Below are 115,343 nucleotides of genomic sequence, written 5' to 3' on the forward strand. Positions count from 1 at the left end.
GTTCACTTTCACCTGGTATCGCGACTGCTTCTTGGGCTTTTTCTTTTCCTTTTAGTTTTACCTCACTATCAAAAATGACTTTTTGACGGTCATAGGAGCGATAGCCAGATACAGCAGCAAGCTCGAAGTTTTCCTTTTTGGCGCCTTTGAATAACTTCTCAAGTGCTTCCGCTGCTTCTTTACGAATATATCGTTTTTCAATATCCTCTGAAAAAGAGAATTCTACTTTTGGTACAACGAGATCAGAAGGTTTATAGGTTCCTGGCAGTGCATATTCCTTGTTCACTAAAGCAAGCACATTTTCAGGGTTTTGAATGGTTTTCAGCCCGCTAACTACCTTGATGTCATTGAAATATTCACTCTTTAACGTCAGCTCTTGATTAGATGAATCTGCTGTATCGTTTGAGTTTTGCTGTGATGATGAACTTGCTGCGTTCTTTTGGTCGTTTGTTTTGTTAGATTCAGTGGTACCGCTTTTTTGATCCAGCAACTGGCAGCCTGATAATGCGGCCGTCAAACCAAGAATCGATGCGATTGAGAGTATTTTATAGCTTTTCTTCATGACATACCTTCCTTTTGCTCTTCTAAAAAAATAAAGATGCGCTACATCGTAGCACACCCTTTATACTATTATAAAACAGAATCTAGTGCAATTAAGATCATTTCATCAAACGTCGTTTGACGCTCTTCAGCAGTTGTTTCCTCTCCTGTTAGAACATGATCACTTACTGTCAGGATCGATAGCGCCTTTCGATCAAATTTGGCAGCAAGCGAATAAAGAGCTGTTGTCTCCATTTCGATTGCTAGAATACCGTATTGAGCCATGAGCTCAAGTGGTTTTTCATTGTAAAATTGGTCTGCTGTAAACACATTTCCAACACGCACAGCTACATTTTTTGCTTCTGCTGTATCGTAGGCTTTCTTCAGTAAACCAAAATCAGCGCATGGCGCGTAATCAATCGGTCCAAAAGCCACACGGTTCATTTGAGAATCTGTTGATGATGTTTGAGCTAAAATGACGTCACGCACATTGACATCCTTTTTGATTGCTCCGCAAGACCCAACGCGGATTAAGTTTTGAACATCATAGCTTTGAATAAGTTCATTCACATAAATCGAAATAGATGGTACGCCCATTCCAGTGCCTTGTACAGACACGCGTTTTCCTTTATACGTTCCAGTAAAACCGTACATCCCGCGTACTTCGTTATAGCACTCGACATCTTCTAAATATGTATCTGCAATATATTTCGCACGAAGCGGATCGCCTGGCAGCAATACCGTTTCTGCAATTTGTCCTTTTTCTGCTCCAATATGTACACTCATTTTTTAGCCTCCACTTACGTTTACTATGTGTTTTATCCTATTTATTATAAACGAACGAGCCCAAAAAAGAAAATACCAGCTGAATCTCAGAGCTGGTATCTTAAATCATCTATTTAACTCATCGTCATCAGTCGTTCACTGCGTTTCCATCCGGTCGGAAAGAGCTGATAATAGCACTTCCCCTTTTTCCTATCATCAATCACAACGATATCCCCTGTTGTGATAAACCGAGCGTTGTAATCATTTGGGACTGTATCATGTACATTAAATGTCGAGAATGCTTTTTCCAGAACATCAAGGTGTGATCTGCCACCAATCTTTGTCCGGTACACAGGCTGATGCCCGCTTGTAGCACCATATTCAGGTGTCTGATAAATGGTTAAGTGATATACTGAAGGTTTCTTTTGAAAAAATCTCAACGTCAATTGCATTCAAATCCCTCCCCTTTTATATAAAATTGGCTGGGATCTGTCAATCTCCTTCTTCTATTTTTGTCGAATGACAGGCAATCTTTCGTCAATCTTTTTACAGATGAGAAATAAAGCTAGTCCTATGGCAAAACCTCCTGCCACATCTGTCAAATAATGAACGCCGATATACATCCGGCTGATCCCAATCAAAAGAACACCTAGCCCCGTGATGAGATAGACGATTTTTTGTCTTTCTTTCAGCCATGGAATCATCTCAACTAATAGATAGGCGATAAAAGGATAGATCGTTGCTGCATTCATTGAATGTCCGCTCGGAAAGCTGTAATACGTTTCACTGACAAGGCGATCAAAGGCCGGACGCTCTCTAGCAAACAGCCCCTTTAGTTCATGATTAATTGTTTTTTCTGTGAGATATAAGAGAAAAAGCAGGATGATAGAGTGGTATCGCTTATACACGACGAGCACCACACTAAAGATGAGCATGATTGGAACTAGCAGTGCGCTGATGCCAAGGTCCGTCACAGCTAGCATGACATCATTTACAAAAGGGAGTCTGATGCTCTCAAACCATAGGATGATCTGGTTGTCCAATTCCTGGCTTGCACCAGAACCTATGAGCGCTGCAATGGCGCCAAATAAAATGAAAAGAAATAGGATATACACGTGAAAGAATTCCCCTCTCTCCTCAGAATCTCTTCAAAGTATAGTGCCTACAACGCCTCTTCTTCAACTATCATTGCTTTTCTCAGCATATATTCAAACGTAATGTCAGCTAGTTCAAACGTTTCCAGCTCAGATGGTATGTACCCTCTTTTGACCAGCTCCATGTAGAAGAATTCCGCAATTTCCTCTGTATCAATCACCAAATCTGCTTCTTTCATTGCTTTCCGCCTCCTTTTTTATGATGTATGAACGCTGCCTGTTTTTTATTACAGTTTGTCATAATGGCTCATTCCATACATATAAATGCAGTAAACAAAAAGAAAAGGGGCTTGAGGCAATGAATTGGTTAAGTATATTAGATGGAGAAACGTTTGATCAGGTGATGGGCCGTATCTTGAGGGGATGGTTTTATGTGATTGTCTTTTTCTGCGTGCCTTATTTTTTATTCGTGTTAGGACAAGTCTTTCTTTAACCAAAATGCTCTTTTAAACTTTCCAAAATAAAATCCATCATATCCTTATACTCTGGATCTTTGAAAAATTCGTAGAGAATTTTATAATCATTATAAATATCAAGAAGCTCATCCACTATAGATACAGCGAGGAATTCTAGTGAGGCTTCGCTTTCTTGCTTCTCTTCTAGCTGTAATAGAGCCGTTTGTACCATATCTTCCTCTATTTCTTTTGAGGTTTCTCCAACGTAATGCACAAAAAGAAGCTGATGAACAAACTGGTCCATCTCATATTTCCTTAGGACAAGCGTTAAGTCTTCCTCTTCTGTTTCCAGCCACTCTCCGTCCTTTAGCCTCGTGAGTTCGTAAATCACATCTTCCCAGCCATCTTCAAGGTAGCGCCAAATTTCAGTCCGATGACCAATGATTTTAAATAGCTCTTTTCCGTAATCTTTTACATAGACGACATCGCCAATGAGGAACTCGTATTCAATGTCCAGCTTTTCTGTATCCACAATCACTCCGTCGTACTCATCGTAAAGCTGAAGTGATGTTTCAAAATAAAGCACCTCATTATGATTGACCTCATACAAATAGTGCTGGTCAATTTGATGGACTTTTGTAATCGTTCCGACTGTGCCGTACATGACAACGACGACAATATCCCCTACTTGATATTTTGGTGCTTTCGCCTTCATTCTGTCTCCTCCTTGCCCGACTTTTGGTCTTAACGTATCGTATGCCGGCGCAAGGAATTCTGCATGGGCAACCGCACCATGCAAAATGCCATTTTATTTCTCCATCAAAAAACCGCTTTCTCCATCCGGAACAAGCGGTTGTATGTGGTTTATTTTTTTTTGACTTCTACTTCGTATTGTTCAAACGCTTCGTCAAATGTAGTCATCGAGTTTAAATAATCGCCATTCAATTCTAAATAGACACACAGCTCATGATAATCAGTGGAAGCTTTAGGAAAGCTGTGATCCTCGTAAGCAGCATTTGCAAAATGACTGATTTCATCTTTCGGTTTTGGATGTCTGTATTTCATTAAATAGTGGTAAAACGACTTCACCTGTTTTTTCCCTCCGCGATACTCTATTTTGTTGTTATATTATACAGGAATTTAATGACTTGTATAGGCGGAGGGACAACTTATGATGAAAAATCAAAGTAATTTCGCTTTAATAACCGCTCCATGCTCATTAATTCTTCATATGAGATTTTTTCTGGAAGTTTTGTTTGGTCCACTAAAATTAATTGATCTTCTATCTCTTTGACCGTCTCATCCTTTTGATAGGTCATACCGCAGTGCGTGCAGGAAATGGACGGCGTTTCGATGATTTCAATTGATTGTGTGCCGGTAATCAGTTCCCAAAAGACTGTTGTCTGCTCTGCGTTTGCTTTGTTTTCCTCACACCAATCACATGTCAGCAAGGTTATTTCTCCTCCTTTACCGTTTCTTCTTTTTTGAGCTGCGCTTGATATTTCTTCTCTTTTAATTGGTCCCGCTTTTCACGTTTGTTTTTGAGCGTATCATGCTCGGGATTTGTTTCATATGCTTCTCTTCGTTTCATTCGGCTTAAATTTTCCGGCGTAAAGGATCTGGCTTCATCCTGAAATAGAGCAGTGACGCCAATGGCCGGTTCTTGTTTTTCTTCATAAATTTCATTAAAATACGCATCTGCCTGCCCTGCGACGTAATGCTCTGGCTCTGGATACGATGTGATGACGCCTTCAAAGTTACGAAGGACGACTTTGTCAGGGCTTTGCGATAATAAATAATTTGGTTGCAGGGCAATCTTTCCTCCGCCTCCTGGTGCATCGACAACAAAGCTCGGCACTGCATAGCCGCTCGTATGTCCTCTTAAGCCTTCAATGATTTCAAGTCCTTTTGAAACGGGTGTTCTAAAGTGACCAATACCCTCAGATAAATCACATTGATAAATATAATAAGGTCTGACGCGAATCTTCACGAGATCGTGCATCAGCTTCTTCATAATCGGAACACTGTCGTTAATACCCGCAAGGATGACGGCCTGATTGCCAACAGGGACACCGGCATTGACAAGACGTTCACACGCTTCCTTTGCTTCTTTTGTGATTTCAATGCTTGTGTTGAAGTGGGTATTCAGCCAAACCGGATGATATTTTTTCAAAATCTCACACAGTTCGTCTGTAATTCTTTGCGGAAAGACAACCGGTGCGCGGGTACCAATCCGAATGATCTCAACGTGCGGAATGTCTCGTAAGTTTTTCAAAATGTATTCAAGTACTTGATCATTGATTAAAAGCCCATCTCCACCTGAAATTAACACATCTCGCACCTCAGATGTTTCTCTAATATACCCAATGGCGGCATCTAACTGCTTTTTCGGCACGCCCATGCCAATCTGGCCGGAAAAACGTCTTCTCGTACAATAGCGGCAGTACATGGAGCACTGATTTGTGACAAGAAACAGCACACGATCTGGGTACCGGTGCGTTAAACCTGGGACAGGTGAGTCCTCATCTTCATGTAGCGGGTCTTCCAGATCATATTTTGTTTTATGAAGCTCCTCTGCAATCGGCACAGATTGCATGCGTACTGGGCATCTTGGATCGTCTGGATTCATCAGTGAGGCATAGTAGGGTGTAATGTTGAGTGGAATGGTTTTGGTGGAAATCTTCACCCCTTCTTTTTCCTCTTCTGTTAAGTTCACGATTTTTTCTAAATCATCAAGCGTTTTCACGGTATGCGTCAGCTGCCAAATCCAGTCGTTCCACTTTTCCTCGGGCACATCTTTCCAAAGCTCAATGTCCTTCCAGTGACGCGCCGGCTCATACAGTTTTTGATTCATATCCATTCCCCCTATCAGCATTCACTTTATACTATGCAAGTTATGTGCCAACATGGGGAAATGCCCCTATTGTTTACAAAAGGAGCTTTTTCCACCCTAATTCAATGATTGGGTGCCTACATTTCGGCATCTCCATATTTCTTCAGTTTATATTGCAGCGTTTGTCGAGGAATCTTTAAGGCGGCGGCGGTTTGTTTAATATTCCCGTTGTGCTTACTTAAAGCCTCTTGAATCAATGTTTGTTCAAATGAAGTCACCTGACTTTTTAATGAGGACTGCGGAGATGCATGATCAATCTTCTGGGGCCGTAAATGAGCAGGAAGATATGCCGGGGTGATGTCTTCCGCTTCCTTTGGCATCATTAATACGGCATGCTCAATGGTATGTTTTAATTCTCTGACGTTCCCCGGCCAGTGGTGCGCCATAAACAGTTGTTCCGCTTCTTCAGAAAGGCGGATGACGTTTTTAGAAAACTGGTGATGATAGGTTTGAATGAAATGGCGGGATAGCAGCGTAATATCTTGCTTTCTCTCTCGAAGCGGCGTGATATGGAAGGATGACACATGCAGTCTATAAAATAAATCTTCTCTTAAAATTTGCTTTTTCACTGCTTCAAATGGGTCTATATTGAGCGCAGTAATGACTCTAACATCCACTTTAATCGCCTTTGCATCACCAATACGGCGCACAACGCCATCCTCTAACACTCGTAATAATTTTGTTTGCAGCGTAAGCGGCATCGCTTGCAGCTCATCTAGAAAAAGCGTACCCCCATCTGCTAATTCAAAAAGCCCCTTGCGATCAATTGCGCCCGTATAGCTTCCTTTCACAGATCCAAACAATAAACTCTCAAGCAATGATTCTGGAAGCGCTGCGCAGTTTTGCGGAATGAACACCTGGTTTTTTCGGTCAGACTCATGAACAATGGCTTGTACCAGCACTTCTTTTCCAGTCCCTGTTTCCCCGTAAACGACAACAGACGACGGATAAGCAGCGGCTTTTTTTGCTTTCTCAAGCATTTCTTTTAAAAGCGGATCATTCGTTAAAAATGAAGAAAAATCATGCATTTGATCCGTCTCATAAACACCATTCGTTCGCTTTTTTTGATCTAAACGATTCGAAAGCGCCGACAGTTTTGATACATCCTTTGCTACTTCCACTGCTCCTATTAACTTGCTATCTTCAATAATGGGCAAAGTGGTGTTAAGTGTTTCAATTTTTTCTCCATTTTTATTCAAATACGTTTGTAAAGAATGATAAATGGGCTTCCCCGTTCTGAGTACATGCATGAGCGTACTTGTTTTTTCAGTTAATGATGGATACACATCAAGGATGTATTTGCCAATCACCTCTTCTTTTTGTAAACAGTCAAATTTAGCGGCATTGTGATTATAAAAAATCGTGACCCCTTGATCATCTACAACGTGAATGGCTTCATCAATAGCTTCTAAAATCAATTCAAACCAATCCGCTCTTTCGACAACCTTCCCCATTCTTTCCCCCTCACTTTCAGTGCCAAAAAATCGGCATCTATTGCCGAGTTTTCAGCGGCTTGTTCATCTTCAATATGGTTCCCCTGTCCTTTTCACGTTTCGCTTTTTCCTTTCGAATTCCTGCTTTTTTCATCTATTGCGAAAAAAAGCACCCCTATGAGGAGTGCTTCTGCCCTGATGTTTGATAAAGAGACATATCAAATTCATGGAATGATTCCATATAAAGTGGAACAATGGGCTTCCCTTCTTGAAATAAAGTAAATTGGGAAGGATATAGTTTGATGGGCTGATGATAAAACGCAAATAACTTAACCACCTCAGGGGCAATACGGCAGAAGGTATCATGCACGAGTAAATATACATCTCGCTGCCATTTAAAAAGCCGGCGATTTGGCGGGCTGAATTCAGGGGATACTTGAATGATTTTGCCATCGTCTAACGTCTGTAACAGTTCGTTTGAAACGGCGCACATTTCCTTTGGATGAAACTGAAAATATTGCATATCACGCTTTGAAGCAAATCGTCTTTTTTTCTGATCTTCAATATAATAAAACGTTCTTCCGTTATCTGCGGTGACTACTGTATAGTTCGGCACAACCAGCCTATCTTTCACTTCATATTTCATCGTACATAACAAAGGAACACGAATTGCACGTCTCTTTTTATCATTCACCCATCGCTTGTCAATTTGATGAAGATTTCCATAAGTCAGTTGAAAATAGGCCCCTTCTCTTTCAATCACCGTCCCATCAATTACATCATATGGCATACTTGAAAACATGTGATGAAAGGATTGGGGTGTTTTAAATGTGATATCAAGTACTTCTTTTAATGGATGAAATGCAGCAAAATGATTCAACCGCATCCAAAAAACAGAATCTGCATGATGCCAATGCTTCGGCTCATCATCCCAATATTGCCCAAATTTCTCATAAATCAATGGAAGCAAGCGGCTTCTGTGCATGACCGAACAGTGATCTACTTGAAAGGACGCATGGTCTAACACGTGTTCTGCCTCACGTACAAAGGTCATTGTTTCCACCAGATGCTTATCAACATGGATCACACGCTGCGAGGAATAAACGATATCTACCTCTGGCTTTGATTGAAAAACCGCCACCATCTTCTGCAAACGATCTTTACAATACATGGTATCATCCGTTAAATAGCAAATAAGCTCCCCTGATATACGTGTTAATGCCTCATTAATAAGCGTCGCATAACGCACAGTCTCAAGCCTTTTTGCAGGATGAACGGTATGCGGATACAACTGAATACGCTCATCGTTTAAAAAGGACTGAATCTTTTTCATTGTTTCTGGCTCCGAGCCATCATCCATAATCAAAAGCTCCCAGTTTTGATACGTTTGTTCCACCATACTCTTTAGCACACGATCAATAAAATCAGGTTTATTGTAACTTGTTAAAATCACCGATACTTTCATGGGCATGATCCTTTTTAAGAGATTAAAAAGCTCCCCAGCTAACAATGTTTGCGTAAGGAACGCTCACTCTTAGCTGATTTGTTGCATTTTAAAAACCGCCACTATATGAATCAATTGAACGACAATCACGTTTTGGAGCACCTCACCATTGACTAAATGAACATGCGGCAATGGTATACCAAGTTCCAACCAAGAACGCAGCAACTCTTTGATTTCTGACGAACCTTCTTCTTGTTTTTCCTCTAAAAGACGAAGAAGAAGTAAAATGAAGATGACTTCATGGTACACCTTCTGCTTCTAGTAACTCTTCGCTCAGTCGTTTAATAATTGTTCAAATTCCATTCAAAATCCCTCTCTCTTCTTACTTAATCTTTACTAGAGTATGAAGATCTCATCATTTAGACATAACATTTGAAACTATTTTTAAAAATGTGTGAAATGATGAAATGAAAAAAGACCAAGGAATGAGCATTCTGCTTATACCAAAAAAAATGAACGGCATATAATACATAGTGGCGTATTTCAATTGTTGAAGGAAGGATGGGGATAAAATGAGCAACAATCGTACCGAGTTAAAAAAAGAGCTATTGAAACTATTCTTTAAGCCGCTTAGTCATGCATTAACAGTGAATCTCGAAGAGGGAGGTGCAGAAGTGGAAAATAAATTAAACGATTTATTAAGCGAAGTCGCAGCTGCAGCATCATCTTCAGACGCTGCTGCAACACTTGATTCATCTCAAGGAGCAAGATGGATTTTCGCAAGACTTACACCAGGAACGGTCATTAGTATTGTGATGGATTCTGGAGACTTAATTGGCCCAGTTCAATTTGTAGCATTCGATGCTTCAGCTGGTATCGTTTTTGTGACACAGGAAAGTTCCGTTACACCTACTGGCTCTGCAACAACTCTATTAGATGTAGATAAAGTTGAAAGTGTTACATTCACAACTTAATGTGAGAGAATTATCATGAAGCTACTTTATATCAGCTCTGGCTACGGCGGGATCTATCAAATGTTTGATCAATGGGTAGAAGAAAGCTTCATAGATTCACCCTTTTCATGTATCAAGATGGAAAGAGAATCTCTACAGTCACACATGCACAAAACCCGGACATTTACTCCGGATTTTGTTTTCATGATGATCGGCGATCGTATTCCAAAAGAAGCGCTTCAGCTATTCAAACAAGAAAAGCTCCCCGTCATCCTATGGATGACAGAAGACCCTTTTTATACAGATGTGTCAGCCGCCTGCGCGCTTGATGCACAAATGATTTTAACGATTGACGAAGGCACACTGCCTTTTTACAAACAATTAGGTGTTGATCACGCGCACTACTTTCCCATTCCGACCAACACACATATATTTCAGAAAAAAATGACGCCAGCAGAGTCATTCAACTATGACATCGCTCTCATTGGTTATCCTTATCCAAATCGCATCACCGCAATAAATGCGCTATTACATCAGCACAAATGGCGAATACTCGTTGCAGGCAAGGAATGGCACCGTCACTTAAATAAATTACGCAGACGGTATCGTGATCTGACACTCATGACCAATTGGCTGAGTCCTCAGCAAATGGCCGAACTTTATGAGCAGTCAGCCATTGTCCTAAATCCGCATAGACCTGCTCAATTTGCCTATAACCGAAACAAAGCCCTGATTCAAAATATAAGTCTGAACAACAGAGCGTTTGATATCGCTGCAAACGGAAGCTTTCAATTGACGGATATACGTCCGTCAGATGCATTTTCAAGCTTTGCCTTTTATACTCATGAAGACGATTTGATTGAACAAGTCGACTATTATGTATCAAATGAGGAGAAAAGACGGTCGATCGCCTTACAAAATTATGAACAAGTCGTTTGCTGGAATACGTTTGATACACTGCCATACAGATTATATGAGATGGCAAAAAGCGCCCTATGAACTGGCGCTTTTTCTTATTTATACTCACCTCACGTTGTTCCTTCCACATCCCGACGAGCCAATAATACTTTTGCTGCCGCTTTCCGGTCTGCCTCACTTTTCACAACAAGTGAGTGTGTCTGATCCATCAAATATGCTCCAACAGATCCTTCTAAAAAGGAGTGTATGCATTCTTTCGCATAATGAGCATGAAAAGCATATACAGCGCCATTTAGACGGCCATACGTATAAGGGTGTTCGGACAATGTGTTCATCGTGCTGATCTTGCTCCTTACGAAAAGCTGGTATCAAGGCTAAAATACGATTTCCCCAATACATATATGTTCTTCTCCTCTCGCACGCAGCTCAAGGTGCATTCGAAAAGGCCCCCTCCCTTTTTAACAGGCACTTGAACTGATGGCAATATTGAACCGGTGGAATCTCTCGTTCTTTCTAATGTTTCTTTTATCTCTCCATATTCTATTAAAAATTCGAACGAAGTTTATAATCTGTTCACCTAATTTATTGATCAAGTGGTTCTTTTCCTCAAACATTTCCTACTCTTTCACATATGATGCAAAGTAGAGAAATGAGAGTAGGGGGATTGGATATGTCAAAACAGATAGAAACGAGTTTGAAAACTTTTTTTCGTGACAAAACGATTTTAGTCACAGGCGGTACGGGTTCGATCGGCCGGCAAATCGTGAAAAAGTTAACAGCATGCTCTCCAAAAAGGATCATTGTATTCAGCAAGGATGACAGCAAACAATACATGATGAAAAGTGAGTATGTAGAGCATCCTGAGGTCGTATTTGCTCTTGGCGATGTGCGGGATGCAAGCCGCGTGAGGCAGCTCGTCAAAGGTGTTGATATGATTTTTCATGCAGCAGCCTTAAAACAAGTACCCACTTGTGAAGATAATCCATTTGAAGCCGTTCAAACCAATATTATCGGCGGGCAGCATATTATTGAAGCAGCGATCGAACATGAAGTCAGTCATGTCGTCAACATTTCAACCGACAAAGCGGTTTCTCCGACAAATGCCATGGGTGCAACAAAATTGATTTCAGAAAAACTATTTTTCCAAGCAAACGAAAGTATTCCAAATCAAAAAACCAGGTTTTGCTCTGTACGCTTTGGCAATGTGCTTGGCTCAAGAGGTTCGGTCATTCCGATCATGCTCCAGCAGCTGTTAAACGGGAAGCCTTTGACTGTGACAGACCCTGATATGACGCGTTTTTTTATGTCCATTGAAGAGGCTGTATCCCTTACACTTGAAGCAGCGATCATGATGAAAGGCGGCGAAACCTTCATTCTCAAGATGGAGTCATTACAGCTTGCTGATCTACTAAAAGCATTTCAGGAATATGCCAGTCAAATCAACGTAGCATCTCCTGATATTCTCGTCGTCGGGAAAAGACCTGGAGAAAAACTTCACGAGGAGCTCACATTCCCTCACGAGGCAGATGCACTGTTTGAACATGAACAATTTTATGCGATCTTACCGAGACCACATCTGCATCCTGCCTTTCAAAAAGTCGATTTGACCAATTACACATCAAATGAAGCACCGCTCATTACAAAAGAGAAGCTATTCCAGATCATCAAACAATTACATCACACGCATCATAAAAAATAAAAAATCGTCACACGGAAGCAAATGCTTTCCATGTGACGATTTTTAAATCAATTATTCAAATAGATGTGTCAAATGACCGTAACCTTCTTTTTCAAGATCATCCTTTCGGATAAACCTCAAAGCGGCTGAGTTAATACAATACCGAAGACCGTTTGGCCCTGGTCCATCGGGGAAGACATGACCGAGGTGGGAATCCGCTGTTTTACTACGAACCTCTGTCCGCACCATACCATGACTCGTATCAACCTTCTCCTCTACTTCCTCGTCTTCAATCGGTTTTGTAAAGCTTGGCCATCCGCAATGGGCATCAAACTTATCGAACGAAGAAAACAGTGGCTTGCCTGAAATGATATCCACATAAATCCCTTCTTCTTTATGATCCCAAAATTCATTTTGAAATGGCGGTTCAGTGCCATTGTTTTGCGTGACCTCGTACTGCATCCGGTTTAATTCTTTTAGACGCTTTTCTTTATCGTTTGTCATGATTTATCACTCCAATGGGACTCAATAAAACCCGCTCTACCCGAACCGACATGATATCGTTCGTAGTGCATTTTGTTCTTTTTATAATAATGCTGATGATATTCCTCTGCGGGATAAAAAGGACCAGCGTCTAAAATCTCTGTAACGATTGGCTTTTGGAAAATTCCGCTTTGACTGAGCTGCTCTTTCGAAGCTTCTGCGAGCTTTCGCTGCTCCTCATGGTGAACATAAATACCGGTGCGGTAAGACTCTCCTCTATCACCAAATTGCCCGCCATCATCTGTTGGGTCTATTTGCTGCCAATACAGTTCTAACAGCTTCTCATACGGGAAAACGTCAGGATCAAATGTGATTTGAACGGCTTCTCTATGCCCCGTTGTATTTGTACATACTTCCTCATAGGTCGGATTCACTGTATGTCCGCCAGTATACCCTGATTCAACTTTGATAATGCCCGGCTGTTCATCAAAAGGTTTAACCATACACCAGAAACAGCCCCCAGCAAATGTGGCTAATTCTTGTTTTTCAGACATATTAGTGCCCCCTTCATTTAAAAAATGGTATCATCATATTATAACATGATAGAAAATAATGAAAATGATACGACTTGTGTACCTAAAATGACAGAAGCATTCTGTCGTATCTTACAAATATGATGGGGGTTTAATGATTGGAACAAAGAAAACAAATGATGTATGAAATGGATACTTTACTGAGAACCGTATTTAAGCAGATACGTTATGAAATTAACAGCCTGCTCGAAAACGAATTGTCTCGGAATGAATTTCTCATTTTAAATCTACTCCGTGAGCAAGGTGCAAAAAAAGTAACGGAATTCGCTTCAATTCTTGGGGTGTCAGCAAGCCATATTACAGCAGTGACCGACACACTTGTAGAAAAAGGCTGGATCACTCGTATCCGCTCAAAAGAGGATCGCCGCATCATCAAAATCCACTTAACCGATAAGGGTAAGGAAATTACTGAGCATTTCGAGAAAAAGAAAACAGAATACTTTATGGAACGATTTGAATCATTTGATGATGAAGAGCTCAAAACGATGATCAAATTATTCAAAAAGCTGGATAAAAGTCAAAGAGATTAAGCATAGATTTAAGCGGTAAGGACATGCTACAGATAAAAAGAGGTGCATGAACCATGACAAGCCCTTATCTATGTCCAAACTGTAAAACCAACAGAACGCGCTTTAATCTGATTGAGCAGCTTTCAGAACCTGTGAAGCTTGATCCGGCGACTGGAGCAATTGTCGAAACATACGAAAAAGGTCAGCTTTCTCCTTTTCACATGAGCTATCAAGGTCCAGAAATCAAAGTTCAGTGCGGCGTTTGCGGTTTAATTGAGGATGAAAAAACATTTATTAAGCTGGCTGAATATCATCAATATTCTTCTCCTTCTTAACATGAAGGCCTGGCGTTTCCGTCAGGCTTTTTTCTATGTTTCTTTTGCCTATACAGATCGCCTTTTTCGTGCATACGCTACAAAAAACACCATCGTATGAGAAAGAAGGGATTGATGACATGCAGCAGCTCTTTTATCATGACTTTCCATATCGGCCATTCGCTGACACCTACGAGCATCTTCAAAGCAGCCATTCATCAAAAGCCTTTATTCGATTATTTCACGCTGCACCAGATCTAAGTGAGCTCGCTGTTTATGTGAACCGGAAGCAGGTAATGAAAACGATGCCTTACAGCCATTTGACCGCTTATATGGAGTGGGATGAGGGAATGTATGAAATAGAAGTATTCAAACTGGCTACAAATGAAAGAGTTCTTCATTCTCGCATTCGATTTAAGAGCGGCGAGGTGTACACACTATGTATCACAGGCGCTCGTGCAGGCTTTGCACTGCTGACTGAGCAGCAGGACCCTGTGATCAAACAAGAAGACCTGTCAGCACTTACATTTGTACAGCTGTCTCCGGACCTCCCTTCTATAGATATATATGAACGAGACCAAGGGATCCTATCGAAGAAGCTTGATTATGTAAACAGTACCCACATTCATCATTTCTCCCCGAATAAATATCATTTTGAATTAAAGGCCGCTGGTACTCAAAGTGTACTGCTTGATATCCCAAAAGTTCACCTGCAAACAAAACGCGCATACCTCATTTTGCTTCATGGTTTTGCAAACGGGGAGCCAGAGCTCATGGCGAAGGTGGCCTTGTCTCACCAAATATAAAAGAGCCTTTCCACATGGAAAAGGCTCTTTACGAGACATCTTCAGCTTTTTCTTGCTTTTGAAAATCAAAAGCAAGAATCATGATGCCTAAAAATAATGCACAGTAGGCAATATTTAAGTAAAACTGATCGATATTTTCTGCTTTTAAATCATTGGCAGCCGTAATGCCAAAGTATGCAGCAAATAAAAATGACAGTAAACTAAAATATTGATAGACTCGCTTCATGATTTCACTCCTGACTAACACGTTCTATTGCTTTGGATGATAATATGAGAATTCGATTTCATCGTTCTCTAGATCAATTTTGTTCGCTTTGACATACATATCATTCGTCAGCGGCATTTCTGAAAGGCGCACTTCCACCGTTTTTTGGTCTGGTTTCACATGAACGAATTCTGGCAGTTCATAAAACTGACCCATATAGCTTAAAACAAAACTGATTGGAATGCTTAATTGCCCAATTGAAAAATCATTCACTTTTAGCAGCACATCACCATTATCTTCAACAGTTGGGATAAATGAGACGTTTGCATCAATGGTTGAAGAGAAGGCTTTAATTGCCCCTGTTACTTTCACATCTTGATCAATCTCAACATGAAAGTCTGGCATATCGCTTGTTCCTTGATTTTTCAAATAATCATTTACAAAGCTGGTCAGCGATTCTTTTGAGCTAGAAATATTAAATGCATACTCGCTTTTCGCTTCCTTTTTTGAAGCGGATTGACCGCCTGGCAGAAGCATCAAAATGCCGCAGGCAAGAACAATCAATAGATTGATGGCAAGTAAAATAAAAAATAAGCTTTTCCATTTTTTCATATGTTCACCCTATTCCTTCGGCAGTCCTTCTTTTTTCACTTCTGAGAATAAACGATTTGCCATAAGAGAGTACCCCTTTTGGTTTGGGTGGAAATCATCATCTGCCAATAATTTTTCATCAGAATCTTCTTCAAATAAATCTGCCACATTGATCATATCAGCGTTGCCGTCTTTTTTCAGTTCTTTTTTGGCAACGGCATTCCAGTCTTTGACGACTTCATCAATGTCCTTCAGCTCAGTGAGACTGAACTTAAAAGGATTATACATGCTTACATACATGATCTTCGCATGGTCATTATGTTCTCTCAGTTGAGCAAGAATGGTTTTAAAGCGCTCCTCAAATGGACCTTGCTCTTTTTGAAAAGGAGCAAAAGTCAAATTGAGCACATTTTGACGAACGACATGCATTAAGTCATTTCCGCCTATCGTAAAGAAAATATAATCAGCGTCCTTCAGTCCATCTTGCACTTTTTTCTCTTTTAATCTCTTTAATAAATCTACGGTTCTACTGCCTTTAACAGCATAGTTTTTTAATGTAACAGATTGCACGCCGTCCACCGCTTCTATTTTGTCACGGGTGATGCCTGCATATCCCTTTTTATTTTGATCTCCGATTCCTTCTGTTAAGGAATCTCCAACCGCTGCAATGGTAATATGTTCTTTTACGTTTTGTGTGTCTTCTAGTTTATCCTTTATGCCAGCCTCTTGCGCGGAACATGCAGAAAGAACAAAAGCTAGAGACATCACAATCAAAATCAAACGAGCCTTCAAACGATGATGTCCCTCCTTTTTCTGATTAAAAAAGTGTATCATGTTTTCGCTCATTTGAACATCCTTATGCTAGCTTCGGTTAAGCGTTTTGATGTCCTTGATGATGTCATCATAAGGTGTATTTTGCATGCCATCATAATTTTTCATCACTTTCCCTTCTTGATTGACAAGGAAAAATAGTGATTGATGAATGACTTGGTCTTCATCCTCAGGTTTTTTCACAATGGTTTTAAAGCTTTTCATCGCGAATTTTTCAATTGCTGACTGCGAGTAACCTGTGAGGAAATCCCAATTTTTAAAGGACAAAGGATATGCTTTGGCAAATTCCTTTAGCTTTTTCGGTGAGTCCACCTCTGGGTCCACGCTAAAGGAAATGATATGCGCATCCAATTTTTCTTCTTGTAACCGTTTTTGCAGCTCTGTCATATGAGCAGTCATAGGCGGACAGATCGTTTCACAGCTTGTGAAAATAAAATCTGCCACCCATACTTTCCCCTTCAAATCATCTAGTGACACCTTTTGCCCATCCTGATTTTCATACTCGAACGGCTGTATTTGATAATTTAGCGCATCCTTGATTTGTCCATTTGAACACGATACTAAAAGAAGCACGCTTATCATCATAAGCGCACCAAGTGAGGCTCCCCTTTTTCTATACATGATATGCCCATCCCCTTTTTAAAATCAATCGGTATAAAAAGTAAAGCCTATGGCTCCCTTTCCAGTATGACAGGAAATAATCGGTGTTGTGTAGGCGATATCAACAAGCGCATCAGGTGTGTGATCGAGCAGCGCTGATTTCAGCTTTTCTGCAAGCTCTAATGCATCTGCATGTGCAATCCCAATCGCCTGAACGGTTTTTCCTTTCACCGCCTGTACATACTGTTTTGTCAAATAGCGGACAAGAGCAGAGTAGCTTCTCACATTCGCTTCCGGCGTGTATACCCCGTCTGTTAAGCTGGCAATTGGTTTGATGTGAAGAAGTGAGCCGATCAGCGCCTTTCCTCTTCCAATTCTTCCACCTTTTACGAGATTTTCTAATGTATCAATTGTGACATAAAGCTTTGTATTATGGCGGATTTTATCCATTTCTTTGATGATGTCTTCACGACTTGCACCGTTTTTTGCAAGTTGTGCTGCTTTGATGACTTGAAACCCTAATCCATAGGAAATAAAGTTTGAATCAATCACCGTGATGTTTCCATCCACCATTTTCGAAGCGCTTTCAGCAGTTTGAACAGTACCACTCATTCCTCCGGTCAAATGAATACTAATGACTTCGCTTCCATCTGCCGTCAGCTTTTCATATAATTCGACGAATTGACCGATTGCAGGTTGAGACGTTTTCGGCAATTCCTCAGCGGCCTCCATTTTATGAATAAATTCATCAGGCTGTAAATTCACCCGGTCAACATAATCAACTCCAGAAATGGAGATATTGAGCGGAATCACGTGAATGGAAAGGTCATTGATTTTCTCTTGGGGAAGATCTACGGTTGAATCTGTTACAATTTTAATTGATTTCACTATCGTCTCATCCTTGCTGTCTTAGTCTTTACTTATGATATTACCTTATTTCCTGCACACTTGAAAACAACTGTCCTAACGTTTTTGAAATTGTCACAATTTCTTTTTTTCACAAAAAAATCCTTGCCAAGCTGAGCAGCTGCCAATTCAAAACGACCGCTCACTCCTTTTGACAAAGATTCCTGTTTACGCATTGTGTTTCAGTGTAGGCTGCTGATAGATCTGTTCATATGTGCTCCACTTGACGTTACGTTTCACGTACTCCCTGAAAGAGTACACATCTCTCTTTCCTTTAGATACATAGACTTTTTTCAAGAACACTTCCAGTCTAAAGGAGAGCATGAAACTATACATCTCATCCCCCTTTAGAACAGGAATTTCTGTTACCTTGATCTGAGCTCCATCCATCCGTCTAAAACATATTGTTTTGAGCAGCACAAACGATCAATCCTCTTTTCCAATGATCTGTTAAGCCTAAATAAATAGGTGGAATAAATCTTGATCTTTATTCACTTCAACATAGTGAAAGCCTTTTTTATTCATCCGCTCAATCAGCGCTGCATAGTCATCTCTTTCTTTCAATTCGATGCCAACAAGAGCGGGACCTTTGCTTCGGTTATTCTTTTTCGTATATTCAAAGCGCGAGATATCATCGTTTGGCCCTAACACTTCATCTAAAAATTCTCTTAGAGCTCCTGCTCTTTGCGGAAAATTGACGATAAAGTAATGCTGAAGCCCTTCATAAATCATTGAGCGTTCTTTGATTTCCTGCATTCTGCCAATGTCATTGTTTCCACCACTGACGATACAGACAACATTTTTGCCTTTAATCTCCTCGCGATGCGCCTCTAATGCTGCGATCGGCAAGGCGCCTGCTGGCTCTGCTACAATCGCACATTGATTATACAGCTCTAAAATGGTTGTACATACTTTTCCTTCTGGTACAAGGCTAATTTTATCGACAACAGACTGAAGGGACGTAAACGTCTTTTCGCCAATTCGCTGTACCGCTGCCCCGTCTACAAACTTATCAATCGAATCAAGCGTCACGACCTCCCCCTTCTCATGGGAAGCATGCAGTGAAGCGGCTCCAAGCGGCTCGACTGCAATGATTTCGGTTTCTGGTGAAATGTTTTTCATATAAGTGCCAACGCCAGACAGCAGTCCGCCACCTCCGACGCTTGCAAATAAAAAGTGCGGCTCCACTTCAATATCATTTAATATTTCTACAGCAGTTGTTCCTTGTCCTGCCATCACATCCAAATCATCAAACGGATGGATAAATTCGCGCTTTTCCTCATCTCCACATTTTACTGCTTCATGATAGGAATCATCAAACGTATCTCCGGTTAAGATAATTTCAACGTATTCTTTTCCGAAAAGCTCCACTTGAGATACTTTTTGCCTTGGTGTTGTAGCCGGCATAAAGATTTTTCCGTGGATACCTAAATATTTACAAGAATAGGCAACACCTTGCGCGTGATTTCCAGCACTCGCACAGACAATGCCATTTTCTAATTTATTTTTTGGCAACTGGCTCATTTTATTAAAAGCGCCTCTTAATTTAAAGGAACGAACTACTTGCAGATCCTCTCTTTTTAAGTAGACATTGCATTCATATCGTTCAGAAAGTCGCTCATTTTTTTGAAGTGGTGTATGAATCACTACATCCTTCAAATTTTGATGGGCTTTTAAGATGTCTTTCACTTGAATTAGCGTGTTTTCTTTGAGCAACGGTTTCATGTACAAGATCCTTTCTCTTTAACCTTATTTAATTTGTCATTATAACATGAATATTCAAAAAATAAACCAATAGATCATGGATCAAGCATAAATTTCATGAACTTTTTTCGTTTTTCTGTACTTTTGGTTTAATTGGGTGTTACAATTAAACCAATTAGAACCATAAAGAAAGGAATCACCCGATGACCACACATCCGTTTACTTCTATATATGGAGAGCACCAAGATATGAAGCACGCCATTCATTTGGCAAAACAATTTGCGAAAAACGAGCAGCCTGTCTTGATAACGGGAGAAATCGGAACAGGCAAAACATTATTTGCCCAAGAAATGGCAAACGCATCTGTACCTCACGCTCCGCTGACACATATGTATTGCCCCGTCCTGAATGAAGAGACCTTACAGAAAACATTCACTCAAAAGAAGAATCAAGTTCTTTATTTAGACGAAATCGGCGCATTAAGTATTTCTATGCAGCATCAGCTCATTCGTTTTCTAGAAACTTCATCTGCAACAAAAATGATCGCTTCTTCGTCTTTATCATTAGAAGCATTGAGGGTCTCATCTACCTTTTTACCTGAGCTGTTTTATCGTCTGAATGTTCTCCATCTGTCCATTCCGCCTTTAGCAGAACGAAAAACGGATATTCCTGCTTTAACTACTGCCTTCTTTAAAGAGCTGGGCATACAGCCTGACATTGATACAAGTGTTTGGGAAACTTTGCAGCAGTATCCATTTGAAGGCAATGTACAAGAGCTCAAAAATATCGTTCATTACGTTGCAGCGATTCTCGAGGGGCAAACGGTTTTCTTACATCACCTGCCGCCGTTTGTGTTATTACCTCAAGACGCCGCTGGAAAAGGAAAAAAAGAAGAACACCAGCTCACTCTTATGGAGAAACAAGAATTTATTTTCTTACTTGAAGCCATTAAATCACTGAACGAGAAAGGGGAAGCAGCAAGCAGACGAATTTTGTCTGAATTAAGCAAACAAGGTGACATCCCGCTGACCCCTCAGCAGGTGAGAAGCCGATTAGATGATCTTGAGAAAAAAGCATACGTGACAAAAGGAAAAGGCAGGGCTGGAACGAAGATTACACTTGAAGGCCTTTCATTCCTGAAGTCACTTGATGGTTATATACCGGTTCAATAAAGGAGGACATTCATTGTTTACTAAAAAAGAAGAAATTGCAAACGCCGTTACACATGGCATTGGGGTTATTTTATCCATTCCAGCCATTGTTTTTCTCGTTTTATTCGCTGTTCAATACGGCACAGTCACTGACATTATTAGCTTTTCGATATTTGGTGCTTCTATGCTGCTGCTTTATTTAAGCTCAACCCTGCTTCATAGCATTCAGCATAAAAAAACAAAAGATGTATTTGAAATCCTCGACCACTCGGCTATTTATGTATTGATTGCAGGTACGTATACACCCTTTTTACTCGGACCATTAAAGGGCGCACTTGGTTATACGCTTCTTGCGATTGTATGGGCTCTTGCTGCAGGTGGTATCGTCTTTAAAATCTTTTTCGTCAAACGGTTTATCATTGTCTCCACCCTCGTTTATTTATTAATGGGCTGGATGATTATCATCGCCATTAAACCTCTCTACATTCATTTAACGGGAGCAGGATTCGGTCTATTGCTGTTAGGCGGTCTATTGTATTCGGTCGGAACCATTTTTTATATTTGGCGTAAAATCCCTTATCATCATGCAATTTGGCACAGCTTTGTGCTCGGCGGAAGTGCGTCAATCTTTTTCTGCATCCTATTCTATTGTGTCAATATCCCTTCTGCATGAAAAAACCAGCATCCACTATCGGATGCTGGTTTTTCTATGCGCGTTTTTGAGCGTAGTCACTGATCATGACAGGGGCTTTAATATGAATATCGACATTGACAGGACGCAGTCTTTTGATGATCTTCCCTGTTAAAAGCCGATCCGTACCGCTTGTTTCAACCGGGACAAGCGGACGATCAAAATCTTCAGCAAGCGTCTCTGCAATGGCACGATTTTTTTCAGACAGCAATACACTCTGTCCAGACATGATTCTTTCTTTTGCTTCTTCTAGTAATTCCTCATCAGACTGATTCTGACGTATAACCGCCATTTTTATCAGCCATTGTTTTAAGATGGGATAGCGAAAAAGATTCGGCTTCGCCATGAAAGCAAATGGCTTGTCAAGGTGCCCGATTAATAATGTCGTTGTCACCGGATTCAGCTCATTGGTGACATAAATAACCGGTCCATCTGGGAGCTTCTTTTGCTGATGGATGGTCATCACTGATCCTGACTGATCAATACATCCCCTGGCAAATCTTTTCGCATGCTCATGAATGAGCTGCATTCGTTTCGTATAGGAAATGCGCGGATCAGTTAATTCATGATCGTACAAATGCCTCATACTTTTTAAAAAGGATACAACAACATAAATCATTAAAAACCAATAACGAAACAACCGTACTCCTCCTACTCATTTATCCTTTTCTGTCATATACGACAAATTCATAATTGTAGGGGTTCTTTACGTCACTATGGCCATTTTCGCGTGATACAATCGTCCAATCGTCTTCATTGTAGTAAGGAAAATAGCGGTCACCTTCAAAAGCATGATGAATGTGCGTGATGTAAAGTCGATCCGCATATGGCATCATTTCCTCATACAGCTTAGACCCGCCAATGATAAATAACTCTTTCTCGTTCTTCCCGATTGCTAAAATGTCCGCAATTGAATGGACAACCTCGCATCCTTCAGCTTCAAAGGAAGAACTTGTGGTCAAAACGATATTACGGCGGTTAGGCAGCGCTCGTCCAATCGATTCAAATGTTTTTCTGCCCATGACAATGGTATGGCCGCCTGTGACTTTTTTAAAATAAGCTAAATCTGCGGGTAAATGCCAAGGCATTTGATTATCTTGACCAATGACTCTGTCTTTTCCTGTCGCCACAATCATGGAAATCATACACTGACTTCTCCTTTAATATGCGGATGCGGATCATAGTTCTCAAGCACAAAATCATCAAACGTAAAGTCAAAAATGCTCTTTACATCTCTTGTGATGCGAAGCTGCGGAAGCGTGCGTTCCTTTCGCTCTAGCTGCATTTTCACCTGCGGAAGATGATTTTGATAAATATGAGCATCGCCAAGTGTATGAATAAACTCTCCCGGCTCAAGATTTGTCACTTTGGCAATCATCATCGTTAGAAGTGCATATGAAGCGATATTAAACGGCACGCCTAAAAAGATATCCGCCGATCTTTGATATAGCTGGCAGGAAAGTTTTCCGTTTGATACGTAAAATTGAAACAAACAATGACAAGGAGGTAGTGCCATTTGATCAATTTCTCCCGGGTTCCAAGCGCTGACGATCAGTCTTCTTGAATTCGGGTTGTGCTCAATATCATGAACCAGCTTGCTGATCTGATCCACGGTCTCTCCGTCTCCACTAGCCCATGATCTCCACTGCGCCCCGTACACACGGCCCAGCTCTCCATGCTCATCTGCCCATTCGTTCCAAATACGAACACCATTTTCTTGAAGATATTTGACATTTGTATCACCTTTTAAAAACCACAGTAACTCATGAATGATTGATTTTAGGTGTAATTTCTTTGTTGTTAATAAAGGAAATCCTTCCTGTAAATCAAATCTCATTTGATAACCGAACGTGCTGATTGTACCAGTTCCCGTTCTGTCACCTTTTTCATCCCCGTGCTGTAATACATGACGGCATAACTCTTTGTATTGTTTCATTTTTTTCATCCTTTATTTATGTTCTTGTTGTAGTTTACCTTATTTCTGCTTTTCTTGAAACCAAAAAAACACGTCTGCATAATGAGCAGACATGTTTTTCTTTTTATAGTTGATTCACTCGATCCTGCTCTTCGTCCTTAATATCTTGGTGTGAATGAGCAATTCGGCTTGCTGCTGCGGCGGCAAGCGCAGCGACAAGATCATCAAGGAATGTGTGTACTTCTCCTGGTCGACCTTCATCTAATTCTCTGATAATCCCAAATTTCTCTTTATCTAAATAACCGAAGTTGGTCAAACCGATTGATCCATATACATTGACAATGGACAGCGGAATAATCTCGTCAATTCCATATAGCGGCTCATCTGTTTCTACTAAGTGCTGTAAAGGTTCTGGCAAAAGCTTTTTTTCTGCCAGCTGATCAAGGGCAAGCCCTGTTAAAACAGCATGGACAATTTCCCTTTTTTTCAGTACTTTTTCAACATTTTCAATACAGACACTAAGTGGAAGATTCGGATGATATTTTTCTTGAAGCTTGAGCACAATATGTGCGATGTCTTCAATTTTCACTCCGCGTTCGTTTAACATTTGTTTTGTAATCTGCACCATTTCGTTCATTGTATACTTTTTCAATTGGCATGACATCTCCTTCTAGTGGCTCATCCAGCTCGGCGGGGTGTTTTTGTCCCAGTAAATATTACCGAGTTCATGATGCGTCTGGAATCCATCTTCTGCTGTATGGTAATGAAAGTTAAACCAATATCCGCTATGTGGCGGCTGATCTCTTCTCACATGAAAACGGAGCAAATCTTCTCCGGTCTTCCGATTGTAAATGTGGAAGATCTTTTCGCCATTTCCGCTTGAAGGTTGATCAGTTAAAACAACGTCTTGAAATTTTTCATCATCTTTGAAATTTGTTAAAAAGTCGGTTAACACTTGTTCAATCTTCGGTTGAATCTCTTCTCTGTACTCATCCTCAATGACAGGTGTGATTTTATGACCAAATTTGAGAAAGGATTGATTTTCTGCACTTGATAGAACCTCCTGCTTATATTGCTCAAAGGGATCTATCTGCTCTTTGCTGCCTTCTTCTGTCAGTTCCCAGCTGCGCAATTCATCTGATGTCTCGTAAACAGCTGTATAAGGCGTTTTATCAGAAGAAGAAAGTTCAGATGGCTTGTCTGTCATCAAAGCCGACGGAGGAGAGATTAAACCAAAAGTTGCAATCGTAAAGAGTGCAACAAGCGTTTTTCTCATCCACATCTTCATGATATCTAATTCCTTCCATAAGTTATCATACTGCTATTCTAGCATATAATGAATTTTCAGTCATTCAATTTGGTCACCGATTTGAGACTTTCTTTTTCATAATAAAACGTTTACAATGACAGTGACGACGACTAAAATCTGGGAGGAATGGATATGCTTGAAGGTTTCTTCATCACGGCTTCCTTGCTGACACTGTTTTATTTTGTCTATATGGAGATTACTGATTAAAAGCCCTTAGTGAGGGCTTTTCAGATTGTTGACAAAGGGCTAAAATGATCTTGATTTTAGCCCTTTGTCTTCTTTTCAGCGTGATTGAAAACCTTTGAAGTCTAGGAAGGACGAGCACCGGAGCGGAGCGAATTTGATATTCGTGAGCACCGGAGCGCAGGACTGACACCGAATGCGAGGGTTTGTCTACACGCTGAAAAGCCCTTAGTGAGGGCTTTTTTCTTTCTCAATATATCCATAATGAAATTGAGCTGTTTTTCGTTTCATCACCTGAAATTGATAGGAGTCTCCTGTAAATCGAGTACTTTTCCAATGATCTTTTAAGACCACTCTTTTTTTCGCCACTCTCATCGCTTCTTTCATGGCCATTTCGTGGTCAAAGTGGTGCTCTGCCGCATGACGAAGCGGCGCTATACTTGTAGATTCTTGAATCGTTTCCTCAAACATTGGATCAAAATAGACGATATCAAATGAACGATCAGGCAATTTTTTTAAATGCTCGATACTGTCTCCGCTTATGACAGATATCCGTTTCATCGCTTCATCTGCCTCGCTTACACCAGTCTCCCATGTGTTTAGTCCTTCTCGCACTAGTAATGCCGTAATAGGATTCTTTTCAATACCGACTACCCTTCCGTTAGGACCTACCACGCAGCTTGCGGTAATGGCATCTGAGCCTAAGCCAAGTGTACAATCTAAAAAGGAATCACCAGGCTTAAGCTCGGCTGCTTCTATCAATGGATCCTTTTCGCTGCGGAGAAGCCGTTTCACCCTAAACATCGCTGAGCTTGGATGGAAGAAGAACTTTTCACCATTTGGCTGATACCATTCGAACCTTTCTTTCCCAACAACGAGTACGTCTCCCCGTTTGATCGCAAGCTGTTTGACGGATTGTTTGCGCCGCTCTACATACTCACCATGCAATTGCTCTGCAAGTGCCTTTGCTATTTCAATCGTTCGTTCATTTGCTCTAAAGCTTGTTGTAATAAGCATGTCTTTCCTCCATCATGATCAAGAAAAAATGCCCTGATCTGATCACAGGACATTTCAATACTTGTATTAGCAATGTTTTTCGAATGCAGTTAAGACGTTTTTCATGATGTCTTCCATTTCATGACCTTCAATCTCGTCACGAGGGATAAAATGAACGAGTTCATTTCCTTTTAAAAGTGCCATAGAAGGAGATGATGGTTCCACGTCTGTGAAGTATTCTCTCATTTTCGCCGTGGCTTCCCTGTCCTGACCAGCAAATACTGTTACAATTCGATCTGGTGCTTTTTCTGCCTTCATCACAGCTTGAGTAGCAGCTGGGCGTGCTAAGCCGGCAGCACATCCACATACAGAATTGACCACTACAAATGTCGTTCCTTCTGCTGCTTGCATTGTTTGTTCTACCTCTTCTTCAGTAGTTAGTTCTTGAAATCCCGCACTTGTCAGCTCTTGACGCATTGGTACAACGAGCTGACGCATATATTCTTCATATGCCATTGACATAAAAAAGCCCCCTCTAAAATCCTTATGTTGTGAATAAAGGATACTATAGAGAGAGCCAATTTTCAAATGTTCGATATCAGATTAAATTTTCATGATTCCGCCTGTATTGGCTGATGTCACAAGTTTTGAGTATCTGGCAAGATATCCGGTTTTCACTTTTGGTTCAAAGCCTTTCCAGTTCGCTTTTCTTCTTTCCCATTCCTCTTCTGGAACATCTACACTTAAAATACGCTTTTCAATATCTACAACGACATGATCGCCATTTTCAACAAAAGCAAGCGGTCCACCCTCTGCTGCCTCTGGTGAGACGTGTCCAATTGACAACCCGCGAGAAGCGCCGGAAAAACGGCCGTCTGTAATTAAAGCAACCTTTGGACCAAGCCCCATTCCGACAATTTGTGAAGTGGGTGCAAGCATTTCAGGCATGCCAGGTCCGCCTTTAGGCCCTTCATAACGAATAATGACAACATGTCCTGCTTCTACTTTTCGATTAATGATCCCTTCAAGCGCTTCCTCTTGGGATTCAAATACGATCGCAGGTCCCTCGTGACGCGTGATCCCATCTTGTACCCCGCCCGTTTTAATAATGGCTCCATCTGGCGCAAGGTTTCCAAATAAAACGGCTAAGCCGCCTTTTTCAGTAAAAGGCTTGTCAATTGGATAAATAACGTTATAATCTTTTACCTCATGCCCCGCAATATTCTCGCCTAGCGTTTTCGCTGTGACGGTCATTGTATCTAAATGAATAGCTCCTTCTTTTTTGGACAATTCATTTAGCGCAGCTGTCACGCCGCCTGCTTCATGTAAATCCTCAATAAAAACATCGGAAGCTGGTGCAAGTTTTGATAAATGCGGTACACGCTCGGCTACTTCATTGATACGCTCAAGTGAATATTCAACGCCCGCTTCATTTGCGATTGCCAATGTGTGAAGAACCGTATTGGTTGAACCACCTAATGCCATATCTAATGCAAATGCGTTATCAATCGCTTTTTCAGTGACAATATCACGTGGTTTAATGTCCTTTTTAATGAGCTCCATTAGTTGTTTTGCTGACTTCTTCGCAAATTCTCTTCGCTCTGGTGATGTCGCCAAAATGGTTCCATTTCCAGGAAGTGCAATACCAAGCGCCTCGGCTAAACAGTTCATTGAGTTTGCTGTAAACATACCTGAACAAGATCCGCAAGTTGGACAGCCAAACTGCTCTAATTCATTTAATTCCTCTTCATTAATTTTACCTGACTGGTATGCACCGACGCCTTCAAATACGGATGAAAGAGAAATTTTTCTGCCATCACTTGTTCTACCCGCTTCCATTGGACCGCCGCTGACAAATATAGTCGGGATGTTCACACGCATTGCTGCCATCATCATGCCTGGTGTGATTTTATCGCAGTTCGGAATACAAACCATTCCATCAAACCAGTGTGCAGACACAACAGTCTCTACTGAGTCAGCAATGATTTCACGGCTTGGCAATGAATATCTCATCCCGATATGCCCCATGGCAATTCCATCATCGACCCCAATTGTATTGAATTCAAATGGGACCCCGCCAGCTTCACGAATGGCTTCTTTAACAATTTTACCAAATTCCTGAAGGTGGACATGTCCTGGGACAATATCAATATAGGAATTACATACGGCAATAAACGGTTTGCCGAAATCCTCATCCTTTACCCCCGCTGCTCTTAGTAAGCTTCGGTGAGGTGCTCTGTCAATTCCCTGTTTAATCATATTACTGCGTAGTTCTGCCATCTGTTTAAAAAGCCTCCTATACTACAAGTCTAAGTTGACTGTATGATTTTGAGTTGATTTTATTTTACAAATTTTCTGTTTATTTAGCCACCTATGATTGACTGATGACCAATATGGCTGCTGAAGCAAGCGCTCAGCAAGGATCGTGTTATAAAATCTGACCTCCAATATTCTATATTGGTACTACTATATAGAGTTTTTTCGTATATTTCAACAATATTCAAAATAATTTTTCTAAAAAAATTTTTCTGTCTATAAAAAAGCGTCATTGAGAAAACAAGCTGCCTTTCATCGGCAGCTTGCTTATCCCCTTATGATTCTGATGCATTTTTTCTACTTTCTGTCATTTGCTTCCACACTGAGCCTTTCGCTTCTTCTCCAAGCTCAATCCGCTCAATCGCCATTTTCACTTGTAGACTGACTTCAAATTCAGGGTCTTGCTCTGCTTCTTTTAATGCTTCAAGTGCCGTTTCGTCACCTTCTTCATAAAGGAACATAGCAGCACGCCAGCGGACAAGCTTACTTGGGTCCTTTAATGCTGCGATCATCGCTTCTATCGCACTAGGATCACCAAGATCAGAAATACAGTCTCCAGCTGTTCTGCGGACCGTGACGGTTTTGTCTTCAAGCCCCTTATATAAAATAGGCAGGATCGCAGGATCTTCAATCATTCCAGCATTCACAACGGCCTGTCTGCGAATGGACGTTTTTGGGTCCTCCATTGCTTTCATTAAAACCGGAATATCCTTTTGCTTTGGCTGCATTTGTTCTAAATGGGCAAAACGCTTTTTCCAGTCTTCCTCGCGCAGCATTTCTTCTGTAACATCATATGCCTGGCGATTCACCTGTTTATCTACAGCCTCTTGTCCTTCCTTGACTGCCTCTGTTAAACGGGCTAAACGGTCGTCATCATAAGCTGCTTGAAGCTCTTCTGTGACTTCCTGTCCAATATCAGCAAATTCCCCAAAACGAACGCCGTGTTCTTTCCACACACGTTCAAACACGACATTGTCTGAACTGCTTCTGAGCTTTAAGATGGCTGCTTGGAAGCGTTCAGGCATGCCAAACCGCTCCTCTCTCTCACCGTCCGTCAGCTTGACCTGCATCGGAATCCCATTAAACATTTGGACGAACACTTTGACTTCGCCAAATGTGTCATCGCCTGACTGCGATCCTTGTTGAAGACCTTCTGTTTCTTGTCCAAACGCCTCTCTGACCTGTTGTAAAATACCCTGCCAGTCAAATTTTGCATTGCGTTCGACCGCTAAGAAATCCGCTACATGATAGACCCCTTTTACACCTTCAATATTTAAAATGCGCTTGATCATCTCTGGCGCTTCGTCTTTTTGATCCTTTTTGTAGTTGTTGCTTTTACCGCCGGCAAGCGCCTCTGTCAAAATGACCTTCATCGTATTCGGGCTTGGTGTCGGTTCTATTGCTATTATTTTCATCTATACATCCTCCTTGCACACATAAAGACCCTACTCATCTGTAAGGCCGCATTCTTCTTTCCACGTCTTGATAAATAAACACATAAATTCATGCCGCTCGTTAGCAAGCTGCTTTCCTGAGTAGGTGTTCATCAAGTCTTTTAAGTTGAGCAATTTTTCTTCCATATGCTTCAGCACTGAGCTCTGCTGCGAGCCCTTTGTATAGTGGGGCTCACCTTTTACGCCTGCATACGTAAACACTCTTGCAATGCCGCTTGCTCCTATCGCATCCAGCCTGTCCGCATCTTGAACAATGGCCCCTTCTAATGTCATTGGCCTATGCTGCATATGACGATGACGAAAAGACATTGTTGTAATGATATCCATGATAGATCGAATATCTCTCGTGTCCACTTCCCACAAAAGGAGCTGACGCTTAAGCTGATGGGGTGAAAGCTTCCATTCACTTGACAGCTTTTCATCGATTAAATCATGCACAATCGCCGCCATCTCGATGATAAAAAGAGAGCCGCCTTCCTGCTTTGCGATATGGACCGCAAGCAGGCGCACGCGATCGATATGAGCTGCATCGTGTCCAGTCGGCTCGTTCTTTAGCTTATTTGAAACAAAGGAGGTAGCAGCCTCTAATTGTTTTTGTTGCAAGATCGTATGCATGTTATTTGCCTAATAAGGCAATGATCGAGCTTTCTAATTCTTTTGGTGGTGTTTTAGGAGAGAAACGTTCAGTGACTTCCCCATTTTGATCGACGATAAATTTTGTGAAATTCCATTTCACTGTCTTCGTACCAAGCACACCTTTCGCATGACTTGTTAAGTGTTTGAAAAGCGGATGTGCATTGTCACCATTGACATCTACCTTTGCAAACATGGGGAATGTCACACCATAATTCAATGAACAGAATTCTTGAATCGCTTCTTCCCCTTCTGGCTCCTGGTTCATAAATTGGTTGCACGGAAATCCTAAAATTTCAAGGCCCTTTTCATGATATTGATCATATAGCTCTTGTAATTGTTTAAATTGAGGGGTAAGTCCACATTTGCTCGCTGTGTTCACGATAATGAGCACTTTCCCTTTGTAATCTGCCATTGATTTTTCCTGACCGTTAATGGTCTTGACCTGAATATCATAAATTGACATCTCATAGCCTCCTAGGATTCACTTTTTCCTATCGTAACATGCTTTTTTTAGAAAATCGCTTTTTATGCTTCCGGTTAAAAGAGACCTGTCACACTGCCGTCTTCTAATAAATCCATCTCAAGCGCAGCAGGCTTTTTAGGCAGCCCAGGCATAGTCAGAATGCTGCCGGTTAAAGCAACAATAAAGCCTGCCCCTACAGATGGCTTTAATTCTCGAATCGTAATGGTAAAGCCTTTTGGTCTGCCAATCAAAGCCGGATCATCTGAAAGAGAATACTGCGTTTTTGCCATACAAACCGGCAAATGAGTCCATCCGTTCTTCTCGATCGCTGCCAGCTGCTTTCTTGCTTTTGAGGTGAGCGTAATCCCATCTGCCCCGTAAACCGTTTGGGCAACTTTAGATAACTTTTCTTCGATGGAATCTTTCTCCTCATACAAATAGGAAAAGCTGTTCTTATTTTTCTCAATGAGTGTTGTGAGTTCCTTGGCAAGTGCTGTCCCGCCAGCACCTCCCTCCTCCCATACATTCACGGCTTTGACTGGATGTCCATGCGTTTTGCACCAATCTTCTATCGCCTGAATCTCTTCTTTTGTATCGGTTATAAAGCGGTTCACTGCGACGATGTATGGAAGACCAAAGGCTTGCACGGTTTCAATATGCTTTTCTAAATTATGTATACCTTCTAATACCGCACGTGTATTCTCTTCTTTGAGCTCTGTTTTCTGCACTCCGCCATGCATCTTTAGTGCTCTGACAGTCGCAACAATAACAACTGCACCAGGTTTGAAATCACCAGCTCTTGTTTTTATGTTCAAGAACTTTTCCGCACCTAGGTCCGCACCAAATCCAGCTTCTGTCACTACATAATCTGCTAATTTCGCCGCCATCTTTGTTGCAATTAAACTATTGCATCCATGTGCAATATTAGCAAAAGGGCCACCATGAACAAGGGCTGGAGTTCCTTCAATCGTTTGAACAAGGTTCGGTTTGAGCGCATCTTTTAATAGTAAGGTGAGAACCCCTTCATATCCAAGCCTACCTACTGTAACCGGCTCACCTTCTTGATTATAGGCAACAACAATAGAAGAAAGACGTTTTTTCAAGTCGTTTACGTCTTCTGCTAAACAAAGGATTGCCATCATTTCGGATGCAACTGTGATGTCAAATCCGTCTTCTCTAGGATACCCATTTAATTGACCTCCAAGCCCTACAACAACCTGTCTTAAAGCTCGGTCATTTAAATCAAGCACTCGTTTCCACACAATCCGGCGCGCGTCGATGCGGAGTTCATTTCCGTGATGGATATGATTATCAATAAATGCAGATAAGGCGTTATGCGCAGAGGTAATAGCATGAAAGTCTCCTGTGAAATGGAGATTGATTTCTTCCATTGGCAGCACCTGTGAATATCCGCCACCCGCTGCACCACCTTTAATACCCATTGTAGGACCTAGTGAAGGCTCTCTCATGGCAATGATCGCTTTTTTTCCGATTTTTTCGAAGGCTTGACCGAGACCAACTGTTACGGTGGACTTCCCCTCACCTGCTGGCGTTGGATTGATCGAAGTCACAAGAATCACTTGTCCTTCTTTTTGTTCCTTTAAACGGTCAAAAATAGTCAAAGATATTTTCGCTTTTGTGAAACCATAGCATTCTAATTCTTCGTCATGTATTTGCAGCTTTGCTGCGATGTCTTGAATAGGTCTCAGCTTAGCCTTTTGGGCAATGTCAATATCTGATAAATGCTTCGTGATCATAAATAAACGGCCTCCTTTTTTGACAGAAACAGCATTCTTTTTTGCTCTATTTTTCATTGTAACATAATTGAAACATTGAAATATCGCCAGAAAGTTCCTATAATGAAGTGAAATTAGCTTTGGTTCAGGGGGTGGCGAGTTGCCTATTAATATACCAGTTCATCTGCCGGCAAAACAAATACTAGAGAGCGAAAACATTTTCGTCATGGATGAGACAAGGGCATTCAAGCAGGATATCCGTCCTTTGAATATCGTGATCTTAAATTTAATGCCAAAAAAAATACAAACTGAAACGCAGCTGCTGAGAATGCTCGGGAATTCTCCTTTGCAAGTGTACTTTACGTTTTTGATTCCTAGTACACATACACCGAAAAATACATCAAGAGAGCATCTAGATGAATTTTATACAACCTTTGAATCGATTCGCCATAAAAAATTTGATGGAATGATCATCACCGGCGCACCAATTGAGCATCTACGTTTTGAAGAGGTTTCCTATTGGAAAGAGCTGCAGGACATCTTGGACTGGAGCAAAACCAATGTGACCTCTACCCTTCATATTTGCTGGGGTGCACAGGCAGGTCTATATCACCATTATGGTATTGAAAAAGTAAAGCTTCCTGAGAAAAAATTTGGTGTTTTTGAGCATCTTGTTAAAGAGAAAAAAGAAAGATTAGTTAGAGGTTTCGATGAAGTATACTATGTCCCACATTCTAGGCATACAGATATTAATACAGAACAATTAAAAAACACACCGAATCTAAAAGTGTTGAGTACGTCTGAAGAAGCTGGTGTTTGTTTAATTGTTTCAGATGATGATAAACAAGTATTTTTAACTGGACATCCTGAATATGATACAGACACATTAAAGCAGGAATATGAACGGGATTTGTTGAAGCATGATACAGTCAAAAAACCCGTCCACTATTTTATAGAAGATGGTGACACATTAGTCCCAGTGAATCGCTGGAAAGCCCATGCAACCTTACTGTTTATGAATTGGCTTAATTATTATGTTTATCAAGAAACACCATATGTGTGGGAATAAAATAGACTGAGGTCTGATGATAAATGGTCAAAATGTGTTAAAATACAAATGGCTCTGTCTTCCATTATCAATTTAGTCTGTTTGTTTTTTAAAATTAGTTTAATTCTTTCGTAACGAATGATATGCTCTGACTGTTTATATGTTATCTTTATGTATATGTAGACCTATGAGATTAATAGTTTTCGTACGAAGTTTTGTTGTTGTTGATTACATTTGAGGTGAATATTCTTGAATACCAATAAAAAAATATTAATCTTGACCGCAAATTATGGAAATGGACATATGCAGGTGGCAAAAACACTGTATGATGAATGTAAATCCCAAGGGTTTGAACATGTAATCGTTTCTAATTTGTATCAAGAATCCAATCCCATTGTGTCAGAAGTGACTCAATATTTATACTTGAAGAGCTTTTCCATTGGGAAACAATTTTATCGCTTGTTTTATTACGGTGTAGATAAAATTTACAATAAACGCAAATTTAACATTTACTTAAAGATGGGAAATAAGCGTCTCGACGAATTAATTCAGTTACACAATCCTGACATCATTATTATTACATTCCCGATGATTGTTGTGCCAGAATACCGAAATAAAACAGGTAAAGTGATTCCGACATTTAATGTCATGACTGATTTCTGTCTACACAAGATTTGGGTACATGAAAACATTGACCGATACTATGTTGCAACCAATTATGTGAAACAAAAATTAGTGGAAATCGGCACACATCCAAGCGATGTCAAGGTGACAGGCATTCCAATTAGACCACAATTTGAAGCAGATGTGCCAAAATCGATCATTTATAAAAAATATGGATTATCATCAGACAAAAAGGTCCTGCTCATCATGGCCGGTGCTCATGGTGTACTGAAAAATGTGAAGGAATTATGTGAAGCATTACTTCTTGACAGTGAAGTACAAATTGTAGTTGTATGCGGAAAAAATGCAGCGCTGAAACAATCGCTTAGCGAGCTTGAACAAGCACACCCACATCAATTGAAGGCGCTTGGATATGTGGAACAAATTGATGAATTGTTCAGAGTAACAGATTGTATGATTACAAAGCCAGGCGGTATTACATTAACAGAAGCAACAGCAATCGGTGTCCCAGTCATTCTTTACAAACCTGTCCCTGGACAAGAAAAAGAAAATGCTCTTTTCTTTGAAGATCATGGTGCTGCCATCGTCATCAACAGACATGAAGACATTTTAGAATCTGTGACCAACTTGTTGCAAGATGAAGAAAAATTAGAAGCAATGAAACAAAACATTAAAAAACTGCACTTAAACCAATCTTCTCAAACCATTTTGGAAGATATCGTCGAACAATCTGATCTCATCACGAGTAACAAAACTTATGCTCGTGCATTATCATAAAAAGGTGCCCGTCAATGACGGACACCTTTTTTCTTTTAGCCTTGATTCCCATTTGTTGTGTACAATTCTTCAAACGGCTGAACGACAACAAAGCCGCTTCCGCTGAACTTCATTTGAATGGACTCCCCGCTTCCCCTGCCAATAAAGGTTTTGAACGAAACATCTGTCACAAATTCAGTTTTCAAATCCCCTGACCATGCAACTGTCGCGTTTGGATCTGTATAGACTGAGTCACCTGGCTGAACAAGTAATGTAAGCGGCTCGTAATGACTCGTGATTGCAATCAAGCCTGGCCCTTCAAGTTTGACATTAAATAATCCGCCGGCAAGCATGCCAGAGACCTTTTTCATCAACTTGATATCCCAGCGGACTGACGGTTCAAATGCAAGAAGATCATTTCCATTAACAAAAATGGATTCACCTTGAGCCAAACGAAGAATCGAAATCTTTTTGCCTTGATCTGCAACATATAGCTTTCCATCACCAGTCGCTTTCATAAGTGAGGTGCCTTCTCCTGATAACATTTTTTTGAACATTTTCGAGACGCCATGTTCAAAAACGCCCTCGCGTTCAAACTTGATTTTGCCTCGATAGGAGACCATTGAACCTGTTTTTGCCCAAATGGTATCGGTCAAATTAATTTCTAGAAGTCTTGACGTTTCAAGCTCGAAGACCCCTTCTCCTTTATCCTCTTGCTGGGTTTTTTGAACAAATTCATCCATCGTATAACGATTCATGCTGCGCACCTCTTTCTTTATTTTTTTTATATACGGACAAGATATACGTTCGGTTTCGAAACACCAGATTATTTTATATATAAATGACAATTCACCAAAAAAATCAAACATTATGCTCAAATTTTGGCTCATCACCTTGACGCTTTACTTTTGATGGTGTATAGTGGAACCATCATTTAACAACTTCTAAGGCGTTAGATGGTGAAAAATTTTTTTTAGTATACCAAAAAAGGTATGCTACAGTACTAGGAGGAAAAAGCAATATGCAAAACGGTAAAGTAAAATGGTTCAATAATGAAAAAGGTTTCGGCTTCATTGAAGTTGAAGGTGGAGACGATGTATTCGTTCACTTCACAGCTATCGAAGGTGACGGCTACAAGTCTTTAGAAGAAGGACAAGAAGTTTCTTTTGAAATCGTTGAAGGTAATCGTGGACCTCAAGCAGCAAACGTAACAAAAATCTAATCAACTAAATGAATGATGAAACGACAAAATAAAGAGAGGCTTATGCCTCTCTTATTTGATTTTCAGCTGAATTTCAATCGCTAAAATATTTTGCTTCAGTCTTTGTTCAATTTCAGAGATATCTTTTTCGAGAAAAGGTCTTCCCTTCTTTGCTACATCTACTAGCTGCTCTAGATCGCTATACACCTCTTGAAATGTTCGATGTAATACCGTTTCGTAATCCTTATTATTCATGCCGGCCTTCCCCTTTTCCTCTATTATCCGTCACTTAGTCAAAAAGTAACTCAACCAAAACTTTCTATAGTTATATCGGCTCATTTTCTTGAATATGTTCTTTTTTTACACATTCTATTCGTTTTTTTTCATGAGTGGATGTATGATCAGGGAAAACCGGTGCACCCTCTTACTTTTTGAGCAGTGCATTTCCGCATTCTTTTATTTTTTCTCCTACTGTACATTGCTGAATACAAAAGGAATGGGCATATTTTTTACCAAATTCTTTTCGGAAGTGCTTCTTAATCAAACAATCTGAACAATACGTGTCTTGAAGATCCGTCAATTCTTTTACTGCTGTTTTTTTATCCACATTATTCAGCTCCGTCTGCATCTAATTTCAACTTGCTTTCGATTGGGACGTCTGCAAGAATCTGCCTTGCTAGCTGATCCGCTTCAGCATTTTGTTTACGATCAATCACTTCATATGTTGGTGTAAGTTTCAGCTCTTTTAAAGCAGCCTCAATCCGGTCGAGCCACTTGTTATGTACATCATCATAACAAGGCCATTCTCCATTTAGCTGATTCATGACAACAAGCGAATCTCCTCTAATCGTAACAGAATTTCTGCTGGCACCCAGGTCTTTTAAAGTTTTTACTGCTTCAAATAAAGCGGCATATTCCGCTTCATTATTGGTGATCCCTTGGAAAGGCTGATTTTTCCTCAATCGATAGGCATCTTTTCCAAGCTTATAATACACGACAATTCCAAGTCCTGATGCGCCCGTTTCTTTACGAAAACTCGCATCAAAATAGACCTGAAGCTGATCAGGTTCAAGCCTAAGTTCTTCCTGTAGCTTTTCAAGTTCTTTTATGGACCACATCGCCCCTTTTTCATCTTCAAATGATAGGAGTGACTGTGGTTCTTTTTTGTCTATATGCTTTGCTAAAAGAAAGGCCTCTTTTAGCTCCATCCAATCTTCTTGGAAAAAAGCAATGGACCCAATTGATTTCACTTTCATTGTATAGTGTGCTCTTAGTTTCATTGATCACATCGCCTTCCCGTGCTTTTAAGGTAAACGTTCGTTATGCTATAATCAAAAAGTTACATTTTACAATGAGAAAGGAAGTTCATGTCACTTGTTTAATGAAGGTATTTGGATCTTATTTGCGATCATTAATTTTATCATTGTTCTTCTATTTTATAAAGGATTTGGCAAGATGGGCCTTTTCGTCTGGATTGGCTTTGCAACTGTTGCCGCAAATTTACAAGTGGTCAAAACCGTTGAATTATTTGGATTAACGGCAACACTCGGTAACATTTTATACGGCAGTGTGTTCTTTGCAACGGACGTCCTCAATGAAAAATATGGACAAACAGAAGCGAGAAAAGCTGTCTGGATTGGCTTTGCCACCCTTTTAACATTAACCGTTGTCATGCAGGAGGCTTTGCTATTCCATCCCGCTCCATCTGACATTTCACAAACATCATTAGAAACGATTTTTGGCTTTATGCCAAGGGTCGCTCTTGGTAGTCTTGCTGCTTATATCATCAGTCAAATGTTAGATGTTTATGTATATTCGTTTATTCGCCGGATATTTCCTTCAGACGGTGCGCTCTGGCTGCGAAATGCGGGGAGTACGATGATTAGCCAGCTGCTTGATACACTCGTTTTCACAACGATTGCCTTTCTTGGCACCTACCCATTCCAGATATGGATTGAAATTTTCATCACGACATATGTCATTAAATTTATCGTAGCTGCGATCGCCACACCATATGCATATGCCGCAAAAAAAATGGTTCCGCTTGATGAAAGGGGGAAATAATTTGCCAGCTGAAATTTACATTGATGGTGCTAGTGCAGGAAATCCAGGTCCCTCTGGCATCGGCATTTTCATTAAATATGATGGAAAGGCTGAATCTTTTTCCATTCCTCTTGGAACTATGAGCAATCACGAAGCGGAGTTTTCCGCTCTTATTGAAGGGATGAAAATTTGCGTAGAAAAAGGGTTGCGGACTGTTTCATTCCGCACAGATTCACAAGTAGTCGACCGCGCGGCCAATGCAGGATTTGCTAAAAATCCAGCTTTTCGGCATTTTATCGAAGAAATGCTGCAGCTCCAAAGCGAATTTGATTTATTTTTCATTAAGTGGATTCCGAGCAAGGAAAATCAAGTAGCTGATCAGCTCGCTAGAAAAGCGATTCACCTTTCTAAAGGATGAATCGCTTTTTTTAGGTTATGCTAATGTGTGAGGTGATACTGATTGGATAAAGAGAACAAAGGTCGTGTCACAAACGGGACAACTCCTCAAGGTGATGCGCAAACAAAAGATAAACAGCCCCTATCTCAGCTAGAAAATAGAGCGAAAAAAAGCAATACGAAAAGCTAAACCACGCTGAAAAAGACAAAGAGCCAAAATAAAGATCACTTTAGCCCTTTGTCAACAATCTAGGAGATCAGCTCTAGCTGATCTCTATTTTACTTAAACGATTCACCATCGGTTCAATTCCTTTGATTTGATGTAAACGCAGCATAGCCGCCGCCCGCTCTTGATTCACATTCATTTTCGTTTCGTCAATTGGACAGCTGAGCGGCACATCGCATTTGATCTCTGCCAGTATACGAGAAAGCTTCAAATCTTCTAAACCCGCTTGCATTTTCTTTTGCTGCGCAGCTGTGAGTTCATGAATATTTTCTAACAATCCATCAATTGTTTGATATGTTTGGATAAACTTCAATGCCGTTTTTTCTCCGATTCCTTTTACACCTGGATAATTATCACTTGAATCACCCATGAGTGCTTTCATATCAATCAGTGCCTTTGGAGAAATGCCCATTTCCTCTTCAAATAAGGCTTTTGTATATTGCTTATAATTCCCGATTCCTTTTTGCATGAGGGCCACTGACACTTGTTCATTCAAAATTTGCAGCAAATCTTTGTCTCCAGTTAAGACGGTTACACGCGCCTCTTTTTGATAGAGTGCAGCAAGCGTACCGATACAATCATCTGCTTCAAAGCCTTTTAAGCCAACATTCACAATTCCTAGTTCTTCTGTAGCTTCTTTTGCTAAATCGAACTGCGGGATAAGCTCGACAGGCGGCTCTCCTCGATTGGCTTTATAATCTTGAAACAATTCATTTCGGTACGTTTGGCTTCCCATATCCCAGCAGCAAACGATATGGGTTGGCTCAAATGTCTGTACAGCTGTCAACAAATGCTTCAAATAACCATTCACTCCATTTGTCGGCACACCATGATCATTTATCATAAAATTGCGATGAACAGCCGTCGCATAAAACGACCTAAAAAGCAGCGCCATGCCATCTACAAGCAGTACGTGTTTATTCATTTTTATAAACTCCCTTTTCAAAACAATACTCCTATTCTATCACAGAACACCGACATGGACATAAAAAGGCGCCTTCTTCTTTTGAAAAGAAGAGGCAGCCGATTTACTTTTTGCCATATTGCATTTTTTCTGTTTCAGCTTCTGCATAGGAAGGCATGTCTTTTTGTTTAGGCACACGCTCTTCCTGCCGCTTTACGTTTTGCTTTTTTTCCATCATCATTCTCCTTTCTCGGTTCATTTGTTAAGATGACCTGAAAAGAGAAAGTTACTCTTTACTTTTGTTTACGTTCGACATACTCCCTTACCATATCGATCGTGACATGCTTACGCTGTGGCACAATTCCGCCTCTTGCAAGCTCATTCATTTTTGAAGTAATGGCATTGATCTCATCTGTTGTAAATGGCTCCTTTTGCTCACACTTTGCTACGGCAGCTTCTATCGCCTGTTCTCTTTTCTGTTCAAGTGCGAGAAAGGATTGGATATGAGCATGCTGCTTTTGTGAATGTGCGGAGATGTCTTCGTGTACACTCGTCATTTTGTATCAACTGCTTTCTTTTTTATCTAGTCTACCATGAATCAAATGGTTTTCAACTGCTTCCTCCATTCATTCGTTTGTTCATATACTTGTTCAATGATGGCCTGCTCTTTGGCATCTGTCGTTAAGCTCGTAATAAATGTTTGTTTTTGTTCACTCAGCTGCTGGATGGCTTCTGTTTCATACCTTTCAGTAAAGGTCTCCACCATCTTTTCGTATCTGCTCAATAATTCTGCTGTTTCTTTATCTGCCCACTCAGTCGTTAATTGAAGAAGAATATCTCGAATCCCTTCAATAAATGCAGCCTTTCCATTTTGTTCAAAGAAGGCTTTTGCTGATTTTTGTTTCTTTAAGAGCGGCTCAAATTGGCTAAGATCTGCTTCGACTTCAATTTGTTTTAGCTCAGCGTTTTTTTCTTCCGGCGATGACAGCCTGAGGGAAAAGTAAGGATCTTCAGCACATGCAGCCTGCATGCCCTTCTCCCACTCCTCCTTAAAATACTGATTGATAAACGATTCCATTCGGATATCGAGCGCCTTGAGCTCCTGTATAAATTCAAATTCATAATCCTTTAACGCCTGTTCAAGCGCCTTTTTCAACTGCTGCCCGAAATTTCCTTGGGATAGTCCAGGATAAAAGGCGGTCTTTAACATATCATTTGCAAATAGTGATAGACGCTGAACAATATGGTAAAGCTGTTCTTGCAAGTCCTTTTTTACGCTTTCTATCACTAGCTTCGACCGTTTGACCTGGCTCATTTTTTCAAGGATTGCTTCATGGGATGTTTCTATCTTTTTCTTTTCCGCTCGTTTCTCATCCTCTGACTGATGCAAGGTTGCATGTAGCTTGTCGACTGTTCCACATAGTGTAATCGCTTCAAAATGCAAAAGCTCGATGGCATCTTTCGTTAATTCTTCCTCAATAAAATAGTCGAGTTGTTGTCTAAGCTGTGCATATTGATTATAAGCTGTCTGCCCCTTCCCTTCGATCTCTTCCTTACTGGACACATGATGAAGGTTTGGGTTTCGGATGCCTTCTTTTGTGAGTTCATTTTTCACATAGTCAAAGACGGTTTCAAGTTCTGCTTGGTCCTTTGCAAGGTCAGCTGCATTGATAATAAAGAACATTTTATCCATGCTAAATGAATCTTTTACAAGCCCGAGCTTACGTAAAAATGACCGATCCGCCTTTGAGAAAGAATGCTGATAGTACGTTAAATAAAGAAGGGCGTCTGCATCCTTCATATATTGAAAGGCCAACTCTGTGTGACGCTTATTCATACTGCTTGCACCTGGCGTATCAACAATCGTCAGTCCTTTATCTGTTAGAGGCGTGCTTAAATACACCGTCACTTCCTTGACCACACAAGAAACAGCTTCTTCTGCCACATACGGCTTTAGTTCTTGAAGTGTGACATTTAAAGACGTATTGTTGTCAATAGATTCATGAAAACGGGCATGCGCTTTAAGAAAATGTTCAACAATGATGTAGTGATCCTGTTCAAGCTGTCTTTTTTTCAACACTCGTTCGAGTTTCGCTCTAAACGTATCTCCTTTTTCTTCTGAGATAGAAAATCCGAGAATCTGATTGAGCTCCTCTAACATTTCCTGTTCTGTTTTGAAGACCACTTTCACACTTTCATGCGGGTGATCTTCCGTCGGCCGTGTTAACTTGTTGATCGTTGCAGTTGTTGGCGTAGGTGATGATGGCAATACCTTTCGCCCAACAAGTGCGTTTGCAAAGGAAGATTTCCCCGAACTAAAAGCGCCGAATAAGGCGAGTGTAAACTCTTTTGCCTGTAGCCGTTCTGTTCGTTTTTCAAAGGACTTTCTTTGAGACTGAAGAACGTCTAGTGGCAATAAAATACGAGCAAGCTGTGCAAACTGCTCAATCGACTGTGCCGTTGTTAAGTGCTGAGTCTGACGTATTTGATCACGATCTGCCGGCTCATTTTCTTGCTCACTCTCTTCAGCCTGAAATGGCGCTCGGTGCTGCTTCAGCTGGTCATGCTGCATCCATTGTTTTTTCTCATAAAACCAATCCTCTTGGATCAGCTCATCTGTTCCATTTTTCCATATATCCCATACATGCTGGATGTCCCGCTTGATTTGTTCATCTTTTTCGATGCATTGCTCAAGCGTTTGAAGCTCTTTTTTCGCCTGTGCCCATTTTTCTTGCTGCTTCCCTTTTTCCTTCGTGAGCTGGTCTTTTAGTGTTTCGGTCATTTGTTCAATTAGTGGCATCACGTTCTGTTTAGCCTGTCTTTTCAAGGCGTCCCCTGCATCTTTTGCATATTGAAGAACATATTCATTAGAAAAAGTCGCACCGGGATGAATGACTTTTTCAAGCAGGGATTCTTGAACAGGTGTTTCAAACGCCATCACTTGATTTAACAGTTCTTCACCAAGCTGATGCCGCTTGACTTCCTTTTTGAGAAGCTCTGCAATATGCCAGTCCACTTCTGCCTTCATTCTCGCCTGTACATCTGCTAGGAAATTGTTTGCTCGTTTTTCTTTTTCCTGCTCGGTTTTATTTTTAGCGAAGAGTAGCCCTACTTTAAAGCCAGGAGCTTTCGATTCGAGATAGTCACTTGCGAGCTCTCTCATCCTAAATGGGGTTAGGTTCGCATTTTTTAAAATGCTTTCCACTTCAGAAGATACTTCGTCTTCTAACTGTTTTGCGCCATTTTCGATCAATCGGTTTTTCGCTTCAAGTTCGTTGACTTCATTTCTTTTATTTTGAAGCTGCGTCTTAAGATCCTCATCCTGCAGCTCTTCTTTTAACCATTCGATATGTTCTTTGAGAACATGCTCAATCTTCTGCTCTGTATAGGCCCGAAGAGATGCTTTAGGCAATGTTTGTAATTCTTGTAGTTTCTCAACTAGACGCAGCATTTCGTTTCTTGGATGCGCCTCATCGGTTACAGATGTAAAATATAGATGATCTTCCTCAATGCCTTCTTTCAAAAGCATCTCAACCACTTGATGTTTGTAGTCTTCAAACGTTGTCTCATGTTCATCATGCCGATCGACTTGATTCACGATAAAATAAAGATTTGGCACTTGCTCTTTGATGGAGCGAATGAATCGAATGTTTTCTTCAGAATGAACATGGTTATAGTGAACGACATAAAAAAGAGCATCTGCTTGATGTAGAATTGACGCAGCAGATAAAAAGTGTGCATGATCCGTTGAATCAATTCCTGGTGTATCGATCAGTGCCACCTTTTCTTCAAGTCCCCTATAATCACCACTAATTTCGACCATTTCAATCTGTTCTCCATCCTTACAAAAACGCTGTACCGCTTCTTTATCATAAGAACCGCTCATTTTTGCAAAACGGCCATCAGAGGTGTGAAGCTGCATTTCACTTTCCCCTTTTCTCACAACGACTAAGTTTGCACTTGTTGGAATGGGGCTCGTTGGCAGGATTTGATCATGAAGCAAATGATTGACAAGTGATGACTTACCAGCAGAATAGTGACCGGTAAATGCGATATACACTTCTTCTTCTGCTTCCTTTTTCATAATTGATGCAAGTTTGGCTGCACGTTCATGGTCATCCCTTTTGAGAAGGCTTTGATATAAAGCACCTGTAGTTTGAACGAGCGAATCTCGAATAGACAAATCTTTCATGACGATAAACCCCTTTGTTTTTAGAAAAGTCAGTTATGTATGTGATACCATTTTACACAAAATAAAGAGATTTTTCTTCTGATCTGAGGAAATAAAAAAATCTGCTACCCGATCAGTCGCGATTGACTGCGATCAGGAAGCAGATTTTTTTGAAACACCTTTTAAAACAAAGCCAATTAAAAGGCTGTATACACAAACCGTACCGAGTAAGAAAATCATTGTCATGTGAATCACCGTCCATTCTTCATGATTGAGAATGCTTATCATTAATGAAAGTGTAGCACAACTGATAATGATTTTCAATATTAATTTAATAAATACTCATTCAGTGCCTTTTCTTCGGTTTGGATTCTCACCATCATCATCCACCCATTTAAACACGTAAACAAAATGGCGGTCATATATGCCTCAAATAAGAGCGGGATCAAAATAAGCTCAATCGCCACCACCACATAGTTAGGATGCTTTAACCAGCGATACGGCCCCTTTTTGACAATCATCGCATTTGGCACCACTAAAATCTTTGTATTCCAGTACGTCCCAAGAGAACATAATGCCCAGTATCGAACCACCTGTGTAGCCAGAAGGAACACGAGCAGCAATAGAAAAAAATGGGACGGTTTGCGGTTTAACAGCCATGTCTCTCCAATGAGTGAGAGGAAAAATGCAGCATGCATGGCGACCATATAGGGATAATGACTAGCACCAAATTCAATCGCTCCGATCGATTTCACTTTCTTCTCATTTCTTTTCGCAACAAGCATTTCAATCAGGCGCTGACAAATGAAGAAACCAATGATGAGCCAAAAGATCATGAAGAGATTTCCTCCCATTTCATGAGTAGTAATTCAGAGGAAAAGCCTGGACCAAGCGCTCCGCAAAGTCCCACATCTCCCGGATCAGGTGCGCGATGTTCAAGAAAATGCTTGATCACATACATCACTGTAGCAGAGGACATATTCCCGTGGTGCTTCAGTACTTCTTTTGAAGAAAAAAGCTGATGTTCTTGTAGAGATAGACTGTCAAGATAGGCATCAATGACTTTTTTCCCTCCAGGGTGGGCAAGAAAAACAGATAGGTCGTCTGTTGAAAACCTGAGCTGATGTAGAAATTGCTCCACCTGCTCTTTTAGCCAGCCTGAAATAATAGACGGAATGTCACGTGAGAATATGACCTGAAAGCCGTCACTTGTAAATGCCCAACCCATCACATCCTCAGACTCTTTCATCGTTACTGACTGTGTACCAAGTAATTTAGGCACTGTTTTTAACTGCGTATAGTCAGATGCAGCCTTTTCTCCAGTTAACAGAACCGCCGCCGTCCCGTCTCCGAACAAGGAGGTACCGATTAAATTGCTTTTTGATTGATCTTCCGGCTGAAAGGTTAAACTGCACAGCTCACATGCGACCACTAGAACCTTCGCTTCTGGGTATGCCCTTATATATTCATAAGCTCGTGACAGCCCTGCCGCTCCGCCCCCGCACCCTAGCCCCCAAATCGGCACTCGTTTCGTATAAGGCGAAAAAGGGAGAGCATTCAGCAGCTTTGCATCAATACTTGGTGTTGACAAACCGGTGCTTGAGATGAAAAACAAAACATCAATCTCTTCATACGCAATAGGCTTTTTAAGGAAGGTTGTCTCATGAAGACAGTGAATAATCGCTTCTTTCGCATGAGCCAATGCCTTTTCCAAATAGAGATTATTTTTCTCTTCAAAAGAGTGGTGCGTCTGATACCATTCAATGGGCTGCACAAACTGTCTGCTCTGAATTTCTCCATTTTGAAACGCTCTCAGCAACCGGTCAATATCTTTAAACGATCGTTTAAATTGAGATTTTGCAAATTCAGCAGCTTTTTGCTGATCCACATGATTCTTTGGCAGACTTGTTCCAACAGAAAGAATGTACGCCACCTGCTTCACCTCTTTTTTTGGTTAATATCCCCTATCAAAAGTAAGATATACATGCCAAATCGTCACAATCCAGTCAAAACATTTTCCTCCGTCTAACTTTTTGTCTTGACGACAATTGATAAATATTGGATAATATAAGTGAAAACATGATGTAGTTTTCCTCCTTCACAGGTTCGTTCCAAGCCAAGCGAACCTGCTTTTTTTTATGCAAAAAAAACACCTCTCAGGTGAGAGGTGCTTACATAACAGATTGTTTAGGTTCTTCCACATGATGATCGTGCTCTGTGTCTTTTTTAAATGGAATCATGTGATAAATGATATGAAGTAAAATGGCGGTAAAGCTCCCAGCCACGATTCCGTTACTTGTCAATAGTTTGATGGATTCTGGCAGATGCTCAAACATTTGCGGCACAACAGTGACACCTAGACCAATCCCAACTGAGCAAGCGACGATGAGCAAGTTTTCCTGTTTTGCAAAATCGACGCGCGTGAGCATTTTAATACCGTACGCAATGACCATGCCAAACATCGCAACCATTGCGCCGCCTAGAACAGACTTTGGAATAATCGTTGTAAATGCAGCGATTTTAGGAAAAAGACCAAATACCATCAACAATACTCCTGTCACAACAATGACCTGGTTTTTCTTGACACCCGTTAACTGGATCAATCCAACGTTTTGCGAGTAGGCTGTATACGGAAAGGCGTTGAAAATACCGCCTAATAAAACAGCAATCCCTTCTGCTCGGTAGCCCTTTGCTAAATCCTTCTCCTTTAATGACCGATTCGTTAAGTCTCCTAGTGCGAAATAAACACCTGTTGATTCAACTAAAGATACAATCGCAACTAACGTCATGGTCATGATGGGCGCAAATTCAAAGGTAGGCATGCCAAAATAAAAAGGTTCAATTATGCGGAAAACTTGTGCATTCACTACTTCGGCCGTTTCCACTTTTCCTAATAGGGCAGCGACTGCTGTCCCAAATAGAATACCGATTAAAATAGCAATCGCCTTCATAAATCCCTTCGTGAATCGATAGAGCAAAACAATCATAAACAGCACAAGGAAAGCGAGCCCTAGATTTTCAAAAGATCCATAATCTGCACTTCCTTCTCCGCCTGCCATGTTGTTCATCGCTACAGGAATGAGGGTAATACCAATAATGGTCACGACAGAACCTGTTACAACGGGCGGAAAAAATTTCACAAGCTTCCCAAAGAAAAAAGAAAGGAGAATGACAATGCACCCTGAAGCGATAATACTTCCATATATAGACGAAATCCCATATTTAGAGCCAATCGCAATCATAGGAGATACGGCAGTAAATGTACAGCCTAATACCACAGGCAAACCTATGCCAAAGAAGCGGTTTTTCCATACTTGGAGCAGTGTAGCGGCACCACACATGAAAATATCCGCGGAAATTAAGTACGTCAGCTGTGCAGGCGAGAGCCCAAGTGCATCTCCAACAATGAGGGGGACAAGAACCGCGCCTGCATACATCGCCAGTACATGCTGAATGCCTAGCGAGAGCGTTTTGACTTTTTTAGCGGCACTCATGATTGTACCTCCTGTACAAACGTGACTTTCCCTTCCTCGAGTGATGCAATACGCGCGAGTGACTCGACGCGGTAGCCCATTTGCACAAGCTCTTTTCTTCCAGGCTGGAATGACTTCTCAATGACAATGCCAAATCCGGCTACTTTTGCCTTCGCCTGCTTTGCAATAGCGGCTAGTCCTTTAGCAGCTTCACCGTTTGCTAAAAAGTCGTCGATGATTAACACACAATCATTTTCACTAAGGTGCGTATTTGAGACAGCGATGGTACTTTCTACTTTTTTCGTAAAGGAGTACACACTTGCTGTTAAAAGGTTATCCGTTAATGTGAGTGATTGGCGTTTTCGAGCAAAGACCACAGGCACCTGAAGAGCAAGTCCAGCCATCACAGCAGGTGCGATGCCAGACGATTCGATAGTGATGATTTTTGTAATGCCATCATGCTTGAATAATCTAGCAAACTCTTGACCGATCTCATGCATTAACACAGGATCAATTTGATGATTTAAAAAGGTATCTACCTTTAATACTTGATTTGACAGAACGATTCCTTCGTTCTCAATTTTTTGACGTAACAATTCCATCATTCTTCCCCCTAGCATATTGGCAAACATCTTATTTTTTGCATAAAAAAAGCATTGCTGTCCATGAGGAGCAAGCAATGCGAAAACGATCCGCGGATCTTCAGCTCAAACAAGAGCTGTTTCATTTTGCTCACTCATAGTCGAACGGTATCGGTGTCCGGTAGAAACTTGCGTGCCATCATCACGCGATTATATGAGTGGTATCGTGCTCAAATTATAACAAGATTTCAGACACTTGGAAAGCACTTTTCTAGAAAAATACCGAACTTAAATAATAGATCAGATCAAAACGTTCGTTTTTAGAATATTCATGCACCAAAAAAGCACCCTTCTGACGAAAGGGTGCCTTTCATTTATGATAAATACAATTTCGTATACTTATCCGTTAAATAGTCGATTAAATATTGAACATTTAATTCCTCGCCAGTCGCATCTTGAATGATTTCAGATGGCTTTTTCCGTTTGCCATGCTTGTGGACATGTTCAGTTAGCCATTCTTTTATCGGTGCAAAAGACCCATTTTGAATCAGTTCATCAAAATTCGGTAAATCTTTGATCATTTGTTGCTTTAATTGCGCCGCATACATATAACCAAGTGCATATGAAGGGAAATAGCCAAAGCTTCCATCTGACCAGTGAACATCCTGCAAGATGCCTAGTGCATCGTTAGGCGGCGTGATGCCAAGATACGCTTGGTATTTTTCATTCCAAAGCGCAGGCAGGTCTTCAACGGCGACTTCCTCATTGAAAATGGCTTTTTCAATTTCATACCGGATAATGATGTGAAGCGGATATGTGAGTTCATCTGCTTCTATTCGAATGTAAGTCGGCTTCGATTCGTTCACAGCATGCACAAAGTCCTCTAAAGAGACACCTTGAAATTGTTCAGGAGACGCTTCTTGTAGCTTTTGATAATATGTTTTCCAGAAGTCTTCATGTCTGCCGATAAAATTTTCAAAGAAGAGAGACTGTGATTCATGGATGCCCATTGATGTGCCATCACATAGTAGCGTTCCGCTTAGTGCCTCATCTATATTTTGCTCGTAGATGGCATGACCACACTCATGAATCGTGCCAAAGATCGCCATCCGAAAATCGTGCTCATCATACCTGGTCGTGACACGAACATCCCCTCTGCTTAATGTCACAGCAAACGGATGAACCGTTGTATCAAGACGCCCTGCGTCAAAGTCATATCCTAACTCTTTTAAGAAAAAGAGACTTAGTTCTTTTTGCTTGTCGACCGGGAAGCTTTTTGACAAAAATGAAGTATCCGGTTTATTTGGAGAGGCTTCAATTTTTTTCACGAGAGGAACGATGGCGTCACGAAGAGCACCAAATTTTTGATCGAGCTGTTCAACAGTCATATCTGGTTCATAGTTATTGAGCAGCACATCATATGGCGTTTTTTTTACGCCCCAATACTGAATAAAACGCTTGTTAAAGTCAATAAGCTGTTTTAAATATGGTGCAAAGAGTGAAAAATCTGATTTCTCCCTAGCTTCTACCCAAATATGCTCTGCTTTGGATTGTAAAATGGAGTATTCCTTATATTCTTCTTTCGGGATTTTACTATTTTCATCATACTCTTTTTGCGATAATTCAAGTGCCTTCTGTGTATCTTTTGACAGCTCATCTCGATGTTTATTTAATGCGTGAAGAAGATCTCTCATTTCATCAGAAGTCTTCATATTAAAAATATCACTTGATAATTGACCGATGGTTTCAGCTCTGAAATCAGCGCTTTTTTTTGGCGCCTGTGTTCTAGAGTCCCAATAAAGTAAATGGAGCGCCTCCGTATAATGGGCGATTTTTCCTAGTAATTGATAAAACGCTTTCTCTTTTGCTTCAAAACTCATGCGTTTGTTCCCCCAATCAATAAAATATGTATGTACGTTTCAAGGCTACTTCAATGAATGTTCTTTTGTCAATGAAAAAGGAGGATACACCATTGGTATCCTCCTCTTCTATCGTTCGTTCCTCTTATGAAATAATCGCTGGCTTCACTGGCAGAACGGATTCAATTTTACTTTGAAGCTCTATATCTTCCTTGCGATCAAAGTATATATGAATACTTCCTGCATCCTGACTTGTCCGAATCAGTCTTCCAATACCTTGTCGTAAGCGAAGCAGCATATACGGAAGATCCACTTCAGCATGTGCATCCTTTGCTTCATTTCGTTTCGCCTCAAATACTGGATCACGCGGCGGATAAGGAAGTCCCCAAATCACCACACTCGTTAATGATTGACCTGGGATATCCAGGCCTTCCCACAGATGAACGGAGCATAACACTGACGTCTCATCTGCTTGGAACTTTTGAACAATCGTGCTAATTTCCTCGTCTCCCTCAAAATACACATGGAAAGGCAATGATTCATTTGATGCCTCAAGCTGCTTTCTAAATAATTGCAGTTCGTCAAATGAAGGGAATAGGATAAGAGATCGGCCTCCATTTTCTTTCAGATGAGTGATCACTTGCTGCCCTTTTGCCTCTAGCTCTAGAACCGGCTGCTGAATTCCGTGGAAATAAATCTGCATTTGCTCATCGTAATCATACGGCGAAGCCACACTCATTGATAAGTAGTTTTTAATCCCAAGGCTTTCAGCTAAATAATCAAATGATTGATTCTCAGACAATGTCGCTGAAGAGAATATATAAGGTATTTTTTGCGAGAATACTTTTTCGCCAAGCACCTCTGCGACTGTCTTTGGCATCACGACAAATGTTGTATCTAATTCCTGTTTTTCAAGCCAGCTAATGGCATTTTTTTGATAAAGCGATAGAGAATACGCCATTTGTTCAATGTACTCTTCCACAACCGACAATTCGTATTGATCAATTGTATACATCTCGGATTCAAATACGAGCGCTTCTCCGATTTTTTCAAGTAAGTCACACAATTCACTCGCTGAACGCTTTACCTCATCCACTCGCCCAATTTCAAGTCGATGCGATCCTTTCACTTCTTTCGCATTTGTTTTTAAGAGATAGAAAAACTCATCGTTTGTTGCTAGTGCATCTTCAACAAGTTCTGCAAACTCTTCACGGATGTCGTTTTGCAAAAGACGCTCCAAAAATGTCTCGAGCGTTGATTGCTTCACTCGGTATGTTAACGCTTTTTGTGCGGCAAACTCAAGAAGATGCCCTTCGTCAAATACAACGGAGCTATGTTCAGGCAGAAGCGGAAGCTGGCCCTCACGTTTGCGGGATTCCTTTGTCCACACATGCTCCATATAAAAATCGTGTGAGCAGATAATCAGGTCTGCTGCTTTCCGGTAATGATCTCTTGATAAATTCAGGCCGCAGCGATGACGCATATCGCACGTTAAGCAATCCTGAAACGAGTCATAGCCAATTCGTGACCACTCATCATTTGATAGTTCTGGATACTCTTTTCGGTCGCCATACGGATAAAAGGTTTGCATGCCATGTGATTCATGCACAAATGAAGGAAGCGATTCATAAATATCCAGCCACTTCTCATCATCTTCACGCTGCATCGTTTTCTCTAATTTCTTTAAGCACAAATATTGATCATGCGATTTACTTAATCTCGCATCTATTTGAATATCAAGGTGATTGGCAATTTTATAGATATCACCCTCTTGTTTGACCAGCTGTTCAATTAACGTTTCGTCTGCACATGCAATAATCGCAGGTTTCCCTGTATACCTTGCATATGTGACCGCAAATAATAGATAGACGATGGTTTTGCCTGTGCCTACCCCAGCTTCGGCAAACATCACACTTTTTTCTTTAAAGGCTCTTTCTAGCTGAAAAGCCATGAATATTTGTTCATCTCGAAGATCAAAGCCCTTTTCTGGCAAAATGTCATAAAACACATCGCCAATCCAGTTGCCCAGCTCTTCGTAAAAATTATGTTCTTTTGATAATGAAAAAGGCAAACGAGATGCTGTCACCTGCTTCAACCCCCAACTTTTGAATCATTCAGACATTCAATAGTAACATTTATGCTGGGGAATGACAATCTTTTTTATGAACGCAACCGATGATGATAGCTTTCCTTCATTAAAAATGCATGCTCAGAACGTTCTATGTAGGCCTGTGCGAGCGCCAAATCATGGATAGCTGCCTCAAGCTGAGCAGATTGTCCAGTTTCATGCCCTTCTATTTCTCGAGCAGTCGAAGCGAGTGCTTTTTGGATTAACTGAAATTGATCATATTGAATCATGAAGACACCTCTTTTTTTAAAATCAAGTTCAGTTTATTCCGTCCCGTGAACCTTTATACCTTTCCGCAATAAAAAAGGCACACCTTCTTTAGGTGTGACCATTTTTTTATGATTCAGTTGTTTGTTTTCTAGGAGGGCGTTTCCCCCAATATTGATAATAGTCTGTTTTAATAAATCCATTAAACAGCTTTCTCTTTTTCGTTGCTTTTCTTCCGAAGCATTCTTCAAACTGTTCATGTGACGTTAAGATGTATATGGACCAAGTGTCTAGGCTCTTGAATGCTTCACCCATGCCTTGATACATTTTTTCAACAGCTGGTTTATCACTAAGTCGTTCTCCGTAAGGCGGATTCCCGACAATGACACCATATTCTTCTTTTGTTTGGAAGTCTTTTACTTGCATTTGCTTAAATTGAATCAGTTCACTTAAGCCAGCCTCTTCTGCATTCATTTTTGCAATGTCTACCATACGATGATCGATATCGCTCGCAATAATGTGAAGCGGCTGATCATAGTTCGCTTTTTCTTCGACTTCAAGACGTGCTTTGTTCCATACGTCTTCACCGATCCATTCCCATGATTCAGACGCAAATTCCCGGTTAAACCCTGGGGCTATGTTTTGTCCGATCATAGCTGCTTCAATAGCAATTGTTCCTGATCCACAAAAAGGATCAGCAAACGGACGGTCAGGTGTCCAGTTCGTTAATAAGATAAGCGCAGCAGCAAGGGTTTCTTTAATAGGCGCCCCGCCCTGATCTACGCGATACCCCCGTTTGTGAAGACCGACACCCGATGTATCAAGGGTGAGTACTGCTTTATCCTTCAAAAGCGCAATTTCGATTTTATATGCAGGACCCGTCTCTTCAAGCCATTCAGACTGAATGCTGTAAGATGCTCTAAGCTTTTGCGCGATGGCCTTTTTGACGATGCGCTGACAATCCGGCACACTGGCAAGCTGTGATTTGACTGATTTTCCGATAACAGGGAACGTACTATTTTTTGGCAAATAAGCGGCCCAGTCAATTGCTTTTGTCTGTTCAAAAAGCTCATCAAATGTTTTTGCTGGAAATTCAGCAACTTGTACCTTGATGCGGTCTGCTGTACGCAGCCAAAGGTTTGCACGGCAAATCGCAAGGGCATCCCCTTGGAAAATGACTTTCCCGTTATCTACAGTGCACTCATAGCCAAGGTCTCTTACTTCTTTTGCAACAACCGCTTCAATCCCCATTGGAGCTGTCGCAATGAGTGTATAAGTTTTCATTTGTTTATCACCTGTTTTCTCGTCCTTTTATGTATTCAAGATAAAAGCTCTCCATATGTAGCAATAGGAGAGCTTTGTTTTCATCATGTTTAAAATAACGGATATAACGTTCTGTAAGCCATGTTTTGTTCCATCGTACTGCAAACGGCAAATGCCTCGTACTCAGGTGGTAATCATCTATCTACAGAATTCTCTGTCCTTCTCTCCGTTTGGTTCCTTTGAGAAAGTTCCCCTACCAAGTTTGGGTTTCTCGCTCGAGGGGTTTACCGCGTTCCACTCTCACCATTTCTAGTGAGACTTCGTCACTGTGGCACTTTCAAGGATACTTTGCCATATCCTAAAAGGACGTAGGCATTTTTCCTGCCGTCAGCCTTTCCCAGGCTGCCCTGGCTTATTTTTTCGCCAGGCACGAACACTACGGGCATCTCAGCACCGTGCGAGCATGGACTTTCCTCTGCAATGCCAAAAAGCATTACAGCGATTACCCGAACGTTAATCAATAAGCGTTATTATAAACGACAATGTCATCTGACACAAGCTTTTTCAGCAAGACTCAATCATAAAGTTTGCTGCCAAAAACGTGTTTCTCAAGGTTAGATAGTCTTTTTAAAATATCAAAGTTCGTTGTATTGGACTGTGCAGGCTGTCTTTTCCCTTGTTCAACTGCTTCTTCAAGCTGTTTTGACAAGTGAAGGTTTTCTTGTTGAAGCTTTTCGATTTCTTGGTTGAATGTCTCATAGTCTTTAATGACCATATCTAAAAATTTATCGACTTCTTCTTGTTTGTACCCTCTGACACCTGTTTTAAATTCTTTTTCTAAAATTTCTTTCGCAGAAAGCTTTACTTTATCAGCAAGCATCTTTTTCACCTCATATCGTGAATTCATAGTATATTTTTTCAGAAATACGTGACGTTGTCAAATTTTCTATTGCTTTTAGTCAAAAAACGGATCTTCCGCCTCAACCTGCGCTCTTAGATCATCCATTGTGATATACATAATTGGGTAATCGGTATAGGCTTCCGCTTCTCTGATCATATATTTTGGTGAGCCCTCATGCTCTGGATCATAAAGGGCGAGAAGACCATCTGTTTTTTCAATAAAAAAGCGGTTCTTTTGTTTAAATTGTGCCGGACTTTCATACGGTCTATGCGTGACACTTTCTACAAAATCGGCCTGTGCAAGAATCGCTTCATACAACTCTTTATTTTGGTCATTCCAGCGTTCTTCTTGTTCATAAAATGGCGTAATGACTGCAAGCTTTAAAGCTGGATACTCCTCTTGAAGCTCAAACACCACTTCAGCTGTCCAGATTTCAGCACCTAGCTGACCCGATATGAGCACCCATTCCAGCCCGTCTTCAATGAGTGCTGTCAGCCTTTTTTGAAGCTCCGCTTTTATGTATTGAAGTGCAGGCTCGTCTTGTTTGAATATCCCAAGTTCGAATGGCTTGTACCCTGTGACAGCAATGATTTTCATTTTTTCACCTGCTTTTAAAAAAAGGGACTTATAAAAGTCCCATTTCTCGTTATCTGTTACAGCAAGGTCCACCGCAGTTAAAGTGTTGATGTGTTGCCGGGTCCACCTGAGAAAACGTATGCGGGAAGTAGTGAACATGTTGGAAGTTTTGATGGTGAACATTCGTTACATGCTGCGGATGAATGTGCGGCACAATTGTTGTTGACTCGCTGTGTGTACAGCAATGATTCGTCGGATGAACAATTGGCTGTGTAACATTCGGCTTGCAATGATGATGATGGTACATGTAGCATTCCCCTCTCCTTGATTTTCTTACATTAATAATGTATGAATCAAGAGGTGTACATGTACTAATGCATTAACCTATTTTAAAAGTTTGCAAGAAAGACATCTTTATAATTCGAAAACACAAAAGCGACCAAAATGACAACAAGAAAAAACAAGTAAAAAAGACCCTTATACATGCTCTACGCTCCTCATTCAATATCTAACGTTATTTTACAGGATTCGTGACCTTTCTACAATAAAAGTGCTAAACAATTTTTATTTTCGGCCGAGAGCCGAACGTTGTCATTTCCTGCGCTTTCCCAGGCAATAATTTCATTGCCCAGCTTTCCTTAAGAGTCGTTTTTTTCGCTTTTCAAGTTCTTTTATGTCGCGTTCACTTAACGACGAGAGAGATAATAATGTTTGAGTGATCGAAAGAGCTGATCTCGCATTTTTTTGACGATGCTCTTCATACTTCGCAAGTTCTATGCCTGCTTTTAAGGATAAATGGACATCGTTTGATTCAAATAGATCTTTCCATATACGGGCAGCTTCATCAAATTGGCTTAATCGTTTGTATTGCAAGGAGAGATCATAAGCCGCTTGATTCGCATGCTCAAACTCAGCGTTCGTTAATTCTCTTAAATGCTTCGTTGCTTCCTGTACATCACGATGGGCAAGATGCCATCTCGCAAGTGCGTATTTCTCATCATATTCCTTTACTGCATCCACAGATAATATTTTTTTGGATAGATGAATGTAGAGGCTGATTAACGATAAAACGTCTAACTCATTATGCGTCAAGATTCCTTCAATCAGCTTCGGGTTTTGTTCCTTTAGAAAATGAAAATAGATCATCGGTGCCAAGAACCCCGGTGTGTCACCTTCTCGATGGACGTGCAGCTCTTCTTTTTCCACAACGGAAAGCGCCATTCGTTCATATTTGTGCTTCCACAACCTTCTAGACCCGTGCAGAAGATCAAAATGGCCAAATTCCGGAAGTGCAGGTATTTGATCGCGTAATAGCGTATGCCTCGTTTTCACTTGCGGCCAATCGAAAGATTTTCCATTATATGTAACAAGTGATTCTACGTCCACTTCATTAAGAAAGCTTTTGTAGAGCGCTACTTCATTTCCTGGATTGGTGAGCAGATGCTGTTTCACCACCACTTTGTCTGAAAAAACCCGGGCATGTCCAAGCAAAAAGATCATATTTCCCGTCCCGCCAGATAAACCTGTTGTTTCTGTATCAAAGAAAAACAGCTCGTGCGGCTGATAACCTTTTGCCGAAAGAGAATGCTGGATCTCACTTTCATTCCAAGCTTCGACGATCTTCGGCAGTTCTGCAAAGGAATACAGTCCATGCTGATCATTTAATTGATAGGTCACTTCGCGAATCAGACAAAAAGAGTCCTCAAAAAAGTAAGGAGCTGCACCTAATTGCTCCCACTCTTTTACAAATGGGATGTTTTCTGCTGTCACAGGTTGCGTTTGTCCTTCTTTTGTTACCTGCCGCTTGTTATCTGTTTGATTGTGCGATAGGTGCTTTTTCATTCTGTTTAATTTCCCTTTCAAAGACATGAGTAGGTGTCTCCCTCCCTTCTCTTAAAATACCGACATCAATTCAACGATGCTGCTTTTTCCGCTCACCTCTTTCATTTCCATACCAATACAGGATGGACAGCCATTCTCACAGCGGCACCGCTCAATCAGCTGAATGGCCGCACGGGCTATTTCATCGAAACGAGCTTGAACTTCCTTACTTAAACCGATTCCGCCAGGATAATGGTCATATAAAAAGACAGTCGGCTTTCCAGTATGGGCTGCTTTAATTTGAGAAACGACATGAATATCTGAACGGTCACACATCACAAAAGCAGGGACAATGTGCTGAAGAACATTTGCAATGCCAAGCAGTAGTTGTTCAAGTGTTTTCTCTTCAAATCGACGTTCTGCTTCATGTAATTCAAACCAAGCGGCACTCGTGTGGATTTCTTCTTCTGGTAAGTGAATTGGACCGGACCCTATATTTTCACCAGTCGATAACCGGATTTTTTTAAAAATCGTCGGCATTGCATTTACGGTTACATCACCGAAGTGAACAGATACCGCTTCCTTCTCAGTCGTTTGATCAATTTCAAGCACCTTGAGTTGAACCGCTAAATTCGCATCTGTATAGTATTCTACATCGACTTGTTTCACATAAGCCTTAAGATGCTCGTAATCTAGCTTTTCCACTTGATATTGAACGCCTTCATGTAAATAAATCGCTTCATCATGAAGTAACGTCATCGCACTAAATCGATCCATCTCACCAATAATCCGAACATTCGCTACATCTGATTGATCCACAATGACCACATTTTCCTGACTTGCAGACCGTAGACTGATGCCATGCGCTGGGAACGATTGATCTGACCAATAATAACGGTTCCCGCTGAAATGAAGAACCCCTTCCTCTTGTAAGTATTGTAAGATTTCTTCTACATCCATGTCGCCAAACTGTTCATCTTCTCGAAACGGAAGCTCGTAGGAGGCACATTTAAGATGGTCGACTAAGATAATGAGGTTTTCAGGATTAATTCTGGCCGCTTCAGGCGGTCTATTAAAGAAATACTCAGGGTGTCTGACGATATATTGGTCAAGGGGTGATGAGCTTGCCACCATGATAATGAGTGCTTCCTCGTGACGCCTTCCAGCACGTCCTGCCTGCTGCCATGTACTCGCTACACTGCCAGGATACCCCGTCATAATACATACCTTTAACTGGCCAATATCAACCCCTAATTCGAGTGCGTTCGTGCTGACGACTCCTAATATGTCTCCTTCTCGTAATCCCTTTTCAATCACGCGCCGCTCCTTTGGTAAATAGCCCCCGCGATACCCGCGAATGGATTTCGGACCAATCTCTTTTTTCACCAGCTCTTGAATATGACTTAAAATCACTTCCACTCTCACTCTGCTTCTAGCAAAGACGATCGTTTGGATTTTTTCTTTTAAAAATGTTTTAGCCAATTGATTAACGACAGTGGCCGCACTTTGTCTAATGTTTAATGGCTTATTGACGACGGGCGGATTGTAAAACACAAAATTCTTTTTACCGCTAGGCGCTCCGTTTCGTTCAATGAGATGCACCTTGCTCCCAGTCAGCTGCTCTGCAAGCTCTTTCGGATTCGCAATCGTTGCCGATGTACAAATAAAGATCGGCTCACTTCCGTAAAATGCACAAATTCGCTTTAATCTGCGAATGACATTGGCGACATGGCTGCCAAACACACCTCGATATGTATGAAGCTCATCAATTACAATATACTTTAAATTTTCAAACAAACTGACCCATTTCGTATGGTGAGGCAAAATGGCTGAATGCAGCATATCTGGATTTGTGATGACGATATGTCCTGCCTGCCTGACTCGCTGCCGTATAGCTGGGGAGGTGTCCCCGTCATATGTTTCACTATGAATCGGAATCTCCATCTCGTGGATGATTTCGTTTAGTTCACTTTTTTGATCCTGCGCAAGTGCTTTTGTTGGGAATAAATATAGGGAGCGGCTTGTCTGATCTTCTACGATTGACTGAAGAACTGGAAGATTGTAGCAAAGCGTTTTACCCGAAGCTGTAGGTGTCACAGTCACCACATTCTCACCATCCATCACACGTTCAAAGGCTTCCTTTTGATGAATGTAAAGTTCGCTCACGCCCCTTTTTTCAAGCGCCACTTTGAGCCTGTCATTTACTCTTTCAGGAATTGGAGAAGTCAGTGCAGGCTTCGCTTCAATTTCATGCCAATGTTCTATCTGTTCATCTTTTTTTAATTCTTCTATGAGTTCGTTCATTGTTTTCTTTTTCAAATCGCATCACCTCTCATTCATAGTGTACCGAATATTTGTTTGCATGACTAGGCGGCAATTTTTTGCACCGCTCGTGAGCAAATACTTTGAACTGTTGTAACAGTATCTATTACACTTCTATAGTGAAATGATTTTATGAAGGAAGAAGAGGATGAGATTGAAAAACGAATTTAAGCCTTTATTTGAACCATTTACATTCCCAGGAGGTGCCTCTATTGATGGCCGGTTAGTCGTTGCTCCAATGACACACTTCGGTTCTCACGAGGATGGCACCATTTCAAAGGAAGAAATTGATTTCATTACAGCTAGATCTAGTGAAATGGGCATGGTCATCACAGCCTGTGCGAACGTGACTCCAGATGGAAAGGCCTTTGAAGGACAGCCTTCTATTGCTAGAGATGAAGATATACCTGGTCTGAAAAAATTAGCTTCTGCGATCCAGGCAAAAGGAACAAAAGCCATCATGCAAATTCACCACGGCGGCTCGCAGGCCCTCCCTCATTTAGTGCCAAACGCTGATGTGGTTGCGCCAAGTGATGTGTTCAAAGATGGAAAACAAATTGCACGAGCTTTAAAAGAAGAGGAAATCACTCATATCATCGACTCATTTAAAGAAGCGACAAGACGAGCGATTCAAGCAGGGTTTGACGGCGTAGAAATCCACGGGGCAAACGGGTATTTATTACAGCAGTTCTACTCCCCGCATAGCAATCAGCGTACAGATCAGTGGGGAGGAAGTGAAGAAAATCGTCTAGCCTTCCCTATTGCCGTTGTGGATGCAGTCAAAGAGGCGATCAAAGAGCACGTGACAAAACCATTTATCTTTGGATATCGACTATCTCCTGAAGAACCAGAAACACCTGGTTTAACAATGACAGAGACATTTACGTTAGTTGATGTTCTTAAAACAAAAAACCTCGATTATTTGCATATCTCTTTAATGGAGATTGACTCTAAAGCAAGACGAGGTGCAGATTCTAGCAAGACACGTATGGAGCTATTAAAAGAACGCTGCGGCGATACCCTTCCGCTTATCGGTGTTGGCAGCGTCATTACAGCTGAGGATGCATTAAATGCCTACAATCAAGGGATTCCACTGATTGCTGTCGCACGAGAGCTCATCGTTGATCCAGATTGGGCAAAGAAGATAAAAGAAGGCAGAGAAAGCGAGATTGAAACCGTCATTAAACGCAGCCAAAAAGACAAGTACCTTATTCCTGAAGGATTATGGTCTGTCATGGAAGCAAGTCAAGGCTGGGTTCCGATGGAGGATTAATGTCATCAATCAAAAAACTACCCTTTCATGTGTGAGGGTAGTTTTTTTATTGATTATTTCAATTTAACTGTAAAGAGCTTAGAGGTCTGTTTTTCCACAGATCCCTTTGGTTCTTTATCAAGTCGCTCGATCAGATCCCCATTCATAATCACAATTGGTGTCACTGTACTTGCCGCTTTCTCTTCAATCAGTTCTAAATCACACGTAATGAGAGGATCACCGATCTTCACTTTATCCCCTTCTTTCGTGTGTGCTTCAAACCCTTCACCATTTAATCCAACTGTTTCAAGTCCAATATGAATCAGAAGCTCAAGCCCTGAGAGTGTTCGAATGCCAATTGCATGTTTTGTATGGAAGAGCTGAATGATTTCACCCTCTACTGGTGACACAATCGTGCCATTTTTTGGTTTTACTGCTACACCATCTCCCATCATCTTTTGAGAAAAGACGGGATCTGGTACATCCGTCATATCCATTAACTCTCCATCAGCTGGAGAATAAATGATTTCTTCCTTTACATCATCTTCGTTTTTCCCGAAACCGAATAATTTTTTCAGCAATGTTCATTTGCTCCCTTCAAGCTTTGCTCCTAGATCTATTCAGCGTATAAACCTTCACGCTCATACATCTTGCTTCATTCAACACTATTTAATCATAATTTTTTCCTCTCATCAATTGATAACCGCCTGAGCCCTTTTTGCATAAGCTGTAGATGAGAGGTGATTTAAATGAAACATGAAGGTGAAAAAAAACATGAATTGTTGGCAAATGAGGATATCCTATATGAAGCCATTGAACAATTTTTTGCATCCTCCCCGTTTCACGAGATTTTAAATAGTGCGGAGGCGCTCATGACCACATCCCATTCACTTGCTTCGATTACAACCGATGTGACAGAGGATGATCAATTTGTGTATATTGAAATCCATTTTCCAGACCATTTTGTCGAAGGGGACATTGCACTAGAGGTCAAAGCCCACTATTTACATTTATCGGTTCAGGAAAAAATGAAAACGGACACGACTTCCTCCTATTCGAGCTTTACCAAAACGATTTTAATGCCGGCAAAAATAGATGAAACACTTATGAAGAGTGTGTGGAAAGACCAATCGCTTCGTGTGACCGCTCCAAAGCAAACACCCCAATAGATGCTTCTATTGGGGTTTGCTATGCTTTAAAAATGCTTGTAAATCCTTTCGCCAATGAGCCCACTTGATTCATTGTACTCATCATTTGTCCAGCTGTATCAAACATTTTGTTAAAGTCGTATTGCCCATTCGTCTTTTTGAACTGTGACAGCACACTTTTCAATTGAGATGATTGCTGTTTTTGCGGTCTTGGCAAAGGATAAGGATTCATAGGGTGCTGCATGGGCATCATGCCTGACTGCTGCATCTGCGGCTGATTGATTGCTTCTGGCTGCTGAAAAGGCTGGAAATTCTCTTGGTATCCATATGGCGGCTGATAGCCTGCAGATGGCGCCTGGCTCATTCCAGCTTGATATGGAGGCATGAAATAATCTGGAGGCTGCGGAGGCTGCTGCATGTCTGGATACGGAAAAGGACCTTGCTGGAATTGATTCAATTCACTTGGTTGCTGGTTTGAATAAGGGAACATCTATCTCGCTCCTCTCGCTCTCAACACATATTGATGTCACTCATATATTATGATTAAGGGTAGAAGGTGTGCCTAAAGTCATAAGAAAAACGCAGATGTTTTAGCTGCGTTTTTTAATTTCTTCTATTAAAAGATTCATTGTGTAAATCACTGATTCAACTAAATTTTTCACACGCGGTGCATGCTGTTTGCCGAAATAAGATTGCAGGAGAACCTCTTTTCCATTTTCTTGGACGGCTTCAAGCTGTTCTTGATGTAAGTATCTAGGTTTGGCCTGATGAATAAACGAGATGGCAGCGTTGAGCCACTCCTCCATTTGCTTGTCAAATTTGACAACGGCCGGCTGAATGTCCTTGTAAAAGTCATATGCTGGATATTCCTCTTCCGCCTTCCCCTTTTGGTACTGCTCATATGCTTCTTCGATCCATATTCTCAGCTCTTGTGTATGTTCAAGTAATGTTTGATTATCCAAAATGTTCACCTCTATGAACCATCCTATCAAACGTTTACTCATTGCTCAAATATGAAAGTTACCCGGCGTGATATGCCGGTTTTGCCGATAGTTTATATTCTGCTGCATGAATTTTCAATTGACAGTCCTTTACTTCTGATTCAAGGCGGTCAATCATTTGTTCTTGCACCTCTTTGGCTGCGTATGTTGTTTGCTGGACAGCTTGAGACAGCTCTGCTTCCACCGCATCAATTTTCCGCTCGATTTCCTCAAGCAACTGCATAATGGATTCTTTTGATACAAATTCGTTCATCATCAGATTCCTCCTTTATCGTCTCTCGTTACATTCTCTTTTCTTCCGCACCCTCCTTCACACATGACAAAACTAGAAGCAAATCGCCAATCTAAGTGTAGATGAGCGCTATTTCTTCATTTTCGACATGTGCTTGTCCTTCTTTGTATGATTGCGTCCGATTGTGTAAATTCTAAGGACAAAGGAGGTAGATTTCATGAAAAAGCAGCCGGTACCAAAAGAGCAAAAGCCGAAAGGGAAAGAAAACAGCACAGATCAGCTTGATAAAAAGCTCGGCGGTCCTAATCGTCCATCTACGTAAAAAAGCAGGTACCCCCTGCTTTTTATTTATGCAAAAAATAGTGCTCTAATGAGAAAAGAAAACGAAGCTGCCTTTTTTTATGGAAATACCAGTCCGTCAGCTCGATTTGTTTTGGTAACGGCTCTGCATCGAATAAGGCTGGATTCAATTTCTTTTGAAACCAATCTTCCCGTTGATCGTCTAATGAGTGTGTCATCACCGGATAAACCGTTCGAAGAAAAGGTGTTGACCTTCTAGCGATCCCTAAAAACGATTCAAAATCAAACCGAGACCCCGTATGCGGAACGGTATGCAAAAAATGATAAAAATCCGAAAACAAATCGGCTCGAAATAATAGTTTCGCTAGTTTTTTTCCTAATGTAATGCGCTCCTTTACATGGGAAAACTTTCGTATCGTTAGCCCATACAAATGCCCGTCCACCGTTGGAAAAACGACGGTTTGAAAATGTCCCCACTCGCTGAAAAGATATTGAATCGAGTGAAAAACATTCTTTTTCAGAAGAGGATTTTGTATAATAGGAGATTGTATAGTATATTGTTCATTTATGATGAGTGCATAAAGCAGGCGCTCTGTGTCACGCTTGACCCAAAAACGTTCCCACTCAGCGCTCATAAAACGAGACACACAAAAATATGGCAGCAGATGAAATAAAGGTTTACTGGATCGCTTTGACCATTCATACAAGAGAAGCTGCGGGTAAGCATCTGCAAAGATCAGCCAATTTGCTCTTTCATATGCTGTGAAAAAAAGGTGACCCTGCTGATCCGTTAAACCTGGATGGAAGAGCTCGCCCTTTAAATCTGTCATGGACCATCCTGCATTTCTTGATACAAAGGAAGCAAGCAGTGACCATTTCATTTCTGGATGACGGTCATAAAAGCGCTTATAAGCATTTGTCCTCGTCAGGTTGTCCTTATTTTTCGCTTTCGTTTCACGTAAAATGTGTTGAGTAATGATGTGCTCCTCTTGTGACAACATGGTGATCTCTCCAATACAAAATGCATTAAAAGGAGGCTGAAACTTGATGATTCGGTATCCAAACGGAAAATCGTATCAGCCCATTCAACAAATTGGGACAAAAAAAAGAATCAGCGGCGAATCCTCTTATAGTAACCGCGGGATGACGCTTGAGGCTGATTTAAATGAAACGAACCAATACTATTTGGTCAACGGGATCGCAGTCATTCATAAAAAGCCTACCCCAGTTCAAATTGTCAATGTGGATTATCCAAAAAGAAGTGCTGCTGTCATTAAAGAAGCCTATTTTAAACAATCATCCACAACAGACTATAACGGGGTGTACAAAGGTCGCTATATCGATTTTGAAGCAAAGGAAACCAAAAGCACGACCTCGTTTCCGCTCAAAAATTTCCACGACCATCAAATTGAGCATATGAAACAGGTTGAAAAACAAGGCGGTATTTGTTTCGTTATTATATCCGCTTTTGGCTCCGTTTATTATTTGCCCGCTTCAGATCTCTTTTTCTTCTGGGAGCGGCAGCAGCAAAACGGCCGTAAATCCATTAGCAAAGACGAATTAATGGAAGCAGGCCACATAATGACACTTGGATATTCGCCAAGAATTGATTATATTAAAGTAGTGGAGACACTTCATTTTTCGGATGAAAGCAAGTAGCAATTACGTTCGAAAAAGGTTTAACACGAAAGGTTGAGATGTGATGTCTGATCAATTTACAAGTCGTGAACAGCGACGTAAAGCAAGTCAAGAAAACAATAAGAAGCAAAAGAACAAAAAAGGCAAAAAGAAAGCAGGTCTATTTAAAAAAATATTTTTATCTTTACTCGTGATCGGTCTACTTTGTTTAGTTGCCGGAATCACAACTTTTGCCGTTTTTGCATCAAGCGCTCCTTCTATTGATGATAGTAAGCTTAAAACACCATACTCTTCAAAACTTTATGATAAAGACAAGAAAGTGTTTGCAGAAGTTGGTGCAGAAAAAAGAACGTATGTCTCGATAAAAGATATACCCGATGTGGTAAAAGACGCATTTATTGCGACTGAAGATGCACGTTTTTATAAGCATCACGGGATTGATCCAATCCGTATTGGCGGTGCCCTCGTCGCAAACGTTGAGGACGGCTTTGGTGCTGAAGGCGGAAGTACAATTACACAGCAGGTTGTGAAAAATTCCCTCCTGAGCAATCAAAAGACGTTAAAACGGAAAGTACAGGAAGTATGGCTCTCGATTCAGCTTGAGCAAAAATACTCTAAAGATGAAATTTTAGAAATGTATTTAAACCGTATTTTCTTCTCCCCTTATGCTTATGGTGTTGGGAAAGCAGCTGAACAATTTTTTGGAGTCACAGATTTAAATAAACTAACCGTTGCACAGGCTGCCACACTTGCAGGTATGCCGCAAAGTCCTTCTGCCTATAACCCAGTAAAACATCCTGAGGCAGCAGAAAAACGCCGTAATATCGTTTTAAGCCTCATGAAAAAACAAGGCTACATTTCAGAAAAAGATTATGAAGAGGCAAAAGCAACACCTGTCAGCAAGACCGTTGTCTCAGCTAATAAATATAAGAGCCAAAACTCTAGTAAGTACTCTGCCTACATTGAAGAAGTGATGGAAGAAGTACAGAAAAAAGCCAAAGTGGATGCATCAACTGATGGATTAAAAATCTATACATCACTTGATCGAAAAGCCCAGGATCACCTAGATGATATCATCAATGGAGATTCAGTTGGATTTACGAAAGGTATGCAGGCGGGTGTCACCCTGCTTGATACGAAAAATGGTGAAATACGCGCCATTGGCGGTGGACGTGATGTACCAGCGGGCGGCTTTAACTATGCGACGGATGCAAAACGACAGCCAGGGTCCACAATCAAACCGATCTTAGATTACGGCCCAGTCATTGAAAACAAAAAATGGTCAACATATCAGCAAATTGATGATGCACCATATACGTACTCAGATGGTACACCGATTAACAACTTTGACAGAAGACACTTAGGAAAAATGTCGATGAGAAGTGCTTTGGCACAATCGCGTAACATCCCTGCACTTAAAGCATTCCAAGAAGCTGGTTCAGCCAATGCCGCTCAATTTGCTAATAATTTAGGCATGGACTTACCTTCTGATATTCCAGAATCTTATTCAATTGGTGGATTTGAAGATGGTGTGTCTTCATTAAAAATGGCAGGTGCATATAGTGCGTTCGGCAATAACGGATACTATAATGAACCGCACGCTGTCACATCTGTTGAATTTAATGACGGTACAAAGCTTGACCTTACGCCAGATTCTAAAGCAGCAATGAGCGATTACACAGCCTTTATGATCACAGATATGCTGAAAACTGCTGTCCAATCTGGAACTGGTACACTTGCACAAGTACCGAACGTTCAAGTAGCCGGGAAAACAGGTACAACGAACTTTATACAAGATGATATAAATAAATACAATATCCCTTCTGGCGCTGCGAAAGATTCGTGGTTTGTCGGTTATACGCCGCAATATACAGCGGCCGTTTGGACTGGAATCGGTAATTCAAAAGATGCAGACGGCAAAGTATGGCTGAATGAAAACGAGCAGCGTGTTGCCAAAATTGTCTTCCAGCGATTAATTTCTCAAATTGATGATGGAAGCGGCTCATTTGAAAAACCAGACAGTGTCGTTGAAGCGACCATTGAAAAAGGATCTGATCCTGCAAAATTAGCCGGACCGAATACACCAAGTGACAAGAAGACAACAGAATACTTTGTAAAAGGAACGGTTCCAACAAAAGTGTCTGACACTTATGAGAAAAAAGAAGCCGATAAGCCTTCTGACTTAAAAGCGGTGTATGATGAAGAGAAGAAATCCATCACACTGACTTGGGGCTATTCTGACGACGCTGATGCTACATTTAATGTCAAGCAAGCGGTTGATAATGGCGGCTATAAAGATATTCAAAACAGCTCTGCTAAAGAAGCGGTCATCTCTGATGTGAAGCCTGGCTCCACTTATAAATTCCAAGTGACAGCCACTGTAGATGATGTCACAAGTAAAGCGGCTTCTACCTTCCTCACCATTAAGGATGACGCAGATGAGGAAGAAAAAGCGGATGATGAGAACAAAGAAGAAGAAGAGCCGCAGCAGCCTGATGATGAGCAGACAGATAATACAGACGATAACAAAAATCAAAACCCAGGCACTGATGAGCAGAAGCCAGATGATAAAAAGGATCAAGATCAAGGTGGAAATACGGAAAACGGCACTGACAATTCCGATAATGGCTCAGACAGTACAAATGGGAACAGCAACTCACAGACTGACAATAAAGATAAAAAGAAAGATGACGAGAAAGCCAATTCTCAAAGCTCAAATACCCAATCAAATTCGATTTCTCGAAAGGAAGACGAATAACGAAAAAGCACTTGCCTCATATGGCAAGTGCTTTTTTTAACGATGTTGTCTTAACTTCTTGAGTGCTTCGTATTTTCCATACTGCTTTTTTAGTTCTGTATATAGCTCGTCCAGTTGAATAAAGCAGTGATATTGAGTAGGTTTTAGCAAAATGAACTCTAATCGTTCTGTCCAATTAATAGGAGCAACAGGAAATGTCTCTTGTTTGATGTCTTCCCATTTGAGCGTTTGAAGTCTCTCTCCTTTAATCCAGTAAAACATTGCAATCATACTGACGATTCCTTGTAGCATATCATCCTCTTCGCAGCGAGATTTCCTTGTTTGAAAGCGAGGAAGCATTTTGTCTTTTAATTCATTCCATAGTTCGAATATCACAGGCACAAATTCTTCTGTTTTCTGCCATGGAAGCTCGTCTGTTAAAGGTTCTGAAGATAGATCAAATGCGAGTGGATTGGCTCTAAGTATATCCATTCTTTTGCCTTTTACCTCTATCTTCTTCTCTTTTAGCTTTTCGACATATGAGGTGAATACAGCTGATGCGCTCATGCAAGCTTCACCAGGCCCTTTTTCAGCCTCTTCTGCCCTTCTCTACACATATCAAGAAGCGGGCAGGACTCGCACTGCGGCCGCTGCGCCTTGCAATGATATCTCCCAAAAAAGATCAGACGGTGATGCGTCACAGACCAATCTTCTTTTGGTACCTTCTTCATTAACGTTTGTTCTACTTCAAGAACAGAATCCTTCCAGCGGCAAATGCCTAAGCGCTTACTGACCCGTTCTACGTGTGTGTCTACAGCAATAGCGGGTACCCCAAAAGCGACAGAAACAACAACATTTGCTGTTTTCCGGCCAACCCCAGGAAGCTTGACAAGCTCGTCCCGGTCCTTCGGCACTTCACCGCCATATTCTTCAATTAGCATTTTGCACAATTTTTGAATGTTTTTCGCCTTATTCCGATAAAGGCCAATTGAGCGAATATCCTGCTGCAGTTCTTCAAGTGGTACACGTAAGTAGTCTTCTGGTGCTTTATATTTTTGAAATAACGTTTTGGTGACCTTGTTCACAAGTACGTCTGTACACTGAGCGGACAGTGCAACAGCGATCACAAGTTCAAATGGATTCGAATGAACAAGCTCACACTCAGCCTCTGGAAACATATCTCCTATTATTTCTAAACACTCATTGATTTGTTTTTTTGATAACATGCCTTCTCCTTTATTGGTTATTGTTCCAGCCAATTATAAAAAGGAACTTGTCGTTTATAAGATGAAGTCTCTTCTTTTGAAGGTGGGTTTTTTTGCTGTAAGCGGAAATGCTGGCTATGCTCTTTCGCTTCTTCCGCTGTTTTCAGCCCTTTCTTTTTCCATTCAAATAAAATTCGATCGATATAACGGAAATTTAATTTCCCAGATAAAACCGCTTCTCTTAGAGCTAAACGAATCATCTCAGCATCATGATGGTCTTGATCCATCCAGATCGAAAGCGTTTCTCCTTCAAGAGGAGACAGCGGTCTGCCGAATTCATCTTCAAATAGAGCGTATAAAGACTTTTCAGCTTGCACATGATTCCTTTGAGCTTCCTTCGCCTGCTTTGCTTCTAAAAAGTCATATAGCACGCCCCATAAAGGCTCTACTGAGTAGCGGTCATGCTGAATACCTGACCTGTCTTCAAACGGCTGAATCGAAATAAACCCCTTTTGGATTAAATGCTGCACCATATACGCACACTCTTCAGCAGAAATGGTCATGCCATGAGAAAGCTCTTCAAATGTTTGAAAGAAAATGCCTTGTTCTTCATTCATTTTAATCTTGAGCATCACCATCATTTGCGGTTCATTCAATCCTAACTGCTCATAATGAGCAATCAGCAAATTAGGCAAACTTGTCGAACCCATTTGCTGCATATTAATAAATTGCTGCCTATTCATCGGATACACCTCTTCACTTTAAGTATATCACGTTTTATTTCACGTGCCCGCGGAAAAGACGTTTGAAAAAGCCTCCATATGTTGGAGGCTTTACGTCTTAAGGGTATAAACGGTTTAATAATCTTGGGAATGGAATCGTTTCACGCACATGCGGCGCTCCGCTAATCCAAGCAACTGTACGTTCAAGTCCAAGACCAAAACCTGAATGCGGTACAGAACCGTATTGTCTTAATTCTGTGTACCATTTATAAGTTTCCTGATCTAGCCCATGTTCTTTTAATCTGGCTTCAAGCAGCTCTAGATCATGCACACGCTCAGAACCGCCAATGATTTCTCCGTAGCCTTCCGGTGCAATTAAGTCTGCACAAAGGACGACGTCATCACGATCCGGTGCTGGCTGCATATAAAACGGTTTTAATGATGTTGGATAATGAGTGATAAACACTGGTTTATCATAGCTTTCGGCGATCGCTGTTTCGTGAGGCGCTCCGAAGTCATCTCCCCATTCAATATCATCAAAGCCTTTTTCCTGCAAGAATTTAATCGCTTTATCGTAAGTGATGCGCGGGAATGGTGCTTTGATGTTTTCTAATTTAGCTGTATCACGGCCAAGTGTATGAAGTTCTACTTTACAGTTGTCAAGTACACTTTGAACAACGTGAGACACATAATTTTCTTGATATTCAAGGTTTTCATTAAATTCGACAAAAGCCATCTCAGGCTCGATCATCCAAAACTCGATTAAATGACGTTTTGTTTTAGACTTTTCAGCTCTAAATGTTGGACCAAATGAGAATACTTTTCCAAGAGCCATTGCAGCAGCTTCCATGTAAAGCTGTCCACTTTGAGAAAGGTACGCATCTTCATCAAAATATTTTGTAGCAAACAGTTCTGTCGTTCCTTCAGGTGCACTTCCTGTTAAAATAGGCGGGTCCACTTTCACGAAGCCTTCCTGATGGAAAAACTCATATGTAGCACGAATAATTTCGTTACGGATTTTCATAATGGCATGCTGTTTTTTCGAACGGAGCCATAAATGACGATGATCCATTAAGAATTCTGTCCCATGCTCTTTCGGTGTAATTGGGTAATCTGTTGCTTCGTGAATCACTTCAATGGATTTCACTTGTAATTCAAAACCAAGTGGTGAACGCTCGTCTTTTGTCACTTGTCCTGTTACATAGACAGATGTTTCTTGTGTGACTGATTTTGCAAGCTTAAAGACATCCTCTTCCACTTCTGCTTTTACAACGACCCCTTGAATAAAGCCTGTCCCGTCGCGCAGCTGCAAGAATGCAATTTTTCCGCTTGAACGTTTATTGGCAATCCATGCGCCGATTGTTACTTCTTCATCGACGTGTTTGAACACTTGATTAATAGTTGTTTTCAACATAATTCCCTCCAAAGCCAGAAAGAAACTCACCTTTTTGATAGGTGTGAATCTTTTTTCATACATTTTATTATAACCGTTCTAAATCAGCATGGTCAACGCAAGACAGGAGAAACTACGGTGTTAAATTTTTTTCTACTCGTCCTGTTGTAAAATCGACATAGCTGAAGCTATATTGGCTGTCCTCATTTAAGTACGTCACTTCCCAAAGAAGTACGTCACCTTCTCTTGCCAATTTGACGTCTTTCACCTTCGTAACGGTGTTCTCCTTTTGAACGGCTTGCACTGCTTGATTTGAGGTAATGCCTTCTTTTGCTTTTTTTGAAATCACTTTTTCTTTTTTGCTGGCAGGAACCCACACATATATCGTTTCATTTTGTTTGTTTTTCCCTTCAACAATAAATTGTTTTTCTTTCCCGACAAAGGTTTCCACTTGCTCCACTTGTACAATGTTTGCTTGTTCTTTTGCTCGTTCAATCGCGGCCTCATGACCTTGTTCTTTTTGACCCATGGCAATCTGATAAATCCACGCAAAGCTGATGATGCTAATGAGTAAAACGAGAGCCACAACGGACGAAATAATCCAGACTATTCTTTTCATGTCAAAGCTTCCCCTATGTGCGATATATGGTAAATATCGCTTGATTTTGATCTTCTTGATCTAATGCTAACCCAAACATGAGATCTTCTCTTTTCAGCGTTCTGTTCAACAAGTCAACAATTTTGTATAGGTCTTCTGAATGCTTAATTTGCACAGTTGAAAGTACCTCTATTTTACTTTCCACTTCTAATTCCTCCTCGGCACGTAAATATTGTTAGTCATACTTTGCTGCGCGGGAACCGATACTATTTTTACAACGGAACACAAAAAGCCGTTACGATAAATTAACTCCAAACCCACACCAGCTAAAGGCCGCTTATGACAGCGGCTTTTCGTTGTTTAGCTTCTCTATATACGCCTCAAGTGACTCCTTTGACATCTCATGTACTGGCGCTTTAGGAAGTGATTCTAAAAAGAGCCTTCCGTATGAAGCGGTTTTCACCCTGCGGTCTAAGATCAGCAATGTACCAATGTCCTTTTCAGAGCGAAGCAAGCGCCCTGCGCCTTGTTTGAAGGTCAAGACAGCTTCTGGGAGAGCAACGGCTTTAAACGGATTCTTCCCTTGTTTTTTAGCTGCTTCACATTTTGCTTCAATGAGCGGTGAGTCAGGCGGCCGGAAAGGGAGACGTGCCATAATGACAGTCGTCAGCTCAGAGCCTGGAAAATCGACTCCTTCCCAAAAACTACCCGTACCAAGTAAAATCGCTTGCTTGGCTAATTTAAACATTTTCGTCAATTTTACAGGGCTTCCGCCTGTCAAGCCTTGCGCAAACAAGGCTGATTGCATACCTCCTGTTTTCAGCTCTTCATACACTGCTTTTAGCATTTCATGTGAATTAAATAAGACCAATATTTTCGCTTCCTGCTGCTTTTCCATAATCTTAATATATTCTGCTGCTTGCTTCACATAGTCCCGTTCATCACGGTTTGTGATTGGCGGCATGTCAGCCGGTACAACCACCTTAAGCTGTTTTTCAAGTTCATAAGGTGAATCAATTTGAACAAGATGCGGGTAAAAATCTTGCAGGCCGAATCGCTCCAAGCAGTAATCAAAGCGATGATTGACTGTAAGTGTCCCTGATGTGAGGACCACACTTTTTTTATTCATAAAGAATCGGTCAGCCAAAAGCTCCCCTGTATCTAGCGGCTGTGCATGCATAAAAACCGCATTTTTGGCACCCTTTGCATCAATCTCAATCCAAACCGTTTCATCATTTTTCGGTTCAAAAATAAACCGGTACAGCGTACTGCAAAATGTATGCATAAACGACATTACTTGATCGTATTCCTCTGCCTCAAAGGCAAAGTGCTCTGTCAGCTGATCACTTTTTTGAAGAAGCTCGTTTTTTTGCTGCTCATATAGCTTTTCACAAGCAATTAACAAGGAACAAAGCTTACTTGCTGTTTCTTTAATGCGTTTCCACTGAGCATGCTTTGAATGATGACGTACTCTATGAATGAGACGGTTAATGTCTGCTTTCGGTTTTGTCCTTTTGACAAAAGAATGGACTGTGCTAAAAAATGCGTCACTTTCCATTTGAAGCTGATTGAGATACTCATCCATTTCGATAAATGTGTCCGTCTGTAAGCCTGCCCCGTGAAATCTCTTTTTCAGTTTCTTTAACAAACCGCCCTGTAAGGAGCCAAGCTGCGTTAATTTTGCATGAAGCTGGATATAAGACGCACTGTCTCCTAGTGTTTCATTGGCTGTTTTCTCAAATTGATGGGCCTCGTCAATCACATATACGTCTGCATGCTGAAAAATAGATGATGCCTCGGTTTGTGACAAGAGCAGGCGATGATTCGTTAAAATCAAATCAGCTGTTTTTGCCCTTCTTTTGGCCCGTTCATAAAAGCAATATTCTTTAAATCGGCGCTTTTTCGATGTAAACGGCATATGTACACAGGAAATCCGGTCTTTTATATTTGCAGCACCTGACGGTAAATTCAGTTCAGATAAATCACCTGTCTCTGTTACAAGAAGCCACATTAATATTTGCGCCTTCGTTAAGACCACATCATAGTTATCATCTTCCTCATGCAGTACATGCTCAAACTTATCTAAACAAATATAATGTGCCCTTCCTTTGAATACACAGGCAGCTGGCTCAAATGGGAGCAATTGATGCAAAATCGGCACATCGCGCTGAAGCATTTGCTGCTGCAAAAGAATGGAATATGTACTAATAATGACAGGTTTTCCTGATTTCTTTGCCTCTAAAGCAGCTGGAATGAGATAAGCTAGTGTTTTCCCGATTCCTGGTGCCGCTTCAATTAATGCGTAGGCCCTTTCATGAAACACGTCTCTCACTTTATTCATCATTGTAAGCTGGCCTTCTCTTACTTCATAGCCCTCTACCGCTTGCGGGAGCTTCTCTTTTATCTCTTCAAACAGCTTCTCATCGTCTGCGCCTACTGAATGTGTCGTATCATTCAAGCGATTGGTCACATCTTTTACAGCAAAGGAACCGACTTCCATGAGCGAATCTTCCTGACTAGAATGACTCGTTTCAAGCTGCTTAATTAAAAGTCCAATATCACTTAAAAGATATGAGGATAATCTGCGCAGCTGCTTTAACACATTTGGCGGTGTGTGTTCTAATTGATGTAACAAGGTTAAAAATAACATGGCAGTAACTTCCGCATCACTATCCGCCCTGTGCGGGTGGTCATGTGGAAGCATGAGCTCTTCACTTAATTCAGTTAGCTTATAACCTTCAAGCTCAGGATAAAGAATTCTAGAAATCTCAACTGTATCAATCGCTAGCACATCCAGCTCATTTTTCCCGCATGCTTTTAGTTCATCATTTAAAAAGTTCAAGTCAAAATGAACATTGTGCGCAACAAAATAAGCGCCATGTATGAGGTCATACACCTCTTGGGCAATATCCTCAAAAAACACCGCATCGTCAACCATGTGCTGCTGAATGCCTGTCAGCTGTTCAATAAATCCGGGGATGGGCTTCCCAGGGTTCACATATTTTGAATACCGTTCGACAATTTGTCCATTTTCAATGACCACCGCAGCAATTTGAATGATTTTATCACCCTTTTTCGGTGAATTCCCGGTGGTTTCAATATCAACGACAACAAACCTTTGATCGGTCATAAAATGGACACCTCAATTCCTTTGTTCCACTCGAAAGTGAAACACGCTCTGGGCAATATCATTGAAACAGAACAGCCTCTTTTCATGAAACTGTCCTGTTTCCGTGTAGCATGCGTTATAAAATCGTTCTCGCAGGCTCTTGCCCAATCATTTGTTCAATTTGATTTTGTTTATTTAACACGACCACTTTTGGTGTATGTGTCTTTGCTTCTTCTTCTGACAACATCCCATAAGCGATAATAATCACTTCATCCCCTGGCTGAACCAATCTTGCTGCAGCACCATTTAGACAGATGACACCGCTTTTTCTTTCACCAGGAATAATATATGTTTCAAGTCTCGCGCCATTGTGATTATTGACAATCTGTACTTTCTCATTTGCCATCATGCCTGCCGCATCTAGTAAATCTTCGTCAATGGTAATACTTCCTACATAATGTAAGTTTGCTTCTGTTACCGTCGCTTTATGAAGTTTAGAGGTCATAAAGGTTCTATACATGCTTTTCACCGCTTTCAGGAACATGGAATATCACATTATCAATCAGTCTTGCCCGTGAGAATTTCACCGCAATCGCAATGATGACCTGACCTGCTAACTGCTGAAGTGTCTCAAGCTCTGGATAGGAGTAGATCTCAATATAATCGATTTCTCCACTCGTTTGATGAATTTCGTCTTCTACCAACTGATAAATTCGACTGACGTCACGTTCACCTTTTTCAACCGCTGACTGTCCTTTTTTCAATGCGCGGTACAAAGCAGGTGCTTCTTGTCTTTCTTTTTCAGATAAGTACACATTCCTTGAGCTTTTCGCTAAACCGTCTTCTTCTCTAACTGTCGGCACAGATACAAGGTGAACATCAAAGAAGAAATCCTTGATCATCGCATCGATCACAGCGACTTGCTGTGCATCCTTTAGACCAAAGTATACATTTGTTGGTGCTACAAGATGAAATAGCTTTGTCAGCACAGTAGCAACGCCGTCAAAATGTCCTGGACGTTTCCTCCCGCATAAGACATCAGTCCGCTTTTGAACTGTCATCGTGATAGATGGTTCATTTGGGTACATTTCTTTCACATCAGGTGTAAATAAAATGTCCACTCCTGCTTCTTCTGCAAGGCGCTGATCTCTTTCCATATCCCTTGGATAAGATTCAAAGTCTTCGTTCGGTCCAAATTGCAAAGGATTAACAAAAATACTCATCACCACAATGTCATTTTGTTCTCTTGCCCCTTTCACGAGCGTTAGATGGCCTTCATGAAGGAAACCCATCGTTGGAACAAAGCCGATAGAATGGTGTTTTTTTTGGTGCTGCTTGATCAGTTTTTTCAGCTCATGAATATGGGTAACAACGTTCATTTTTTGATTCCCCCATATAAACCTTCAAGGACTTCTTCTTTGATATGAAATGTATGCGTGTCCTCTGGAAATGTACGAGCTTTTACTTCTTTTGTATATTGAATGAGCGCTTCTTCTAGTACAGCATCGATTTGCGCGTATTGTTTCACAAATTTAGGTGTTCTAGACACCCCGTATCCTACCACATCATGGTAAACAAGAACTTGTCCGTCTGCTTCAGCTCCTGCACCAATTCCAATGACAGGGATCTTCAGCATGTCGGTAATACGTTTTGTCAGTTCACCAGGCACGCATTCGAGCACAAGTGCAATCGCACCTACTTCCTCACATTTCAGGCTATCTTCAATCAACTTTTGAGCACTCTCATGGTCTTTCCCCTGGACCTTATACCCGCCAAGTACACCAACTGATTGTGGTGTGAGGCCTAAATGACTAACGACAGGGATTCCGCCTCTTGTTAAAGCCTGAATGGATTCAAACACGCCATCTCCGCCTTCTAGCTTTAAGGCATCAGCACCGCTTTCTTGCATCATCCGCGCTGCATTCTTCATCGTTTCTTCCAATGAATAATGATAAGACATAAATGGCATATCTGTCACAATAAATGTGTCTTTTGCGCCTCTTTTGACTGCTTTTGTGTGATGGATCATATCATCCATCGTGACTTGTACTGTGGAATCAAGTCCAAGTACAACCATCCCAAGTGAGTCACCAACTAAGATCATGTCGACTTCCGCTTTTTCCGCTTGTTTTGCAGCTGGATAGTCGTATGCTGTCAGCATCACAATAGGTTCGTTTTGTTCTTTCATTTTGAAAAAATCTAGCTTTGTCTTCATTTGTTCCTCCTCATTCTGGAGAGGAGATGGCTTGCCTCGCATCACATGTTCTTTTCGCTCATGCGCGGCGAATCATCCCTCTGTCCAAGTCCCTTAGGATCAAGGCAGAAATTGATTAAATTTTTCTTCCTAACAGGTACAGTTCCTTTTACAGATACTGTCCACACGAAGTATATCAAAAATGTACCGGGTGTACCACTTAAGTTGACTGGATCTCGATGTCTGCGGAATAGATTTTTTGGATACCGTCCGCCGTTTCCAGTAATAAGACACCTTCATCATTGATTCCAAGCGCTGTTCCAGTATATTGCCCATTGACGGTGCGCGCGACAATACGTTTACCGATGGTCATCGCAAACGATTCCCATAATTGTTTGATCGGGCCAAATCCATGCTTCATATAATCATCATACCTTTTTTCAAAGGTGGACATGATGTTTTGAATCAATGCAGCTCGATCTACTTTTTCATTCAGTGCCATTCGCAAACTTGTTGCGATATCCTTTAGTTCATCAGGAAAGTCTTCAGCCGTTTGGTTCACATTAATGCCTGGACCAATAATCACCGCGTGAACTTGGTCAGCTTCTGCTTTTAATTCAGTGAGAATGCCAACAACTTTTTTTCCATTTAACAGAATATCATTTGGCCATTTAATCGATGGACTGAGTCCTGTTTGATGTACGATGGCTTCTGTGATGGCGACAGAGGTTAAAAGTGTCATTTGCGGCGCTTTGTGCAGCGGTATTTCAGGCCGGATGATCAGACTCATCCAAATGCCTGTCCTATTTGGTGAATGCCATGTTCTTTGAAGGCGCCCTTTTCCGTTTGTCTGATGATCACTGACAACAAGTGTGCCGTGGGGCGCCCCTTCATTTACAAGGTCATGGGCAATCAGCTGAGTTGAAGCGACTGCTTCTTGAAAGATAATGTTCCTGCCAAAAACCTCTGTTTCCAGACCAAAAAGAATTTCATCCTCACTAATTTTGTCCGGTTTACGAAGCAGCCGGTATCCTTTTCTCCGGACAGCTTCTACCTCATAGCCCTCTTTTCGCAAATCCTCTATATGCTTCCATACAGCCGTTCGGGAGCAGCCAAGCTCATCACATATTTGCTGGCTCGAGACAAAATCTTGATCAGATGTTGTAAATAGTTCAATTAATCGTTTTCTAATTGCTGATCGCATGCTTTAAGCCACTCCTCTATGGCTTCTTTTCGGTTTTCCAAACGGTTTTGCAGAACCGCTTTTTTCACAGCATGAAGCTCTTCTGCAATCCATTTACCTGATGTCTTCTGCCGAAAGGCCATTAAATCTTTTCCTGAAACAGCAAGGTCTTGGAGCTTTTTAATCGGGAGTGCATCATATGAATGCTTCGCCGCCTCCAGCTCATCAAAGAAAATACGGCGCTCATGTTTGAGCTGCGTGATCTTTAAACTAGAGAGCAAGACATGTTCACCAGCTTCAAACATCTTCTCCGCATCCCAGTCACAATCGACGTATTTGCTAATTGCAATCGACTCTTTCAAAAGCTTCGTCGACAGCTTCCATTCCTTTAAGAAGGACACAGCCTCCGCCTCATCTAAACCAAGTAAATGGATGAAAGCGCCCCATACCTCTTCTAGTCCATCCAGTAAATAATACGGGAATGTTTGGAAAGCATCATTGAGTCGATCTTTTGTCATGCCTGGCAATTCTTCATACAACTCCGTTGAAATGAGGACATGAATGGCTTCCTTACAATACCGACCTTTTAACAATTTCTCCATTTCAATCTTTTTGCGCTCAACAGATATGTTGGCTAGTAGATGCTTATCTTTTTTCATCGCATCAGCTGTCTCAGTAGCGAGCTCAAAACCGAGCTGGCTTAAAAAACGGACGGCTCTCATCATGCGAAGTGCATCTTCTTGAAAGCGGCAAGCGGGATCTCCAACGGTTTGAATTCGTTTCCGCTCAATATCCTGCCTGCCCCCTGCGTAGTCAATGATCTCGCCATGAATATCCATAGCCATCGCGTTGATCGTTAAATCTCTTCTTAAAAGGTCTTCTTTCAATGATGAAATAAACGTCACTTCTTTAGGTCTGCGAAAATCTTCATATTCTGATTCAGTCCGGAACGTCGTGACCTCATAGCTGACACCATCATATAAAACAATGACAGTGCCATGCTCTTTGCCTACATCTACTGTCTTATCAAACAAGGACTCCACCGTATCAGGCGTTGCATCTGTCGCAATATCGATATCCCCGATTTCCCGGCCTAATAAAACATCTCTCACCGCTCCGCCGACAAAGTAAGCCTGATACCCATGTTCGTGCAGTGTATGTAAAATAGGGATGGCGTGTGTGAATGGTTCATTCATCTTCATCATCACCTTCAATTAATTCTAGGTAAAGCTCTTCATATTCTCTTACAATTTTTTCAGAAGAGAAATTGGCCTGAACACTGGCCTGTGCTGCCATTGACACTTGCTCATGGAGCGCTTTGTCTTTGAGTAAAGAGACCGCATAGTTTGCTGCACCGTCTATATCGCCGAGCGGGACAAGAAATCCTGTCTCTCCATGTGTAATAACCTCTGGAATGCCGCCAACATCTGTGCCAATACAAGGAACCCCGCAGGCCATTGCTTCAAGAAGTACAAGCCCAAAGCTCTCCTTCTGAGAAAGAAGTAGCTTCAAATCACTAATTGAGTAAAGCTCCTCTACCTTCTCTTGCTTTCCTAAAAACAACACGCGGTCCGTTAGTCCCAGCTTTTTCACCAGTTCGCATACGACCGATATTTCAGGACCATCACCAATAAGCAGCAGCTTTGCATGCACCTGGTCAGAAATCTTTTTAAAGACATGAATCACATCATGCACCCGCTTTACCTTTCGGAAATTCGATACATGGATGATGACCTTTTCGTCCTGCATGATCCCATAATGCTTCTTGAGAACTTTGTGATCTTCACGCAAGTACACACGCTCATCAACGAAGTTATGGATCGTATCGATTTTTTTATCCGGTTTAATGAGATCATATGTCTGTGCTGCTAATGAATGCGATACAGCTGTTACGCGATCTGATGATTCAATGGCAAACCGAATGACTTCCTTTAAAGATGGATCATCGCCTAATACCGTAATATCCGTCCCGTGAAGCGTGGTGACGACTTTCACTGTGTGTCCCGTCATTTGCTTGGCTAAAAACGCACAGACGGCGTGCGGGACTGCATAATGCGCGTGAATAATATCGAGCTTCTCTCGTTTTGCGACTTCTGCCAATTTACTTGCGAGTGCAAGGTCATAAGGCGGATATTGAAAAACAGCATATTGATTGACATTCACCTCATGAAAATAAATGTTCGGATACACTTTATTAAGTCTAAACGGAATACTTGAGGTAATGAAATGAACATCGTGCCCTTTTTCAGCTAAACGTTTTCCAAGCTCTGTGGCAATAATGCCCGAACCGCCAACACTTGGATAACAAGTGATTCCGATCTTCAATTTTTTCATAATTACCCCCCAAGTAAGTCATCGTCCATCAACAGTGGTTTCTTTGTCAAAAACCCTTCTGCATAAGCTTTATTGACTTCCCTTCCATACATAGACTCTCTCATTTTGACAAAATCAATATACCCGTTCACAAGAGGTGTCTCTACTGAATTCGCCGATTTGACAAATTGGCTTTTATACGCATGTAAGCTATCAATTTTTTGGTGCATCTCACTAGAGATATCAATCACAAAATCTGGACGATGATGGCCGTTAATCATGTAATAATACATCTGTCTTATTTTATGTGCTGGCTGCTTGTAGGAATCTTCAAACTTATGTATACCTGCAGAAAAAGCCGCCTCTTCTACAAGTGAACCCGCATGACCATGATCAGGATGTCGATCTTGGTGATGCGGAGCAAAAATAAGTGTTGGTTTGTATGTTCGAATGACACCGGCAATTTCCTTTATCGCTTCGTCATTGAGATAAAGTCCTCTATCTGGCAAGGTGAGCTGAATTCGAGTCGTCACACCTAAAATGGTGGCGGCTGCCTTTGCCTCGTCTTTGCGGCTTTCAACCGTTCCATTTGAAGATAATTCAGCCTCGGTCAAATCGCAAATTCCGACACGCGCCCCTTTTTTTACGTATTTTGCAATCGTTCCACCCATACCGATTTCTACATCATCGCTATGGGCACCGAATGCAAGGATATCAAGTCGTTTCATTTGTTCCTCCGTTTTTTGCTACATCTCGAAAATCAAACGTTCCTTTATTTAAATTCCTGACTAAAATTTCAGCTGTGCCCATATTGGTGGCTAATGGAATGGCGTACACATCGCAAAGCCGAATAAGTGCAGATACATCCGGTTCATGCGGCTGCGCGGTTAGCGGATCTCTAAAAAAGAGCACAAGATCCATAGCATTATCAGCAATCAAGGCACCAATTTGCTGATCTCCTCCAAGTGGTCCTGACTGGAAACGATGAATGGAAAGCCCCGTCGCTTCTTTCACTCTCAAACCTGTCGTCCCTGTTGCATAAAGTGTATGATCTGCCAAAATATCACGGTATGCAATGGCAAACTGAATCATGTCACTTTTTTTCTTATCGTGAGCGATTAAAGCAATGTTCATCAGGAATCCACTCCTTATTAGTCGATGATATTTTCTAAGCCATAGACGAGCTGATCAATGCGCATAACCTGTTCTACTGAAAGCTTCACACCTGACATAAATGATGCACGGTTATAAGAATCATGACGAATGGTGAGCGTCTGTCCGTCCATGCCAAACAGGACTTCTTGATGTGCAATCATGCCTGGAAGTCTGACGCTGTGCAGACGGATGCCATCATAATCTGCTCCTCGTGCACCTTCGATTAACTCTTTTTCTTCAGGATGTCCCTGCTTTTTGCTTTCTCTTACTTCTGCAATCATTTCAGCCGTTTTTAACCCAGTACCGCTCGGGGCATCTAGCTTTTTATCATGATGAAGCTCAATGATTTCAACGTCAGGGAAGTAATTCGCTGCCATTTTGGCAAACTTCATCATTAAAACCGCACCGATAGCAAAGTTTGGCGCAATAATACAGCCTATGCCTTTTTCTTCTGTTAATTGCTGAAGTTCCTTCAGGTCAGCTTCTGAAAACCCAGTTGTGCCTACAACTGGACGCACGCCATGTTCAAGTGCTTTTTTTGTATGTACTTTCCCAATTTCTGGTGTCGTAAGATCAATTAATACATCAGGTGCTGTCTCTGATAAACATACATCAATATCCGTATAAATTGGTGCATTAGATGTCGTCTGCATCACATCAGATAATGTCTTTCCTTCATGCGCGTGATCAAGTGCTGCCACCAGCTCAAAATGGCTTGTTTCTTCTGCCAGCTTGACAGCCTCTATCCCCATTCTTCCTCTTGCTCCAGCGATTACTACTTTGATGGTTTGGTTCGTCATCGTCTCTACTTCCCTTCCTTTTTCGTCCAGCGGTCTTTGTCTCTTGTATTGAATTTATGCATCACACGATCATGTGCTTCTTCTAGTGAAATATCGAGTGAATTAGCGAGACATGTTAATACAAACAATACATCGCCAATTTCTTCTTCCATACTTTTTTCTGTTTCGGTTGTTTTTTTCGGCTTTTCTCCATAGTAATGGTTCACCTCTCTTGCCAGTTCACCTAATTCTTCTGTCAGACGGGCCATCATGGCAAGCGGGCTGAAATAGCCTTCTTTAAATTGTCCTATGTAATCATCTACTTCTTGCTGCACGTGACGCAGCGTTTTTTCATTCGTCATGTAGCTCAACCTCCTATCCATCTCTTACATGTTAGCGAAATCATAAATGTTTGACAAATGTTTAAAACTCCGTTTGCTTGTTTCTCTCCCATACCATATAATATTATCGCTGTCTAAGCAAAAAAAGGAGTGATCTCTTGCTAAAAGAAATTCGTCTTAAAAATATCGTCTTTATTTTAATAGGATCTGCGATTTTTTCTTTCGGTCTTGTTCATTTTAATATGCAGAACAATTTGGCGGAAGGCGGATTTACAGGTATTACACTGCTTTTATATTTTCTATTTCACATTGATCCATCTATTTCAAACCTTGTCTTAAACATTCCGATCTTTTTTATCGGCTGGAAAATGCTCGGCAGAACCATGTTTACGTATACAATTGTAGGAACCGTCAGCCTTTCTGTCTTCCTTGCCATCTTCCAGCGCTTTCAAATACATATGCCTCTCCAGCACGATTTAGCCTTAGCCGCACTCTTTGCAGGTGTGTTTATCGGAACAGGCCTCGGGATTATCTTTAAATTCGGCGGAACAACCGGCGGCGTGGACATTATCGCAAGACTGATCAACAAGCATTATCAGGTGGCAATGGGACGAACAATGTTCATCTTCGATGCATGCGTCATTACCATCTCTCTTACCTATTTAAATTACAAAGAAGCCATGTATACACTCGTCGCAGTATTTGTTGCTGCGAAGGTCATCGACTTCATGCAAGAAGGCGCTTACGCAGCCAAAGGAGCCATGATTATCTCTGAAAAAGATGACATCATTCAAAAGAAAATCACGGAAGAAATGGAGCGCGGGGTGACCATCTTAAAAGGGGTCGGTTCCTATACGAAACAGGAGCGGAACGTCCTTTATTGCGTCGTTCCAAAAAACGAGCTTGTCCACCTCAAAAGTGTTGTCACCTCAGTAGACCCTCATGCATTTGTATCCGTCAGTGACGTGCATGACGTACTAGGTGAAGGCTTCACATTAGATGAACACAAAAAGCCACTTAATCCCCATTAAAAAAAGAAGCCCAAAAACGGTGCTTCTTTTTTTATGACTTTGGATAATCGGCTTGCCGCTTTTGCCTCTTCTCTTTTTCAGCCCGGTATTTTCGAAATCCAACATACGTTAAAGTGAGTAAAATCATACTGCCTGTTGTGAGGATGACCCATAAAAGCGATGGATCGGCTTCATCTTGATCGACATGAGCAAACACACTGGATAAATCCTCTTCCAGCTTTGTGAGACGCTCAAGCTTTGTCCCACTTGAAGCTTTTAAAAATTCACCTTGTTCGATCACTTCCATGTGCTGCTTAATCGTTTGAAGCTTTTCAGGCGAGATATCAATGGTTAAACTAGGATAAATCATATCGTATAAAGAAACCAGTTCATTCCAAGTTTCATAGAACGTAGTGGATTCTGGATTTTCCACTTCCTTTTTCAAAGTAGGAAAAGACCCCATAATCGGCTTCTCAAGTGAGCCCCAAAGAGGTTCAGAATCCGATTGAATCGCATCGATCAGCATTCTAAACTGAGAGGCATAACGAAGCTTTTCGCGCTCATTCAATTCTTCCTGCGGGAGCCCTTTAATAATATCTTGATAGCCGAGTGTGATTTGCCGAACCTGCGTATTTGTCAGAGTCCCATGCCAATTCTCAGCTTTAAATGTCTTTTCAACATACAATGCGACCTGTAATGCCTCATCGTATTTAGCTTGTCTCGTTAATTGAAAGATTGAATCTGATAGTTCCGTTAATTCTTGCAGCGCTTTAGCGGCAGTTTCCTCACCCTTAGCTACAGCTGGATGTAATACGAGAAAAAATAATAGAATCATCGCGATTGGCTTTCGTTTCATGCAAGTCCCTCCTAGCCCTTCTCCATACAGCGTATGAAGAAAAGGACAAGGTTAGACCAACATTGTTAAGGGAGTTCAAGCTTGATCGATTTTTTCGATAGGACGAGATAATACGAAACAAGAAGAACGGCAATACTTAACCAAAATGTAGCATAGCCGATTTCATTCGAATATGCAGACAGCATAGAGTAACGGGGCATCATACCAAATACATAATCAATCACATCGTTATGTAAAATCCATATACCTGCTACAACCAAATGGCGCATACGAAAACGATAATACGGTGCAAATAAAACAGCCTGAACCGCCATGGCAAAGTGTGAAGCGATCAGCATATATCCTTCCCACGGGAAATCCTCAACAGATAAAAGCACAAAGATATTCATGCCTACAGCCCATAACCCATATTTGATCAAGGTCACAAGCGCAAGTGCTTCAAAATAAGGAGCGTTTCGTTTCATCAAAAACGCAAGTAATACAAATAAAAAGAAAAAGCTTGCCGTTGGACTATCTGGAACAAAAGCTAAAAAGATAGCCGGCGTCTCTACGAGCTGCGGGATATACCAGTAGTAGCCATACACAGTGCCAAGAAAATTAACAATGAGCACCAGTAAAAGCATGTAGCGCGTGGCTAGTAGATATTGAATCCATCTCATATGTCTCTTCACTCACGATCTGTTAAAATCAGAAAAAAGCTGACAGCGCCAGCTTTTTCTCTTTTGAGTATATCCTTGTACTTGCATTTAAACAACTGAATTATTTAGATTTAACCTCAGATAAATATTTAGAAAGCTTTTCAAGTTCTTCATCGCTGCCTTTAAAGACGCCCTTAGGCATATTACCTTTTCCTTCTACAGCGATTTTAGCAATTTCCTCAGGCGAAAGACCGTTATCAACAAGTGACGGTCCGGCTGCTCCGCCTTGCATATTATCCCCGTGACAGGAGATACATGTCTGCTCTTGATAAATTTTATACTCTTCCGCTGAGGTGTCAATCTCCGCTTCTTTCTTAATTTCACCTTGTTTCGCTGCTGCTTCCCAATCATGAGTAGCAACAGACTCCCACGTTAAATATGTTGCTGCACCAACTGCAAGGATCATCATCCCCACTGCAACCGGTCGTCTATACGGTCTGCGTTCAGGACCAGAATCAAGAAATGGCGCGAGCAAAAGTGCACCAAACGCAATTCCAGGCATAATCATCGCGCCAACTACAGTATAGCTTCCTGCAGCAAATTCATATTTTAATAACTGGTATAAAAATAGGAAATACCAGTCTGGCAGCGGAATGTAACCAGTATCTGTTGGATCAGCCATCCGCTCAAGCGGAGGTGCATGAACAACAGTTAGGACAAGAAATCCAATTAAAAAAACGGCACCTACAAGCCATTCCTTTAAAAGAAAGTTCGGCCAAAAGGCTTCTGTTTTTCCCGGGTATTCGGAATAGTCTTTAGGTATGTTAGGTTTTCTCTCTGCCGGAATTCTAGAATCTCCGACAAACTTCATCCCTTTTCCCCTATGCAAAGTCATCCCCTCCTCATTGAACATTCATCAAACGCAAATTCTTATAGCGGTCCAGAAATTCCTTGCTTACGAATCATAATAAAGTGGGCAGCCATCAGCCCAAATAATGCCGCTGGCAAGAAAAAGACATGGATAGCGAAAAATCTCGTCAGCGTTTGTGCTCCTACAATGTCAGGATGACCTGCAAGCAGCGTTTTGATCTCTTTTCCAATGAAAGGTGTTGCCTCTGCAATTTGAAGACCAACCTTCGTCGCAAACAGCGCCTTCATATCCCAAGGCAAGAGATAACCTGTAAAACCAAGTCCAAGCATCACAAAGAAAATGAGCACACCAACAATCCAATTTAGCTCTCTAGGCTTTTTATACGCCCCTTGGAAAAAGACCCTTAGCGTATGTAAAAACATCATAACAATAACTAGGCTCGCACCCCAGTGGTGCATCCCTCTGACAATCTGCCCAAATGCCACTTCATTCTGCAAATAATAGACAGATTCCCATGCATTTTTAATGTCTGGCACATAATACATCGTTAAAAACATACCCGAAAGGACTTGAATGACTGTCACAAAAAACGTTAAACCGCCAAAACAATACACAAAAGCGGAGAAATGATGCGCTGGATTGACGTGCTCTGGCACCTCATGATCCGCAATATCTCTCCATATCGGTGTAATGTCTAGCCGCTCATCTACCCAATCGTAAATCTTGTTAAGCATCGTTACCCTTCCCCTTTCGGCACAGCTTTTCCAAGATAGAGGTATCCGTCCTTCACTTGCTGCTTATAATGGTCAAGCGGTGCAAGCGGTGGAGTTCCGGGTACGTTTGTACCATCCTTGTCGTACAGCCCATAGTGACACGGGCAGAAAAATTTGTTTGGATTTTTCGGATCACTGTTCCAGTTCACTGTACATCCCAAATGTTTACAGATTGGCGATAAAGCGACAATTTCATCCCCTTCTTTGTACACCCATGCTGACCTAGATTCCTTTGACTCATACCACGCATCTACTTGATCAATTTTAAAGTCAAAGCGCTTCGGTTCCTTCGTCAGTTCATCTACACTGACAACTTGAACCATATCCTGTTCCTCTGTTCCTTTTAGCACAGGGTCAAGCGCAAAGCGAACCATAGGCATGAGCATTCCAGCGGCCATAAATCCCCCCACGCCGGTCAACGTGTAATTCAAAAATTGACGCCTGGACACTCCATGTCTCTTCTCGCTCATTTTTTTCTCCCCCCCTCAGGTCGTCAGCTACTTTATAACTGAATTAGAAAAAATTTCATAAAACTAGGACACCCTCATAATATATCAATCTATTCACAAGGTCAACAGCCTAAAAAGCTATGTACAATGCAAATGTAAGGGTTTTTATGAAGGGTTCCATTTTTGTAACAAAAAGTTCAAAATTTGTTCTACACTGTCCTGAATGATTTTTTGCTTCAATTCTATCTTTAAGTGCTCTAGTGGAACTGGCTTCAACAGAAATAGTGATTCACTGATTTCTGAAGGCTCTTTCCAGTTGTGGTCAGAAGTGATCAACACGACATGCTGAAAATGCTTCTGTAAGGATTGCTTGACCGCAAACACGTCTTCTTGTTTACGATCATTTACTTCTAAATATGTATGTGATGGAAACAGAAACACCCGCCCTTTCAGCTGCCTTTCAAGTTCCTCTGCCACAAGAATTGTAAATTCACCTAAAGACACAGTTTGTTTGATTTGGCTCGCGTCTATTCCAACTAATGGAATGATAGCGGTATCAATGTAATCTTTAGACTGCAAAAAGCGATCCGCATCCTCCGCCTGAAACTTCATCTATTTCCCCTCTTTCATGACATAAGCCCTGCCTGTCTAGGGCAAGGCTTATTGGTTCAGTTTATCATAATAGGCTTAATTCTTTTGCTAACTTATTAAATGTTTCTTGATCATGACGGTCAAGTGCTTCATCTATTTCTTTCATCAGCCGTTCTTTTTGGAAAGTAGCGATAGAGTGTTCTAGCACTTTCTCAGCGAGATCTTTATCTTTTTCATTTCCAAAAAGCTCCTTTGGAATATGAGGGTTTGTTTCAAGAACAGCTGCATATTCCGGCGAACGATAAGCAGAACGGAAATTCAATTGAATAAACAAATCTTGCTGTTTATTCAAACGAATATCATGAAATGACTTTTCAGCATCTGTCGTCATGATGTTTTCTTTATAAAATCTAAAGGGAACTTCATCCACACAGTGTGTTGACATAATAATTCCCCTTGGGCAAAATTCTGCTTGCTCTACAAAATGAACCTTTTCCATCAAAGAGTCGTGGCTCATTAAATAATTTAATATCCAAACACACTCTCTTCGTTTTAACTGATAATGGTTTAAGAACCACCGGATAAATTCCTTTTTTTCATTGACAGAAACAGGGGTCTGCATGTTATTCCCTCCTCTATCGTAAATTAAATTGCTATACATGAATTATTCAACAAACCAGTTCTTCATTCCTGCAAACTATAAGGAAATTTCGTCTTCAATTCTTAAAATCGTTTCTTCAATTTCTTCATTCGTGCCATCTTTCTGAAGAACTTTACGTAATAACGGCAATGCTTCTTTTTGTCTGCCTTCTTCTAAAAGGAACGAAGCATATTCATATAAAAAGTCACGTTCCTCATCAAAATCAGGCAGAGCAAGCTTGAAGTACTCGGCTGCTTCCTTGTATTCCTCTCGTCCAACAGATGCAGATGCAGCATACCAATTCCATTTAGGATCATCTTCCCCAAAGCTTTTAACCTCTTTAATGACATCCAGTATTTCATCAAAAAGCTCTTCATTTAGATAGATCGCAAGCAAGGTTTGAACCGCTTCGATATACCCTGGATCAAGCGCAAGTGCTTCTTGAAGCAGCTTTTTCGCATCTTCTGAATCACCATTTTTCAAATCAATCTTTGCACCATATAAGTATAATTCTTTGTTATACTCATCAACTTTAATACCCTCTTTTACTACCTCTAAAGCCTCGTGATATAGTCCTTCTTCCTCATAACTTTTCGCTAAAGGCATATATAGTGATGAATAAGATGGATCAATATCTTTTAGTTCTGAAAGCTGCTGAATGGCTGTTTTTGTTCTGCCAGCTCTCATCGCCGTAAATCCATAGCCAAAGAGTGTATTCGGGTCTGCTTGATCTTTTACTGCCTTTTCGTACCATTCAAGCGCATCCTCAAATTCCCCAGCTGTGCTAAGCGATTCAGCAAGCCGCTGGTATACATTGACGCCGCCAACCTCATGTTGTTGATCTGCAACTTTGTAGAAATAGTCAGCTGCTTTCTTTGAAAGACCTTGAGAAAAATACAATTCACCTAATGCAAAATCAATGATGGCTTCATTCGGAAGTAGTTCTTTCGCTTTTAAAAGCTTTTGTTCACTGACTTCAAATAGTCCTTGCATTTGATACAAATCTGCCATTAACAATAAACTCTCTGGATACGCATCGTCATCTTCAGGGATCGTTTCTAATACAGCAATTGCCTTCTCTTCTTCATCTGAATCAATTAATAGCTCTGCATAAAAACACGTTAATCCGGTTTCCTCTGGATATAATTCATGTAAATCGCTGATGAGGTTCCGCGCTTTGTCAATATCTCCCCAGTCATAATATAACTGAGCTGCCTGTGCTTTATCTTCATCGTGCAAATGCTTTTCTGCTCGAGCAAGTGTTTGAAGTCCTTTTTCAGTCTCACCTGCCTCAACTAATTTTATGGCTTCTTGTAATGAACTATTCAAATCAAACCGTTCCTTTCTGTTTCTAAAAACCTAAACTGTTGTTACTCCATATCATAATCGACAGCCACTCATCCAGCAAATATGTTGCCCTTTTAAAATGAACCCATTTTAGTGTTTTAAAGACTCTTTTTCAATTAATCCTTTACGAAACTGACGATTTGTAAACTACAGGCACTCGAAAATCATTTTTTATCGGACAAAATGATTTTTTTCAAGGTTTCACCTTGAGACAAGCTATGCTATATTACTTTCAAATATGCAAAAGGAAAGAAAAAGCCTGAGGACATCCTCAGACTGTTTTCGTTAAGTATTCAATGTGTTCAAAGAAATTCGGGTAAGATACACGCACAGCATCTGTATCTTCAATCTCGACTGCTTGTTCTGTGATACATGCAGCAATACCTAACATCATACCGATTCGGTGATCTCCATAGCTTGAGACAACGGCGCCACCTTTAAGCGTGGTTTTACCATGAATTTTCATTCCATCATCCGTTGCTTCAATATTGGCACCTAATTTTTTAAGTTCAGAAACCACTGTATCAATTCGATTGGTTTCTTTTACTTTTAACTCAGCAGCATCTTTAATGATCGTCGTTCCTTCCGCTTGGGTAGCAAGAAGCGCAATAATCGGAATTTCGTCGATGAGTCTTGAGATGATATCACCAGAAATTTCAATTCCTTTTAATGAAGAAGTAGTAATCGTTAAATCACCATATGCTTCTCCGCCTTTGGCATCCACTTCATTGATGTCAAGGTTCGCACCCATTTGTTTCAGCACATCAATTATACCCGTTCTTGTTTTATTTAGGCCGACATTTTTTAGTACAATCCGGCTGTTAGGAACGATAGATCCAGCTACAAGGAAAAACGCAGCTGAAGAGATGTCCCCAGGGACAAATATATCTGTCGCTTTTAACGTTTGGCCACCTTTTATTGAAACACTTTGTGCATCTTCATGAAGTGACACGCCAAACATGGAGAGCATTCTTTCTGTATGGTCTCTTGATTTATGTGGTTCAGTTAATGTCGTCGTTCCCTCTGCTTGAAGTCCAGCTAAAAGGACAGCCGACTTAATTTGTGCACTTGCAACTGGAGACTCATAAGAGATGGCTTTTAAATTGCCGCCACGAATAGACAGTGGCGTATACTCGCCGTTTGCCCTGCCGTCTATTTTGGCCCCTAGTTGTTTAAGTGGACCCGTCACCCGTTTCATTGGTCTTTTGGCAATGCTCTCGTCACCGATCAGTGTACTGTGAAACTCACAACCAGCTAAGATCCCCATCATTAAACGAATGGTTGTGCCAGAATTACCAACATCGAGGATGTCAGCCGGCTCCTTAAGCTCTTTTAGTCCCTTGCCATGAATGACAACATCTGTCCCTTGTTGTTCGATTTCAACGCCCATCTTTCTAAAGCAATCAATCGTACTTAAACAATCGGCACCAGGAAGAAAGTTTTTCACGACCGTTGTTCCTTCAGCAATTGCACCAAACATCACTGATCTATGAGAAATGGATTTATCGCCTGGAATATGAATTTCTCCGTTCATAGGAGCATTTATATGAATTTTCATGTTTGTCACCTCAGTCAGCATAAAATGTATCGTAATTCGCTCTATTTTTTATACAGGTTTCTGCACGCTTGCGATCATCATCTGTTTGAAAACTAATACGTAATATCCCGTTAATGTCTTCTCGTGTTTCAATAATGCGGATATTCGTAATACTGATGTTTTCACTTGCTAAATGTCCTGTAATCTCCGAAATGACCCCAGGGTGATCCGGAACATCGACATAAAGATCATAAAAAGCAGGAATCGCTCCTTTTTTCCTTAGAGGAAGACCGTCGCGGTATTCCTTTGCATCTTGAAAATAAGAGAACAATCCCTCAGCGTCTTCTTGCTGCACAAAGGACTCGATGCGGTCGATCTCTTTTTTCCATTCATGGAACCGATCTAAAATCTTATTTTTATTGTGCAGGAGAATATCTCGCCACATTGCAGGATTACTTGATGCAATACGCGTAATATCACGAAAGCCTCCAGCAGCAAATCGTTTCACAAGAGGAAATTGTTCTTCAAAATGATGCGCTTGATGCACAAGACTCGCTGCAACAATATGAGGAAAATGACTAATAACACTTGTCACAGCGTCATGCTCTTCTGGAGTCATCTCAATAAAATGAGCATTTGTCCCTTTTAGCAAATCCTTCAAGCGATCAACAGCCTGGCGATTCGTTGCCTTTGCTGGTGTTAAAATGTAGAATGCATTTTCAAATAAAAAGTCTTTCGCTGCAATGACACCTGACTTATGTGAGCCTGCCATTGGATGTCCACCAATAAATTGGTAGTGGTCAGGCAGCGTTTTTTCAGCAAAATGGACGACCTTTTGCTTTGTGCTACCAACATCAGTAATCGTGAGCTCTCTTTCAATCCCAGATGCTGCAATATCATTTAGCATCTTGACTGTTTGTTGGACTGGCGTTGCCAATATAATGGTGGCTGATTCATGTAAACCTGCCATTAATGAATCGGCTGTTGCATCAATGATACCCAGCTTTGTTGCAGCAATCATTTGCTCATTGGAAACATCGTAGCCTACAATTTTTTTATGAGGATACTCTTTTTTAATCGACAGTGCAATAGAACCACCAATTAAACCAAGTCCAGCGATTAATATTGTTTCGTTTGCATCATTCATGTTCATCACCTGATTTTTCGCGAAAATTAAACAAGCCATTTCAAAAGCTTATATGTATATTGGGTTGGTACAATGAAAGCCATATCCTATGCAGAATATGACTTCCTTGTTATGCTACACACGAATGCCTTGTAATAAATCGGCCAGTGTACTTAGAATTTCTTCATTTTGCTCCTTTGTTCCCACAGTAATACGTAAAGAAGTTGGGAAACCAAGTGCTTGACCAGAACGAACAATATATCCTTTTTTCAGTAGTGCTTGAAACAGTTCGTCTGCATCTCTTTTAAAATCAATAAGGACAAAGTTTGTTTGAGACGGATAGATAAATAGTCCAAAACGGTCAGCAAATGCTTGATATTGCATAAGACCTGCCTCATTTTTTTGTCTGCATGATTGAATGAAGTCTTGATCTTTTATCGCTGCACGTGCAGCTGCCTGAGCGATACGACTAGTATTAAATGGCTCTCTCGCTGGTTCAATAGCAGTAACCAGTTCCTCAGACGCAATCCCATAGCCTACTCGAAGTGCCGCAAGCCCATAGGCTTTAGAAAATGTACGAAGTACGATGATATTTTGATAGGAGTTTAATAAAGATAAACTGTTCGGGAAGTCTTCCGCCCGAACGTATTCAACATACGCTTCATCTAGAACGACAAGCACGTGAGCTGGTACTTGATCTAAAAACGCCACAAGTTCTGCTTCTGCTATATGATTCCCAGTTGGGTTATTGGGATTACACACCCACAAGACCCTCGTTTTTTCATCAATTGCATCCAGCATCCCCTGAAGATCGTGAGCTCCTCCCTCTAAAAGAGGTACTTCTCGAATCTCAGCTTGTTCAATCACTGCATTGTGACGGTACTGCGGAAAAGATGGCGATGGGATGACAGTATTTGTATGTTGGTCAAGGAATGCTCTAGCAATAATTTGCACAAGTTCATCTGAGCCATTCCCGAATATTAATTGTTTTTCATTCACCTGAAGAAACTCGGCCAGCTCTGTTCTTAAACTCGCGCTGTATCCATCTGGATAAATCGCTAAATGTTCGAGCTCGGCTTGTATCGCCTCTCTTGCATGTGTGGAACATCCAAAGGGGTTTTCATTTGAAGCCAATTTCACAATTTTGTCTAATTGATATTCTTTTTTGACCTCTTCAATTGGTTTCCCAGGTTGATACGGTTTTAGTTGTTTTAATTGATCTTTGATTTGCAAAATGTTTCACCTCATTTGAATGAATAGAGGGGACTAAATGTTTTTGCATATGTTTCAAATTCTCTTAAAGCATCCTGACGTGTATCACTTGCTAATAATTGTTCTTGAAGCTCTTCAATTTTTTTCACAAGTGCACTGCCTACAACGACACCATCACTCAATTTATTCATTGAGTCGACCTGCTCTCTTGTTGAAATGCCAAAACCTACCGCAACCGGTATGTGACTCAGCTGTTTCACTTGTTGAATAAAATCAGTAATTGATGCGTCAAAAGATTGCCTGACACCTGTTACACCAAGAGATGAAACACAATACACAAAACCTTCTGCCTGCTCTACGATTTTTTTTAATCGTTCCTTGCTTGTCGGTGCAACGAGCGAAATATATGAAATGTCATGTGTTTGACAATTCTTTTGCAGCTCGCTACTCTCTTCAAACGGCAAGTCGGGTGTTAAGAGTCCCGATATATGATTTTTGCGCAGTAAAGCGAAAAAGTATTCTGTGTCTAATTGTAACACAGGATTATAATACGTAAATAGAATTACAGGAATTTTTACACCGCTTTTTTTCATCTTCCCTGCTAATTCTATCGCTTTTACAATATTCATGCCATGATTTAGCGCTCTTTTGGAGGCTCTTTGAATGACAGGACCGTCCGCAAGTGGATCAGAATAAGGAACACCTAGTTCAATCGCATGTGCACCAGCTGCTTGAAGAGCGATGGCTAAATCAATGGTGATGTCTTCTGACGGATCTCCAGCCGTGATAAATGGAATGAATAATTTCTCATCTTGCTCTAATTGAAATGTGATCATTTTGTTTTGCCCTCACTTTCAAGCACATTCATTAATGTATGCACATCCTTATCTCCTCTTCCTGACAGGCAGACAAGGACAATCTCGTCTTCCCTCATATTCCGGCTTATTTCAAACGCTTTGGCTAAAGCATGTGCTGATTCAATTGCTGGCAGGATTCCTTCCTTTTCTGTCAGTAGCTTTAGTGCATCTAGTGCTTCTTGGTCTGTGGCACTAACATATTGAACGCGGCCGCTTGCATGTAAATAGGCGTGCTCTGGTCCGATCCCTGGATAGTCTAATCCAGCGGAAATAGAATACGGCTCCATAATTTGGCCAAATTCGTCCTGGATCAGATATGTCAAAGATCCATGAATCACACCTTTTGTTCCTTTTGTGATGGTCGCTGCATGAAGAGGGGTATCTATTCCTTTTCCTGCCGCTTCTACACCAATGATATCTACCTCTTCATCTAAGAACGCTCTGTACATTCCAATGGCATTACTCCCACCGCCTACGCAGGCAATAACCTTATGAGGGAGCTGACCTTCTTTTTCAAGTATTTGCGCTTTTGCCTCATCACCGATCATCCGCTGAAATTCACTGACGATTTGAGGATACGGATGAGGGCCAACGACAGATCCAATCATATAAAAATGATCGCTGCAGTGCTGGACCCAATAGCGGATGGCTTCGTTGGTTGCATCTTTTAATGTGCCGTTCCCGCTTGTGACAGGTATGACCTCAGCGCCGAGCAGCTTCATTCGGAAAACATTGAGTGACTGTCTTTCCACGTCTTCTTTTCCCATAAACACCGTACAGGATAAGCCAAATTTTGCGGCCACCGTAGCAGCAGCTACTCCATGCTGACCGGCTCCTGTTTCAGCGATAATGTTTGATTTTCCCATTTTTTTCGCTAGGAGGGCCTGGCCAAGTGCATTGTTGATTTTATGAGCGCCTGTGTGGTTTAAATCTTCTCTTTTTAAATAGATTTTTGCGCCGCCGAGGTAAGCTGATAATTGGTCAGCGTATGTGAGCGCAGTCGGTCTGCCTGAATAATTTTGCAGAAGCGATATATACTCCTTTTGAAAAGCAGGGTCTTCTTTTAATTCACGAAATGCTTGTTCGATTTCTTCTAGTGGCTGCATGAGCGTTTCCGGGACAAATTTCCCTCCGAATTCTCCATATCTGCCAATCTCATTTGGATATGCGTACATCGTTTAACATCCTTTCTTCGAGCGCTTTGATCTTTGCACTGCTTTTCTTCCCGTTTTCTTCTACTCCGCTTGAAAGGTCGATCGCTTCTGGACCATAGGCAAGCAGCTCTGACACCGTTTCTGGCGTTATTCCGCCTGCAACGGCGCATATTTTTCCTAATCGTTTTGCATGCTGAACGTAGACAGGCACTGCCTCCCATGCAAAAGCTTTTCCAGAACCGCCTCTCATTCCTTTTACTTTCGAATCAATGAGAAAGCCATCGACAAAGGGAGCAAATGCCGTCATTTTTTCGAGCGTTTCTTTTAAATTAGGCTCATGGTGAAATACTTTCCAAACGATTGCCCCTGTTTGTTGTTTTATTTCTTTTGCATATTCCTCTGTTTCATCTCCATGAAGCTGGACGATATTTAAAGGAATGTGCTTTGTGATGTCGCACACTTTTTGTACCTTTTCATTCACAAATACACCGGCGATATCTTTGTCGCACTTTGTTTGGGTAAGCCAGTAGTTGACGTCATCTGGATGAACTTGTCTTTTACTTGGAGCAAAGATAAATCCGATGGCGTCCGCTTGAGATTGCGCGATGCATTCGACATCCTCTTTTGTGACAGCTCCGCAATATTTTAAATAAGGCTTCGTCATGGTCATTCTCCAAATAATGTCTGAACGGCTTTTTCCTGTGATTGTTCTCTCATTAATGATTCTCCTACAAGGACAGCACTCGCTCCATGTTTTTTCACAAAGGTTAGATCTTCAAATGTCTGAATACCGCTTTCACTCACTAGTAACACATCCTTTGGCACAAGTGGCGCCATCTCTTTTGTTTGCTCGACTGTTGTTGTAAATGTATTTAAATTCCGGTTGTTCACTCCAATGATTTCAGGAGTGAACAAGTTCAAAATCTTTTCCAGTGTATCGGCGGCATGAACTTCAACGAGGACATCAAGCCCCTTTTCTTTTGCTTCCGCATAGAGCTCGTGCAGCTTTTGCGGTTCAAGGACTTCTCCAATTAATAAAATTGCATCTGCTCCTATACGTCTTGACTCTTCTATCTGAATGGAGTCAATGATAAAATCTTTTCTTAAAATAGGACGCGCGACGTGTTCTTTAATCAAGGAAAGATACTCGTTCTTCCCTTGGAAAAACGGTTCATCCGTTAAGACAGATAAGCAATCTGCGTTTGATTTTTCGTATGCTTTTGCTGTTTGCAAAGGATCAAAATTCGGCTGAATGATTCCTTTAGAAGGAGACGCTTTTTTCACCTCAGCAATAAGTCCAATCGAGCGTTGAGGGTTCATCAGGGCTTCTTTAAATGATCGTCTTTCATATTGTCCATCAGCAGGTAATTGCAACGTTTGAATATGTTCTTTTTTGCGAGCGATGATTTGTTTAAGCATAGATCTCTTCCTCTTTCTTTTTTTGTTTTAAACGGGCTAATTGTTGTTTGGCTGCGCCGCTTTTAATCGTCTCTAACGCTTTTAATGTTCCTGCCATCAGGCTTTCTGCCTTTCCTGCAACATAAAGAGCTGCTCCAGCATTGAGGGCGGTAATATGAAGCGGCGCTCCTTCTGTTTGATGATTCAATATATTCTGAATCAATTTGGCACTCTCTTCCGGTGACTGGACTTGAATATCTGATAAGCGCCCTTTTTCCAGTCCAAAGTCTTCCGGGTTTAGTGTATATTCTGTGATGACATTTTTCCTGAGTTCAATGACATATGAATTTGCTGTAATCGTTAATTCATCCAGCCCATCTTCTCCGCAAACAAACAGGACATGTTCTGGCTCTAAAGGTGCAAGGGCTTTTGCCATTAATTTTGCCTTTTCCTTTGAATACACACCGATGATTTGCTTTTTGGCTTGCATCGGATGGCAAAGCGGACCTAATAGATTGAATACCGTCCGAAATCCGAGCTGCTTGCGGACTGCTGCTACTTGTTTCATAGATGAATGATAGAGTGGTGCAAATAAAAAGCCCATGTTTTTCTCTTGTATTTGTCGTCTAGTTTCTTCTGGTGTGGACTGAATTTGGATCCCAAGACATTCTAGCACGTCGGCACTTCCGCTTTTAGAAGAGACAGAACGATTTCCGTGTTTGGCAATTTTGGCACCAGCGGCGGATGCTACAATGGCGGCGGCAGTTGATATATTAAATGTTGATAACCCATCGCCCCCTGTACCGCACGTATCAACGACATCAAGCGACCCTTCCACTTGTGCTGCGTTTTGCCTCATTGCTTTCACGAAGCCAGTCATCTCTTCAGAGGTTTCTCCTCTAAGTGCTAAAATGGATAGACTGGCAGCGACTTCAGCATCTGTTAAAGAACCGCTCATCATATCATTCATGAGTCTGTTCGCTTCATTTTCTGATAGAAATCCTCCATTAACAAGAGCTGATAGTCGTTGGTTCATCTTGCACACTCTCCTTTTCTGAGAAAATATGTTCAGCGAGCTGAATGGCTTTCAGAAGCGCCCCTGCCTTGTTACATGTCTCTTCCCATTCGTTTTCAGGAACAGAATCAGCGACAATACCAGCACCCGCTTGTATAGATGCGGTCTGATTTTTAACGCTCATGGTGCGAATTGTAATACAGGAGTCGATATTGCCGTCGAACCCAATATAAGCGATACAGCCGCCATACGTCTCTCTTGGCTCAGGCTCCATTTCATTTAATAATTGCATTGCCCTAATTTTCGGTGCACCTGTTAATGTGCCTGCTGGAAAAGCGGACATGAGTGCATCGACTGGATGCGTATCTTGCTTCAATTTTCCTGTCACAATGGAGATAATGTGCATGACATGTGAAAAGTTCACTACTTTTGTAAACGTCGGGACGGATACACTGCCGTATTCTGCCACGCGGCCCACATCATTTCTGGCAAGGTCTACTAACATATAATGCTCTGCTTTTTCTTTTTCATCATCTAGCAGCTCTCTTGCTAGCGCAGCATCCTCTTCCTTTGTCGTTCCTCGTTTTCTTGTGCCTGCGATTGGATGAATTTCTAGATGCCCGTTTTTGGCATGGATTAATCGTTCTGGCGAGCTGCCGACTAAATCGCGGTCTTTTAATTTCATAAAATACATATAGGGAGATGGATTCACAATCCGAAGCACGCGGTACAATTCAAATGAGCTCACTGACACAGGGATATCAAAGCGCTGCGAAAGGACTCCTTGAAAAATATCCCCCGCTCTAATGTACTCTTTGATTTTTTCTACGTCCTTTAAAAATTTTGCTTTTTCATATGTTGACGTCACTTGTTCAAAGGACGGTGGTTCGTTCATATTCTCTGATAAAATCAGCTCTTTCATATCAGTCTTCATGTGAAGCTTATGAATCAGATGCTTCAGCAGCTGTTGATTTTCTTTGTAAGCTCTTATTTTTTCGTCTTCTGTTTCATGTCCGGTCAGCTGGGTGTATTGAATAAAATGAACGTGATTTGTTTTATGGTCAAAAGCAATCATCGTTTGACAGACAAATAATGTGCAATGGTCTGCAGGCGAGGCGTTCCGATGCGGCCTGACAGAAGGTTCAATGCTTGGGATGAGATCATAGCTTAAGTACCCAACAGCGCCGCCTGTAAACGGAATATCAACATCTGGTGTCTTGATTTGATATTGCTCTTTCATCCAGTCTAATAAGTCTTTCAGCTCTTGCTTTTGCATCACTTCCTGCCCCGCAGCGTCACGTGCAATATATTCGTCTTTGTCGTCATGCAAGGTTAGGAACGGGTTTAATCCGATAAAGGAATATCTCGACCAGCTAGAAGATTCGTCTTTACTTTCTAGTAAATACACAATATCTTGTTTGAGTTTTTCAACAATTTGAATCGGTGAGAGCGTATCAACTGTAATGGTTTCAACAATCGGGATTGTTTTGTAGGACGCACTGTCCTTTAAAAATTGGGTAAGGTTTGATTGGGATTTCATAAGCACACTCCTTAAATGGGTTTAAGGAGAATGAGGGGACATATAGAGGGTTTGTATGAGTATACGAAATAAGCCTAAAAGAGGTTGCTCTTTTAGGCAGTATGATTAAATAGAAGTATCGTATCTCTGCTCAACTCTACTCATCTCAACTACCCTAGTCTCATTCTCATCTTCTCTAAGCTTGCAATGCCGTTTACACCTGTGTGTAAACTTCGGCTGTTCATATCGTATTATAATTCCTTGTTTTTTGTCAACTGTAAATCAGGGCGAAGCGTCACAGCTTCTTCCAAGTATACATGCTGTATGTCTTCTTGCTTTGTCTCTGTCTGGACGGTCATTAAGACGCGAATGCAATGCTTTAGACCGCTATGAATGTCCAGCTCCTGCATACAAGTAACAGGCACATAAGTCCAGCCCTCAAACTGCCGAAGTGCTTTCGCTGGAAAAACGGAGTGAATATCTTGTGTAGCTGAAATTAAGATCTGCACGACACGTTCTGGATCTACTTCATTTTTTGAAATGATGGCTTCTAGCAGCTGTTTCGTTTTGTTTAACACTTCTTCTTCTGTATCTTCTGTCACAGTTGTAGCCCCACGTATCCCGCGAAACATCATAGACATCCCTCCTCCCGTTTCCATTCTTCAAGCCAGTCGTGTAGCTCATCTTTTGTGAAAGACTGCAAGGTAACGTCACCAACCTGTTTCAATAAAACAAATTGCACACTGCCACCTCTTGCCTTTTTGTCACCGATCATACGGTCAACAAGTGTCTTTGTTGAAATATGTTGCGTAACTTGTACCGGGAATCCTAGTTCCTTCATCCACTCTTTTAGCTCCATGCGATTGAGGCGGAGTCCTAATTGCTTTTCACTTACATATAAAGCAAACTGCATACCAATTGCAATCGCATCTCCATGAGTGATCGCACCGTATCCATACTCTGCTTCAATGGCATGCCCAAGTGTATGACCTAAATTCAAATATGCACGCACGCCTTGTTCTTTTTCGTCTTCTTGTACAATCGACGCTTTGACCTGAATCCCTTGATACAGCATATGCGCCAGCTCGCCCTTTGATAATTCCGTCAAAGAACGAATGGACATCAGTTCAGATAAAAAGTCTTCACTTGAAATCAGCGCATGTTTGATGACCTCAGCAAAGCCAGATCTTAGCTCAATTTGAGAAAGTGTCTCAAGCATACTAGTATCATAGATCACAGCTTTCGGCTGATGAAACGCACCTATTAAATTTTTGCCGAGCGGATGATTGATCCCTGTTTTTCCGCCGACTGCACTGTCATGTGCCAGTAAAGTAGTTGGAACTTGAATAAAATCAATGCCTCTCATATAAGTAGCAGCAATAAAGCCAGCTAAGTCGCCAATCACGCCTCCTCCTAGCGCAATGATGCAGGAGGAGCGATCGAGCTGAAATTGAATGGCTTTCGTATGAATATGCTCAAACTGTGCAAAAGATTTCGATTGTTCTCCGTTTGGCACCACCACTTTTTGCACAGACCACTTCTGTTCAAGTAATCGCACCATTTCATCACCATAAATGGCATCAACGGCTGTATCTGTGACGATCATGAGTTTGGTAAAGGAATGCCCAGTGGAAGTCATCAAGTCTACGATATTGCGTTTAATCCCATCACCGATATATACAGGATAAGTGGCTGAAGACGTCTTCACTTCCAGTGTTTTCATTAAAACTCCCTCTGAAGCTGGTGCATTTTTTCAACATTTTCTTTAATGCGGTCGATTTGATCAAGACCAAACTGCTCAACGACTGCATTGGCAATTTCCCATGCCACGACTGCTTCTGCAACAACACTTGCAGCAGGAACAGCACAGCTATCAGAGCGCTCAATACTTGCAGAGAAAGGCTCTTTCGTTTCAATATCAACGCTTTGAAGCGGCTTGTAAAGAGTCGGGATTGGCTTCATGACGCCTCTTACGACAATCGGCATGCCAGTTGACATTCCGCCTTCAAGGCCGCCTAAGCGATTTGTTTTTCTCGTATAGCCTTTTTCTTCATCCCAGATGATTTCATCATGGACCTCACTGCCATTTTTAGAAGCTGCCTCAAAGCCAATACCGAATTCTACCCCTTTAAAAGCGTTGATGCTAAGGACAGCGCCCGCGAGCTTGCTGTCTAATTTGCGGTCATAATGAACATAGCTGCCGACTCCAACTGGCATACCTTCAACAATCACTTCGACAATGCCGCCAATCGAATCGCCATTTTTCTTCGCTTCGTCGATGGCATCCATCATTTTTTGACCTGCTTCACTGTCATAGCAGCGAACTGGTGATTCTTCTGTTACCTTTTGCAAATCTTCAATAGACTCATATGCAGTATGAGCAGCTTTCACTCCGCCAATTTCAAGAACGTGACCAGCTACCTTGATACCGAGATGAGCTAAGATTTGTTTGGCTACGGCTCCTGCTGCCACGCGAACAGTTGTCTCGCGTGCGGATGAACGCTCTAACACGTTTCTCATATCACGGTGGCCATATTTAATCGCACCATTTAAATCCGCATGTCCTGGTCTTGGACGGGAGATTTGTCGCTTCATTTCACTCTCTTCTTCTTCCGTGATCGGCTCTGCTCCCATGACCTTTGTCCAGTGCTTCCAGTCATTGTTTTCAACAACAAGTGTAATAGGAGAACCTAATGTTTTCCCGTGGCGAACACCACTTAACACTTTCGCTTGGTCTTTTTCAATCTGCATTCTTCTTCCGCGGCCATGACCTTTCTGTCTTCTAGCCAATTCATAATTAATGTCATCCTGCTCTATGTAAAGTCCCGCTGGAACTCCTTCAATAATTGTGGTCAGTTGTGGACCATGTGATTCACCTGCTGTTAAGTACCTCATGACTCATTCTCCCTTCATCGCATTAACGCTTTTAAGTAAAACTATGATAACACACTTGTAACTAAAAAGTCAGCTACATACCCTTCTTTTGATAAAAGAAAGTATCAGCAGATGTCAGGCCAAACTTTTCCGGGTGAAAAATTTGTTCTGTGGAACCAACAAATAACACACCATTTTGCTTTAAACTGCTGCTCATTCTCAAGTAAATTTCTTCCTTCGCCTCTTCTGTAAAATAAATAAGTACATTTCGGCAGACGATGAGATCAAGCTGTTTTTCATATGGATCTGCTAAAAGGTTGTGCTTCTTAAATTGAATGTGCTTTCGAATCTCATCTTTCACAGTATAAAATGAAGCATCTTCTTTTGTGAAATATTTTTGTTTGATCTGATCTGGCACCTCCTGCAAAGAGCGTTCATGATATCTCCCTTTTTGAGCTGATTGCAAGACTTTATCATCAATGTCAGTTGCAATAATTTGGAAGTCTTTCACAAGAGGATGGCTTGACAGCAACATCGAAAGGGTATACGGTTCTTCTCCTGTCGAGCATGCTGCACTCCATATCTTTAAGTTCCCACTGTTTTTTAAAAGAAGCGGGAGAATTTTTTGCTCAAGTACTTCCCAGCGCTGATAGTTTCGGTAAAATTCTGACACATTAATGGTCATTCTGTCCATTGTTTCATCTAACAGCACTCTATCCTTTTCAAGAGCAGACGCGAATGCTTCAAAATCCTTATATCCTTTTTTATCATAAAGAGATGTTAATCTTCGTTTCATTTGTGCTTCTTTATAGAGATTTAGATCAACCCCGGTTAGTTTTTTCCATTTTTCTACAAATACTTGATATTGATCCATCAATGTCCTCTCCTGTCTCATCTATCTTTGTCCTAGTATAGCTGTTTTTATCAAAAATTTGTATCATCTCAGGCGAAATTTCGTATAGATTGCCCATATAAAAAAGCCAAAGTGCTCAAATGATGAGCACCTTGGCTTGAATCTTAATAAACCCAGCTTGAGATGGTTTGATCCCAGTTTGTGAGTTCTTCTTGTTTAAAGAATAAGCTGATTTCTCTCTCAGCACTTTCTGGTGAGTCTGAACCATGGATAATATTTTTCCCAACGGTTAATCCATAGTCTCCTCTTATTGTGCCTGGAAGCGCTTCCTTCGGATTGGTTTTGCCGATGATCTGCCTTGTCACGTCTACTACCTGTTCACCTTGCCATACCATAGCAAATACAGGTCCTGACGTAATAAAGTCCACCAATTCCCCGAAAAATGGTTTTTCTTTATGTTCTCCGTAATGTGTTTCTGCTACTTCTTTTGGAATACTCATGAGCTTTGCACCAACTAGCTGAAGCCCTTTTTTTTCGAATCTTGACACAATTTCACCGATTAATTGTCTTTCCACACCATCAGGTTTGACCATAAGAAATGTTTTGTCCATATACGTTTTCCACCCCGTCGTTATGTATGTATAGGCTTACATTGTTACAAAGTGATCGTATCACTTTTTTTTATAATAATCAATTTTTGACAAAAAATTTCACAAAAAAACCAATCAACTGACGTTGATTAGAATTTTCGTTTCCCAATATATTTGGCAATGGAGGCTAACGACGTTTTCGCTCGTCCACGCGGAAGCTTGTCTAGCTGTTCAAATGCTTTTTTCAAATACATTTCACTCACTCGAATCGAGCGGTCGATCGCATCTGTTTGTTTGAGACTTTCAATCACAGGCTTCAGCTGCTTTTCGGTCGTTTCGCTATTAATTAGCTTCAATTGTCCTTCTAGTGTCGGATTCTTTAATGCATATAAGACTGGAAGTGTGACATTCCCTTGTAAAAGGTCGCCACCAACAGGCTTACCTAGCTCTTCTTCAGTCGATGTAAAGTCAAGAACATCATCTATGATCTGGTAAGACATGCCGACATAGTAGCCAAACCAGTAAAGGGCTTTATGTGTTTTTTCATCTGTGCCTGCTGCAATGGCACCTAATTGACAGCTGCCTGCAATGAGCAGGGCGGTTTTTCTTTTGATTCTTCTTAAATATGTACGAAGATTTTGATCCATATTGTATTTATCTTTTACTTGCTCTATTTCACCAAGACAGAGCTCAACAACCATTTTTGATAAAATTTCATGTGCCATTGGGTGATTGATCTTGGTCATGTACTCAAGCGATCTTGCAAACAAGTAATCCCCTGTGTACATGGCTATTCTATTGTCCCATTTTGCCTTAATCGTTGGCTTGCCTCTTCTCAGCTCTGCATCATCAATGACATCATCATGAACAAGCGATGCCATATGAATTAATTCCAGGGCAACAGCAACATATTTAATTTTATTAATGTCATAATCGCCAAACATGCCTGACAGGAGAACAAAAACGGGGCGGATTCGTTTTCCGCCCGCTTGCAGCAAATGAAGACCTGCTTCACTTAATAATGCATAATCAGAGCGAACTGTTTGTTCAAGCTCTTTTTCAATTATATCGATATCATGATTTAAAAAAGAAATCATTGCTTTTAGTTTCATTATCTTCACCCAAATATCGTTTATTCAAAGCTTTTTTCCGATATGTGTTGCTGCTACACCGCCTGTAAATGGATGATACGAGACATCAGACAACCCTGCCTCTTCGAAAAGAGCCGCCAGCTCTTTCATGCCAGGGAACGTTTTGGCTGATTCTTGAAGCCATGAATACTCCTGATAGCTTTTGGCAAACAGTTTACCAAAGAGCGGCATCACGTATTTGAAATAGACATAGTAGCCTTGTTTAAAGCCAATCATCTCAGGCTGTGATGTCTCAAGGCAGACAACCATTCCACCAGGCTTCACTACTCTTGTCATTTCCTTTAGCACCGTTAAATAATCAGGGACATTTCTAAGTCCAAAACCGATGGTGACATAATCAAATGAGTTATCTTCAAAAGGGAGCTCCATCGCATTGCCGTGAAGCAATTCAATCTGTTTGTAGCCCCCAGTTTTCACCTTCGTTTCTCCAACACTCAGCATGTTTTTACTGAAATCAAGGCCTTTGACTTCGCCTTTCTCTCCTACAGCATCAGCAAGCGCGATTGTCCAATCGGCTGTTCCGCAGCATACATCTAATGCTTTGGCTCCTTTTTGAACATTCATGAGCTTCATTGTTTTATCGCGCCATTTTTTATGCTGTTTAAAGCTGATGACAGAGTTCATTTGATCATAGTTTTTATAAATTTTTTCAAATACACCGTGTACTCGCTGTTCTTTTGATTGCTGCATGACTTACCCTTCTTCCACTTTCTGATGGTACGCAGGCTCATTTTTCATATGATCCAAGCGATTTAACAGCTCTTTTTGAACGACCGGAGATGAAACAAGATACTGTTTGATCGGTCGTTTGGCCTTTTCATAGCCTTCATTCTCAAAGTTGTCAAAACATGTATAGGCGTCCGTATAGCTATCGTTCAAAAAAAGTTTTAAATGTTTGTCGTCTTCTGCTTGTTTCATAAAACGCTTATAAACAAGGAAACGACTTGCAATCTCATTCCAATGCGTTAATTGAAAATGCTCAGAAACCCTTTGGAATAGCGCAGACTCCACTGTAGCTACACTTTTGTAAAAGTGCGCTGCATCTTGAATGGATCGATCATACAGTCTAATTTTATGTTCATTAATCTCTTTAATCGCCGTAGCGAGCGTGCGGATCATGTAAATGTCTTTCATGTCAGAGAGAAGAGAATAATAGAGACCGCTGAAATAGTCTCCTGCTAGGATGGTCAGCTGACGATTTTTGAATTCGTCTTGCTTGATGGCTGCAGCAGTTGTGACTTCGTCATGGGTATCAAGGGCAATTTGCACAAGCATCGCCGTTAGAATATAATTTTCTTTTTTCTCTGCATCAATTTGAGCTTCATCAAACATAGCATGAAAAAGAAGGAGCTTATCTTCATCGATGAGTGGCGCACGCAAATGCTTTGCCAAATAAGGATGAGAAAGCTTTTTATTTAATTTTATATTTAGATCAGATAAAATTCCGTAGATGTCTTGCAAAGATATCACCCTTGTCCCAAAAATTACAGTTTCATATGTAGCGTTGCACATTGTATAGAGGTTTATTATACCATATGAGCTCTCACTTTTATGCTATCAAGTGCATACTCGTGCTTTATTTCTTTGCTTCGCTTTGAATTTCACCGAAGCTTGTTTGAATGACAGCATCGCCTCTTACTTTGATGGCTGACGTATGCTCAGTAAATTGTGCAATAATGACTTCACCTTTATCGAGTTTTTCGGAGTGGTGAAATCTTGTATCAGAGCCTCTAGTTAAGCCGATGACGTTTACGCCATTATCAATGGCTTTAATCACCACAAAATCAGATGCTTTTTTTTCACTCAATCTGTTCACCTTCCATCTATTGATTAGTCGTTTTTAATAAAGGAAAGCACTTCTGCTCTTGCTGCCGCATCATTTGCAAATGTGCCGCGCACTGCTGATGTCACCGTTTTAGCGCCTGGCTTTTTCACTCCACGCATCGTCATACACATATGTTCTGCTTCAACGACAATCATCACGCCATGTGGATCTAGCGTTTCCACCATACTATCTGCAATGGTTGATGTAATGCGTTCCTGAAGCTGCGGTCGCTTTGCAACGGCCTCTACAGCTCTTGCAAGCTTACTAAGTCCCGTTACTTTCCCGCCGCGCGGAATATAAGCAACATGGGCTTTCCCGTAGAAAGGCACAAGGTGGTGTTCACACATTGAATGGAAAGCAATATCTTTTACAAGAACGAGTTCTTCATGATCCTCACCAAAAATGGTTTTAAAATGCTCTTTTGGATCTTCATTTAATCCCGAGAACACTTCTTCATACATTTTTGCCACTCGTTTTGGGGTATCAAGAAGTCCTTCACGATCCGGATCTTCTCCGATTGCTTTTAATATATCGCGTACAGCGTGTTCAATTAGTTCTTTATTTATTTCACTCATGTATTATATCCTCCAAAGGCGTTTACATTTCAATCAGATTCTAGCACACTTCAGATCCTAAAAGCAAAGGAGAGCGTTCTAAACGAACCTTTTGATTCAAAAGGAAAAGCCCCTTATCGAAGGGGCTTTTCTAGACCAGTGTGAAACTGTATATGTATAACTCCTTAAATAGGATCATTACACATAACGATTATTTACCTGCCACCGCGTCTTTAAGTGCTTTACCTGGTTTGAAAGCAGGTACTTTGCTTGCAGGGATTTCGATCTCTGCACCAGTTTGTGGGTTACGTCCTTTACGAGCTGAACGCTCACGTACTTCAAAGTTACCAAAACCGATAAGTTGGATTTTGTCACCATTTTTAAGTGCATCTAAAATTGTATCAAAAACAGAATCAACTGCTTTTGTCGCGTCTTTTTTAGATAACTCGCTTGCTTCAGCAACCGCGTTAATAAGTTCTGTCTTGTTCATGCCTTTCACCTCCTCCCAAAAATATGCATTCAGTAGATTGTTATCATTTCTTCACAATTCATCTTCTTTCTATACACTTTTTTTGAAAAAAAGAGCGTATAAAAAGCGTCATACATGGCTTTTCATTAGAAAACCTCTTTTTGAAGGAATGTTTGTCCAACAAAGTGAAGATTTTCTGTAAGTAGATTAACACATATGAAATACCATATCAAGCATTTTAAAGGGAAGAATCCTTATTCGTCAAGGATTAAGGACACTTTTGCGAACGAATATTCCTAATTTCAGCCTGAATCTGACTAATCTTTATACAATTGTCTTTTTATGACTCATATCGCACACAAAAAAAGACCCCTATCAATGAGAGGTCTCACAAGCTATAGAATAATCGCGATCAGACCGCCTGATCCTTCGTTGATAATTCTTTCAAGCGTTTCTTTCAGCTTATATCTTGCATTTTCTGGCATCAGAGACAGCTTTGCTTGAATGCCTTCCCTCACAAGGGAGCTGAGTGAGCGTCCAAATATATCTGAATTCCAAATCGAAAGTGGATCATCTTCGAAGTCTTGCATTAAGTAGCGGACAAGCTCTTCGCTTTGTTTTTCTGTTCCGATAATTGGTGCAAATTCGCTTTCTACATCCACCTTAATCATATGAATAGATGGCGCAACTGCTTTTAATCTCACGCCGAACCTTGATCCTTGCCTAATGATTTCTGGCTCATCTAAACTCATATCTGATAAAGCTGGCGCCGCGATTCCGTACCCAGTTTGCTTCACCATTTTTAATGCGTCTGACACTTGATCATATTCTGTCTTTGCATGCGCAAAATCTTGCATAAGCTCTAGAAGGTGGTCTTTGCCCCTAATTTCCACACCAACCACTTCTTTTAAAATATGATCATATAGATCATCTGGCGCGTACAGATCAATTTCTGCAATCCCCTGGCCCATTTCAATACCCGCTAAGCCCGCTCTTTCAATAAAGTCAAATTCACTGAATTGACCAACGACGCGGTCAACATCTCTTAATCTTTTAATATCCTTTACGGTTTCCTTCACTGAATCCTGATAACTCTCTCTTAGCCAATGATCCTCCTTTAGCACCATGACCCAGCTTGGCAGGTTCACGTTCACCTCAAGCACTGGGAATTCATATAATGCTTCCCGAAGAACACTAAGTACGTCTTGCTCTCTCATGCTTTCCACACTCATAGCGAGTACTGGAATATCATATTTTTGGCTGAGTTCCTGACGCAGAGCTTCTGTTTCAGGATGATATGGTCTCACAGAGTTGATCACCATGATAAACGGCTTTCCAACTTCTTTGAGTTCATCAATCACACGTTCTTCGGATTCAATATAGTCATGTCTTGGAATTTCACCAATTGATCCGTCTGTTGTAATCACAACACCGATGGTTGAATGCTCTTGAATGACCTTGCGTGTACCAATTTCCGCTGCTTCATGAAACGGAATTGGTTCTTCATACCATGGCGTGTTGATCATTCTCGGCCCATTTTCATCTTCATACCCGCGTGCACCAGGGACTGTGTATCCTACACAATCAACAAGCCTGATGTTGACATCAAGGCCGTCACTTACGTGAATAGATGCCGCTTGATTTGGTACAAATTTTGGCTCTGTGGTCATAATGGTTTTTCCTGCTGCGCTTTGCGGCAATTCATCCTGTGCTCTTGCACGGTCTGCCTCATTATTGATATTCGGGAGCACCACGAGCTCCATAAACTTTTTAATAAATGTAGATTTTCCTGTACGAACAGCTCCAACGACTCCTAAATATATATCGCCTCCTGTTCGTTCAGCGATATCCTTGAAAATATCGACTTTTTCCAAGTGATCCCCTCCCGGACTTGCTATCCTCGTTTTCAAATAAGATACTCTATACTTCAATCAAACTGTGCTTGAAAGGTGTCTGGACAATATATGTGTATGACGTTGTCCTATTTGAATATGACACCTTTTTTGTTTTGAGAGTAAGTTTAGCCATAAAAAAACCTTTCTCCTCATTTATATGCAGAGGAAAAAGGTTCATTCTTGTTTATGACGTCTTTTTTTCTAAAAAGGCAGGCTCACCTTTTTTATTGATTGTATATGGGACAGAAAACGCCGGCACAAACGGCGTTTCCTGCCAATATACATCTTGAATGTTTTCACCTGGTTTCAGCTTTTGTTTCGTATTCTTCAAAATATGAGCAAAATCACTGCGATAGTCCACATAGATTTCACCATTTGATGAAATGAGTAATGGGAGGGAATTCCCCGTAACAGGACTCATGACCGTAGGTGGCGCTTTTAATCCTAGTTTTTTTTCATTTAACGTATATAAATGATTGGACACCACTTTGCCGTATGGCGGATATGTATGTTCGTCTTGATATATTTTGATTCTAAGCCGTAATTCACTGATGGTTTGCGTCATTTTGACATCGAGCAGTTTCACAGTTGGGTTTTCTTCAACGTCTGTGAGGACATATATATATTCGCCCCCGCCTTCAAAGGATGTAGACGGCACATCGTGTAAATACCTCGGTGACAATCGCTTAAAGTCGATGACGTACTTCTGATAAATCGGCGTATCCGCTTCTTTTGTTTCGATAGGCAAAAGACCATTTGTCGCTTTTTGAAACTCTTCGATCGCTGTCTGCACACTTTGTAGCTGCTCTTCATATGGCACCCGGTTTTCAGCTTTGCGATTTTCTGGATACAGACATCCTGTAAGTAAAATAAGAACTAATAACGTGACACTGACTTTTGCTTTGATCATCACATTCTTCCTTTTTCTTTATTCATTGACCGGCCCGCTAAATACAACTAAAAACACTATAATACCTGATATGAGCATCAAACTGTATGCGACAGTCGATGCTGTTATTTTCAGAAAACGACTTTTTAGCTTAAACCGACTGAAATAGATGGTTACTACGGCTAAAAACATGAGCCCCATTGAACCAAGCGCAAACCACATCTTGATTAAAGCAAAACTCATCGTGCCTGTCCCCCTTCAAAACGAACAATTTGTAAGCGTTTGTATTTCATTCTAAACCAAAAATAAGGTAAATATCAATCGTTTTTCCAATCATTCGGAAAAAAGCGCATAAAAAAACTGAAGCAAAGAGGGGGACTCTGCTTCAGTCATTAGGTCGACTATTTTTCCTCATTCTGTAGAGGCAAAGCTCTATTCAAACTTCATTGCTATGTTATGCAAGTCTTCCCCTTCTTGCATCCTCAACACGCCTAAGTTCAGCGTTCCAATCATTTTGTTTGGTTTTCGAACATGTTCACAAGGTCTTCCATCTCATGTGTTTTCACACGTGCCATCAATGATTCTACAGCATCGTCGACCTTTTTCCCTTCAAACAGGACGTGGTAAAGCGCTTCTGTAATGGGCATGCTGACCTTATATTCTTTTGAGAGCTGGTATGCGCCTTTTGTTGTGCGGACGCCTTCGACAACCATCCCCATTTTTTCAAGCACTTCTTCCAGCTTATATCCTTTACCAAGTAAATTTCCGCAGCGCCAGTTACGCGAATGTACACTTGTACATGTGACGATCAAATCTCCAACGCCCGTTAAACCGGCAAATGTAAGGGGATTCCCTCCCATTTTTGTACCAAGACGTGCGATTTCAGCAAGTCCTCTTGTGATGAGGGCCGCTTTCGCATTGTCACCATATCCTAGTCCGTCTGTGATCCCTGCCGCAAGAGCAATGATATTTTTCAGTGCTCCGCCAATTTCCACACCAATCACATCAGGGTTTGTGTACACTCTAAAGTTATTGTTCATGAACAAATCTTGAACAAATTGAGCCGCTTCAATATTTTCTGAAGAGACAGTGACGGTTGTCGGATGACGCAAGCCTACTTCTTCTGCGTGACTCGGTCCGGATAAGACAACGACAGCTTCTCTTTTATCAGCAGGGACTTCTTGTTCGATCATTTGAGAAATTCTAAGCAGCGTATCTGGCTCAATTCCCTTGCTGACATGAACAAACGGTACCTTCGATGAGATCCACTCATTTGCCTGCTTCAATACCTCACGAATGGCCTTTGTTGGCACAGCGACAATAATCGCATCTGCTCCCTCTAAAGCCTGCTTCATATCTGTTGTCGCTTTAATAGACGCTGGCAGGGCGACATTTGGCAAGTAATCATGGTTTTCATGCTTCTCATTGATTTGATCAATGAGCTCTTGTCTATGTCCCCACATGTGTACATCATGGTGATTATCAGCTAATACAAGCGCAAGAGCTGTTCCCCAGCTGCCTGCTCCAAGTACTGAAATTTTCTTCATCCTGCTCACCCTTTTTATTTTCTCGCTCTTGGAAATATTTTAATCGGTGTTCCTTCAAAGCCAAATGCATCTCGAATCCGGTTCTCTAGGAAACGCTCATAAGAAAAGTGCATCAGCTCTGGGTCGTTCACAAACACAACAAAGGACGGCGGCTTAATCGCCACCTGTGTTGCATAGTAAATTTTCAACCGCTGACCATTATGAGTCGGCGTTGGATTCATTGCAACGGCATCCATGATAATATCATTCAAGATATTGGTTTGAACGCGCATCGCATGATTTTCACTCGCTGTAATAATTGATGGCATTAACGTATGAATTCTCTTTTTCGTAAGGGCCGACATGAATAAAACAGGTGCATAATCAAGGAATTGAAAATGTTCGCGAATGTTTTGCTCAAACTCCTTCATGGTGCGCTCATCTTTTTCAACAGCATCCCATTTGTTCACAACGATCACAACAGCTTTACCAGCTTCATGTGCGTAGCCTGCAATACGTTTATCCTGCTCAATAATGCCCTCTTCACCATCAAGAACTACAGCGACGACATCAGAACGATCAATGGCTTTTAATGCACGAAGCACACTGTATTTCTCTGTTGTTTCATACACTTTCCCTTTTTTTCTCATACCTGCTGTATCGACAATGACAAAATCACGCTGATTGTACGTGAACATCGTATCTACAGCATCTCTTGTCGTACCAGCGATGTTGCTCACAATCACACGTTCTTCCCCGAGCATAGCATTCACCAAAGAAGATTTCCCTACATTCGGGCGGCCAATTAAGCAGAACTGGACAACCTCTTCATCATACTGTGTATCTGGCAAGTTTTTGAAGTGTTCTGCAACTGCATCAAGCAGATCACCAAGCCCTAATCCGTGCGTTCCAGAAATCGGATATGGCTCGCCAAATCCTAGTGCATAAAAGTCATACACGTCGCTTCTCATTTCAGGGTTGTCCAGTTTATTAACAGCAAGTACGACTGGTTTTTTCGTGCGATACAAAATTTTTGCGACTTCTTCATCCGCAGATGTCACACCATCTCGGCCATTCACCATAAAAATGATGACATCCGCTTCATCCATTGCGATTTCTGCCTGATGGCGAATTTGCGCCAAGAACGGCTCATCTCCAATATCTATTCCACCAGTATCTATTAAATTAAAGTCATAATTTAACCATTCAGCAGAGCTATAGATTCGATCTCTTGTTACACCAGGTGTGTCTTCTACAATCGATATTCTTTCGCCTGCGATGCGATTAAAAATTGTAGATTTTCCAACGTTGGGCCTTCCAACAATGGCTACGACAGGTTTACCCATAGTACCCTTCCTTTCAATCCAGCCGCGATTCAATATGTTCATCATCATGTTTCAACCGGGATTTAAAATTTTCATTTAGTTTGTTATGAAATAAACCCTTCAAACATGAAGGGTTCAACTTATATATTATATCAATTTTTAATCAGACCACAATGAATAACTTAAAAATGTTTGACGATCAAGTAAAGATCTTCTCCAATTCCGTGTGCAATCCCATCCAAAATGGCTTCTAAATTCATCGCATACATGTCGAGTTCTTCTTTATTTTCACAGAAAAAAACCGCTGTTCCGCCAATGACCCGCTCTTTATTTGTTGTGGCCACTGCCAATATAAATTGCTCAATTGTGTTTGCCATGCCCTATTACCTCGCTTTCTTTTTAATGAAATCTGTCGGCATTCTAATGGCATTTTCTAGTATTGGCACCTCTTCTAATACACGAACAGCCAAATCTTCACGTTTCCATTGGGGTAAAATAAACACACCCAGCGTGCCATTATTCAGATCACGTTTGGCGAGCGGACAAAGCGAAGGTTCACCAGAGTCACGATACACACCAAGCACATTGGATAAATCAAATAAAATCGCTTGCCGTTGTCCAAGGTTTGCAATCGTTGTGGCTGAGTTGAAATTTTTCGGTGTTAAAATAAAGCCCATTCCATGCTCTAAAATCAGTTTTTGCTTTTCAGGCAGCCCGATATTCATAATGTAAATATCATTCACGTAAAGTCCTGCCCCGTCAAAGCGAAGTTCGCCTTTTTGAATATTAACGATATCCTTTAATTGGCTGCCAGACATCAATAGCTTTGCCATGAAAAAACAAAGAATACCGACCACTGTTCCAACAACGAGCGAAAAGAAAATACAGGCTGTCGTTGTAATCAGTGCAGTGAGAATGGCAATATAATTTCGGCTTTCAAAGGCAATGGCAATGCCTTCAATATATGTACTGCCTCTTGAGACAAGCTCATATGAATCCAATTGGGTTAATGTATTCCTTTCCATATTGCGTACATCACGAAATTGTGTGGCTGCCAGCGTTAGAAAGGTAATTGCAGTAAATTCCTCCTGAATCAAAGCAGGCATAATGATTGCACCGAGTCCTGACGCGATAAAACCAAGTGCAACGTGAATCACTTGTCCATGAATATACGTTGGGTATTGCCGATAATCTGTTCTTAACATATAAAGCCTGGCCGCCATCCCAAAGATGACACCAATAATCACAGGAAACGTGTAATCCGTCATGTTGATTTTGCAGCCCCTTTAACTGGTTTTCTGGAAGAACGGGCGTTCAAGAGCTTTTCAAGCTGATCGACTCCTAACAGGAAGATGGCGCCTTGAACAACAAGGGAAAGAAACGAGAGATCTCCTATGACAATCGATGATGTGAGACGATGAATCGTAAGCGCATAAAGAGCTTCGCCGAGACACACAGACATCATCCATAAGGTCATTCGTTCCGTTAATTGGTGTCCATATGTCAAACACATCAAGATCAGCAAGGCAAAGACGACCCAATCCACTTTTATTAGCGTGAACCAAACCGGGTCATATAATGCAAACATCATGAAAAAGGCATACGCACTCACCATTGAGCTTAATTGCAGAATTCTCATAAACCGATGAGCAGACCGGCATATGACAAAGGCCATACAAGCATATAAAAAGGTCATCAAAAACCCTGCATTGATGCTAATGTCTAAAATGGATATCATAAAGTGGCTGAAGATAATATGAACAAGTACGCATACTCCGAGCACGCTGCGCCACGTGCTTTTTTCCATGATAAACGTCACCATAATCCAAATGAACCATATAGACCAATAATAGTACAGTGCCTCCAACACCTCATCACCTCCATAACATTATGGGAAAATCTCCAGTTTTTAAACGTGCAGGAGCGTGACAGGCTTTGTATGAAATGAACAAGAGGTGACACCCTAATGGTTGAGGAGGGATGTATGATGGGAAAGGATAGACAGGAAAAACGCCTAAAGGCCTCAAGAAGAGT

Annotated in this window: 135 protein-coding genes, 1 other RNA gene and 1 riboswitch (2 of these 137 cut by a window edge); of the genes, 22 read left to right on the top strand and 114 right to left on the bottom strand. The window is 41.2% G+C overall.

What is annotated here, in order from left to right; genetic code table 11:
• From IEE86_RS02235 to IEE86_RS02255, 5 genes are all read right to left on the bottom strand, one after another.
• Positions 1–562 carry the 5' portion of a M15 family metallopeptidase gene (locus IEE86_RS02235; protein WP_191095748.1) on the bottom strand. The gene continues 269 nt to the left of window position 1, outside the view, so the window shows 562 of its 831 coding nt (coding positions 1–562); it begins with the start codon at positions 560–562; its stop codon lies off the left edge, out of view.
• A 68-nt stretch (positions 563–630) separates the two neighbouring features.
• The gene (gene deoD / locus IEE86_RS02240) at positions 631–1,326 is read right to left on the bottom strand and encodes a purine-nucleoside phosphorylase (protein WP_191095749.1); all 696 of its coding nucleotides are present in this window, start codon (positions 1,324–1,326) and stop codon (positions 631–633) included.
• Positions 1,327–1,439: 113 nt separating this feature from the next.
• Complete coding sequence (locus tag IEE86_RS02245) at positions 1,440–1,757, bottom strand: hypothetical protein (RefSeq protein ID WP_191095750.1); 318 nt, start codon at positions 1,755–1,757, stop codon at positions 1,440–1,442.
• A gap of 54 nt (positions 1,758–1,811) precedes the next feature.
• Positions 1,812–2,420 carry a phosphatase PAP2 family protein gene (locus IEE86_RS02250; protein WP_191095751.1) on the bottom strand — a complete coding sequence of 203 codons (609 nt, stop codon included), beginning with the start codon at positions 2,418–2,420 and terminating at the stop codon, positions 1,812–1,814.
• A 47-nt stretch (positions 2,421–2,467) separates the two neighbouring features.
• The gene (locus IEE86_RS02255; RefSeq protein WP_191095752.1) at positions 2,468–2,638 is read right to left on the bottom strand and encodes a YozD family protein; all 171 of its coding nucleotides are present in this window, start codon (positions 2,636–2,638) and stop codon (positions 2,468–2,470) included.
• Positions 2,639–2,757: 119 nt separating this feature from the next.
• On the opposite strand from IEE86_RS02255, the gene IEE86_RS19525 reads away from it, so the two are divergent.
• On the top strand, positions 2,758–2,892 hold the full coding sequence (locus IEE86_RS19525) for a hypothetical protein (protein ID WP_263479561.1): 135 nt from the start codon (positions 2,758–2,760) through the stop codon (positions 2,890–2,892).
• On the opposite strand, the gene IEE86_RS02260 is transcribed toward IEE86_RS19525, so the two are convergent.
• From IEE86_RS02260 to IEE86_RS02290, 7 genes are all read right to left on the bottom strand, one after another.
• Positions 2,889–3,569, bottom strand: a complete 681-nt coding sequence (locus IEE86_RS02260) for a hypothetical protein (protein ID WP_191095753.1) — start codon at positions 3,567–3,569, stop codon at positions 2,889–2,891. The genes IEE86_RS19525 and IEE86_RS02260 overlap by 4 nt on opposite strands.
• Before the next feature lie 149 nt (positions 3,570–3,718).
• On the bottom strand, positions 3,719–3,943 hold the full coding sequence (locus IEE86_RS02265; protein ID WP_191095754.1) for a YozE family protein: 225 nt from the start codon (positions 3,941–3,943) through the stop codon (positions 3,719–3,721).
• Between the two features lie 80 nt (positions 3,944–4,023).
• Entirely contained in the window at positions 4,024–4,305 is a 282-nt protein-coding gene (locus IEE86_RS02270; protein ID WP_191095755.1) for a YokU family protein, read from the bottom strand.
• Between the two features lie 2 nt (positions 4,306–4,307).
• Positions 4,308–5,708: a lysine 2,3-aminomutase gene (kamA, locus tag IEE86_RS02275; RefSeq protein ID WP_191095756.1), complete on the bottom strand. Its 1,401-nt coding sequence runs from the start codon at positions 5,706–5,708 to the stop codon at positions 4,308–4,310.
• Positions 5,709–5,824: 116 nt separating this feature from the next.
• Positions 5,825–7,201 carry a sigma-54 interaction domain-containing protein gene (locus tag IEE86_RS02280; RefSeq protein ID WP_191095757.1) on the bottom strand — a complete coding sequence of 459 codons (1,377 nt, stop codon included), beginning with the start codon at positions 7,199–7,201 and terminating at the stop codon, positions 5,825–5,827.
• Positions 7,202–7,355: 154 nt separating this feature from the next.
• Positions 7,356–8,651 (bottom strand): glycosyltransferase family A protein, encoded by a 1,296-nt coding sequence (locus IEE86_RS02285; RefSeq protein ID WP_191095758.1) that lies wholly within the window; start codon positions 8,649–8,651, stop codon positions 7,356–7,358.
• Positions 8,652–8,714: 63 nt separating this feature from the next.
• Positions 8,715–8,933, bottom strand: coding sequence for a hypothetical protein (locus IEE86_RS02290; RefSeq protein WP_224740738.1), 219 nt, complete (start codon positions 8,931–8,933; stop codon positions 8,715–8,717).
• 263 nt (positions 8,934–9,196) lie between these two features.
• Between IEE86_RS02290 and IEE86_RS02295 the strand changes: the two genes are divergently transcribed.
• Positions 9,197–9,598: a hypothetical protein gene (locus IEE86_RS02295; protein ID WP_191095759.1), complete on the top strand. Its 402-nt coding sequence runs from the start codon at positions 9,197–9,199 to the stop codon at positions 9,596–9,598.
• 15 nt (positions 9,599–9,613) lie between these two features.
• A complete protein-coding gene (locus tag IEE86_RS02300) occupies positions 9,614–10,576 on the top strand; it encodes a CgeB family protein (protein WP_191095760.1) in 963 nt (320 codons plus the stop codon).
• A 29-nt stretch (positions 10,577–10,605) separates the two neighbouring features.
• Here IEE86_RS02300 and IEE86_RS02305 read toward each other — a convergent pair whose 3' ends face one another.
• On the bottom strand, positions 10,606–10,830 hold the full coding sequence (locus tag IEE86_RS02305; RefSeq protein WP_224740739.1) for a glycosyltransferase family protein: 225 nt from the start codon (positions 10,828–10,830) through the stop codon (positions 10,606–10,608).
• A 335-nt stretch (positions 10,831–11,165) separates the two neighbouring features.
• Between IEE86_RS02305 and IEE86_RS02310 the strand changes: the two genes are divergently transcribed.
• Positions 11,166–12,194, top strand: coding sequence for a UDP-N-acetylglucosamine 4,6-dehydratase family protein (locus IEE86_RS02310; RefSeq protein WP_191095761.1), 1,029 nt, complete (start codon positions 11,166–11,168; stop codon positions 12,192–12,194).
• Positions 12,195–12,245: 51 nt separating this feature from the next.
• Here the strand turns inward: IEE86_RS02310 and msrB are convergent, their stop codons facing one another.
• Both msrB and msrA read right to left on the bottom strand, forming a co-directional pair.
• Positions 12,246–12,677: a peptide-methionine (R)-S-oxide reductase MsrB gene (gene msrB / locus IEE86_RS02315; RefSeq protein ID WP_191095762.1), complete on the bottom strand. Its 432-nt coding sequence runs from the start codon at positions 12,675–12,677 to the stop codon at positions 12,246–12,248.
• Positions 12,674–13,210, bottom strand: a complete 537-nt coding sequence (gene msrA / locus IEE86_RS02320; RefSeq protein ID WP_191095763.1) for a peptide-methionine (S)-S-oxide reductase MsrA — start codon at positions 13,208–13,210, stop codon at positions 12,674–12,676. Before msrA ends, msrB begins: the two co-directional genes overlap by 4 nt.
• A 137-nt stretch (positions 13,211–13,347) precedes the next feature.
• Here msrA and IEE86_RS02325 point away from each other — a divergent pair, with 137 nt between their 5' ends.
• From IEE86_RS02325 to IEE86_RS02335, 3 genes are all read left to right on the top strand, one after another.
• Positions 13,348–13,779: a MarR family transcriptional regulator gene (locus IEE86_RS02325; RefSeq protein WP_191095764.1), complete on the top strand. Its 432-nt coding sequence runs from the start codon at positions 13,348–13,350 to the stop codon at positions 13,777–13,779.
• 53 nt (positions 13,780–13,832) lie between these two features.
• Positions 13,833–14,093 (top strand): DNA alkylation repair protein, encoded by a 261-nt coding sequence (locus tag IEE86_RS02330; protein ID WP_191095765.1) that lies wholly within the window; start codon positions 13,833–13,835, stop codon positions 14,091–14,093.
• Between the two features lie 68 nt (positions 14,094–14,161).
• A complete protein-coding gene (locus IEE86_RS02335; RefSeq protein ID WP_318010238.1) occupies positions 14,162–14,878 on the top strand; it encodes a DUF4397 domain-containing protein in 717 nt (238 codons plus the stop codon).
• A gap of 28 nt (positions 14,879–14,906) precedes the next feature.
• Here IEE86_RS02335 and ypmT read toward each other — a convergent pair whose 3' ends face one another.
• The 7 genes from ypmT to ilvA form a co-directional block, all read right to left on the bottom strand.
• A complete protein-coding gene (gene ypmT / locus IEE86_RS02340) occupies positions 14,907–15,104 on the bottom strand; it encodes a protein YpmT (protein ID WP_191095766.1) in 198 nt (65 codons plus the stop codon).
• A 24-nt stretch (positions 15,105–15,128) separates the two neighbouring features.
• Positions 15,129–15,695, bottom strand: coding sequence for a YpmS family protein (locus IEE86_RS02345; RefSeq protein ID WP_191095767.1), 567 nt, complete (start codon positions 15,693–15,695; stop codon positions 15,129–15,131).
• Between the two features lie 9 nt (positions 15,696–15,704).
• Positions 15,705–16,466, bottom strand: a complete 762-nt coding sequence (locus IEE86_RS02350) for an SGNH/GDSL hydrolase family protein (protein ID WP_224740740.1) — start codon at positions 16,464–16,466, stop codon at positions 15,705–15,707.
• A gap of 69 nt (positions 16,467–16,535) precedes the next feature.
• On the bottom strand, positions 16,536–17,126 hold the full coding sequence (locus tag IEE86_RS02355) for an SCO family protein (protein WP_191095769.1): 591 nt from the start codon (positions 17,124–17,126) through the stop codon (positions 16,536–16,538).
• Positions 17,127–17,150: 24 nt separating this feature from the next.
• Positions 17,151–17,993 (bottom strand): DegV family protein, encoded by an 843-nt coding sequence (locus IEE86_RS02360; RefSeq protein ID WP_191095770.1) that lies wholly within the window; start codon positions 17,991–17,993, stop codon positions 17,151–17,153.
• Between the two features lie 186 nt (positions 17,994–18,179).
• Positions 18,180–18,431: a YpmP family protein gene (locus IEE86_RS02365; RefSeq protein ID WP_191095771.1), complete on the bottom strand. Its 252-nt coding sequence runs from the start codon at positions 18,429–18,431 to the stop codon at positions 18,180–18,182.
• Positions 18,432–18,467: 36 nt separating this feature from the next.
• Positions 18,468–19,736, bottom strand: a complete 1,269-nt coding sequence (ilvA, locus tag IEE86_RS02370) for a threonine ammonia-lyase IlvA (RefSeq protein ID WP_191095772.1) — start codon at positions 19,734–19,736, stop codon at positions 18,468–18,470.
• Between the two features lie 182 nt (positions 19,737–19,918).
• Between ilvA and IEE86_RS02375 the strand changes: the two genes are divergently transcribed.
• Positions 19,919–20,887, top strand: a complete 969-nt coding sequence (locus tag IEE86_RS02375) for a sigma 54-interacting transcriptional regulator (protein WP_191095773.1) — start codon at positions 19,919–19,921, stop codon at positions 20,885–20,887.
• A gap of 13 nt (positions 20,888–20,900) precedes the next feature.
• Positions 20,901–21,539 carry a PAQR family membrane homeostasis protein TrhA gene (gene trhA, locus IEE86_RS02380; RefSeq protein ID WP_191095774.1) on the top strand — a complete coding sequence of 213 codons (639 nt, stop codon included), beginning with the start codon at positions 20,901–20,903 and terminating at the stop codon, positions 21,537–21,539.
• A 34-nt stretch (positions 21,540–21,573) separates the two neighbouring features.
• Here trhA and IEE86_RS02385 read toward each other — a convergent pair whose 3' ends face one another.
• From IEE86_RS02385 to IEE86_RS02440, 12 genes are all read right to left on the bottom strand, one after another.
• The gene (locus IEE86_RS02385; RefSeq protein ID WP_191095775.1) at positions 21,574–22,197 is read right to left on the bottom strand and encodes a lysophospholipid acyltransferase family protein; all 624 of its coding nucleotides are present in this window, start codon (positions 22,195–22,197) and stop codon (positions 21,574–21,576) included.
• Between the two features lie 19 nt (positions 22,198–22,216).
• Positions 22,217–22,702, bottom strand: coding sequence for a type 3 dihydrofolate reductase (gene folA / locus IEE86_RS02390; protein ID WP_191095776.1), 486 nt, complete (start codon positions 22,700–22,702; stop codon positions 22,217–22,219).
• Positions 22,699–23,493 carry a thymidylate synthase gene (locus IEE86_RS02395; protein ID WP_191095777.1) on the bottom strand — a complete coding sequence of 265 codons (795 nt, stop codon included), beginning with the start codon at positions 23,491–23,493 and terminating at the stop codon, positions 22,699–22,701. The genes folA and IEE86_RS02395 overlap by 4 nt, the downstream gene beginning before the upstream one ends.
• Positions 23,494–23,596: 103 nt before the next feature.
• Positions 23,597–24,124: a phosphatidylglycerophosphatase A family protein gene (locus IEE86_RS02400; RefSeq protein WP_191095778.1), complete on the bottom strand. Its 528-nt coding sequence runs from the start codon at positions 24,122–24,124 to the stop codon at positions 23,597–23,599.
• 18 nt (positions 24,125–24,142) lie between these two features.
• Positions 24,143–24,760 carry a YpjP family protein gene (locus tag IEE86_RS02405; RefSeq protein ID WP_191095779.1) on the bottom strand — a complete coding sequence of 206 codons (618 nt, stop codon included), beginning with the start codon at positions 24,758–24,760 and terminating at the stop codon, positions 24,143–24,145.
• A gap of 432 nt (positions 24,761–25,192) precedes the next feature.
• The gene (locus IEE86_RS02410) at positions 25,193–25,981 is read right to left on the bottom strand and encodes a class I SAM-dependent methyltransferase (protein ID WP_191095780.1); all 789 of its coding nucleotides are present in this window, start codon (positions 25,979–25,981) and stop codon (positions 25,193–25,195) included.
• Between the two features lie 66 nt (positions 25,982–26,047).
• The gene (locus tag IEE86_RS02415; RefSeq protein WP_191095781.1) at positions 26,048–26,482 is read right to left on the bottom strand and encodes a BrxA/BrxB family bacilliredoxin; all 435 of its coding nucleotides are present in this window, start codon (positions 26,480–26,482) and stop codon (positions 26,048–26,050) included.
• 81 nt (positions 26,483–26,563) lie between these two features.
• Positions 26,564–28,240: a dihydroxy-acid dehydratase gene (ilvD, locus tag IEE86_RS02420; RefSeq protein WP_191095782.1), complete on the bottom strand. Its 1,677-nt coding sequence runs from the start codon at positions 28,238–28,240 to the stop codon at positions 26,564–26,566.
• A 311-nt stretch (positions 28,241–28,551) separates the two neighbouring features.
• On the bottom strand, positions 28,552–29,691 hold the full coding sequence (locus IEE86_RS02425; protein ID WP_191095783.1) for a conserved virulence factor C family protein: 1,140 nt from the start codon (positions 29,689–29,691) through the stop codon (positions 28,552–28,554).
• A gap of 30 nt (positions 29,692–29,721) precedes the next feature.
• Positions 29,722–30,345: an HD domain-containing protein gene (locus tag IEE86_RS02430; RefSeq protein WP_191095784.1), complete on the bottom strand. Its 624-nt coding sequence runs from the start codon at positions 30,343–30,345 to the stop codon at positions 29,722–29,724.
• 1 nt (position 30,346) lies between these two features.
• Complete coding sequence (locus IEE86_RS02435; RefSeq protein ID WP_191095785.1) at positions 30,347–30,829, bottom strand: glutathione peroxidase; 483 nt, start codon at positions 30,827–30,829, stop codon at positions 30,347–30,349.
• A 74-nt stretch (positions 30,830–30,903) separates the two neighbouring features.
• Positions 30,904–32,586, bottom strand: coding sequence for a formate--tetrahydrofolate ligase (locus tag IEE86_RS02440; protein WP_191095786.1), 1,683 nt, complete (start codon positions 32,584–32,586; stop codon positions 30,904–30,906).
• A 139-nt stretch (positions 32,587–32,725) separates the two neighbouring features.
• Here IEE86_RS02440 and metA point away from each other — a divergent pair, with 139 nt between their 5' ends.
• Complete coding sequence (gene metA / locus IEE86_RS02445) at positions 32,726–33,634, top strand: homoserine O-acetyltransferase MetA (protein WP_191095787.1); 909 nt, start codon at positions 32,726–32,728, stop codon at positions 33,632–33,634.
• Between the two features lie 228 nt (positions 33,635–33,862).
• A complete protein-coding gene (locus tag IEE86_RS02450) occupies positions 33,863–35,014 on the top strand; it encodes a diglucosyl diacylglycerol synthase (protein ID WP_191095788.1) in 1,152 nt (383 codons plus the stop codon).
• A 35-nt stretch (positions 35,015–35,049) separates the two neighbouring features.
• Here the strand turns inward: IEE86_RS02450 and IEE86_RS02455 are convergent, their stop codons facing one another.
• Positions 35,050–35,751: an AIM24 family protein gene (locus tag IEE86_RS02455; protein ID WP_191095789.1), complete on the bottom strand. Its 702-nt coding sequence runs from the start codon at positions 35,749–35,751 to the stop codon at positions 35,050–35,052.
• Between the two features lie 263 nt (positions 35,752–36,014).
• Here IEE86_RS02455 and cspD point away from each other — a divergent pair, with 263 nt between their 5' ends.
• Positions 36,015–36,215, top strand: coding sequence for a cold-shock protein CspD (cspD, locus tag IEE86_RS02460; RefSeq protein WP_003215784.1), 201 nt, complete (start codon positions 36,015–36,017; stop codon positions 36,213–36,215).
• A 51-nt stretch (positions 36,216–36,266) separates the two neighbouring features.
• Here cspD and IEE86_RS02465 read toward each other — a convergent pair whose 3' ends face one another.
• The 3 genes from IEE86_RS02465 to IEE86_RS02475 all read right to left on the bottom strand — a co-directional run bounded on the left by IEE86_RS02465 (position 36,267) and on the right by IEE86_RS02475 (position 37,474).
• Positions 36,267–36,449, bottom strand: coding sequence for a hypothetical protein (locus tag IEE86_RS02465; RefSeq protein ID WP_191095790.1), 183 nt, complete (start codon positions 36,447–36,449; stop codon positions 36,267–36,269).
• 169 nt (positions 36,450–36,618) lie between these two features.
• Positions 36,619–36,801: a zinc-finger domain-containing protein gene (locus tag IEE86_RS02470; RefSeq protein WP_191095791.1), complete on the bottom strand. Its 183-nt coding sequence runs from the start codon at positions 36,799–36,801 to the stop codon at positions 36,619–36,621.
• A gap of 1 nt (position 36,802) precedes the next feature.
• Positions 36,803–37,474 (bottom strand): ribonuclease H family protein, encoded by a 672-nt coding sequence (locus IEE86_RS02475; RefSeq protein WP_191095792.1) that lies wholly within the window; start codon positions 37,472–37,474, stop codon positions 36,803–36,805.
• Between the two features lie 94 nt (positions 37,475–37,568).
• On the opposite strand from IEE86_RS02475, the gene IEE86_RS02480 reads away from it, so the two are divergent.
• The 3 genes from IEE86_RS02480 to IEE86_RS19280 are packed head-to-tail and all read left to right on the top strand — an operon-like array spanning position 37,569 to position 38,823.
• Positions 37,569–38,258, top strand: a complete 690-nt coding sequence (locus IEE86_RS02480; protein ID WP_191095793.1) for a queuosine precursor transporter — start codon at positions 37,569–37,571, stop codon at positions 38,256–38,258.
• Position 38,259: 1 nt separating this feature from the next.
• The gene (locus IEE86_RS02485; protein WP_191095794.1) at positions 38,260–38,655 is read left to right on the top strand and encodes a reverse transcriptase-like protein; all 396 of its coding nucleotides are present in this window, start codon (positions 38,260–38,262) and stop codon (positions 38,653–38,655) included.
• A 42-nt stretch (positions 38,656–38,697) separates the two neighbouring features.
• A complete protein-coding gene (locus IEE86_RS19280; RefSeq protein ID WP_224740741.1) occupies positions 38,698–38,823 on the top strand; it encodes a small, acid-soluble spore protein L in 126 nt (41 codons plus the stop codon).
• 73 nt (positions 38,824–38,896) lie between these two features.
• Here the strand turns inward: IEE86_RS19280 and IEE86_RS02490 are convergent, their stop codons facing one another.
• The 18 genes from IEE86_RS02490 to IEE86_RS02575 form a co-directional block, all read right to left on the bottom strand.
• Complete coding sequence (locus tag IEE86_RS02490; RefSeq protein ID WP_191095795.1) at positions 38,897–39,784, bottom strand: 5'-3' exonuclease; 888 nt, start codon at positions 39,782–39,784, stop codon at positions 38,897–38,899.
• 272 nt (positions 39,785–40,056) lie between these two features.
• On the bottom strand, positions 40,057–40,320 hold the full coding sequence (locus tag IEE86_RS02495) for a YpbS family protein (protein WP_191095796.1): 264 nt from the start codon (positions 40,318–40,320) through the stop codon (positions 40,057–40,059).
• Between the two features lie 41 nt (positions 40,321–40,361).
• Complete coding sequence (gene dynA, locus IEE86_RS02500) at positions 40,362–43,955, bottom strand: dynamin GTPase (protein ID WP_191095797.1); 3,594 nt, start codon at positions 43,953–43,955, stop codon at positions 40,362–40,364.
• A gap of 132 nt (positions 43,956–44,087) precedes the next feature.
• Complete coding sequence (gene fbpC / locus IEE86_RS19590) at positions 44,088–44,222, bottom strand: Fur-regulated basic protein FbpC (protein WP_318010240.1); 135 nt, start codon at positions 44,220–44,222, stop codon at positions 44,088–44,090.
• Between the two features lie 38 nt (positions 44,223–44,260).
• On the bottom strand, positions 44,261–44,770 hold the full coding sequence (locus IEE86_RS02510) for an isoprenylcysteine carboxyl methyltransferase family protein (RefSeq protein WP_191095798.1): 510 nt from the start codon (positions 44,768–44,770) through the stop codon (positions 44,261–44,263).
• Positions 44,767–45,867 (bottom strand): type III polyketide synthase, encoded by a 1,101-nt coding sequence (locus tag IEE86_RS02515; protein ID WP_191095799.1) that lies wholly within the window; start codon positions 45,865–45,867, stop codon positions 44,767–44,769. Before IEE86_RS02515 ends, IEE86_RS02510 begins: the two co-directional genes overlap by 4 nt.
• Before the next feature lie 238 nt (positions 45,868–46,105).
• Positions 46,106–47,428, bottom strand: coding sequence for a xanthine permease PbuX (gene pbuX, locus IEE86_RS02520; protein ID WP_191095800.1), 1,323 nt, complete (start codon positions 47,426–47,428; stop codon positions 46,106–46,108).
• A complete protein-coding gene (gene xpt, locus IEE86_RS02525; protein ID WP_191095801.1) occupies positions 47,425–48,009 on the bottom strand; it encodes a xanthine phosphoribosyltransferase in 585 nt (194 codons plus the stop codon). Before xpt ends, pbuX begins: the two co-directional genes overlap by 4 nt.
• Before the next feature lie 117 nt (positions 48,010–48,126).
• A riboswitch (purine riboswitch) is annotated at positions 48,127–48,226 on the bottom strand.
• Between the two features lie 136 nt (positions 48,227–48,362).
• Positions 48,363–49,868, bottom strand: a complete 1,506-nt coding sequence (locus tag IEE86_RS02530; RefSeq protein ID WP_191095802.1) for a carboxypeptidase M32 — start codon at positions 49,866–49,868, stop codon at positions 48,363–48,365.
• Positions 49,869–49,992: 124 nt separating this feature from the next.
• The gene (locus tag IEE86_RS02535; RefSeq protein WP_191095803.1) at positions 49,993–51,933 is read right to left on the bottom strand and encodes an ATP-dependent DNA helicase; all 1,941 of its coding nucleotides are present in this window, start codon (positions 51,931–51,933) and stop codon (positions 49,993–49,995) included.
• 74 nt (positions 51,934–52,007) lie between these two features.
• Positions 52,008–52,205 carry a hypothetical protein gene (locus IEE86_RS02540; RefSeq protein WP_191095804.1) on the bottom strand — a complete coding sequence of 66 codons (198 nt, stop codon included), beginning with the start codon at positions 52,203–52,205 and terminating at the stop codon, positions 52,008–52,010.
• 106 nt (positions 52,206–52,311) lie between these two features.
• Positions 52,312–53,466, bottom strand: a complete 1,155-nt coding sequence (locus tag IEE86_RS02545; RefSeq protein ID WP_191095805.1) for a THUMP domain-containing class I SAM-dependent RNA methyltransferase — start codon at positions 53,464–53,466, stop codon at positions 52,312–52,314.
• Between the two features lie 109 nt (positions 53,467–53,575).
• Positions 53,576–53,959, bottom strand: an RNA gene (rnpB, locus tag IEE86_RS02550) — RNase P RNA component class B.
• A 60-nt stretch (positions 53,960–54,019) separates the two neighbouring features.
• Positions 54,020–54,325, bottom strand: a complete 306-nt coding sequence (gene gpsB, locus IEE86_RS02555) for a cell division regulator GpsB (protein WP_012010336.1) — start codon at positions 54,323–54,325, stop codon at positions 54,020–54,022.
• Between the two features lie 75 nt (positions 54,326–54,400).
• A complete protein-coding gene (locus IEE86_RS02560; RefSeq protein ID WP_224740743.1) occupies positions 54,401–54,943 on the bottom strand; it encodes an SLOG family protein in 543 nt (180 codons plus the stop codon).
• Between the two features lie 49 nt (positions 54,944–54,992).
• A complete protein-coding gene (cotD, locus tag IEE86_RS02565; protein ID WP_008356833.1) occupies positions 54,993–55,229 on the bottom strand; it encodes a spore coat protein CotD in 237 nt (78 codons plus the stop codon).
• Positions 55,230–55,543: 314 nt separating this feature from the next.
• On the bottom strand, positions 55,544–56,791 hold the full coding sequence (locus tag IEE86_RS02570; protein ID WP_191095807.1) for a ribonuclease H-like domain-containing protein: 1,248 nt from the start codon (positions 56,789–56,791) through the stop codon (positions 55,544–55,546).
• 24 nt (positions 56,792–56,815) lie between these two features.
• Positions 56,816–59,062 carry a DEAD/DEAH box helicase gene (locus IEE86_RS02575; RefSeq protein ID WP_191095808.1) on the bottom strand — a complete coding sequence of 749 codons (2,247 nt, stop codon included), beginning with the start codon at positions 59,060–59,062 and terminating at the stop codon, positions 56,816–56,818.
• Between the two features lie 157 nt (positions 59,063–59,219).
• On the opposite strand from IEE86_RS02575, the gene IEE86_RS02580 reads away from it, so the two are divergent.
• Positions 59,220–60,338, top strand: coding sequence for an NADH-dependent flavin oxidoreductase (locus IEE86_RS02580; RefSeq protein ID WP_224740744.1), 1,119 nt, complete (start codon positions 59,220–59,222; stop codon positions 60,336–60,338).
• Between the two features lie 53 nt (positions 60,339–60,391).
• Here IEE86_RS02580 and IEE86_RS02585 read toward each other — a convergent pair whose 3' ends face one another.
• A complete protein-coding gene (locus tag IEE86_RS02585; RefSeq protein ID WP_191095810.1) occupies positions 60,392–60,898 on the bottom strand; it encodes a PTS sugar transporter subunit IIA in 507 nt (168 codons plus the stop codon).
• A gap of 168 nt (positions 60,899–61,066) precedes the next feature.
• Between IEE86_RS02585 and IEE86_RS02590 the strand changes: the two genes are divergently transcribed.
• A complete protein-coding gene (locus IEE86_RS02590; protein ID WP_191095811.1) occupies positions 61,067–61,486 on the top strand; it encodes an Hsp20/alpha crystallin family protein in 420 nt (139 codons plus the stop codon).
• Between the two features lie 19 nt (positions 61,487–61,505).
• On the opposite strand, the gene IEE86_RS02595 is transcribed toward IEE86_RS02590, so the two are convergent.
• The 3 genes from IEE86_RS02595 to IEE86_RS02605 all read right to left on the bottom strand — a co-directional run bounded on the left by IEE86_RS02595 (position 61,506) and on the right by IEE86_RS02605 (position 62,722).
• Positions 61,506–61,955, bottom strand: coding sequence for a YppG family protein (locus IEE86_RS02595; RefSeq protein WP_191095812.1), 450 nt, complete (start codon positions 61,953–61,955; stop codon positions 61,506–61,508).
• Between the two features lie 100 nt (positions 61,956–62,055).
• On the bottom strand, positions 62,056–62,436 hold the full coding sequence (locus tag IEE86_RS02600; protein ID WP_318010241.1) for a YppE family protein: 381 nt from the start codon (positions 62,434–62,436) through the stop codon (positions 62,056–62,058).
• Between the two features lie 49 nt (positions 62,437–62,485).
• Positions 62,486–62,722: a DUF5446 family protein gene (locus IEE86_RS02605; RefSeq protein ID WP_191095814.1), complete on the bottom strand. Its 237-nt coding sequence runs from the start codon at positions 62,720–62,722 to the stop codon at positions 62,486–62,488.
• Positions 62,723–62,915: 193 nt separating this feature from the next.
• Between IEE86_RS02605 and sspM the strand changes: the two genes are divergently transcribed.
• Positions 62,916–63,020, top strand: a complete 105-nt coding sequence (gene sspM, locus IEE86_RS02610; RefSeq protein ID WP_191095815.1) for an acid-soluble spore protein SspM — start codon at positions 62,916–62,918, stop codon at positions 63,018–63,020.
• A gap of 22 nt (positions 63,021–63,042) precedes the next feature.
• Here the strand turns inward: sspM and IEE86_RS02615 are convergent, their stop codons facing one another.
• Positions 63,043–63,999 (bottom strand): DUF2515 domain-containing protein, encoded by a 957-nt coding sequence (locus tag IEE86_RS02615; RefSeq protein WP_191095816.1) that lies wholly within the window; start codon positions 63,997–63,999, stop codon positions 63,043–63,045.
• Between the two features lie 46 nt (positions 64,000–64,045).
• On the opposite strand from IEE86_RS02615, the gene recU reads away from it, so the two are divergent.
• Positions 64,046–64,657 (top strand): Holliday junction resolvase RecU, encoded by a 612-nt coding sequence (gene recU / locus IEE86_RS02620; RefSeq protein ID WP_191096036.1) that lies wholly within the window; start codon positions 64,046–64,048, stop codon positions 64,655–64,657.
• Positions 64,658–64,700: 43 nt separating this feature from the next.
• Complete coding sequence (locus IEE86_RS02625) at positions 64,701–67,394, top strand: PBP1A family penicillin-binding protein (protein WP_191095817.1); 2,694 nt, start codon at positions 64,701–64,703, stop codon at positions 67,392–67,394.
• Positions 67,395–67,430: 36 nt separating this feature from the next.
• Here IEE86_RS02625 and IEE86_RS02630 read toward each other — a convergent pair whose 3' ends face one another.
• The 17 genes from IEE86_RS02630 to IEE86_RS02710 all read right to left on the bottom strand — a co-directional run bounded on the left by IEE86_RS02630 (position 67,431) and on the right by IEE86_RS02710 (position 82,386).
• The gene (locus IEE86_RS02630) at positions 67,431–67,940 is read right to left on the bottom strand and encodes a YpoC family protein (protein WP_191095818.1); all 510 of its coding nucleotides are present in this window, start codon (positions 67,938–67,940) and stop codon (positions 67,431–67,433) included.
• On the bottom strand, positions 67,937–68,599 hold the full coding sequence (nth, locus tag IEE86_RS02635; RefSeq protein WP_191095819.1) for an endonuclease III: 663 nt from the start codon (positions 68,597–68,599) through the stop codon (positions 67,937–67,939). The genes IEE86_RS02630 and nth overlap by 4 nt, the downstream gene beginning before the upstream one ends.
• 17 nt (positions 68,600–68,616) lie before the next feature.
• Positions 68,617–69,321 (bottom strand): DnaD domain-containing protein, encoded by a 705-nt coding sequence (locus IEE86_RS02640; protein WP_191095820.1) that lies wholly within the window; start codon positions 69,319–69,321, stop codon positions 68,617–68,619.
• A gap of 97 nt (positions 69,322–69,418) precedes the next feature.
• Positions 69,419–70,711, bottom strand: a complete 1,293-nt coding sequence (gene asnS, locus IEE86_RS02645; protein WP_191095821.1) for an asparagine--tRNA ligase — start codon at positions 70,709–70,711, stop codon at positions 69,419–69,421.
• A gap of 115 nt (positions 70,712–70,826) precedes the next feature.
• A complete protein-coding gene (gene tseB, locus IEE86_RS02650) occupies positions 70,827–71,312 on the bottom strand; it encodes a cell wall elongation/penicillin-binding protein regulator TseB (RefSeq protein WP_191095822.1) in 486 nt (161 codons plus the stop codon).
• Between the two features lie 13 nt (positions 71,313–71,325).
• The gene (locus IEE86_RS02655) at positions 71,326–71,496 is read right to left on the bottom strand and encodes a YpmA family protein (protein WP_008344594.1); all 171 of its coding nucleotides are present in this window, start codon (positions 71,494–71,496) and stop codon (positions 71,326–71,328) included.
• Positions 71,497–71,628: 132 nt separating this feature from the next.
• The gene (gene dinG, locus IEE86_RS02660) at positions 71,629–74,421 is read right to left on the bottom strand and encodes an ATP-dependent DNA helicase DinG (protein ID WP_191095823.1); all 2,793 of its coding nucleotides are present in this window, start codon (positions 74,419–74,421) and stop codon (positions 71,629–71,631) included.
• A 115-nt stretch (positions 74,422–74,536) separates the two neighbouring features.
• Entirely contained in the window at positions 74,537–74,920 is a 384-nt protein-coding gene (gene panD / locus IEE86_RS02665) for an aspartate 1-decarboxylase (RefSeq protein ID WP_024422780.1), read from the bottom strand.
• Positions 74,913–75,779, bottom strand: a complete 867-nt coding sequence (panC, locus tag IEE86_RS02670; protein ID WP_191095824.1) for a pantoate--beta-alanine ligase — start codon at positions 75,777–75,779, stop codon at positions 74,913–74,915. The genes panD and panC overlap by 8 nt, the downstream gene beginning before the upstream one ends.
• Complete coding sequence (gene panB, locus IEE86_RS02675; protein WP_191095825.1) at positions 75,776–76,615, bottom strand: 3-methyl-2-oxobutanoate hydroxymethyltransferase; 840 nt, start codon at positions 76,613–76,615, stop codon at positions 75,776–75,778. Before panB ends, panC begins: the two co-directional genes overlap by 4 nt.
• 199 nt (positions 76,616–76,814) lie before the next feature.
• Positions 76,815–77,798, bottom strand: coding sequence for a biotin--[acetyl-CoA-carboxylase] ligase (locus IEE86_RS02680; protein WP_191095826.1), 984 nt, complete (start codon positions 77,796–77,798; stop codon positions 76,815–76,817).
• Positions 77,771–78,973, bottom strand: coding sequence for a CCA tRNA nucleotidyltransferase (locus IEE86_RS02685; protein WP_191095827.1), 1,203 nt, complete (start codon positions 78,971–78,973; stop codon positions 77,771–77,773). The genes IEE86_RS02680 and IEE86_RS02685 overlap by 28 nt, the downstream gene beginning before the upstream one ends.
• Positions 78,966–80,111 carry an N-acetyl-alpha-D-glucosaminyl L-malate synthase BshA gene (gene bshA / locus IEE86_RS02690; RefSeq protein ID WP_191095828.1) on the bottom strand — a complete coding sequence of 382 codons (1,146 nt, stop codon included), beginning with the start codon at positions 80,109–80,111 and terminating at the stop codon, positions 78,966–78,968. Before bshA ends, IEE86_RS02685 begins: the two co-directional genes overlap by 8 nt.
• A gap of 2 nt (positions 80,112–80,113) precedes the next feature.
• On the bottom strand, positions 80,114–80,818 hold the full coding sequence (bshB1, locus tag IEE86_RS02695; protein WP_191095829.1) for a bacillithiol biosynthesis deacetylase BshB1: 705 nt from the start codon (positions 80,816–80,818) through the stop codon (positions 80,114–80,116).
• Positions 80,805–81,224, bottom strand: coding sequence for a methylglyoxal synthase (gene mgsA, locus IEE86_RS02700; RefSeq protein ID WP_191095830.1), 420 nt, complete (start codon positions 81,222–81,224; stop codon positions 80,805–80,807). Before mgsA ends, bshB1 begins: the two co-directional genes overlap by 14 nt.
• 17 nt (positions 81,225–81,241) lie before the next feature.
• Complete coding sequence (gene dapB, locus IEE86_RS02705) at positions 81,242–82,045, bottom strand: 4-hydroxy-tetrahydrodipicolinate reductase (protein WP_191095831.1); 804 nt, start codon at positions 82,043–82,045, stop codon at positions 81,242–81,244.
• A 5-nt stretch (positions 82,046–82,050) separates the two neighbouring features.
• Positions 82,051–82,386 carry a nucleotide pyrophosphohydrolase gene (locus tag IEE86_RS02710; RefSeq protein WP_003215805.1) on the bottom strand — a complete coding sequence of 112 codons (336 nt, stop codon included), beginning with the start codon at positions 82,384–82,386 and terminating at the stop codon, positions 82,051–82,053.
• A 137-nt stretch (positions 82,387–82,523) separates the two neighbouring features.
• Between IEE86_RS02710 and IEE86_RS02715 the strand changes: the two genes are divergently transcribed.
• Positions 82,524–83,396 carry a YitT family protein gene (locus IEE86_RS02715; RefSeq protein WP_003215598.1) on the top strand — a complete coding sequence of 291 codons (873 nt, stop codon included), beginning with the start codon at positions 82,524–82,526 and terminating at the stop codon, positions 83,394–83,396.
• Positions 83,397–83,427: 31 nt separating this feature from the next.
• Here the strand turns inward: IEE86_RS02715 and ypjB are convergent, their stop codons facing one another.
• The 36 genes from ypjB to IEE86_RS02895 form a co-directional block, all read right to left on the bottom strand.
• Positions 83,428–84,231 (bottom strand): sporulation protein YpjB, encoded by an 804-nt coding sequence (gene ypjB / locus IEE86_RS02720; protein ID WP_191095832.1) that lies wholly within the window; start codon positions 84,229–84,231, stop codon positions 83,428–83,430.
• Positions 84,232–84,296: 65 nt separating this feature from the next.
• The gene (lhaT, locus tag IEE86_RS02725; RefSeq protein ID WP_191095833.1) at positions 84,297–84,890 is read right to left on the bottom strand and encodes a lipoprotein heptaprenylglyceryl N-acetyltransferase LhaT; all 594 of its coding nucleotides are present in this window, start codon (positions 84,888–84,890) and stop codon (positions 84,297–84,299) included.
• A 100-nt stretch (positions 84,891–84,990) separates the two neighbouring features.
• Positions 84,991–85,758, bottom strand: coding sequence for a menaquinol-cytochrome c reductase cytochrome b/c subunit (locus tag IEE86_RS02730; RefSeq protein WP_191095834.1), 768 nt, complete (start codon positions 85,756–85,758; stop codon positions 84,991–84,993).
• 41 nt (positions 85,759–85,799) lie between these two features.
• Positions 85,800–86,474: a menaquinol-cytochrome c reductase cytochrome b subunit gene (qcrB, locus tag IEE86_RS02735; RefSeq protein ID WP_003215804.1), complete on the bottom strand. Its 675-nt coding sequence runs from the start codon at positions 86,472–86,474 to the stop codon at positions 85,800–85,802.
• A 2-nt stretch (positions 86,475–86,476) separates the two neighbouring features.
• Complete coding sequence (locus IEE86_RS02740) at positions 86,477–86,983, bottom strand: ubiquinol-cytochrome c reductase iron-sulfur subunit (RefSeq protein WP_191095835.1); 507 nt, start codon at positions 86,981–86,983, stop codon at positions 86,477–86,479.
• Between the two features lie 144 nt (positions 86,984–87,127).
• A complete protein-coding gene (locus tag IEE86_RS02745) occupies positions 87,128–87,574 on the bottom strand; it encodes a YpiF family protein (RefSeq protein WP_191095836.1) in 447 nt (148 codons plus the stop codon).
• Between the two features lie 64 nt (positions 87,575–87,638).
• Entirely contained in the window at positions 87,639–88,175 is a 537-nt protein-coding gene (locus IEE86_RS02750; RefSeq protein ID WP_191095837.1) for a ReoY family proteolytic degradation factor, read from the bottom strand.
• A 75-nt stretch (positions 88,176–88,250) separates the two neighbouring features.
• Positions 88,251–89,522, bottom strand: coding sequence for a tetratricopeptide repeat protein (locus tag IEE86_RS02755; protein WP_191095838.1), 1,272 nt, complete (start codon positions 89,520–89,522; stop codon positions 88,251–88,253).
• Between the two features lie 289 nt (positions 89,523–89,811).
• A complete protein-coding gene (gene aroA, locus IEE86_RS02760) occupies positions 89,812–91,098 on the bottom strand; it encodes a 3-phosphoshikimate 1-carboxyvinyltransferase (protein WP_191095839.1) in 1,287 nt (428 codons plus the stop codon).
• Between the two features lie 10 nt (positions 91,099–91,108).
• A complete protein-coding gene (locus IEE86_RS02765) occupies positions 91,109–92,224 on the bottom strand; it encodes a prephenate dehydrogenase (protein ID WP_191095840.1) in 1,116 nt (371 codons plus the stop codon).
• Positions 92,225–92,338: 114 nt separating this feature from the next.
• On the bottom strand, positions 92,339–93,436 hold the full coding sequence (gene hisC / locus IEE86_RS02770) for a histidinol-phosphate transaminase (protein WP_191095841.1): 1,098 nt from the start codon (positions 93,434–93,436) through the stop codon (positions 92,339–92,341).
• A gap of 11 nt (positions 93,437–93,447) precedes the next feature.
• The gene (gene trpA, locus IEE86_RS02775) at positions 93,448–94,251 is read right to left on the bottom strand and encodes a tryptophan synthase subunit alpha (protein WP_191095842.1); all 804 of its coding nucleotides are present in this window, start codon (positions 94,249–94,251) and stop codon (positions 93,448–93,450) included.
• Positions 94,248–95,447 (bottom strand): tryptophan synthase subunit beta, encoded by a 1,200-nt coding sequence (gene trpB, locus IEE86_RS02780; RefSeq protein WP_191095843.1) that lies wholly within the window; start codon positions 95,445–95,447, stop codon positions 94,248–94,250. Before trpB ends, trpA begins: the two co-directional genes overlap by 4 nt.
• Positions 95,428–96,096, bottom strand: coding sequence for a phosphoribosylanthranilate isomerase (locus tag IEE86_RS02785; RefSeq protein ID WP_191095844.1), 669 nt, complete (start codon positions 96,094–96,096; stop codon positions 95,428–95,430). The genes trpB and IEE86_RS02785 overlap by 20 nt, the downstream gene beginning before the upstream one ends.
• The gene (gene trpC, locus IEE86_RS02790; protein ID WP_191095845.1) at positions 96,093–96,845 is read right to left on the bottom strand and encodes an indole-3-glycerol phosphate synthase TrpC; all 753 of its coding nucleotides are present in this window, start codon (positions 96,843–96,845) and stop codon (positions 96,093–96,095) included. Before trpC ends, IEE86_RS02785 begins: the two co-directional genes overlap by 4 nt.
• Complete coding sequence (gene trpD / locus IEE86_RS02795) at positions 96,838–97,860, bottom strand: anthranilate phosphoribosyltransferase (RefSeq protein WP_191095846.1); 1,023 nt, start codon at positions 97,858–97,860, stop codon at positions 96,838–96,840. Before trpD ends, trpC begins: the two co-directional genes overlap by 8 nt.
• Positions 97,832–99,379 carry an anthranilate synthase component I gene (gene trpE / locus IEE86_RS02800; protein ID WP_191095847.1) on the bottom strand — a complete coding sequence of 516 codons (1,548 nt, stop codon included), beginning with the start codon at positions 99,377–99,379 and terminating at the stop codon, positions 97,832–97,834. Before trpE ends, trpD begins: the two co-directional genes overlap by 29 nt.
• 230 nt (positions 99,380–99,609) lie before the next feature.
• Positions 99,610–99,993, bottom strand: a complete 384-nt coding sequence (gene aroH / locus IEE86_RS02805) for a chorismate mutase (protein WP_191095848.1) — start codon at positions 99,991–99,993, stop codon at positions 99,610–99,612.
• The gene (gene aroB, locus IEE86_RS02810) at positions 99,990–101,081 is read right to left on the bottom strand and encodes a 3-dehydroquinate synthase (protein WP_191095849.1); all 1,092 of its coding nucleotides are present in this window, start codon (positions 101,079–101,081) and stop codon (positions 99,990–99,992) included. The genes aroH and aroB overlap by 4 nt, the downstream gene beginning before the upstream one ends.
• Positions 101,081–102,253 carry a chorismate synthase gene (gene aroC / locus IEE86_RS02815; protein ID WP_191095850.1) on the bottom strand — a complete coding sequence of 391 codons (1,173 nt, stop codon included), beginning with the start codon at positions 102,251–102,253 and terminating at the stop codon, positions 101,081–101,083. Before aroC ends, aroB begins: the two co-directional genes overlap by 1 nt.
• 73 nt (positions 102,254–102,326) lie before the next feature.
• The gene (locus IEE86_RS02820; RefSeq protein WP_191095851.1) at positions 102,327–103,106 is read right to left on the bottom strand and encodes a CheR family methyltransferase; all 780 of its coding nucleotides are present in this window, start codon (positions 103,104–103,106) and stop codon (positions 102,327–102,329) included.
• 143 nt (positions 103,107–103,249) lie between these two features.
• Entirely contained in the window at positions 103,250–103,696 is a 447-nt protein-coding gene (gene ndk, locus IEE86_RS02825) for a nucleoside-diphosphate kinase (RefSeq protein WP_191095852.1), read from the bottom strand.
• Positions 103,697–103,824: 128 nt separating this feature from the next.
• Entirely contained in the window at positions 103,825–104,787 is a 963-nt protein-coding gene (hepT, locus tag IEE86_RS02830; protein WP_034318902.1) for a heptaprenyl diphosphate synthase component II, read from the bottom strand.
• Between the two features lie 24 nt (positions 104,788–104,811).
• Positions 104,812–105,516: a demethylmenaquinone methyltransferase gene (locus IEE86_RS02835; RefSeq protein ID WP_191095853.1), complete on the bottom strand. Its 705-nt coding sequence runs from the start codon at positions 105,514–105,516 to the stop codon at positions 104,812–104,814.
• A gap of 3 nt (positions 105,517–105,519) precedes the next feature.
• On the bottom strand, positions 105,520–106,287 hold the full coding sequence (locus IEE86_RS02840) for a heptaprenyl diphosphate synthase component 1 (RefSeq protein ID WP_191095854.1): 768 nt from the start codon (positions 106,285–106,287) through the stop codon (positions 105,520–105,522).
• A gap of 115 nt (positions 106,288–106,402) precedes the next feature.
• Positions 106,403–106,633: a trp RNA-binding attenuation protein MtrB gene (gene mtrB, locus IEE86_RS02845; protein ID WP_034318894.1), complete on the bottom strand. Its 231-nt coding sequence runs from the start codon at positions 106,631–106,633 to the stop codon at positions 106,403–106,405.
• Positions 106,634–106,656: 23 nt separating this feature from the next.
• Positions 106,657–107,226, bottom strand: coding sequence for a GTP cyclohydrolase I FolE (gene folE, locus IEE86_RS02850; RefSeq protein ID WP_117730829.1), 570 nt, complete (start codon positions 107,224–107,226; stop codon positions 106,657–106,659).
• Positions 107,227–107,416: 190 nt separating this feature from the next.
• Complete coding sequence (hbs, locus tag IEE86_RS02855; protein WP_003215863.1) at positions 107,417–107,695, bottom strand: non-specific DNA-binding protein Hbs; 279 nt, start codon at positions 107,693–107,695, stop codon at positions 107,417–107,419.
• Between the two features lie 374 nt (positions 107,696–108,069).
• Positions 108,070–109,548 carry a stage IV sporulation protein A gene (gene spoIVA, locus IEE86_RS02860; RefSeq protein ID WP_008344534.1) on the bottom strand — a complete coding sequence of 493 codons (1,479 nt, stop codon included), beginning with the start codon at positions 109,546–109,548 and terminating at the stop codon, positions 108,070–108,072.
• 205 nt (positions 109,549–109,753) lie between these two features.
• The gene (locus tag IEE86_RS02865; protein WP_191095855.1) at positions 109,754–110,479 is read right to left on the bottom strand and encodes a hypothetical protein; all 726 of its coding nucleotides are present in this window, start codon (positions 110,477–110,479) and stop codon (positions 109,754–109,756) included.
• Positions 110,480–110,497: 18 nt separating this feature from the next.
• On the bottom strand, positions 110,498–110,701 hold the full coding sequence (locus tag IEE86_RS02870) for a DUF2768 domain-containing protein (protein WP_034318888.1): 204 nt from the start codon (positions 110,699–110,701) through the stop codon (positions 110,498–110,500).
• Positions 110,702–110,967: 266 nt separating this feature from the next.
• A complete protein-coding gene (locus IEE86_RS02875) occupies positions 110,968–112,005 on the bottom strand; it encodes an NAD(P)H-dependent glycerol-3-phosphate dehydrogenase (protein ID WP_191095856.1) in 1,038 nt (345 codons plus the stop codon).
• 14 nt (positions 112,006–112,019) lie between these two features.
• Entirely contained in the window at positions 112,020–113,330 is a 1,311-nt protein-coding gene (gene der, locus IEE86_RS02880) for a ribosome biogenesis GTPase Der (protein WP_191095857.1), read from the bottom strand.
• Between the two features lie 161 nt (positions 113,331–113,491).
• Positions 113,492–113,686, bottom strand: coding sequence for a capping complex subunit for YIEGIA (locus IEE86_RS02885; RefSeq protein ID WP_008344527.1), 195 nt, complete (start codon positions 113,684–113,686; stop codon positions 113,492–113,494).
• Between the two features lie 6 nt (positions 113,687–113,692).
• Positions 113,693–114,577 (bottom strand): YIEGIA family protein, encoded by an 885-nt coding sequence (locus IEE86_RS02890; protein WP_191095858.1) that lies wholly within the window; start codon positions 114,575–114,577, stop codon positions 113,693–113,695.
• Complete coding sequence (locus IEE86_RS02895; RefSeq protein WP_318010242.1) at positions 114,574–115,179, bottom strand: YphA family membrane protein; 606 nt, start codon at positions 115,177–115,179, stop codon at positions 114,574–114,576. The genes IEE86_RS02890 and IEE86_RS02895 overlap by 4 nt, the downstream gene beginning before the upstream one ends.
• A gap of 117 nt (positions 115,180–115,296) precedes the next feature.
• On the opposite strand from IEE86_RS02895, the gene IEE86_RS02900 reads away from it, so the two are divergent.
• Positions 115,297–115,343: the beginning of a YpzI family protein gene (locus IEE86_RS02900; protein ID WP_191095859.1), read on the top strand. Its footprint extends 85 nt past the window's final position; the window shows 47 of its 132 coding nt (coding positions 1–47); its start codon is at positions 115,297–115,299; the stop codon falls past the right edge of the window.

Source organism: Bacillus crepusculi (assembly GCF_014764715.1).
GTDB lineage: Bacteria > Bacillota > Bacilli > Bacillales > Bacillaceae > Bacillus.

Coding starts and splice junctions, on each gene's coding strand:
- folA (WP_191095776.1), bottom strand. CDS start 22,702: ATGATTTCCATGATTGTGGCGACAGGAAAAGACAGAGTCATTGGTCAA.
- IEE86_RS02285 (WP_191095758.1), bottom strand. CDS start 8,651: ATGCCCATGAAAGTATCGGTGATTTTAACAAGTTACAATAAACCTGAT.
- IEE86_RS02260 (WP_191095753.1), bottom strand. CDS start 3,569: ATGAAGGCGAAAGCACCAAAATATCAAGTAGGGGATATTGTCGTCGTT.
- IEE86_RS02630 (WP_191095818.1), bottom strand. CDS start 67,940: ATGAGCGCATCAGCTGTATTCACCTCATATGTCGAAAAGCTAAAAGAG.
- IEE86_RS02465 (WP_191095790.1), bottom strand. CDS start 36,449: ATGAATAATAAGGATTACGAAACGGTATTACATCGAACATTTCAAGAG.
- IEE86_RS02590 (WP_191095811.1), top strand. CDS start 61,067: ATGAAACATGAAGGTGAAAAAAAACATGAATTGTTGGCAAATGAGGAT.
- IEE86_RS02455 (WP_191095789.1), bottom strand. CDS start 35,751: ATGAATCGTTATACGATGGATGAATTTGTTCAAAAAACCCAGCAAGAG.
- msrA (WP_191095763.1), bottom strand. CDS start 13,210: ATGTCTGAAAAACAAGAATTAGCCACATTTGCTGGGGGCTGTTTCTGG.
- IEE86_RS02750 (WP_191095837.1), bottom strand. CDS start 88,175: ATGCAGACCCCTGTTTCTGTCAATGAAAAAAAGGAATTTATCCGGTGG.
- IEE86_RS02295 (WP_191095759.1), top strand. CDS start 9,197: ATGAGCAACAATCGTACCGAGTTAAAAAAAGAGCTATTGAAACTATTC.
- panB (WP_191095825.1), bottom strand. CDS start 76,615: ATGAAGACAAAGCTAGATTTTTTCAAAATGAAAGAACAAAACGAACCT.
- IEE86_RS02885 (WP_008344527.1), bottom strand. CDS start 113,686: ATGGCAAACACAATTGAGCAATTTATATTGGCAGTGGCCACAACAAAT.
- IEE86_RS02245 (WP_191095750.1), bottom strand. CDS start 1,757: ATGCAATTGACGTTGAGATTTTTTCAAAAGAAACCTTCAGTATATCAC.
- IEE86_RS02710 (WP_003215805.1), bottom strand. CDS start 82,386: ATGACGAATGAAAAAACGCTGCGTCACGTGCAGCAAGAAGTAGATGAT.
- mgsA (WP_191095830.1), bottom strand. CDS start 81,224: ATGAACATTGCTTTAATCGCTCACGATAAGAAAAAAAGTGACATGATT.
- IEE86_RS02540 (WP_191095804.1), bottom strand. CDS start 52,205: ATGATTCAATATGATCAATTTCAGTTAATCCAAAAAGCACTCGCTTCG.
- hbs (WP_003215863.1), bottom strand. CDS start 107,695: ATGAACAAGACAGAACTTATTAACGCGGTTGCTGAAGCAAGCGAGTTA.
- IEE86_RS02820 (WP_191095851.1), bottom strand. CDS start 103,106: ATGGATCAATATCAAGTATTTGTAGAAAAATGGAAAAAACTAACCGGG.
- aroA (WP_191095839.1), bottom strand. CDS start 91,098: ATGAAAATTCATATAAATGCTCCTATGAACGGAGAAATTCATATTCCA.
- IEE86_RS02495 (WP_191095796.1), bottom strand. CDS start 40,320: ATGACGAGTGTACACGAAGACATCTCCGCACATTCACAAAAGCAGCAT.
- IEE86_RS02765 (WP_191095840.1), bottom strand. CDS start 92,224: ATGAATGATGCAAACGAAACAATATTAATCGCTGGACTTGGTTTAATT.
- IEE86_RS02890 (WP_191095858.1), bottom strand. CDS start 114,577: ATGACGGATTACACGTTTCCTGTGATTATTGGTGTCATCTTTGGGATG.
- IEE86_RS02740 (WP_191095835.1), bottom strand. CDS start 86,983: ATGAGCGAGAAGAGACATGGAGTGTCCAGGCGTCAATTTTTGAATTAC.
- ypmT (WP_191095766.1), bottom strand. CDS start 15,104: ATGAAGCGAGTCTATCAATATTTTAGTTTACTGTCATTTTTATTTGCT.
- IEE86_RS02410 (WP_191095780.1), bottom strand. CDS start 25,981: ATGCTTATTACAACAAGCTTTAGAGCAAATGAACGAACGATTGAAATA.
- IEE86_RS02475 (WP_191095792.1), bottom strand. CDS start 37,474: ATGAAACTAAGAGCACACTATACAATGAAAGTGAAATCAATTGGGTCC.
- IEE86_RS02560 (WP_224740743.1), bottom strand. CDS start 54,943: ATGAAAATCATTGCTGTCACAGGGTACAAGCCATTCGAACTTGGGATA.
- IEE86_RS02680 (WP_191095826.1), bottom strand. CDS start 77,798: ATGCGATCAGCAATTAGAAAACGATTAATTGAACTATTTACAACATCT.
- ypjB (WP_191095832.1), bottom strand. CDS start 84,231: ATGAAACGAAAGCCAATCGCGATGATTCTATTATTTTTTCTCGTATTA.
- xpt (WP_191095801.1), bottom strand. CDS start 48,009: ATGGAATTGTTACGTCAAAAAATTGAGAACGAAGGAATCGTTCTGTCA.
- IEE86_RS02430 (WP_191095784.1), bottom strand. CDS start 30,345: ATGCATACGATCTTGCAACAAAAACAATTAGAGGCTGCTACCTCCTTT.
- aroB (WP_191095849.1), bottom strand. CDS start 101,081: ATGAAAACACTGGAAGTGAAGACGTCTTCAGCCACTTATCCTGTATAT.
- gpsB (WP_012010336.1), bottom strand. CDS start 54,325: ATGCTTGCTGATAAAGTAAAGCTTTCTGCGAAAGAAATTTTAGAAAAA.
- IEE86_RS02685 (WP_191095827.1), bottom strand. CDS start 78,973: ATGAATGAACCATTCACACACGCCATCCCTATTTTACATACACTGCAC.
- trpD (WP_191095846.1), bottom strand. CDS start 97,860: ATGAACCAACGACTATCAGCTCTTGTTAATGGAGGATTTCTATCAGAA.
- qcrB (WP_003215804.1), bottom strand. CDS start 86,474: ATGCTTAACAAGATTTACGATTGGGTAGATGAGCGGCTAGACATTACA.
- IEE86_RS02310 (WP_191095761.1), top strand. CDS start 11,166: ATGTCAAAACAGATAGAAACGAGTTTGAAAACTTTTTTTCGTGACAAA.
- panD (WP_024422780.1), bottom strand. CDS start 74,920: ATGTATAGAACCTTTATGACCTCTAAACTTCATAAAGCGACGGTAACA.
- trpC (WP_191095845.1), bottom strand. CDS start 96,845: ATGCTTAAACAAATCATCGCTCGCAAAAAAGAACATATTCAAACGTTG.
- lhaT (WP_191095833.1), bottom strand. CDS start 84,890: ATGAGATGGATTCAATATCTACTAGCCACGCGCTACATGCTTTTACTG.
- trpA (WP_191095842.1), bottom strand. CDS start 94,251: ATGATCACATTTCAATTAGAGCAAGATGAGAAATTATTCATTCCATTT.
- tseB (WP_191095822.1), bottom strand. CDS start 71,312: ATGAAAAGAATAGTCTGGATTATTTCGTCCGTTGTGGCTCTCGTTTTA.
- ilvD (WP_191095782.1), bottom strand. CDS start 28,240: ATGGCAGAACTACGCAGTAATATGATTAAACAGGGAATTGACAGAGCA.
- msrB (WP_191095762.1), bottom strand. CDS start 12,677: ATGACAAACGATAAAGAAAAGCGTCTAAAAGAATTAAACCGGATGCAG.
- nth (WP_191095819.1), bottom strand. CDS start 68,599: ATGTTATCAAAAAAACAAATCAATGAGTGTTTAGAAATAATAGGAGAT.
- dapB (WP_191095831.1), bottom strand. CDS start 82,045: ATGACGAACCAAACCATCAAAGTAGTAATCGCTGGAGCAAGAGGAAGA.
- deoD (WP_191095749.1), bottom strand. CDS start 1,326: ATGAGTGTACATATTGGAGCAGAAAAAGGACAAATTGCAGAAACGGTA.
- bshA (WP_191095828.1), bottom strand. CDS start 80,111: ATGAAAAAATTGAAGATCGGAATCACTTGTTATCCAAGTGTTGGCGGT.
- IEE86_RS02305 (WP_224740739.1), bottom strand. CDS start 10,830: ATGAACACATTGTCCGAACACCCTTATACGTATGGCCGTCTAAATGGC.
- der (WP_191095857.1), bottom strand. CDS start 113,330: ATGGGTAAACCTGTCGTAGCCATTGTTGGAAGGCCCAACGTTGGAAAA.
- IEE86_RS02300 (WP_191095760.1), top strand. CDS start 9,614: ATGAAGCTACTTTATATCAGCTCTGGCTACGGCGGGATCTATCAAATG.
- IEE86_RS02785 (WP_191095844.1), bottom strand. CDS start 96,096: ATGACCATGACGAAGCCTTATTTAAAATATTGCGGAGCTGTCACAAAA.
- panC (WP_191095824.1), bottom strand. CDS start 75,779: ATGAACGTTGTTACCCATATTCATGAGCTGAAAAAACTGATCAAGCAG.
- IEE86_RS02330 (WP_191095765.1), top strand. CDS start 13,833: ATGACAAGCCCTTATCTATGTCCAAACTGTAAAACCAACAGAACGCGC.
- IEE86_RS02570 (WP_191095807.1), bottom strand. CDS start 56,791: ATGTCTTTGAAAGGGAAATTAAACAGAATGAAAAAGCACCTATCGCAC.
- aroH (WP_191095848.1), bottom strand. CDS start 99,993: ATGATGTTTCGCGGGATACGTGGGGCTACAACTGTGACAGAAGATACA.
- IEE86_RS02530 (WP_191095802.1), bottom strand. CDS start 49,868: ATGAGTTTTGAAGCAAAAGAGAAAGCGTTTTATCAATTACTAGGAAAA.
- IEE86_RS02745 (WP_191095836.1), bottom strand. CDS start 87,574: ATGAAGTTTCAGGCGGAGGATGCGGATCGCTTTTTGCAGTCTAAAGAT.
- IEE86_RS02625 (WP_191095817.1), top strand. CDS start 64,701: ATGTCTGATCAATTTACAAGTCGTGAACAGCGACGTAAAGCAAGTCAA.
- IEE86_RS02395 (WP_191095777.1), bottom strand. CDS start 23,493: ATGAAACAATACAAAGAGTTATGCCGTCATGTATTACAGCACGGGGAT.
- IEE86_RS02865 (WP_191095855.1), bottom strand. CDS start 110,479: ATGATCAAAGCAAAAGTCAGTGTCACGTTATTAGTTCTTATTTTACTT.
- trpE (WP_191095847.1), bottom strand. CDS start 99,379: ATGAAATCCCAATCAAACCTTACCCAATTTTTAAAGGACAGTGCGTCC.
- IEE86_RS02375 (WP_191095773.1), top strand. CDS start 19,919: ATGACCACACATCCGTTTACTTCTATATATGGAGAGCACCAAGATATG.
- IEE86_RS02355 (WP_191095769.1), bottom strand. CDS start 17,126: ATGTATAGAAAAAGGGGAGCCTCACTTGGTGCGCTTATGATGATAAGC.
- IEE86_RS02640 (WP_191095820.1), bottom strand. CDS start 69,321: ATGAATAGGCAGCAATTTATTAATATGCAGCAAATGGGTTCGACAAGT.
- sspM (WP_191095815.1), top strand. CDS start 62,916: ATGAAAAAGCAGCCGGTACCAAAAGAGCAAAAGCCGAAAGGGAAAGAA.
- IEE86_RS02415 (WP_191095781.1), bottom strand. CDS start 26,482: ATGTCAATGGCATATGAAGAATATATGCGTCAGCTCGTTGTACCAATG.
- IEE86_RS02835 (WP_191095853.1), bottom strand. CDS start 105,516: ATGCAGCAATCAAAAGAACAGCGAGTACACGGTGTATTTGAAAAAATT.
- folE (WP_117730829.1), bottom strand. CDS start 107,226: ATGAGTGAAATAAATAAAGAACTAATTGAACACGCTGTACGCGATATA.
- dinG (WP_191095823.1), bottom strand. CDS start 74,421: ATGACCGATCAAAGGTTTGTTGTCGTTGATATTGAAACCACCGGGAAT.
- IEE86_RS02545 (WP_191095805.1), bottom strand. CDS start 53,466: ATGAAAACTTATACACTCATTGCGACAGCTCCAATGGGGATTGAAGCG.
- IEE86_RS02405 (WP_191095779.1), bottom strand. CDS start 24,760: ATGAAGATGTGGATGAGAAAAACGCTTGTTGCACTCTTTACGATTGCA.
- IEE86_RS02345 (WP_191095767.1), bottom strand. CDS start 15,695: ATGAAAAAATGGAAAAGCTTATTTTTTATTTTACTTGCCATCAATCTA.
- cotD (WP_008356833.1), bottom strand. CDS start 55,229: ATGTACCATCATCATCATTGCAAGCCGAATGTTACACAGCCAATTGTT.
- IEE86_RS02595 (WP_191095812.1), bottom strand. CDS start 61,955: ATGTTCCCTTATTCAAACCAGCAACCAAGTGAATTGAATCAATTCCAG.
- trpB (WP_191095843.1), bottom strand. CDS start 95,447: ATGTACGCATATCCAAATGAGATTGGCAGATATGGAGAATTCGGAGGG.
- IEE86_RS02875 (WP_191095856.1), bottom strand. CDS start 112,005: ATGAAGAAAATTTCAGTACTTGGAGCAGGCAGCTGGGGAACAGCTCTT.
- fbpC (WP_318010240.1), bottom strand. CDS start 44,222: ATGATAAGCATTCTCAATCATGAAGAATGGACGGTGATTCACATGACA.
- dynA (WP_191095797.1), bottom strand. CDS start 43,955: ATGAAAGATTTGTCTATTCGAGATTCGCTCGTTCAAACTACAGGTGCT.
- IEE86_RS02280 (WP_191095757.1), bottom strand. CDS start 7,201: ATGGGGAAGGTTGTCGAAAGAGCGGATTGGTTTGAATTGATTTTAGAA.
- ndk (WP_191095852.1), bottom strand. CDS start 103,696: ATGGACAAAACATTTCTTATGGTCAAACCTGATGGTGTGGAAAGACAA.
- aroC (WP_191095850.1), bottom strand. CDS start 102,253: ATGAGGTACTTAACAGCAGGTGAATCACATGGTCCACAACTGACCACA.
- IEE86_RS19525 (WP_263479561.1), top strand. CDS start 2,758: ATGAATTGGTTAAGTATATTAGATGGAGAAACGTTTGATCAGGTGATG.
- IEE86_RS02870 (WP_034318888.1), bottom strand. CDS start 110,701: ATGAGTTTTGCTTTAATCAAGATGTGGTTTGCGCTTGGTTCAATGGGG.
- ilvA (WP_191095772.1), bottom strand. CDS start 19,736: ATGAAACCGTTGCTCAAAGAAAACACGCTAATTCAAGTGAAAGACATC.
- IEE86_RS02255 (WP_191095752.1), bottom strand. CDS start 2,638: ATGAAAGAAGCAGATTTGGTGATTGATACAGAGGAAATTGCGGAATTC.
- IEE86_RS02425 (WP_191095783.1), bottom strand. CDS start 29,691: ATGAAAATAATAGCAATAGAACCGACACCAAGCCCGAATACGATGAAG.
- kamA (WP_191095756.1), bottom strand. CDS start 5,708: ATGAATCAAAAACTGTATGAGCCGGCGCGTCACTGGAAGGACATTGAG.
- hepT (WP_034318902.1), bottom strand. CDS start 104,787: ATGAAACTAAAAGCAATGATTTCTTTTTTAAATCATGATATCGATATA.
- IEE86_RS02605 (WP_191095814.1), bottom strand. CDS start 62,722: ATGATGAACGAATTTGTATCAAAAGAATCCATTATGCAGTTGCTTGAG.
- IEE86_RS02440 (WP_191095786.1), bottom strand. CDS start 32,586: ATGATCACGAAGCATTTATCAGATATTGACATTGCCCAAAAGGCTAAG.
- IEE86_RS02615 (WP_191095816.1), bottom strand. CDS start 63,999: ATGTTGTCACAAGAGGAGCACATCATTACTCAACACATTTTACGTGAA.
- IEE86_RS02510 (WP_191095798.1), bottom strand. CDS start 44,770: ATGATCTTTTGGCTCATCATTGGTTTCTTCATTTGTCAGCGCCTGATT.
- cspD (WP_003215784.1), top strand. CDS start 36,015: ATGCAAAACGGTAAAGTAAAATGGTTCAATAATGAAAAAGGTTTCGGC.
- recU (WP_191096036.1), top strand. CDS start 64,046: ATGATTCGGTATCCAAACGGAAAATCGTATCAGCCCATTCAACAAATT.
- IEE86_RS02490 (WP_191095795.1), bottom strand. CDS start 39,784: ATGAATAAACACGTACTGCTTGTAGATGGCATGGCGCTGCTTTTTAGG.
- pbuX (WP_191095800.1), bottom strand. CDS start 47,428: ATGAGTGCCGCTAAAAAAGTCAAAACGCTCTCGCTAGGCATTCAGCAT.
- IEE86_RS02435 (WP_191095785.1), bottom strand. CDS start 30,829: ATGTCAATTTATGATATTCAGGTCAAGACCATTAACGGTCAGGAAAAA.
- bshB1 (WP_191095829.1), bottom strand. CDS start 80,818: ATGAAACGACTTGATATCCTTGCATTCGGTGCCCATAGCGATGATGTA.